This window comes from Xanthomonas massiliensis (assembly GCF_900018785.1).
Taxonomy (GTDB): Bacteria; Pseudomonadota; Gammaproteobacteria; order Xanthomonadales; family Xanthomonadaceae; genus Xanthomonas_B; species Xanthomonas_B massiliensis.
In genome coordinates, this window is the sequence record NZ_FCOY01000007.1 from 115,344 (window position 1) to 230,686 (window position 115,343).

The window sequence follows — 115,343 nt, forward strand, 5'->3', positions numbered from 1 at the left end:
GGCCGTCGGCCACGGTCACCTGCTGCGGCATGGGGGTGGCGGGCACGGTCGCCCCGGCCGCGCCCGCCACCCCGCCGGCGAAGGCCAGCACGCACCACAGCACCACCCATTTCGGCCGCATCGGCCCGCTCTCCGCCACGCCGCTCGCCGGCACGAAACCGCGACCCGCCGCGGGGCCGCCCGCGCCCATCCTGACCCGGGCGGGGAAGGCTGACAACCGAGCCCTCACCGCGCCGGCGCGGCGGCCGCGGCCAGGACCCGGGCCAGGGCGCGCGCGAGCACCTCCGAGGTCACCGGCTTGCGCACGAAGCAGGCGAACCCGCCGGCACGCGCCTGCGCTTCCACCTCCGCGTCCGAGCGCGCGGTCACCGCGACCAGCGGCATGGCGTGGCCCAGGGCACGCACCTGCCGGGCGAGGGCGAAACCGTCCATGCCGGGCAGGTCCAGGTCGCACAGCAGCGCGTCGAAGCCGGCATCGGCCCGCAATTCGGCCAGCGCCGCCAGCGCGTGCGCGGCATGCACGACTCCGTGGCCGCGGGCACGCAGCAGGCCAGCGATGGCCTCGGCCACGGTCGGGTCGTCCTCCACCAGCAGCAGCCGGGCCGCCGGCACCGGTGCAGGCGTGGCCCCCCTCTCGGCGGCGTCCGTGTCCGCCGGCCGTGCCCACGGCAGCGGCAATTCGACGATGAAGCGCGAGCCGTCGCCGGGGCGGCTGACCAGGGTGATCGCCCCGCCCATCGCCGCGGCCAGTTCGCGGCAGATCGCCAGGCCCAGGCCGCTGCCGCCATGGCGCAGGGCGACGCCGTCGGCCTGCTCGAAGCGGCGGAACAGGCGCGCCTGCTGGGCCGGGTCCAGCCCCGGTCCGGTGTCGGCGACCTCCAGGCGTATGCCGCATCCGGGCTCGCCCAGCGCCGGCGACAGGCGCAGCGCCACCTGGCCGCGCTCGGTGAACTTGACCGCGTTGCCGAGCAGGTTGAGCAGGATCTGCCGCACCCGGCTGACGTCGCCATGCAGGGCCGGCGGCAATCCCGGGTCCATCCGTACCTGGAACGCCAGGCCCTTGGCCGTGGCCAGCGGCCGCGACAGCGCCGCCACCTGCTCGACCAGCGCCGCCAGGTCGAAATCCGCCGGCTGCAGCGACAGCTTGCCGGCCTCGATGCGGGCCAGGTCGAGCGCATCGTTGACCAGCCGCAGCAGGTGGTCGCCGGCCGCGCGGATGGTGTCGGCATAGCGCCGCTGCTGCGGCGCCAGCGGCGTGCCCAGCAGCAGCTCGCACATGCCCAGCACGCCGGTCATCGGCGTGCGCACCTCGTGGCCCAGCGTGGCCAGGAAACGGGTCTTAGCCTGGGAGGCCTGCTCGGCCACCTCGCGCTTGTGCTCGGCCAGCCGCCATTCGTGGCGCAGGCGCAGGCGCCGCCGGTAGCCGGCGGCCATCCCGCCCACCGCGAGCAGGCCGATGCCGGCCAGGCCGCCGCCCGCCGCCGGCGTTCGCCACCACGGCGGCGCCACGCGGAAGGCCAGTTCGCGGACCGGCGAGGCGTTGCCGAGCGGGTCCACGCCCTGCACCTGCAGGCGATAGCGTCCCGGCGGCAGCCCGGCGAACTCGCGCACCGGGTTGTGGCCCTGTTCGATCCAGCCCGGGTCCAGCCCGAGCAGGCGCGAGCGGAAGCGGTTGCCCGCCGGATCGGCGAAGGCGAGCAGGCGCGCGGCGACCTGCAGGTTGCGCTGTTCCGGCCGCAGTTCGAAGCCCCCGTCCGGCAGGGCCTGCAGGGTGCCGCCCGGGTCCGGTACCGCGGCCTCCAGCGTCAGCGCCGGGGTCCAGGGCGCGGGGTCGGGCTGGCGCGTATCCACCAGCAGCAGGTCGCCGTCGGCGGTGCCGAGCGACAGGATCCCCGCCTTGGACATCGCCAGGCAGCCGTCGACGAACTCGGTGCTGGCCAGCCCGTCGCGCCCGGAGAAGCGGCGCACGCGCCGGCCCGGTGCGGCATCGGGCTGGATGCGCAGCAGGCCACGCCGGGTCGCCAGCCAGACCCGTCCCTGCGGATCGACCTGCAGTCCGGCCGCCTCGACCGCGGCCAGGCCCTCGTCCGCGCCCAGGTCGGCCACCAGCTGCCAGGCGTTGCCGATGCGGCGCCAGCCATGCAATCCGTCCATGCGGTGGAACCACAGCGTGTCGCCGGCCCAGGCGAAGGCGAACACCCGCCCCGCGCCGAATTCCGGCACCGACGCGAAGCGGCCGGCGCCGGGGTCCCAGGCCAGCATGCCCGCGCCGGTGGCCAGCCAGACCTCGCCGTGCGCATCCACGCCGAGCTGGTCCACGTCCATCGACGGCAGCCCCTTGCCGAGCACGAAACTCGCCAGGACCCGGCCATCGTCCGGGGCACGGCGCTGCACCAGGTTCTGGCCGGCCAGCCACAGGTCGCCGCGCGCGTCCTGGACGAGCCATTCGGCCACGGCGCCGGCGCCGTTGTCGGCATCGCCGATCCGCCACTGCGCCAGGGCGCCGTCGCGCAGGTCCAGGCGCAGCAGGCCGGCACCGGTGCTGCCCAGCCACAGGCGCCCGGCGCGATCCTGCAGCGAGGAGGCCAGCTTGATGCCGCCCAGGGCCCGCTGCTGCCAGGGCAAGGCCATCGTGGCGTGGCCGGCGGCGTCGTAGCGCTGCAGCCGCCCGTGCGGATCCACGCTCCAGAACTGCAGCGGCCGGTCGGCCGGGGCGATGCCGCAGAAGATGCCGTCGCCCATGTCCTCGGGCGGCTGGCGCACCGCCACCCGCCGCCAGTCGCGCCCCAGGTAGCCCAGCCCCCGGCCGTAGAGGCTGGCCCACAGTTCGCCCTGCGGCGTGGCCAGCAACGGATGGCCGGCGCGGTCGTGCTGGCCGCCGCCGGGCTGGCGGATCGGCGTCGGTGCGGCGCCCTCCTCGCCGGTCAGCCACAGGCCGCGCTCGCTGCCGAGCCAGTACTGGCCGCCGCCCGCCGGGGCGATGGCCCAGGCCAGGTTGCCGCCGCCGAACATCGCCGACCAGTGCGGGGTGTGCCAGCGGCCCTGGCCGTCGCGGTAGTGGACCCCGTCGAAGGCTCCCATCCACAGCGTGTCGCCGATGCTGGCCAGCGACACCACGCCTGGCGTCTCGGCCATCGGCAGCGCTTCGCGGTGCAGGCCGGCCCCGTCGTACCAGGCCACACCGGCCAGGGTGCCGATCCACAACCGTCCCGCGCCGTCGCCGGCCAGCGCCATCACGTGGCCGACCGGCCCGCCGAAGACCGGCTGCAGGTCGTAGCGATGGACCCGGCCGGCCGCGTCCAGCCGGTGCAGGCCGCCGCCGGCGTTGCCGAACCAGATCTCGCCCCGGTACTCGGCGATGGCGTAGACATCGTCGCCGGCCATCTGCGGGTGCTCGGCCTGGCGGAAATGGCGGAAGCGGCCGCTGGCCGGATCGAGCAGGCTCAGCCCGGCGCTTTCCGAGGCGACCCACACCCGGTCGCGGCTGTCCACCAGCACCGCCTGCACCACGTTGCCGGCCAGCGAGGCCGGATCGGCCGGATCGTGGCGCCAGACGCGGAAGCCCAGGCCGTCGTAGCGCGCCAGCCCGTCGTTGCTGGCCAGCCACAGGTGCCCGGCGCGATCGCGGGCGAGCATGTTGACCGCGGTCGAGGGCAACCCCTCGGACGTGCCGACCATGCGCAGGCGCGGCACCTGCGGGAAGGCCGGCCCCTCGGCGCGGACGCTGCCCCAGCCCGCCGCCAGCAGCAGTGCCAGACCTCCACCCAGCATCCCCTTGCGCATCGACCGCTCCTGGCATGACGCTCCTGCGGCCATGCTCGCAACGGATCGCCGCAGGCGCAACAACACGCCGCTACGCCCGGCATGCCTAGAATCGCCCCATGACCCCGTCGCCTGCCCGCCTGCTCCTGTCGCTCCTGCTGCCCGCCCTGGCCGCGGCGATCCCTTCCGGCCACGCCGAGCCGGCGATGTACGCGCTCGATCCGGTGCATACACGGGTGCTGTTCGAGATCGGCCATGCCGGCTTCTCGCAGGCGCTGGGCACGGTGTCCGGCAGCGAAGGCAGCGTGCGCTTCGACCCGGACGACTGGCAGGCCGCCCGCGTGGACGTCACCGTGCCGCTGCAGCGCCTGGAACTGGGCGATGCCCAGTGGAACCGCGCCGCGCTGGCCGCCAACCTGCTCGATGCGGCGCGCTGGCCCCAGGCCCGGTTCGTCTCCGACTCGGTGGAAGCCATCGATGCGCACCATGCGCGCGTGCACGGCACCCTGACCCTGCACGGCGTCAGCCGGCCGCTGATCCTGGAGGTCACCGTCAACGCGCTCAAGCGCCATCCCCTGCCGCCGTTCCGTCGCACCGTCGGCTTCTCGGCCACCGCCACGCTGAGCCGCAGCGCGTTCGGCATCCGCGCCTGGCCGTCGATGATCGGCGACGAGGTCGGGCTGCGCCTGGAGGTGGAAGCCGTGCGCGAGGGCCGCAGCGAGGCGGCACCGGCGGCGCCCGCCGGGGCACCGCCCCAGGCCGCCGCCGTGCATGCGCCCGCACATGCCGCGCAATGACCGACCGGGGCGGCAAGCATCCCGCACCCCACCCGGCGGGCCCGGCAGCGCCATGCAGCGCCGTCCTGTGCCATCGTGGCCGCGGCGATGATGCCCCCGGCGCGCCCGCTGCAGGCGCATCCGGACCCCGTTCCCCTCCTGGAAGGCCCTCGATGAAGACGATCTCCCTGCTGCGCCCGTTCGCCCTCGCCGGCGTCCTGCTCGCCTCCGTCCCGGCGCTGGCCGCCGACTACGTCCAGGCCGCCGGTTCGACCCTGGCCTTCGCCAGCAGCTACGACGGCAAGATCTTCGTCGGCAGCTTCCCGGGCTTTTCCACCACCCTCCGCTTCGACCCGGCCGACCTCGCCTCGGCACGACTGGACGTGGCGATCCCGCTGGCCGGTACCCGCAGCGGCAACGGCGACCGCGACGCCACCCTGCGCGGGCCGGATTTCCTCGATACCGCCCGGTTCGCCAGCGCCCGCTACCACGCCGAGAAATTCCGCGCGCTCGGCGGCGACCGCTACGCGGCCGACGGCACCCTGGACCTGCACGGAGTGAGCAAGCCGGTGACCCTGACCTTCACCTGGGCGCCCGGCACGCAGCCGGTGCTCGCCGGCAAGGCCACGGTCAAGCGGCTGGACTTCGGCGTGGGGCAAGGCGACTGGGCCGACACCGGCGCCATCCCCGATGCGGTGGCGGTGAGTACACGCGTCGTGCTGAAGCCGGCCGACTGAGCTCCTCCTCGCGAACACACTGCCGCATCCGGCACCGCCCCGCGAACCATTCCCGCCCGACGCATCCCGCCATGCCATGGGAGGCATGACGGCCGGCCGTCGCGTCCCGGCACGCGGGCGCCGAAGCTGGGCCCGCCCTCCAAGGCAGGCCGCCAGCATTCGCATCCGTTTCCCGTTTACTCCTGCCGCGGCCCTGCCCGCCGCCCTCGGCAGCGGGCCCGCCGATGCCGCCACGCCGCAGAGGCGACACGCCGCTACGCCCGGCCGAGGCCGCATTCGACCTGGAGGCACCGGCCTCCGTGCCGGACCCGCAGTTCGTCGAGATCGGCCCGCCCGGCGAGGGGGACCAGCACGATGCGATGCCGTCCTTCCACGCGCCGGAGAAAAAGGTCGCCGGGCCGACCATCCAGCGGGGTCGCATCCAAGTCCGCGACCCCGGCGACACCGCGGGGGTGAGCGCCCGGTACAGCTACCCGATGGCCGCCCCTGTCACGGCCCCGCCCCTGGGCCTGGTCGCCCGCCGCACGGCTGGAAACGGCGGTCGGCCCAGTACACGCCGGAGCGCGCCGACAGGCGGCCGCCGGCCATGCCGTAGGGCCGGCACACCGCCTTCGCCTCGCCGTCATTCCGCCAGGAAGGCCCGCACCGCCCGCGCGTCGAACGGCCAGTCCAGCTCGCGGCCGCGATGCAGGTCGCGCAGCACCGGCACGCGCGTGCCGTAGCGGGCCTCCAGCACCGCGTCGCCGTCGATGAAGATGCTGGCGAAGTCGCCCGCGTGCGCCGCGGCCATGGCCTCCAGCGCGCAATCGCACAGCGGGCAGTCGTCGCGCTGGAACAGCATCAGGGCCATGGCCGCGAGTCTACGCGCGCCCCTGGCCCCGGTCCTGACAGGGTCGGCGTTACTGGGCGTTCTCCTCGTGCGGGCGCGTGCCGTGGACCTGGTCCATGCGATCGCGCTCCTGGTGCAGCTTCAGGTCGTCCTCCTCGCTCAGGCCTTCCTCCAGCGTGCGCTTGAGCTGGGTCAGCCAGGGGATGCGCACCGCGTCGGGCAGCTCGCGTACCTGCAGGCGCAAGGCATAGCGCTGTTCCGGCGACAGGTCCCAGTACTGGCGCGCGGTCGGCACCGGCGGCGCCGGCGCGGGCACCGGCATCTGCAGGAAACGCACCGCCCGGCTGATCGCGCCGGGGACCACCGAGCCGTGGTCCTCGCCCGCCAGTTCGTCGAATTCCACGTCCATGCGCGGCGCCGCGGCCAGGAGCGTGGCGGCCTGCCGGGCGTTGCCGACCTGGTCGCGCTGGCGCAGGTCCTTGGCCATGGCCACCACGTCGCCGCCCGGCGCCGGTGCCCACGGCGCGGGAAACTCCTCGAACTCGCCCACGGTCAGTTGCGCCCGCAAAGGCGCGTCCTGCGCCGTGCGCGCCGCCGCCATGCGGCGCAGCGAGGACAGTACCGCGTTGTCGCCGAACCACAGGGCCGCGCTCGAGGCCAGATAGTCCTGGAACATCCCCGGACGCGTGGCCAGCGTGTGCAGCACCCACAGCCCGCCGAAGGAATGGCCGAACACCGCCTGGCGCCGCGGATCGACCGGCACGCGCCCGGCCACTTCCGGCTTGAGCCGCTGCTCGATGAAGTCGGCGAACACGTCGGCACCGCCGCCGCCCTTGACCCGCGGGTCGTTGGAACCGGCCGGCGTCAGGTCCAGGGTGCGCGCGGCGCGCACGTCCGTGCCCGGCGGATAGCCGATGCCCACCACCACCGTGCCGGGCCGGTCGCGCGCCACGTCGGGCCGGTGCTCGAAGGCGCGCACGGTCTCCACCACGGTCAGGTACAGCTCGTTGGCATCGAGCACGTACAGCACCGGATAGCCGCCGGCGGGGGCCGGCCCGGCGGGACGCGACACGAAGACACGGTAGTCGTGCCCCTGCGTGCCGGGCATGTCCCACTGCATCGAATCGGGCAGCGCCACCGCCGTGGCCGGCGGCGGCGCGGCGGCGGCGGCCGGCGACGACCACGCCGCCATGCCGAGGACCAGGGGAAGGGACAACGCGACTGACCAGGCTTTCATCGGAACGGACCACCCATGCGGCTGGGGACAACGGATCGCCGGTGCGCCGCGGTCGGCGCCGCACCGGCACGGCACATCAGAAGTTCACGCCCAGGCTCACCCACAACCGGCGCCCCTCGTCCTGCTGCCAGTTGCCGTCCAGGCCGGTCAGGCGGTTGCGCAGGTCCACCGGCACGCGCTTGTCGGTGATGTTCAGCAGCGCCGCGCGCAGGGTCACCGCATCGCTGAAGGCGTAGCTGCCGCCGAGGTCGTAGGTGGTCGAGCCCGGGCGCACGCGGGTGCCGTTGGCCGAATTGCGGAAGTTGGCCCAGTACTGCTTGCTGGAGCTGTTCAGGGCGGCATAGGCGCTCAGCTTCTCGCTGGCCTGCCAGTCGCCGCGCAGGTTGAAGGCGCTCTTGGGCGTGCGCTCCAGCGGCTGGCCCTTGAGCGAGGTGCCGTCGAAGGCGGTCTCGTTGTCGCTCAGGCGCTCGGAGTCGGTATAGGTGTAGTTGGCATTGAGCTTGACCTGCTCGCCCAGCGGCACCTGCAGGCTGCTCTCCACGCCGCGGATCACCGCCTTGCCGATGTTGCCCCAGGCATAGACCGCGCCGCTGGTGGCGGTGCAGTTCAGCTCGCACTGGCTGAAGATCTTGTTCTTGAAGTCGTTGTTGAACGCGGTGACGCTGGCGATCACCCCGTCCTCTCCCTCGTAGCGCAGGCCCAGCTCGCTGCTGGTGCTGGTCTCGGCCTTCAGGTCCGGGTTGCCGGGCAGCACGCCCACCGGCACGCCGATGATGCCCACGCCCTCGGACATCGAGTAGTACGGGCTGGACTGGCGCAGGGTCGGCGCGCGGAACGCGCGCGAGACGCCGCCGCGCAGGCTCCAGCGCTCGCTGAGATGGTAGATCGCGTAGAAACGGGGGGTCCAGCTGCCGCTGTAGCGGTCGTCGTGGTTGTAGCGCAGGCCACCGGTCAGCGTCAGGGCCTCGATCGGCCGGTATTCGTCCTCGGCGAACAGGGCCCAGGAGTCGTTGCTGACGCTGTCGATGCTGTTGCGGACACCGGAGGAGTTGGCCGCCTCGTTCTCCAGCCCGCTCAGCTCGGTGTTGATGTACTGCGCACCGACGGTCAGGGTGTGGCGGTCGAACGGCATCAGCAGGCTGGAGTCCACGGTGGTGTTGACCAGCTTGTTGTCGGGGTAGAGCGTGGTCGGCGCGCCGCTGAGCTCGTTGTGGGTCTTGCCGATCTCGCGGTACACGTTGACCGTCGAGGTACCGATGTCCCAGTTGCCGATCCACGAAAGCCCCATGTGGGTGCGGCGGTTGTCGTACATGAGCGGGTAGGCCACCGCCAGGGTCTTGCCCGGCGAGGCGTTGCGCTTGAGCTCGCTCCAGCCGGCCTCAAGCAGGATCTTCTGGCTCTCGGCCGGGGTCAGGGTCAGGCGTGCGGTGCCGCTCCTGTCCTTCGTCCCCCACGAGCCGTCGTAGACGTCGGCCTCGGTACGCTCGCTGTCCTTGCCGTAGACCTGCAGGCCCACCACGTCCTGCTTCAGCGGCCCGGCAAGGTAGAAGTCGCCGCCGCGGCTGTTGCCCAGGTAGGAATGCTGCTGCACGGTCGCGTCGATGTCGACGGTGCCGGTCCAGTGGTCGGGCACCTTGCGGGTGATCACGTTGACCACGCCGCCGATGGCGTCGGAACCGTACAGCGAGGACATCGGCCCGCGCACCACCTCGATATGGTCGATCGCCGCCAGCGGCGGGATCTGGCTGGCCTGGACCACGCCGGCGTCCTCGTACAGCGAGTTCTCGCGCGTGCCCTGGCGCATGCCGTCCACCAGCAGCAGGGTGTAGATGCCGGGCATGCCGCGCATCATGATGTCGGCCTTGTTGACGCTGGCACCGACGATGCTCACGCCCTCGACGTTGCGCAGCGCGTCTTGCAGATTGACGAAGGGCTTGCTCTCCAGCTGCTCGCGGGTCAGCACGCTGATGCTGGCCGGTGCGTCGGCGATCACCTGCTCGTAGCCGCCGGCGGTGACCACCACGGTGTCCAGCTTCTTGATCTTGTCCGCGTCGTCCGACGCCGGCTCCTGCGCGTACAGCGCCGACGACAGCGCCATCGCCAACAGGCCCAGCTCGTACCTGCACCGCCTACTCGGCTTGCTCATTGCTCGCTCCAGATTCGTTTACGAGACACATCACCGGACACGTCGGGGAAATCCCTCCGGTCCCCCTTCGACCATTGCCCGCCGGTCACCAGGCACGCCTGGACCTGCCGGGCCAGTCTCTGCGCCCGGCCCCATTGCAACAATGACCGAGTAACAGGATATTCGTTGCATCCCTTGCAACGCTCAACCAGGATCCCCCGTGTCGCCACGTTCCCGCAGCCTCCCTTCCGCCGCCGCCACGGAGGAAATGCTCGATGCCCGGCGCCTGCGCTACTTCATGCAGGTGCTGGAGAACGGCTCGGTGCGCGGCGCCGCCGACGCGCTGGGCATGGATCCCTCCGCGCTCAGCCGCGCCATTTCCGCGCTGGAGCGCGATTGCGGCGCGCGCCTGTTCCAGCGCCACGGCCGCGGCGTCACCGCCACCGACGCCGGCCAGCTGCTGGCCGCCTATGCCCGCCGCCAGCTGGGCCAGCAGCAGCACCTGCTGGCCCAGCTGGAGGGCATCCGCAAGATCGAGCGCGGCCACGTCGACCTGGTCACCGGCGAGGGTTTCGCCGACTGGCTGATGCGCCACAGCCTGCGCGACTTCATGGCCTCGCACCCGCGCATCGGCGTGGAACTGGAGATCAGCGGCACCGACGGCATCGTGCAGCGCATCGTCGAGGAACGCGCCCAGATCGGCATGCTGTTCCAGCCGCCCAAGGACGAGCGGTTGCGCTCGCACTACTCGCACCCGCAGCCGATCCAGACCCTGGTGCTGGCCGGCCACCCGCTCACCCGCATCGGCCGCCCGCTCAAGCTGGCCGACCTGGTGCCCCACGCCGGCGCCACGCTGCAGCGCGGCTTCGGCATCCGCCAGCACATCGAGGCCGCCGAGATCAGCGAGGGCATCCGCCTGAACACGGTGCTGACCACCACCTCGTTCCACGCCATCGGCCAGTTCGTCGCCGCCGGCCTGGGCTATGCGCTGTCGACCCGGCCGGCACTGGCGATGGAGCGCGACGACATGGTGGCCCTGCCGATGGAGAACCCGATCCTGCACCAGGGCCGCATGCACGTGATCTCCAAGCACGGCCGCCTGCTCTCGCCGGCCGCGGCGGAGCTGCTGCGGCTGATCGTGCGCGACCTGGCCGCGATCGGCTCGCCCGAGTTCTAGCACCCTGCACGGCCGCCGGCCGATCGGGCGACACGGCGGGCCGCAGCAGGCACGTGCCAGCGCGCGACGGCCGCACGCACCGCCCGTCACCTGTCCGCGCCGGTCAGCGCGCAACGGCGGCGCCGGGCGTGCCCGACCTCGCCGTGATCGGCGTGCCCGGTGCTAGCACGCCGGCACGACACGGGCCGGGCGAGGCGGCCGGTCGCAACCGGTCCGCACGAAGCAGCCGCACACGACTTCCGCCCTCTGTCCGTGCCGGCCGCCGTTGAACGGCGGCGGCGCTCGTGTTCGACCTCATCGCGATCGGCCTGCTCGGGTGGCAGGAAGCCGTCGTGGCGCTGGTCAGCCGGGAAGGACGGCCCATCGTGCTCCACGCGGATCGCCACACGCGGTCCCGGCATCGTCGCCTGCGTCCACCGGCCGTCACGGGACGGCCGCAGTCGAGCGGGCACGAACGGGCGGCGATCGGCTTGCGCCGGGTTCCGGCAAACCGGCGCCACGCAAGCGGACGTACCGGATGGGACCAGCCGCGCGGCCCTCCATGCCCGCGCCAAGCGACCGGACCGGCACGGGCGCCCACCCAACCCAGCCCCTCACTTGATGCAATCCCTTCATGCGATTGATCCCTCGCGCGATCCCCGTCGGCCTGGCGCGCTTCTCCACGGCCACTCCGCCGCCATCCCGGACCAGCCGTCCCGGATCAGATGCCAGCCAGGAAGGGCCTCGCTCTGGGCATGGGCGGCGCCGTTCTTGCAAACGCACGCCGGGCATCGCCGCCCGGCCGGAGCACAGGCGTGTTGCACACGATGCAACACATCTGCCGATGACCGGTCATTGTTGCAGCAGTCGCGCCCGCGGACACTGCTTGCCCATGGCCACCGCGCTTCCCGAACCCGTCGCCGTCCGCGACGCCGCACCGTCCCCGCCCGATCGTCCCGCGCGCCTGCGCCTGGCCGTGGCGGTCGTCGCCGTGACCGCGCTGGCCGAGGCCATCGGCACCACCGCGGTGCCGCTCGGCCCGGTCAGGCTGGCGATCCTGCCGATGCTGTGGGCGCTGCTGCTGGGCGTGCTGTGGAGCGCGTTCTCGCCGCGGCTGCCACGGGCGCTGCGCATCGGCGCGGACCTGCAGGACTACGCCGCCGCGCTGCTCAACCTGGCGCTGCTGCTGTTCATCACCAAGCTCGGGCTGATGGCCGGGCACGCCCTGCCGCAGCTACGCGAGGCCGGCTGGGCGCTGGCCTTCCAGGAGTTCGGCCACGCCTTCGGCACCCTGGTGCTGGGCCTGCCGCTGGCGCTGGCGCTGGGCATCAAGCGCGAGGCGGTCGGCGCCACGTTCTCGATCGGCCGCGAGAACAACCTGGCGATCATCGCCCAGCGCTACGGCATGGACTCGCCGGAAGGCCGCGGGGTGATGGCCGAGTACATCACCGGCACCGTGCTGGGCGCGGTCTTCATCACCGTGCTGGCCAGCGTGGTGGCCAGCACCGGGCTGTTCGACCCGCGCTCGCTGGCGATGGGCGCCGGCATGGGCTCGGGCAGCATGATGGCCGCGGCGATCGGCGCCATCGCCGCGCAGCAGCCCGACGCCCTGCGCCCGCACCTGGCCGCGATCGCCGCCGCCGCCAACCTGATCGCCGGCGTGGCCGGCTTCTACTTCGCCCTGTTCCTGTCGCTGCCGGCGTGCAACTGGCTCTATGCCCGGCTCGAACCGGTGCTCGGCCGCCTGTCCCGCCGCAATGCCGGCGCGCCGGATGCGGAGCCAGCCATGCCGGCCGCCGCGCCGCCCGCGCCGGCCCGCCCCATGGCCCCGGCCGACCTGGCGTGCGTGGCCGGGCTGATGTGCCTGGGCATCCTCGTGAGCAACGCGCTGTCCGGCCACACCTCGCCGCCGCAGACCTTGCCGGGCCTGGCGATCATGCTCGGGATCGCCGCGGTGGCGATCGGCCTCAAGCGCGCCTGGCCGCGCCTGCCGCTGATGCTGGTGCTGTCGATCCTGGCCACCGTCGCCGCCGTGCCGGGCGCGTGGCCCGGCGCGCAGGCGGTGGCCGCCCTGACCGACAAGGTGCAGTTCATGAGCCTGACCACGCCGGTGCTGGCCCTGGCCGGCTTCAGCATCGTCAAGGACCTGCCGGCCTTCCGCCGCCTCGGCTGGCGCATCGTCGCGGTCTCGCTCACCGCCACCGCCGGCACCTTCCTCGGCGCGGCCTGCATCGCCGAATTCTTCCATCGCACATGAGCACCATCGACATGGACACGGTCCCCGCCATCGATCCCGACATCCGCGCCCGCATGGTCCAGTGGCGCCAGGACATCCACGCCCACCCGGAGACCGCCTTCACCGAGCACCGCACCTCCGAACTGGTGGCCGGCGTGCTCGGCGACCTGGGCCTGGACGTGCACCGCGGCCTGGCCGGCACCGGCGTGGTCGCCACCCTGTACAACGGCGAAGGCCCGGCCATCGGCCTGCGCGCGGACATGGACGCGCTGGACATCCACGAGTGCAGCGGCGTCGCCTACGCCTCGCGCACCCCGGGCAAGATGCACGCCTGCGGCCACGACGGGCATACCGCGATGCTGCTCGGCGCGGCCGCGCAACTGGCGCGCGCGCCCGACTTCCGCGGCACCGTGCATTTCATCTTCCAGCCGGCCGAGGAGAACGAGGGCGGCGGGCGGGTGATGGTCGAACAGGGGCTGTTCGAGCGCTTCCCGGTCGCGGCGGTCTACGGCATGCACAACTTCCCCGAGCTGCCGCTGGGGCACTTCGCCATCCGCGAGGGCTGCATGACCGCGTTCCTGGACAACTTCGAGATCCGCGTCGAGGGCCGCGGCTGCCACGGCGCCACGCCCGAGCTGGGGATCGACCCGATCGTCGCCGCCGCGCAACTGGTCGGCGCCCTGCAGACCATCGCCTCGCGCACCCTCTCGGCACGCGAGGCCGGCGTGGTCAGCGTCACCCAGATCCACGGCGGCGATACCTGGAACGTGATCCCGCCGCAGGTGGTGCTGCGCGGCACCACCCGCGCCCTCGATGCCGGCGTGCGCGAGCGCATCGAGGCCGCCATGCAGCGCATCTGCCGCGGCACGGCCGAGGCCACCGGCGCAGGCATCGTGCTGGACTACCGGCGCGGCTACCCGGGCGTGGTCAACACCGGGCCGCAGACCCGCGCCGCCGCCGCCGCCGCCCGCCGCGTCGCCGGCGCGACGAACGTGGACGAGGAGGCCCCGCCGATCATGGCCGCCGAGGACTTCGCCTTCATGCTGCAGCGCGTGCCCGGCGCCTATATCGGGATCGGCACCGGGCGCGGCCCGGACACCCCGCCGGTGCACAACCCGCGCTACGACTTCAACGACGATGCCCTGCCGCTGGGCGCGGCCTACTGGAAGGCCCTGGTCGAGCAGGAGCTGCCGCTGTCCCAGTGACCGGGCAGCGGCATCCCGCCACATTTACGAAATTATCCCCGAACTACGGCCGTATGATGCCGGCATCATGCAGATGTCGCGCAATAATTACGAAATTCCAGCAAACCCCGACGCCGGCGCGACGACGCTGGCCTCGCGCACCTACCTGCAGCTGCGCCACGACATCGTGCGCGGGCGCCTGGCGGCGGGCAGCAAGCTGCGCCTGGTGGACCTGGTGGCGCGCTACGACGCCGGCATGTCGCCGGTGCGCGAGGCGCTGGCGCGGCTGTGCGGCGAGCAGCTGGTGGTCAGCGAGGACCAGCGCGGCTTCATGGTCGCGCCGCTGTCGCTGCAGGAACTGGACGACATCGCCCGGGTGCGCAACCTGGTGGTGGACGAGGCGATGAACGATTCCATCCTGCACGGCGACGATGCCTGGGAAGCGCGCCTGCGCGCGGCGCTGGCGGCGCTGGGCGAGCTGGAGGCCGCGGTGTCCGGCCGCCCGGTGGCCCTGCCGCCGGAGCAGCTCGATGCCCTGGAAGCGCGCAACCACGCCTTCCACCGGGCGCTGCTGTCGGCGTGCCGCTCGCCGTGGCTGCTCAAGCTGCAGGAAAGCTTCTACCACCAGGCCGAGCGCTACCGCTACGCCGCGCTGCCGCGCGCGCGCGACAAGCGCTTCACCTGGGACGAGCACCAGGCCATCGCCGAGGCCGCCCTGCAGCGCAACGTGATCAAGGCCTGCCGCCTGCACGACGACCACCTGGCACGCACCCACGCCAGCATCCGCGCCGCGCTGGCCGACCGCCTGGCGCCCACCGCCGCGCCGGTGTTCTCCCCCCGTTCCCGTCCCTCCCGGTAAAGCCGCCATGGCCGTCAGCACCTTCGACCTGTTCAAGATCGGCATCGGGCCGAGTTCCTCGCATACCGTCGGGCCGATGCGCGCGGCCGAGCGCTTCGTCCACCGCTGGCTGCTCGATGCCGGCCTGCTGCAGGCCACCGTGCGCGTGCGCGCCGAGGTGTTCGGCTCGCTGGCGCTCACCGGCCGCGGCCACGGCACCGACAAGGCGATCCTGCTCGGCCTGGAGGGCCAGCGCCCGAACCTGATCGACCCGGACATCATCCCCGCCACGCTCGCGCGCATCCGCGCGGACAAGCGCATCAGGCTCATGGGCGAACACGGGATCGCCTTCGACGAGAAGCGCGACCTGGCGATGAACAAGCGCCAGAAGCTGCCCTACCACACCAACGGCATGCGCTTCACCGCCTACGCGGCCGACGAGGCGGTGCTGGCCACGCGCGACTACTACTCCGTCGGCGGCGGCTTCGTGGTCAACGCCGACGATGCGGCCGAGGACCGCATCGTCCCCGACGCCACGCCGCTGCCGCATCCGTTCGCCAGCGGCGACGAGATGCTCGCCGAAGCCGCGCGCAGCGGCCTGGGCATCGCCGCGATGATGTTCGAGAACGAACAGGCCTGGCGCTCGCCCGAGGCCATCCGCGCCGGCCTGCGCGAGATCTGGGAGGCGATGCAGGCCTGCGTGGCGCGCGGCGTGCGCGAGGAAGGCACCCTGCCCGGCGGCCTGCACGTGCCGCGGCGCGCGCCGGGCCTGTACCGCGAACTGTCCTCCAAGCCGGAGGCGGCGATGCGCGACCCGCTGACCACGCTGGACTGGGTCAACCTGTACGCCCTCGCCGTCAACGAGGAGAACGCCGCCGGCGGGCGCGTGGTCACCGCGCCCACCAACGGCGCGGCCGGCATCGTCCCGGCGGTGCTGCACTACTACGACCGCTTCTGTCCCGGTGCCGGCGAGCGCGGCGTGTTCGACTTCCTGCTCACCGCCGCGGCGATCGGCATCCTGTACAAGGAAAACGCCTCGATCTCCGGCGCCGAGGTCGGCTGCCAGGGCGAGGTCGGCGTGGCCTGCTCGATGGCCGCCGCCGGCCTGGTCGCCGCGCTCGGCGGCACGCCCGCGCAGGTCGAGAACGCCGCCGAGATCGGCATGGAGCACAACCTCGGCCTGACCTGCGACCCGATCGGCGGGCTGGTGCAGATCCCGTGCATCGAGCGCAACGCGATGGGCGCGGTCAAGGCGATCAACGCCGCGCGCATGGCCCTGCGCGGCGACGGCAGCCACAAGGTCAGCCTGGACAAGGTGATCCGCACCATGCGCGACACCGGCCGCGACATGCAGGACAAGTACAAGGAAACCAGCCGCGGCGGGCTGGCGGTGAACGTCATCGAGTGCTGAGCGGCCGGCCCGGCCGGGCACGCGCTACATTGGCGCGATCCCCAGACGCAGGAAGCGACCATGACCGCCCCCCGTGAATCCGGCCGCCCGCGGCGCGGCGGCAAGGGCCTGCCCGGCCTGGCCAAGCTGCTCGCCGGTGCCGGCTGCCTGCTGGTCCTGGCCGCCTATCTCGGCAACCGCCGGCACGGAACCGACGCGCCGCCGCCCGCACCGGCGCTGGCCGAGACCCAGCTGCCAGGTGCCGGCGGCAGCGACGGCCATGGCGATGCGGTGATCCTGAAGCCCGGCAGCGGCGGCGGACCCGCGCGGATCACGGATGCGCGCTTGGCGGTCGATGCCGACGGACGCACGCTGCGCATCGAGGGCGACATCGGCCCGCGCTTCGCCGGCGACCTGGAACAGGCGCTCGCGGCCACGCCCGCGCTGCAGCGCATCGTCATCACCAGCGGCGGCGGCTATGCCGGGCCGGGGCTAGAGGCGGCGCGGCTGATCCGCCGCCGCAACCTGACCGTCCGGGTCAGGTCGTACTGCGCGAGCATGTGCGTGGGCCTGTGGGCGGCCGCCGCGGCCCGCGAGCTGGAGCCGGACGCCGTCATCGGCCTGCACCAGTGGCGCACGCCCTGCGCCACGTTGGCGCCGGAGGAACGCCGCGAATGCGAATACAGCGCCCAGTTCTGGACCCAGCACGACACCGTCTACGACGCCTGGCTGCGCAGCGCCGGCTTCAACCAGCACCTGCTCGACCTGCAGGCCAATACACCCGCCGACCAGGTCGCCGTGCTCGCCGCGCCGCAACTGTGGGACAACGGCGTGGATTTCGCGGTGCCCGACGCCACCGGCCGGCCCATGAGCCGCGAGCAGGTGCGCACCCTGCTGGCGGCGAAATACGGCCGCGGCGGCTGAAGAGGCGCCGGCGCCCGCCGGGGCGACTACGCCCGGTCGCGCGCGGCCGGGCGGCTCAGGGATCGACGACCCGCAGCACGTCGTCCAGCAGCGCCGCCGCGGTGACGTCCGCGCCGGCGCCCGGGCCCTGGATCAGCAACGGCTGCTCGCGATAGCGGTCGCTGTGGATGGCCACGCGGTTGTCGGTGCCGGCGCCGCCGCACAGCGGGTGCGCGGCCGGCAGCGCGCGCAGGCCGACGCTGGCACCGTCCGCGTCGAAGCGGGCGACGAAGCGCAGGCACAGGCCGTCGTCACGCGCCTGTTGCAGGGCCGGCGCCAGTGCCGCGTCGAGCGTCTCCAGCTGGCCGTCCACGGCCGCGGCCGGCAACGCGGCCAGGGCCGGCGGCACCAGCGACTGCACCTGCACGCGCCGGGCCTCCAGCGGCATCCCGGCACTGCGCGCCAGGATCAGCAGCTTGCGGCGCACGTCCTCGCCGGACAGGTCCACGCGCGGGTCCGGCTCGGTATAGCCGCGCTCGCGCGCCCGGCGCACCAGCGCGGAGAACGGCACCTGCCCATCGAAGTGGTGGAACAGCCAGGCCAGCGAACCGGACAGCACGCCCTCCACCGCATGGATGTGGTCGCCGCCGGCCACCAGCGCACGCACGCTGGACAGCAGCGGCAGGCCGGCACCGACCGTGGCGCTGTCGCCGTAGCCGGCGCCCGAAAGCGCGCGGCTCTCCTCGATGGCCTGGGCGCGGGCCAGCGCCGCCCCGCGTCCGAGCTTGTTGGCGGTGACCACGTGCACGCCGCGCGCCAGCCATTCGGCATGCCAGTTGGCCACGCCCTCGCTGGCGGTGGCGTCCACCAGCACGTCGCCGGCACGCAGCGCCTCGGTCTCGGCCCAGGGCTGCAGCCCGGGGCTGCTGCCGCGCAGGCCGGGGTCACGCGGCGGGGCGGCCGGGTCGCGGCGCTCGGCGCGGCACGCCTGCGCCAGTGCCGCATCCGGCGCCTTGCCGCAGGCCAGGGCGGTACGCGAGTTGGCCAGCCAGATGAACGTGGGCAGGCGCAGGCCGCGCCCGGCCAGCACCTGGTAGCGGTGCACGAAGGCGCTGCCGACCGTGCCGGTGCCGAGCAGGGCCAGGCGCGGCGTGGCCGGCGCCGGCCGCACCGCGCGACGCGGCGTCGGCGCCACCGCGCTCACGCACCCACCACCGGCTGCGGCCGGGCCTGCACCCGGACCTGCGCCTGCGCGCGCTCCAGGCCGGCCCGCAAGTCGGCGAGCAGGTCCTCGGCCGCCTCGATGCCCACCGACAGGCGCAGCAGGCCGTCGGCAATGCCGGCCTGGGCACGCGCCTCGGGCGTCATCGCGGCATGGGTCATGGTGGCCGGATGGGCGACCAGGCTTTCCACCCCGCCCAGCGATTCGGCCAGGGTGAACCAGCGCAGGCCCTCGACGAAGGCGCGCACCGCCGCCTCGCCGCCGCGCAGCTCGAAGCTGAGCATCGCGCCGAAGCCCTTCTGCTGGCGCGCGGCCAGCGCGTGGCCCGGGTGCGAGGCCAGGCCGGGGTAGAACACCTGCGCCACCGCCGGATGGTCCTGCAGCAGTTCGACGATGGCCTGCGTGTTCTCCTGGTGCACGCGCAGGCGCGCATCCAGCGTGCGCAGGCCGCGCAGGGTCAGGAAGCTGTCGAACGGCGAGCCGGTCAGGCCCAGCGCATTGGCCCACCAGACGAACTGCTGGTGCAGCTCCGGATCGCGCGCCACCACCGCGCCGCCGACCACGTCGCTGTGGCCGTTGACGTACTTGGTGGTGGAATGCAGCACCACGTCCGCGCCCAGCGCGATCGGGTTCTGCAGCGCCGGCGAGAGGAAGGTGTTGTCGGCCACCACCAGCGCGCCGATGCGGTGCGCCGCCTCGGCCACGAAGCGCAGGTCGGTGATCCGCAGCAGCGGATTGGACGGGGTCTCCACCAGCACCACCTTGGGCAGCTGGGCCAGCGCGTCGGCCAGCGCGCGCGCGTCGGTCAGGTCGACGGTGATCAGCTCGAAGTGGCCCTTCTTGGCCAGCGCGTTGAACAGGCGCCAGCTGCCGCCGTACGCATCGTGCGGCACCACCAGCCGGTCGCCCGGCGACAGCAGCGCGTTGAGCACCAGGTTGATCGCGCCCATGCCGGTGGAAGTCACCACGCCGCCGGCGCCGCCCTCCAGCTCGGCCAGCGCCTCGCCGAGCAGGTCGCGGGTGGGGTTGCCGCTGCGGGTGTAGTCGTACTCGCGCTTGCGGTTGAAGCCCTCGAAGCTGAAGTTGGACGACAGCACGATCGGCGGCGTCACCGCGCCGTAGGCGGTATCGCGGTCGATGCCGGCGCGGACCGCGGCGGTGGCGGGACGACAGGGGGAAACGGAATCGGTGGTGCTCATGCGGAAGCTCCCGGGGTGCGAAGGGCGGAGGCGAGGATCGCGTCGATGCGGTCGTGTTCTTTCAGGAAGGCGTCGTGGCCGTAGGGCGAGCGCAGCACGCGCAGGCTGCCGCGCGTGCCCAGGCCCTCGACGAGGTTGACCAGGTCGGCCAGCGGTACCAGGCGGTCGCCCTCGACGGCGACCACCAGCGTGGGCACGGCGACGGCGGACGGCTCCACGCGGTGCAGGTCGATGGATTCGGACAGGCGCAGGAAGGCGTTGGGCGGCGTGCGCGCCACGTAGTGGGCGCCGGCCGCGTCGAGGTAGTCCTCGGCGGCCACCCGCACGCGGCCGTGGACGACCTCGGCCGGCGCATCGAAGCGCTCACCGAATTCCTCGAGCGTGCGGTAGCTGAGCATGGCGAACTGGCGGGCCAGGGCCAGGCCCTGCGCCTCGGCGCACTGCAGCTGGCCCAGTGCCACGGCGCGGCGCTGCAACGCGCGCCAGGCGGCGGCGTAGGGATGCGGGCGATGGGCACCGCTGACCGCCACCAGGCGCGCCAGGCGCCGCGGGTGCAACGCGCCCAGCTGCAGGCCCACCAATGCGCCGTAGGAATAGCCGACATAGGCCTGCAGGCGGGCGATGCCGAGCACGTCGAGCAGCGCGGCCGCCGCATCGGCCTGGTCGGCGGTGTCGATGGGCGCATCCACGGTGCCGTCGGCCCCGACGAAATCGAAGGCCAGGATGCGGCGCGTGGCCGGGTCCAGCGTGCGCCCGGCGCCGACCAGGCCTTCCGCCCAGCCGCGCTCGGCGAACACGGCGTTGGCGGCGACATGGCGCGTGGCGGAAATGCCGCCGGCCAGCAGGACCACCGGCGCCTGCGCCGGGCCAACCAGTTCGTAGCGCAGGGTCAGCGCGCGGGTGCCGGCATGGCGCAGCGCAAGCCGCAGGAGGACCTCGCCGCGCACGGCATCGACATGCCCGCCGGTCCCTGCATCGAGGGCGGCGACGGCGGTTTCTGTCGGAAGGTTGGCGGCGTTCACGAGACCCATGGCGTTGTCCGGTTGGAGCAAGCCATCGAGCTTCGCGGAGCTCGCGTTCGACGTGCGCGGAGCACGATTCGAACCATCTTTCGGCGGACGCGGACGCGGTCCCCGCAGGATTTGGCACCGACCACGCGACGCTGGCGCGTCGCGCTGGTTGCCCCGGCATCAAAGGGCCTGTCCCTCCGCCGGTCTCGATGGTCCGTGCAGGTTGCCACTGCGCCAGGCCCGTGTCAATCGCTTTATTCGGATGGAGCGATGGAGCTCAACCCGGGGCAGGCCCTGCTACGCTCCCCGCCCGCCATGCGCCCCGTGCCGCGCTCGCCCGCGCAGGCCCTGGCGACGCTGCACCTGCAGGCGGCCCCGGGACAGACCCGGGTCGTGGCCGGGAACGCGCTGGCCGGCCCGGTCCAGGTGCGCATCTTCGCGACCTCGCGTCCCGGCTTCACCGCGGTGCCGGCCCTCCCCGCCGAGGCGGTACTGCCTGCGCGCGGCCAGCGCGTCATCGCCCACCTGTACGCCGGCGCCGACACGGACGGGGCGGTGGCCGCGACCGGGCTGGGGCTGGAGGCGGTGCCCGGCGATCCGCGCGCCCGCGCCGAGGACGTGGCCTATCGCCTGCCCTTCGATGCCGATGCCGGCATCCGCGTCGACCAGGCCTGGGACGGGCGCTTCAGCCACCGCGACGCGGAGAACCGCTACGCCGTGGACTTCGCCCTGGCGACCGGCACGCCGGTACTGGCCGCACGCCGCGGCACGGTCATGCAGGTCGTCGATGGCGTGACCGGCAACCGGCGCGCCCCCGGTCCGGACGGCGTGCCCGCCAACCTGGTGCGCGTCCTGCACGAGGACGGCACCATGGCCGTGTACGCGCACCTGGCGCCCGGCGGCATGCGCGTACGCCCCGGCGAGGTGGTCGCGGCCGGCCAGGTGCTGGGCCTTTCCGGCGATTCGGGGCTGAGCACCGCCCCGCACCTGCACTTCGCCGTGCAGGCCAACCGCGGCATGCGGCTCGTGTCGCTGCCGTTCCGGATGGTCGTCGCCGAGGGCGAGCTGCACTTCCCCCGCGGCGACTAGGGCCGGCCCGCGCGCCCGGCACCGCGGCCGGGCGCTTAAGATGCCCGGCAACGGATCCTGGCCGCTCCCATGTCCCATCCTCTCCCGCCGCCCGCGGATGCCGATCCGCCCGTTCCCTCGTCCCTGGGCGGGACGGATTGGGATGTGCTGCTCGATGCCTTGCCGCAGCCGGCGCTGCTGCTCCGGGCCGGCGCGCTGCTCGCCGCCAACGCCGCCGCCCGCCGCTGGCTCGGTGGCGCCGTCGTCGCCGGCACGGCCATCGAGGTACTGCCGGCCGATGCCGACGGCCCCGCCCTCGACGACGCCCCGGCCGGCCGGGCCCGGCTGCGGATCCGCGTGGGCACGGCCGGTCCGTCCCCGGCGCGGCCGTTCGGCTGGCGGTCCCTGCCCGGCCGGGCGATGACGCTGCTGGTGGCCGACGAGCAGACCGAGCTCGAGCAGATGCGGGCGATCGCGCGCCGGCTGCTGCGCGACCAGGAGGACGAACGGCGCATCCTCGCGCGTGGATTGCACGGCGGCACGAGCCAGGCGCTCACCGTGATCAAGCTCGCCGCCCATGCCGCCCTCGGCGAGGACGACGAGGCGCAACGGCGCGAGGAACTGCACGGCCTCCTCGCCCAGGCCGATGCGGCGATCCTCGACCTGCGGGAACTGTCGGCCCGGCTGCGGCCGCCGCCGCTCGATGCGCTGGGGCTGGAGGCCGCGCTGCGCTGGCAGATCGGGCCGGATCGCCCCGCGGTACCGGAACTGGTCGCGCAGATCGCCGCGTTGCCGCGGCGTCCCTGCGGCGAAGTGGAACAGGCCGCCTTCCGCATCGCCCAGGAAGGCCTGGCCAACGCGCGGGACCATGCCGGCGCCACCCGCATCGAGCTGGTGTTGCAGCCGTGCGATGCGGACCACCTGCGCCTGCGGGTGCACGACGATGGCGCCGGTTTCGACCTCGCGTCCTCGCAGGGGATCGGCCTGGCGCTGATGCGCGAACGCGCCCGCCTCGTCGGCGGGCACTGCTCCATCGCCAGCATCCCCGGACGGGGCACGACGGTCGAGGCGATCCTGCCCTACGAGGCCGCCCCGGCCCGGGTTCCGGCATGACGCCGGCGGCCCCCGCCATGGCCCGCGGATCCGAGCCTGCGCTCGCGCTGCAGCGGCTGGGGGCCGACAATCCCGAGTTGCAGGGGCTCGTGCGCCGGGCAGTGGACGGCGGGACGCCGCTGCTGCTGATGCACCTGGACCTGGACCACTTCGCCTCGATCAACGAGAACATGGGCAGCGAGGTCGGCGACCAGGCACTGCGGACCCTGGCGGCGCGGCTGCACGCCCACCTGCGCGGGGAAGGCCTGGTGTGGCGGCACGGCAGCGACGAATTCCTCATCGCCGTGCCGCTGGGCGCGGGGGCACCGGCGCCGCAGGCGCTGGCGGAGCGGATCCGCACCCAGGTCGAACTGCCGCTGTCGGTGCTGCCCTACACCTTGTTCCTGACCTGCCGCATCGGCGCCGCCTGCTGCCCCGCCGACGCCCGCGATGCCTCCACGCTGCTGGACCGGGCCGAGGCCGCCCTGGCCGTGGCCACGCGCGAAAGCGACCACGGCGTGCATTTCCACGCCGGCGAAATGCCGCCGGCCGGCGCCCATGCCGGCGGCGTCATCGCCCGCCAGATCGTGGACGCCGTGCCCAACGGCGAAATGCGCCTGCGCTACCAGCCCATCGTCAGTGCCCACGACGGCCGCATCGTCGGCATGGAGGCGCTGCTGCGCTGGCACTCGCCCACCCTGGGCACGCTGGTGCCGGAACGCTTCATGCGCACCGCCGAGCGCCTGGGCGTGATCGTGCAGATCGGCCAGTGGGCATTGCACACCGCCGTCGCCCAGGCGCGCCAGTGGCGCGACGTGGGCCTGGACGACTTCAGCCTGACGGTCAACGTGTCCACCCTGCAGCTGCTGCGACCGCAGTTCCACGCCGAGGTGATGGCGCTGCTGCAGCAGGCCGGCATGCCGGCCAGCGCGCTGACCCTGGAGATCAACGAGAGCGCGCTGACCAACAACGCCGGCTTCGTCCACGACTCGCTCGGGCGCCTGCGCGACGAGGGCGTCAGCCTGTGCCTGGACAACTTCGGCACCGGCGACTCCAGCCTCAGCGCGCTGGTACGCTATCCGGTGGACCGGCTGAAGATCGACCGCAGCTTCATCAAGGGCGCGCCCTCGGGCGACCGCGAATCGGCCATCGCCCGCGCCATCATCGCCATGGGCCACCAGCTGGGCATGAAGGTGATCGCCAACGGCGTGGAGTCGCAGGCGCACGTCGGCTTCCTGCGCCGCAACGACTGCGACGCCTTCCAGGGCTACCTGTTCGGCGAACCGATGGCGCCCGAGCCGGCGGCCATGGCCCTGCGCCGGCGCTACCTGCGCCCGGACGCGTTCACCGAGAGCCGCCCGGACCGCACCCTGCTGCTGCTGGACGACGAGGAGAACGTGCTGCGCTCGCTGGTACGCCTGTTCCGGCGCGACGGCTACCGCATCCTGGCCGCCACCAACGTGCGCGACGCCTTCGACCTGCTGGCCACCAACGACGTGCAGGTGATCCTGTCCGACCAGCGCATGTCCGACACCAACGGGACCGAATTCCTCGGCCGGGTGAAGATGCTCTATCCGGACACCATGCGCCTGGTGCTGTCCGGCTACACCGACCTGGCCACGGTCACCGACGCGATCAACCGCGGCGCGATCTACCGCTTCCTGACCAAGCCGTGGAACGACGAGGAACTGCGCGAGCACATCCTGCAGGCGTTCCGTACCCACGACGAGCAGCGCGGCGGCCGGGAATAGGCACGCATGGCAACCGCGACCCTGGCACCCCGCGGATACCCCGGCGTCACCGCGGCGGCTGGCGCACCGGCAGCACGATGCGGAAGCGGGCGCCCTGGCCGGGCGGGCTGCTGGCCTCGATGCGCCCGTGGTGCTTGGCCACGATGCTGTAGGAGATCGACAGCCCCAGCCCGGTGCCGCGCCCGGCCGGCTTGGTGGTGAAGAACGGATCGAAGATGCGGTTGAGCAGCGCCGGCGCGATGCCCGGGCCGGTGTCGCGGAACTCGAGCCACACGGTCCCGCCCTCGTGCCCGGTGGCCACGGCAATGGTGCCGCGCTCGACGATCGCCTGGCCGGCGTTGAGCAGCAGGTTCATGTAGACCTGGTTGAGCTCGGAGGGCAGGCATTCCACCAGCGGCAGCTCGCCGTAGTGGCGTTCCAGCGCGACCTTGTACTTGAGCTCGTTCCAGATGATGTTGATGGTCGAGTCCAGGCCGGCATGCAGGTCGGCCATCTTCCAGGACTCGGCGCGGTCAGAGTACGAGAAATCCTTCAGATCGCGCACGATGCGGGTGACGCGCTCGATGCCCTCGCGCGACTCGGCCATCAGCTGCGGCAGGTCGCGGCTGATGAAATCGATGTCGAAGCGCGTGCGGATGTCGTCGATCTCGGCGACCAGCGCCTTCGGGTCCGGCGAGCGCAGCGCGCGCTCGTAGGCGTCGATCAGCGTGAACAGGCTGCGCAGGTATTCCTGCAGGCTGCCCAGGTTGGAATGCACGTAGCCGATCGGGTTGTTGATCTCGTGGGCGACGCCGGCGGCCAGCTGGCCGATGGAAGCCATCTTCTCCGACTGCAGCAGCTTCTCCTGGGCGCCGTTGAGGCGCAAGTAGGCCTGGCGCAGTTCCTCGTGGCGCTGCTGCAGCTCGCGTTCGTAGTCCTGGCGCCCCTCCATGGTGTGGAACACGGCCAGGTAGGCGCCGGCGGCCTGTCCCTCCGGATGCTGGAAGTACAGGTGTACGATCATCACGTGCTCGCCGATCGGCAGGCTGCCGGCCCAGGCCGCCTGGCGCCGTGCCTGCTCGCCCGCGCCGGCCGGCAGCAGGCCCAGCAGCCGGGTGCCCGGCGCCGTTCCGTTCCCGTCGCATCCCAGGGTCGCCAGCAGGCCCCCTCCCGCCCGGTTGGCGAACGCCAGCCGGCCCTGCGCGTCGAACAGCACCACGCCCTCGGCCATGGCGTCGCCCAGGGCCCGGAGCACCGCGGGCGACGGCAGGGGAGCTGGCGGCAGGCAGGGCCCTGCAGATGGATCGGAAGCCACGGCAACGCATGCGAGGGACGACGGCGCCACTATAAATGGCTGCACGTGGCCGCGCGCGGGCCGCGAAACGGCGCCGCCGCGGCCGGGGGCATTTGAACCGGGCCGGACCGGTGCACTAAGGTGGAGTCCCGTCTCCCGACCCGTGGCGCGTGCGCATCCTCATCGTCGACGATCACCAGCTGGTCCGCGCCGGGCTGGCCAAGCTGCTGCAGGCCAGCGCCGACATCGAGGTCGTGGCCGAGGCCGGCAACGCCGACCAGGCCCTGGCGATGGCGCAGGCACACCGGCCCGACGTCGTGCTGATGGACCTGTCGCTGCCGGACCGCAGCGGGCTGGAGGCGATGAGCGAGATCCTCCAAGCCCTGCCCGCCACGCGCGTGGTGGTCATGTCGATGTACGACGATACCGTGCACGTGCGCGAATCGCTGGACCGCGGGGCCGCCGGCTTCCTGGTCAAGGACGCCGCGCCCGAGGAGCTGGAGCTGGCCCTGCGCGCGGCCGGCTCCGGCCAGGTGTTCCTGAGCCCGCAGATCTCGGCCAGGATCCTGGCGCCGGTGCTGGGCCGGGAGCGGCTCACCGGCGTGGCGTCGCTGCCGCCGCGCCAGCGCCAGATCCTGCGCATGCTCGGCCGCGGGCTGAGCACCAAGGAAATCGCCGCCGAGCTCGGCATCAGCGGCAAGACCGTGGAGACCCACCGTGCGCGGATGATGGAGACGCTCGGCTGCCGGCGCGCCAACCAGCTGCTGCTGCTCGCCGCCCGCCACCGCGACGAGCTGCTCTGAACCCGACGCGCATGGCTGCCGATGCCGCCGGGGAAAGGATGCCGCCCTCGCTCGCGGTGCTGCTGGTGGACGACCACGCCGGCGTGGTCAATGCGCTCGTACGCCAGTTCCGCCGCCACCCCTGGCTGCACGTGGTCGCCAGCGCCGGCAACGGGCAGGAGGCGCTGCGCGCCGTGCGCCTGCTGGCGCCGGACGTGGTGCTGATGGACCTGGCCATGCCCGGCATGGACGGCCTGCAGGCCACCCGCCTCATCAAGTCCCTGCCGGATCCGCCCCGCGTCATCCTCGCCAGCCACTTCGACGACGCGGTGCACCGGGAATACGCCCGCCAGGCCGGGGCGGACGCCTTCGTCGGCAAGCTGGACTACCTGCAGGAGGTCCTGCCGCTGCTGGCGGGGTTCGCACGCATGCCGGCCGGGGCCGCGCAGCCGCCGCCCTGACCGCATCGTCCGCCGCCCGGGCCCGGGCGGCGGATCCTCGCGCTCCGGCCGGCCGCTATAATCGTCCTCTTCCCTCTGCCCTTCGCGCCCCCTCCGGAGCGCCGTCCCCATGTCCGAAGTCTCCCAGGAAGCCGCGCGCCGCCGCACTTTCGCCATCATCTCCCACCCCGACGCCGGCAAGACCACGCTGACCGAGAAGCTGCTGCTGTTCGGCGGGGCGATCCAGATGGCCGGCTCGGTCAAGGGCCGCAAGGCCGCCCGCCACGCCACCTCGGACTGGATGGCGCTGGAGAAGGAGCGCGGCATCTCGGTCACCTCCTCGGTGATGCAGTTCCCCTACGAGGACAAGATCGTCAACCTGCTCGACACCCCCGGCCACGCCGACTTCGGCGAGGACACCTACCGCGTGCTCACCGCGGTGGACTCGGCGCTGATGGTGATCGACGTGGCCAAGGGCGTGGAGGAACGCACCATCAAGCTGATGGAGGTGTGCCGGCTGCGCGACACCCCGATCATGACCTTCGTCAACAAGCTCGACCGCGAGGGCAAGGAACCGATCGAGCTGCTCGACGAAGTGGAGACCGTGCTGGGCATCAAGTGCGCGCCGGTCACCTGGCCGATCGGCATGGGCCAGCGCCTGAAGGGCGTGGTCCACCTGGTCACCGGCGAGGTCCACCTGTACGAGGCCGGACGCAACTTCACCCGCCAGGATTCGACCATCTTCGCCTCGATCGACGACCCGGCGCTGGAGGCGCGCATCGGCGCGCAGATGCTGGCCGAGCTGCGCGAGGAACTGGAGCTGGTGCAGGGCGCCAGCGACCCGTTCGACGAGGCCGAGTACCTGGCCGGCCGGCAGACGCCGGTGTTCTTCGGCTCGGCGGTCAACAACTTCGGCGTGCAGCCGCTGCTGGACTTCTTCGTCGCCCACGCGCCGCCGCCGCAACCGCACGCCACCACCGGCCGCATCGTGCAGCCGGACGAGGAAAAGCTCAGCGGTTTCGTGTTCAAGATCCAGGCCAACATGGACCCGCAGCACCGCGACCGGGTCGCGTTCATGCGCGTGTGCTCGGGCAAGTTCGTTGCCGGCATGAAGGCCTTCCACGTGCGCACCGGCAAGGAAGTGAAGCTGGCCAACGCGCTGACCTTCATGGCCTCGGACCGCGAGATCGCCGAGAGCGCCTTCCCCGGCGACGTGATCGGCATCCACAACCACGGCACGATCGCCATCGGCGACACCTTCACCGAGGGCGAGAAGCTGCAGTTCACCGGCATCCCCAACTTCGCCCCGGAGCTGTTCCGGCGCGCGCGCCTGCGCGACCCGCTCAAGCTCAAGCAGTTGCAGAAGGGCCTGGCGCAGCTGTCCGAGGAAGGCGCCACCCAGTTCTTCCGCCCGCTGATGAGCAACGACCTGATCCTCGGCGCGGTCGGCGTGCTGCAGTTCGACGTGGTCGCCTACCGGCTCAAGGACGAGTACGGCGTGGACGCCAGCTTCGAGCCGGTGGCCGTGACCACCGCCCGCTGGATCCGCTGCGACGACACCAGGACGCTGGAGGAGTTCCGCGAGAAGAACGCCCTGCACCTGTCCCTGGACGCGGCCGGCGAACTGGTCTACCTGGCACCGACCCGGGTCAACCTGGAGCTGGCCCGCGAGCGCGCGCCCGGCGTGCAGTTCGATGCCACCCGCGAGCATGCCGCCAGCATCGCCGGATGAACCGGCCGGGGTGAATCCGTCCGCCGGCTAAACCGGGGTGCCGGCGCCGGCCCGGCGCAGATGCGAACCGCTCGCGATTGGATTACCGTGTGGGCTGATGGACGCCCACGCCGCCCCCTCCACCGACTTCCGCGACGAGCTGGCCAGCGCGCTCACCCATGGCTTGGGCGCGATCGCCGCGCTGGCCGGCGGTGCCGTGCTGATCACGCTCTCGGCGATCTATGGCGACGGCTGGCAACTGGGCACGTCCATCGTGTTCAGCGTCACCCTGTTGCTGCTGTACGTGGCCTCCACCCTGTACCACGCGATCCCGCACCCGGGCGCCAAGGCGCGGCTGCAGGTGTTCGACCATTGCTGCATCTACCTGCTGATCGCCGGCACCTATACCCCGTTCCTGCTGGTCTCGATGCGCGGGCCCTGGGGCTGGAGCCTGTTCGCCGCGATCTGGGCCATCGCCGTGGCGGGCGTGGCGTTCAAGCTGTTCTACACCGGCCGTTTCCGGCTGCTGTCGACCCTGCTCTACCTCGCCATGGGCTGGCTGATCGTGGTCGCCCTCGCGCCGCTGCTCAGGTCGGTGGACGCCTGGACGCTGGGCTGGCTGCTGGCCGGCGGCGTGTTCTACACGCTGGGTACCTATTTCTACCAGCGCGACTCGATCCGCTACTTCCACGCCATCTGGCACCTGTTCGTCCTGGCCGGCAGCGTCTGCCATTTCGTCGCGGTGACCTCGCAGGTGCTCTGAGCGGCGCCGGCACTTCACGGCCGATCCGGTAGATTGGCCGCCCCTCGCCCGTTCCCCGCCCGTCCCGTGACATCCCCCGGCAACCGGATGCCCCGCTTCAACCTGCGCCAGCTGATCCTGCTGCTGTCGGTCGCCTCGGTGGTGTTCACCCTGCTCAGCGCCCTCTATGCCAGCCACCGGGTGCAGCACGAGATGCTCGTGCGCAACACCCTGGAGGCCAACCGCGTCTATGCGCGCAAGCTGGCCGAGACCGCCGACAACTACATCGACGCCCTGCAGCACGAAATGGCCTATTCGGCCACGCTGATGGGCCGGCACTGGCCGCAGCGGCAGACGCTGCTGGCCGAGGCCGCGCGGCTGCGCGGACAGGCCAACAACTACAACTCCGTGCTGGTGATCGACGCGCACGGCCGGGTACTGGCCAACGCGCCCGCCGGGCTGGGACTGGTGGGACGCGAGCTGACCAGCCGCGGCACCCGGCTCTCGCTCGAGCAGCGCGAGCCGCTGGTCACCCCGCCCTTCACCGGCGCCACCGGGCGGCTGGTCATCATGATCACCCACCCGATCCGCGATGCCGACGGGCACTACCTCGGGTTCGTGGCCGGCACCATCTACCTGCAGGAACGCAACCTGCTGCAGACCATCCTCGGCCAGCACTACTACCAGGACGGCTCCTACCTGTACGTGGTGGACCGGCACGGCGACATCCTCTACCACCCCGACCGCGAACGCATCGGCAAGCCCACGCCCCCCACCCCGATCACCCGCCAGGCGATGGCGGGCGCCACCGGCAGCCTGCGCGCGGTCAACAGCCGCGGCATGGACATGCTGGCCGGGTTCTCGGCGATGCGCGACACCGACTGGGGCATTGTCTCGCAACGGCCGGCCAGGGCCGCCCTGGCCGAGCTGGACCACACCGTGCCGCTCACCTTGCTCTACACCCTGCCGCTGTTCCTGCTGGCGCTGATCGGCCTGTGGCTGTTCTCGCGGCTGATCGCGCGGCCGCTGTGGCAACTGGCGCGGCGCGCCAGGGGAATGGACGGTCCCGACTCGCAGCAGGCCATCGCCAGCGTGCGCGCCTGGTACTTCGAGGCTGCGCAGCTGAAGAAATCGATCCTCACCGGTCTGGCATTGCTGGACCGCAAGATCCGCGTGCTCAACCGCGAATCCACCACCGACCCGCTCACCGGGCTGGTCAACCGCCGCGGCATGCAGGCCTGCCTGGACGACTGGACCGCCCGGCGCCAGCCCTTCGCCGTGCTGATGCTGGACATCGACCACTTCAAGCAGGTCAACGACCGCTGGGGGCACGCCAAGGGCGACGAGGTGCTGCGCTTCTTCGGCGAACTGCTGCAGCGCAGCTTCCGTCCGGACGATGTCCCGTGCCGCAGCGGCGGCGAGGAATTCACCGTGCTCCTGCCGGGCATGCCCCCGGAGCAGGCGCTGGCCGCGGCCACGCGCCTGCGCGGGCGCCTGGCCGACGCGCCCTCGCCGACCGGCACGCCGATCACCGTGTCCATCGGCGTGGCCCATTGGCCGGCCACGGCCGATGACGTGGGCGCGGTACTGGAGCGGGCCGATGCGGCGCTGTACCGGGCCAAGGAAGGCGGGCGCGATCGCGTCGAGGTCGCCGATACGGAGTGACGATGCGCCGCGGCGATCAGGGGCGGTCGTCGTCGCCCGCGACACCGGTGCGCGCCGGCACCACGTCGGCCACCAGGTACAGCGGCCGCTGCTTGGACTCCAGGTACAGCCGCCCGAGGTATTCGCCGATCAGGCCGAGCGCGATCAGCTGGATGCCGCCCAGCAGCAGGATGACCGTCATCATCGTCGGCCAGCCGGCCACCGGATCGCCCCACACCGCCGCCTTGAACAGGATCCAGGCCGCATAGCCGAAGGCCACCAGCGCGGTGGCCAGGCCGAGGTAGGTCGCCACCCGCAGCGGCGCGGTGGAGAAGCTGGTGATGCCCTCCAGGGCGAAGTTCCACAGCCGCCACAGGTTGAACTTGCTGGACCCGGCCAGGCGCGGCTGGCGATGGTAGGGCACCGCGACCTGGCGCAGGCCGACCCAGCCGAACAGCCCCTTCATGAAGCGCTGGCGCTCGCGCAACTGGCGCAGTCCCGCCAGCGCCTGCGGCGACAGCAGGCGGAAATCGCCGGTGTCGGCCGGGATCGGCGTGCGCGACAGGTGCCCGATCACCCGGTAGAACGCGGCGGCGGTGACGCGCCGCAGCCAACCATCGCCCGTGCGTGCCACGCGCGTGCCGTAGACGTTGTCGTAGCCCTGCGCCCACCACGCCACCAGGCGCGGGATCAGTTCCGGCGGGTCCTGGCCGTCGGCATCGAGCAGGATTGCCGCCCCTTCCCGTACCCGGTCCAGTCCCGCGGTCAGCGCCGCTTCCTTGCCGAAGTTGCGCGACAGGCGCAGTGCCTCCACCCGCGGGTCCTGCGCCGCCAGCGCGGCGATCACCGCCCAGGTGTCGTCGCTGCTGCCGTCGTCGACATACAGTACGCCCGGATCGAGCTGCGGCAACGCCTCGAACACCGCCTGCAGGCGCGCATGCAGCCGGGGCAGGCTCGCCGCCTCGTTGCAGGCGGCCACCACCACCGTCAATCGTTGTCTGGTCATGGCGCCATGGTAGCCGCGGTCAACGCGGCCCCAGGTAGGCAGGTCCGCCCAGTTGCGCGGCCTGGCGCTGGATCCACGCCGCGCGCCGCTGCACGAACGGCCCCGGGCGGGCGGCATCGTAGCGGCGCGGCGACGGCAGCACCGCGGCCAGCAGGGCGCTCTGCGCCGGGGTCAGGCGGGCGGCATCCTTGTGCCAGAAATGGCGGGCCGCCGCTTGCGCCCCGTACACGCCGTCACCGAACTCGGCGACGTTGGCGTACATCTCCAGGATCCGCCGTTTCGGCCAGAACAGTTCGATCAGTACGGTGTACCAGGCCTCGAGCGCCTTGCGCGGCCAGCTGCGACCGGACCACAGGAACAGGTTCTTGGCGACCTGCTGGCTGATCGTGCTGGCGCCACGCACGCGCCCGCCCCGGGCATTGTGGTCGCGCGCCTTCTCGATGGCGGCCAGGTCGAAACCATGGTGGAACGGGAAACGCTGGTCCTCGGCGGCCACCAGCGAAATCCCCACGCTGGGAGCCATCGCCTCCAGGTCGCACCAGCGATGCTGCAAGCTGAAATCGCCCTGGCCGTGGAGCCAGGCCCCGAGCTGGCGCTCGACCATCATCGCCGACACCGGCGGATCGATGAAACGCAGCACGAGCACCTGCAGCACGGTGATGCCGGCCAATCCCAGCGGGACGGCCAGCAACCAGCGCCAGAGCCGGCTCTTGCGCGACTGCCTCGGAGCCCCCATCTGTCCCGCATCCTTCCCTCGACAAGGGCCGCATTATCGTCCATGCGGCCGTCCTTCCCATGGAAACTCCGATGAATGCTCCCGAATCGCGCGACAGCCTGCTCCGCTTCCTGCTGCCGGCCGCCGGCGTACGCGGGGTGCACGTCGCCCTCGACGAGACCTGGACCGGGCTCCTGGCCCATGCGCACTACCCGCCGGCCATCCGCGAACTGCTCGGCGAAGCCTGCGCCGCGGCCGCCCTGTTCACCGGGCACACCAAGGTCGACGGCCGCCTGTCCATCCAGCTGCGCGCGGACGGCGACCCGCTGAGCACCCTGTTCGCCGAATGCGCCGCCGACGGCCAGATCCGCGGCATCGCGCGCCACGCGCCGCAGGCCGACATCGCGCGGGACCTGCTCCGGCTGGGCGAACACGCACTGCTGGCCATCACCATCGAGAATCCCGGCCTGGATCCGCGCGAACCGCAGCGCTACCAGAGCCTGGTGGAGCTGGCCTCCCCCAGCCTGAGCGAGGCTTTCCAGGCCTATTTCCTCCAGTCCGAGCAGTTGCCCACGCGCCTGTTGCTCGCCGCCGACGGCACCCAGGCCCGCGGCCTGCTGCTGCAGAAGCTGCCGGGCGATGCCGGCGACGCGGATGGCTGGAACCGCATCGGGGCGCTGTTTGACACGCTCGACGAGCGCGAGTTGCTGGCCGTGGCGGCCGGCCCCCTGGTGCACCGGCTGTTCCACGAGGAGGATCCACGGCTGCTCGGCACGCGCCCGCTGCGCTTCGGCTGCTCGTGTTCGCGCGAGCGCGTGGCCGACGTGCTGCGTTCGCTGGGCGAGGACGAGGCCCGCCAGGCCGCGGCGGCCACCGGCGGCGTGGTCGAGGTGCGCTGCGAATTCTGCGGCCAGCAGTACCGTTTCCCCGGCGACGAGCTGCCCGCTCTGTTCTCCCCTCGCATGGCGCATGCGGCGCCTCCCGCGCACCTGCAATGAGACGCGGTGCGCTTGTTAAAGAATCATGAATCGCCTAGCATTCCTGCCTACGCTTGGGGAACTTGCACGCTCCGCACTGGTCTTTGGGACACGATGAGCCCGTTCATGCGCCTGCCGTTGGCCTTCATGCTCGCCCTTTCGATGGCGACGGGCGCGCACGCACAGTCGAAGGCCAGGACGCTTCCGCAGCAACCCTCCACGGTCCTGCCGGTCTGGAACAAGGGCAGCGGCAAGGTGGAAGCGCTGCTCTACCTGGAACCGACCGGCGAGCAGGGCGTCGGGGCGCGCTGGCACTTCGGCCGCAATTCCCTCGATGCGGTATTCGGCCTGTCCAAGGGCGATTCCCTGGGGCTGCTGTGCAACAGCGGCGGCAGCACCAGCATCTCGGGCCTGGCCAGCCGCTGCATGTTGGCCACGCTCGGCAACGACGCCGATGACACCTCCTCCGCCACCCATCACCTTTCGGCCAACGTGGCCTTCAACCGCGGCAGCAACACCGTCGGCGTGGCCGCCGGTGCCGGGCAAGGCACGCTGCCGGCCTGGCTGACGGGCAACACCAAGTCCCCGTCTTCGCGGGTCCAGCAGAACGACCTGACCGTGTTCGGTCAGAAGAACATCGGTGCCGAAGGCTACGTCTCCATCGCCGGCACCTATGCCCGGGCACGCCTGGTCCCCCTGGCCGATGCAACCCCGGCAATGGTCGACCAGTGGGACAACAAGACCCTCAGCGTCGGGGGCGGTTACGGGGCATTCAGCGCCAGCGTCATCGGACGCGTCGTCGATGCACCCGGCCAGGGCCGCTGGGAAGGCCTCGGCCTGGGCGTCACCTGGCGCACGCCATGGAGCGGCCGGCTCACCGTAGGCGCCGAAAATGTGATCAGCCGCGGCAAAAACCCGTTCGCGCCGAACAACAGCAGCAACGATGAGGGCACCGTGCCCTACGTCCGCTACGAGCAGGACTTGTAGGAAATTCCGCGCTGCAACATGGATTTCGGCCGCTCGCGACGGCTTTTAACGACTCTTTAATTCGGCCTGCAAGGTGACTACCATCGGTCCACCCTGCAGGCCTTGGCTCTCTCCTTGGGCGCCTCCTGCAGGCAATCCTTGGCTTTACCCAAGAATCCACTTGGAGAGAGAACGTTATGAATTGCAGGACCAACAAACTGCGCGATGCCGTCGTGCTCGCGCTGATCGCCGGCACCGCTGCCGGCGCCGCGCAGGCGCAGGACAGCGCTTCCCAGCCCACCAACCTCGACCGCATCGAAGTCACCGGTTCGCGCATCCGCTCGGTCGACGTCGAGACCGCGCAGCCGGTGTTCACCCTGAGCCACGAGGACATCCAGCGCTCCGGCCTGACCAACGTCGGCGACATTCTGCAGAACCTGAGCATCAGCGGCACCCAGAACTTCAGCAAGGCCGCGGTACTGACGTCCAACCCGGAGCAGGGCGGGCAGTACGTCAACATCTACAACCTCGGCGAACAGCGCACCCTGGTGCTGGTCAACGGCAAGCGCTGGACGTCCACCCTCGCCGGCTACACCGACCTGTCCACGATCCCGACCTCGCTGATCGACCACATCGACATCCTGAAGGACGGCGCTTCGGCGATCTACGGTTCCGATGCCGTGGCCGGCGTGGTCAACATCATCCTGCGCAAGAACTTCGACGGCGTGGAAGCCTCCGTCCAGTACGGCCAGAACAGCCTGGGCGACGGCGCCAAGACCCAGTACTCGCTGACCATGGGCAGCACCGGCGAGCGCTCCTCGATCATCTTCGGCGCCAGCTATACCAACGAAGATCCGGTGTGGGCCAAGGACCGCGAACTGACTCGCTACACCTATGGCCCGAACCATGCCGAGGATGGCCTCTCCGGCACCGGCCCCTGGGGTCGCTTCACCGACCCGCGCGCCGAGGGCACTGCCGGCGCCGGCGTTTACAACAGCCGGGGCGTTTGGGTACCGAACAATTGGGTCATCAACCACACCGGCACGTGGGATGGCAACGGTGTCGGTGCCGACGCCACCGATCTTGGCAACTACCATACCCCTGTCGGCATCGACGACTACTACAATCCCACCCAGCAGATGATGCTGGCGCAGAAGACCACCAGCAAGTCGGTCTTCACCTCGGCCTCCTACGACGTCACCGACAACATCACGTGGAAGACCACGGCGATGTACACCGACCGCGAGTCGACCGCGCAGGTCGCCGGCTATCCGCTCACCTCCGGCTCCCAGCCGTCGTTCCCGGTCTACATCGACGGCGACAGCTACTACAACCCGATGCCGGGATACGACCTGACGTTCTACCGGCGCATGGTCGAGATGCCGCGCGTCACCCGCAACAACGCCAAGAGCCTGCACATCGACTCGTCGCTGGAAGGCAGCTTCAACGTCGGCGACCACGGCTGGAACTGGGACGCGGGCCTGAACTACAACAAGTTCGAGGTCCACACGACCTCGACCGGCAACGTCAACCTGCTGGCGCTGCAGAAGGCCCTCGGCCCGTCGTTCCTCAACAGCGAGGGCGTCGTCCAGTGCGGCACCGCCGACAACCCGATCCCGCTGGGGACCAGCATGGGCCTGGGCCAGTGCACCCCGTTCAACATCCTGGGTGGCCCATCGGCCTCGACCGCCGATGCGTTGGCCTACATCAGCACCCTCGGCCAGTCGTCGCTGCAATCGGTGACCAAGCAGGTCTTCGCCGACGTCACCGGCGGCCTGTTCGACATGCCGGGCGATGCGGGTGAGTTCTCGTTCGCTGCCGGCGTCGAGCACCGCAAGGTGAACGGCTACGACTATCCCGACCAGATGAGCAGCGCCGGTTACACCACCGACCTGGCCGGCTGGGCGACCAAGGGCAGCTACAACGTCAACGAGGCCTACCTGGAATTCATGATCCCGGTGCTGAAGGATCGCCCCTTCGCCAAGGAGCTCTCCTTCGACATCGCCGGCCGGTACTCGGACTACTCGAACTTCGGCAGCACCACCAACACCAAGTTCAGCCTGACCTGGAAGCCGTTCGACGACCTGCTGGTGCGTGGCACCTACGGCAAGGGCTTCCGCGCCCCGACCCTGGACGACACCTTCGGCGGTGGCACGCAGACCTTCGACTACTACACCGATCCCTGCGATGCCCAGTTCGGCTCGCGCGGCAACCCGGCGGTCGATGCCCGCTGCTCGGCCGAAGGCCTGGCTTCGGACTTCCGCCAGACCGACAGTGCCGGCAACCCGGTGACCGCACGTGACACCCAGGGCAACACCCCGTTCCAGGCCGGCGTCGGCAACGATTCGCTCAAGCCCGAGACCAGCCGTACCCGCACCATCGGCCTGGTCTACAGCCCGAGCTGGGCCGAGGGCCTGAACGTGTCGGTCGATTGGTACCGGATCTCCGTGTACAACATGATCACGGCGATCAGCGCGGACTACGTGCTGAACCAGTGCTACCTGGCCGGTTCGGCCCAGTACTGCGACCAGTACGCGCGTGATGCCACCTCCGGCCAGGTGGTGAGCCTGAGCCGCGGCAACGCCAACCTGGGCCAGATGGAAACCGAGGGCTATAACGTCGGCGTGAACTACCGGCTGCCGGAATTCGGCGTCGGCCAGTTCACCTTCACGCTGGATGCCAACTACCTGTCCAAGTTCCGCGAGCAGAGCACCTCCGACGCGGGCTGGAGCGACTACGCCGGTTACTGGAACTTCCCGCGCGTGCGTGGCACCTTCGGCGTGAACTGGAAGAAGGGCGACCTGTCGGCGAGCTGGGACCTGCGCTACTACGGCGGTTTCCGCGACTACTGCTGGGATACCGACGTGGAGTGCAACGACCCGGGCTACACCACCCCGAACGCGGGCTGGGGTGGCGGCGACGGCGCCAACAAGAAGGGAGCGATCACCTATCAGGACGTTTCGCTGACCTGGAACGCGCCCTGGAACGGCACGGTCACCGTGGGCGCCCGCAACGTCTGGGACAAGAAGCCGCCGATCACCTACTCGCTCGACAACAACAGCTCGTCGTCGATCGACCCGATGCTGGACTACGATCGCTACGTGTTCATGCAGTACACCCAGCGCTTCTGATCTAAGCAGTCACCGGCAATGCAGAGCGGCCCCGGAAACGGGGCCGCTTTCTTTTTGGGTCGCCCGCTTGTTGAGTGGTCCGCCTGATAGTCGGCTTGGCAAGCGCTCCAAGGAACCGGCGTAGGGACGCTTCTCCCGTACGGAGAAGCAGCCGGGCTCCCCGCGGCTCGATCGAAGCATCGATGGCCGTCTGCCGCGGCCGTTTGGCGTGAAACCGGCAACGATTCGCTGAACGGCCCTCGCCTCGCGCAGGACTGGCGACGCCATCGAGCCGCTGGCAAGGCATTGTTCCGGCACCGGACATCGGCACGCCACACCCGTGCACGACGATCGTCCAGGTTCGGCACATTGACCACCCGGCGCGGCCGCGTCCGGGCCTTGCAGCATCTGCCAGGCGACGGCCTGACGAGTGAAGCCTCGGTTGCCGCCCCATCGGCAACGCGGTGCGGTTACGCCGGGATCAGCGTCGCGATGACGTGCTCGACATAGGCCTCGAAATCGTCGCGGTCCTGCTTGGGATGCTCGAACTGCTGGGCCAGCTGCAGGAAACCGACATAGGCCGCGTAGGCCAGGCGGGCGCGGTGGCGCGCGTCGGTCGAGCTGAGCCCCGCCTGGCGGAAGGCGACGACCAGGTAGTCCATGCGGCTCTTGGAGACCCGGTCGATCACCGGGCCCACGGCAGGATGGTCCAGCGCCTTGAGCAGCTCGCTGTAGATCACGTGCGGCTTGACCTCGTGCGCGACGACCTGGAACAGCGCGCGCAGGCGCTGGCGCGGATCGGGCACGTCGGCCAGCGAGCCGAACACGTTTTCCTGCTCGAACTGTTCCCACTTCTCCAGCGCCGCCTGCAGCAGCGCGTCGCGCGAAGGGAAGTGCCAGTAGAAGCTGCCCTTGGTCACGCCCAGTCGCCGCGCCAGCGGCTCCACCGCCACCGCTCCCACGCCCTGCTCGGCGATCAGGTCCAGCGCCGCCTGGGCCCAGTCGTCGGCGCTCAGCCGATGGGTCCGGGAAGATGCAGTGGAACCGGTTTCACCCGGCCGTACAGGCGCAGTCGTCGCCTGGGAATTGTCGGTATCTGCCATCGGGGGATTTAACCATACGGCAGCGTTGGTTGCAGTATGTCGGTGAAGCCTAAGGTCTGATCGGCAAGCCCGGGCGGGCGGGCCCTCTTCTCCATACCCAGCAGTATTGACTTTGCCGGGGCGCCGACCATACCATTGGGTATGGTCACCCCGACTCTCTCGCTGCCGGACATCCGGCCGCTGCGCCTGTGCGGCGGCGGCGGGCTGGCGCTGGCTGCCACGCAGATCGGGACGGATCGCCGCGGCACGGTGGTCATGGCCCATGGCTTCGGCCAGACGCGCCACGCCTGGACCGGCACCGGCCTGGCGCTGGCCGGTGCCGGTTACCGCGCCGTGGCCTATGACGCGCGCGGCCACGGCGAATCCGCCCGCAATCCGGCAGGCACCGCCTACGACGGCCAGCAGTTCACCGACGACCTCATCGTCGTGGCCGGCGAGCAGCCGCGGCCACCGGCGCTGGTGGCCGCCTCCATGGGCGGGCTGTTCGGCCTGCTTGCCGAGGCGCGCTGGCCCGGCCTGTTCTCGGCCCTGGTGCTGGTGGACATCACCCCGCGCTGGGATACCGCCGGGCTGGAGCGCATCCTGCGGTTCATGACCGCCCATCCGGCAGGATTCGATTCGCTCGAGCATGCTGCCGACGCCATCGCGGCCTACCTGCCGCACCGTCCGCGCAAGTCGGCCGGGGCATTGCAGGCGTTGCTGCATCGCGACGAGGCCGGCCGCTGGCAATGGCACTGGGACCCGCGTCTGGTCGAGGAACTGGCCCGCGACAGCGAGCGCCACCAGCACGCGCTGGCCGAGGCGGCACGCCAGGTCCGCTGCCCGATCCTGCTGGTTAGTGGCGGGCGCAGCGACTTGGTCACGCCGCAGACCGTCACCGAATTCCTCGCGCTGGCGCCACACGCCACCCACGTCGAACTGCCGCAGGCCACGCACATGGTGGCCGGCGACGACAACACCGCCTTTACCGCCACTGTGCTGGATTACCTGGACGCTCTGCCCACGGCCCCCACCCGTGCAACGTCCGCCACCGAGTACGTCACCGGAGCCCATCCATGAGCATCGTCGTTCCCTTCCTCCTGATCCTGCTGGCGGGCGGCTTCGCCGCCTACCACCGCCTACGGCTCGCCGCGTGGACGGCCATCAGCGCCGTGCTGCTGGTGGCGTGCTGGCTGCTCGGGGCCAGCCATGGCGCCACGATCGTGGCGGCGGTGATCGTCGCGCTGGTCGCCGTGCCGGTGCTGCTGCCGTTCATCCGCAAGCCGCTGCTGACCACGCCGCTGCTGGGCGTGTTCCGCAAGGTGCTGCCGCCGCTGTCGCAGACCGAGCGCATCGCCCTGGAGACCGGCTCGGTCGGCTTCGAGGGCGAGCTGTTCACCGGCGATCCGGACTGGCAGAAGCTGCTGGACTACCCCAAGCCGCAGCTCAGTGCCGAGGAGCAGGCCTTCCTCGACGGCCCGGTCGAGGAGCTGTGCAAGATGATCGACGACTGGGAGATCACCCACGTCCGTGCCGACCTGCCGCCGCAGGTGTGGGACTTCATCAAGAAGAACAAGTTCTTCGGCATGATCATCCCGAAGGAATACGGCGGCCTGGGCTTCTCCGCGCTGGCCCACCACAAGGTGATCCAGAAGATCGCCTCGATCTCCAGCGTGGTCAGCTCCACCGTCGGCGTGCCCAATTCGCTCGGCCCGGGCGAGCTGCTGGTCCACTACGGCACCCGCGAGCAGAAGGACTACTACCTGCCGCGCCTGGCCGCCGGCCAGGAAGTGCCGTGCTTCGGCCTGACCGGCCCGTTCGCCGGCTCCGACGCCACCTCCATCCCCGACTACGGCATCGTCTGCAAGGGCGAGTGGAACGGCGCCAACGTGCTCGGCGTGCGCCTGACCTTCGACAAGCGCTACATCACCCTGGCGCCGGTGGCGACGATCATCGGCCTGGCCTTCCGCATGTACGACCCGGACGGCCTGCTCGGCGAGACCCGCGACATCGGCATCACCCTGGCGCTGCTGCCGCGCGAGACCGCCGGCGTCGAAGTGGGCCGCCGCCATTTCCCGCTCAACTCGCCGTTCCAGAACGGACCGGTGCGCGGCAAGGACGTGTTCATCCCGCTGAGCCAGCTGGTCGGCGGGCCCGACTGGGCCGGCAAGGGCTGGAACATGCTCAACGAGTGCCTGGCCGTGGGCCGCTCGATCACCCTGCCCTCCACCGCCAGCGGCGGCGCCAAGGCCGGCGCGGTGATCACCGGCGCCTATGCGCGCATCCGCAAGCAGTTCGGCATGTCGGTCGGCCGCTTCGAGGGCGTGGAAGAGGCGCTGGCACGCATCGGCGGCAAGGCCTACAAGATCAGCGCGCTGTCGCAGGCCACCGCCGCGGCGGTGGACCGCGGCGACGTGCCGTCGGTGCCCTCGGCCATCGCCAAGTACCACTGCACTTCGATGAGCCGCGAATGCATCGCCGACGTGATGGACATCATCGGCGGCAAGGGCATCATCCTGGGGCCGCGCAACTTCGCCGGCCGCAGCTGGCAGGCCTCGCCGATCGCGATCACGGTCGAGGGCGCCAACATCATGACCCGCAGCCTGCTGATCTTCGGCCAGGGCGCGATCCTGTGCCACCCGTGGGTGCTGCAGGAAATGAAGGCGGCGCAGGACCCGGATCGCCGCGCCGGCATCGAGGCCTTCGATCGGAGCCTGTTCGGCCACATCCGCTTCGGCATCTCCAACGCGGTGCGCTCGTTCTGGTTCGGCATCACCGCCGCCAAGTTCGGCGCGGCGCCGGGCGATGCCTACACCCGCCGCTACTTCCGCAAGCTCGACCGCTATTCGGCCAACCTGGCGCTGATGGCCGACGTGTCGATGCTGATGCTCGGCGGCAAGCTGAAGTTCAAGGAGTCCCTGTCCGGGCGCCTGGGCGACGTGCTCAGCCACGTCTACATGACCAGCGCGATGCTCAAGCGCTACCACGACGAGGGCGCGCCGGAAGTCGACAAGCCGCTGCTGGCCTGGGCCTTCCACGACAGCGTGCACAAGATCGAGGAGGCATTGTCGGCCGCGCTGCGCAACTTCCCGATCCGTCCGGTCGGCTGGGCGCTGTGGGCGCTGATCTTCCCGTTCGGCCGCCGTGCCGAGGCTCCCGGCGATCGCCTCGGCCATCGCGTGGCCTCGCTGCTGATGTCCACCAACGAAGCGCGCGACCGCCTGGCCCACGGCGTGTTCCTGACCCCGGGCGAGCACAACCCGGGCGGGCGCATCGCCAGCTACCTGGCCAAGGCGGTGGCCGCCGAGCCGGTGGAGCGCAAGCTGCTCAAGGCGATCAAGGCCGGCAGGATCCAGGCCCTGGAATTCGCCGGACAGCTGGAGGAAGCGGTGCGCGGCGGGGTGATCACCGCCGAGGAGCGCAGCCAGCTGGAGGAACTGCGCGAGATCACCCTGGACACGATCTCGGTGGACGATTTCGATACCGAGGAGCTGCGCTCGGCCGGCTACGTCCACCTGGAGCAGCACGAAACCGGCCGCGCCGCGGCCTGATTCCAGCCCGCCCCGGCTTCACCCACGACGGCGGACCCAGGTCCGCCGTCGTCCGTTGCAAGGAGCCTGCACGATGGCCTCGCGCCTGCTGGACCTGTATCGCCGCATCTCGCCATGGCCGGCAGGGCACTGGCTGTTCTCGCGCCTGGTATGCCTGAAGGCGCCCTACTTCGCCTCGATCGCCCCGACCATCACCTGCCTGCAGCCCGCTCGCTGCGAGGCGCGCATGGCCCATCGCCGGCGCGTCGCCAACCATCTCGGCACCGTGCACGCGATCGCCCTGTGCAACCTGGCCGAGCTGGTGGCCGGGGTGATGGTGGACGCCTCGCTGCCGGCCGGCATGCGCTGGATCCCCAAGGGCATGCAGGTGCGCTACCTGAAGAAGGCGGTCGGTACCCTGCAGGCGGTGGCCACGCCGCAGTCGCAGCTGCGTCAGGCCGACGCCGGCTACGACCTGCCGGTGCAGGTGGTGGTCCGCGATCCAACCGGCGAGGCGGTGTTCACCGCCACCATCGACATCTGGATGTCGCCGCGCCCGGCCAAGCCATGACGGCGGCCACGCCTGCGGCGAGAGGCCGGGCCGCCAGGCGCGAGCCGTGCGGCGGCAGCGCGACGACGCCGGACCGGTGAACGCGGGAAGCGACCGGACAGCGCCCAAACCGGGGCAGCGCGGTCCCGCCATCCGTCGCCCCCCGGTCGACGAGATGGCATCGGCCTTGCCGGACACGGTCCTGTCGCCGACGCTCCCCAGGATCGGCGATTGCCCGTGCGGCATGGGTGGCCCATTCCATCCACATCGCATGCCGCCAAGTCCGCGGCCGCCGGGTCATGCCACAGCCGCGGCCAGCCCAGCGCCCAGCCGTCACATGCGCCCTTGCCTCACCGGCACTGCGCCCCCTGACCGCGGGATGCCGCGCCACGGACCGCGGCTGGCGAATCAGGAACGCTCCGTCAGCCGCGCCAGGCGCCAGCCGATCCAGCCCGAGGTCGCCGCGGCCAGGCCCGCCAGCAGGGCGAAGCCGGGCACGCCCATGCCGAGTGCGCGCAGGCCGTTCATCGACGTGGCCACCACCACGTCCCCGGCGCGCCAGACCGCCGTGTCCACCGCGTTCTTGCCCTGGTAGCGCAGCTCGCGCGGCACCCGCGTATACAGGCTCTCGCGCGCCGGGCCGACCATGCCGTAGGACAGCGAGCGGGTCACGATCAGCGCCAGCACCGCCCACGGGAACACCCACAGCACCGGCACGAACGGCGTGGCCGACATCGCCGTGGCCAGCAGCACCGCCACGCTGGCCACCGCCCAGGCACCGATCGGCGCGGACGCGCCCCAGCGCACCAGCAACCAGCGGGTGACGGTCAGCTGCACGATGATCTGGGTGATGTTGGTCACCGCGTCCACGCGCGCGGCGAAGCGCGTGCGCGCCACCGCGTCGGCCACGAAGGTCGCGTGCGAGTAGTCGGTCATCAGCACGTAGCCGACCGTGCCGATGCAGTCGCCCAGCAGCATCAGCAGCGCCATGTTGCGGATGAAGGGCTGGGTGAAGACCTGCTTGAGTCCGTCGAACATGCCGCCGCCGACCGCGGCGGCGTTGCCGGCCTCGTGGCGGCGGGCGCCGTAGCGATCGGCCCAGCGCCCCAGCCACAGCACGCAGGCCAGCGCACCGAACAGCAGCAGCGCCGAGACCACCAGCAGCGGCGCCACGCCGATCACCCCGACCAGCTGCTCGGTCAGCAGCGGCCCGCACACCGACCCGGCCACGCCGCCCAGGCCGATCACCGGATACAGGCGGCGGGCCTGCTCGTTGTCCCAGATATCGGCCATGAAGCTCCAGAACACCGACACCACGAACAGGTTGAAGGTGCTCACCCACACGAAGAACACGATGCCCAGCGCACGCGGGCTGAGCAGGCCGGAGCTGGTGAACAGCGGCACGAAGCCGACCAGGCAGGCGGCGAAGAACACGTACACCGCCGGCACGAAGATCCGCCGCGGCCAGCGCACGGTCATCCAGCCGAACACCGGCGTCAGCACCAGCGTGGCCACGAAGGTGCCCAGCCAGAACCAGGGCAGCTGGGTCGAGCCGACCGCCGCCGAGAGCTGCTCGCGCACCGGCCGGATCACGTAGTAGGACGCCAGCACGCAGAAGAAATAGAGGAACGAGAACACAACGGCGGTGCCTTCGCCGGTGTGCACCCTGCGCTGCTTGGCGTGCATCGCCCGTATCCGAACGTGGGAAGCGCGCAAGGTAGCCGATGCGCGGAGCCGGCGCCAATGCCCGCGGGCCCGACGCGCTCAGTCCGGCTGGCGGCGCGCCGCGTGCGTGGTCAGCCAGACCCCGGCCGCGGACAGCACGAAGCCGGCCGCCTTCGTCCAGGTGACCGGCTCGCCGAACCAGGCCCGCCCCATCATCGCAGTGACCGCCGGCATCAGGAAGAACAGCGAGGCCACCGAGGCCGCCGCGCCACGCCGGATCAGCATGAACAACAGGGTGAAGCCGCCGATGGAATTGACCACCACCAGCCAGGCCAGCGGCCCGAGGAACGCCGTTCCCGCGTCGTGGACGAACCCCTCGCCGGCGGCGAACGGCAACAGCACCAGCGCCGCCGCCGCGTTCTGCACGGCCAGCCCGCAACGCGGATCCACCGCCGAGGCATGGCGCTTCTGGTAGACGGTGCCCAGCGCGATGCCCACCAGCCCCACTCCCAGGCCGATCCACGCCGCGGCCGAGGCGGCCGGCTCCAGGCGGTCGGCCACGACCATGGGCACGCCGGCCAGGCCGATCCCCAGGCCCAGCCAGCCACGCCGGTCCAGGCGCTCCTGTCCCGATGCGGCCGACATCACGGCCACCAGCAACGGCATGCAACCGATCACCAGCGCCGAAATGCCGGCGTTGGCACCGTGCAGGAACGCCCAGTACACCCCGCCGAAGTGGCAGGCCAGCATCAGCACGCCGGCGACCGCGCTGTACGCGGCCTGCGTCCACGTCGGCCAGCGCGCGCGGAGCGCCAGGCCCATCCCGGCGAAGAGCAGGGCGGTGATGCCGAACCGCCACGCCAGCACCGTGAACGGCGCGCCATGGGCCACCGCCAGCTTGCCGGCGATGTAGCCGGTGCACCACACCAGCACGAAGGCCAGCCCCATGCCCTGCCCGCGGGAGTATCCGGATTGCGCCATGGCCGCCATGCTGGGGCAGGCGTGCCGCCGCGCGCCACGCGACCTTGGTCCGATATCCGCCACCGCCATGCAAATCGCGTTGTGCATCAAGGTATTGGACCGGGTTCATCGAGCGGTTTGTGCAATCGCGGAAAGCGGCGCTAGAATCGGGCGCGGCGTCCCCGGAGCATCCAACCCGATGAAAGAAGTAGGCAAGCGTCGTCGCTTCCGCGCGGCAGCGACAGGATTGCTCGGGGCCTTGCTCCCCCTCGCGCTCGCCTCCACCGCGCAGACGCCCGCCCCGACGACGCAGACCCTGGCCTACCGTCCCGACGCGGTGCCGGCCACCCAGCCGGCCGCCTGGCGCCCGGCGTCCCCGGCGACCGACGTCAAGCCGCTGCCGGCCACCTTCAATGTCGCCGCCTTCGAGTCCATGGCCGAGCAGCTCACCGCCGGCCAGCGCGTGCCCGGCATGGCGATGGCCATCGTCCACGGTGGACGGGTGATCTCCGCGCGCGGCTACGGTGTCACCGACGTCAGCCACCCGACGCCCGTCGATGCCCATACGCCGTTCCGCCTGGCCTCGCTGTCCAAGGCCTTCGCCGGCACCATGGCCGGCCTGCTGGTCAACGACGGCCAGTTGCGCTGGGACAGCAAGGTCACCGACTTCGTGCCCGGCTTCCAGCTGTCCAACCCGGAAGCGACGCGGCGGCTGACCGTGGCCGACCTGGTCAGCCAGCGCGCCGGCCTGCCGTCCAACGCCTACGACCGCGACATCGAGGCCAACGCCGACTACTACACGGTGACCCGCAAGCTGGCGAGCACGCCGCTGCGCTGCATGCCGGGCACCTGCTACTCCTACCAGAACGTCGCCTTCAGCCTGATCGGCGACGTGGTCTATGCCGCCTCCGGCAGCTTCTACGAGCAGTCGGTGGAACGGCGCATCTTCAAGCCGCTGGGCATGAACGACGCCAGCCTCGGGCTGGCCGGGCTGGAATCGAGCCCGCGCTGGGCGCGCCCGCACGTGCGCAGCCGCAACGGCTGGGTGGCGCTGACGCCCAAGCCGACCTACTACCGCCTGGCCCCGGCCGCCGGCGTGAATGCCAGCGCCAGCGACATGGCGCAGTGGCTGATCGCCCACACCGGCCACCGCCCGGACGTGCTGCCGGCGCCGCTGCTGGCCACGCTGCACGCGCCGCTGATCCCCCCCCCCGCCGAGATGCAGGGCGGCTGGCGCCGGCAGCGCGTCAAGTCGGCCGGCTACGCCATCGGCTGGCGCGTGCTCGACTATTCCGGCCACCAGGTGATCTTCCATGCCGGCGCGGTGCAGGGCTATCGCGGGCTGGTGGCGATGGTGCCCGAGCGCGACCTCGGCATCGCCATCCTGTGGAACGGCGAGAGCACGCTGCCCTCGGGCCTGTTGCCGACCATGCTGGACCGGGCGCTGGGCCTGCCGGCGCAGCGCTGGCTGGACGTGGAGGACGACTTCGGCAGCGACAACCTGCTGGCCGAGCGGCCGGAGCCGGCGGCCGGGGTGTCCTCGGCCAACGCCAAGGCCTCCCCGCGCTGAGGTTCCCCGCCTCCTGCCGCCATCGACGCCCCGCTGCCGCGGGGCGTTCGTTTTCCGGCGGCGGCCGCGCTCAGTCCCAGCGCCAGGCCTGTTCCAGTTCGGCGGCCAGGAAATCCACGAACAGGCGCACGCGCGGCGCCAGCTGGCGCCCGCCGCCGACGCCCGGATACACCGCGTGCAGGGGCGCGGAGGCGATGGCCAGCTGCGGCAGCACCTGGACCAGGCGCCCGCTGTCCAGGTCGTCGACCACGTCCCAGATCGACTTGCGCGCGATTCCCGCCCCTTCCAGCGCCAGGGCGTGCACCGCCTCGCCGTCGTCGCACACGATGCTGCCCTGCACGCGCACCACGGCCTCGCCGTCGTCGCTGCCGAAACGCCATTCCTCCACCGGGGAACGCCCGATCAGCAGGCAATCGTGGTCGGCCAGGTCGGCCAGCGTGCGCGGCATCCCGCGGCGGGCGAGATAGGCCGGCGCGGCGCACAGGATCCGCCGGTTGGGGGCCAGCGGCCGGGCGATCAGGCGCGAATCGAGCAGCGTGCCGTAGCGGATCGCCAGGTCGAAGCCCTCGCCGACCAGGTCCACCACCGTGTCGCTGAGCGAGAGCTGCACCTTCAGGTCCGGGTGCCGGGCGGCGAACCGCGCCAGGCGCGGCACCAGCTGGCGGCGGCCGAATGCATTGGGCGCGGACAGGCGCAAGGTCCCGGTCACGCGGCCGCGCAGGCTGCCCATGGCGGCCTCGGCCAGGTCCACTTCCGCCAGCAGCCGGCGCACGTGTTCCAGCAGTACCTGGCCCTCGCCGGTGGCCGAGAGGTGGCGCGTACTGCGGTGGATCAACCGCGCCTGCACGCGCCGCTCCAGCTGCGCCAGGCGCTTGCTGACCACCGCCAGCGACAGCCCGGATTCGCGCGCCGCCGCCGACAGGCTGCCCAGGCTGAGGATGCGCTCGAACAGGCGCAGGTCGGTCAGGTCGTCGAGCATGGCCGCATTGTCAACCCAAACGAAACAATCCATTCATCGTATCAGTACAACCACGCGGCCAAGCGGGCCGAAAATGCCATCTGCTTATTTCGATTCATGCCGGAAGGGAAAAGAAAAATGGACAACGCATTCGCTGGCAAATCCGTGCTCGTGGTCGGCGGCAGTTCCGGTATCGGCCTGGCCACGGCACGCGCCTTCGCCGATGCCGGGGCGCAGGTGACCATCGCCTCGCGCAGCCAGGCCAAGCTCGACCAGGCCGCCGCCGAGATCGGCCATGGCGTGCGTACCGCGGTCCTGGATACCACCGACGACGCCGCGGTGGAGGCCTGGTTCGCCGTCCACGGCCCGTTCGACCACGTGGTGGTCAGCGCCGCGCAGACGCCCGGCGGCCCGGTACGCGAGCTGCCGCTGGCCGATGCCTACAAGGCCATGGACAGCAAGTTCTGGGGGGCCTACCGGGTGGCGCGGGCGGTGCGCATCAACGCGCGCGGCACGCTCACCCTGGTCTCCGGCTTCCTCAGCGTGCGCCCGGGCAACTGGGTGCTGCAGGGCGCGATCAACGCCGCCCTGGAGTCGCTGGGACGCGGCCTGGCGCTGGAACTGGCGCCGGCCAGGATTCGCGTGAATACGGTTTCACCGGGTATGATCGCCACTCCGCTGTGGGGCGGCATGGAACCCGCGGCGCGCCAGCAGATGTACGACGACGCGGCAGCCAAGCTGCCCGCCCGTGCAATGGGCCAGCCGGAGGACATTGCCAACGCGGTGCTGTTCCTGGCATCGACGCCTTACGCCACCGGTTCGACCGTCCTGGTCGACGGTGGCGGCGCGATCGCCTGAGCCGTCCGCGGCAACCACAGCGCGTATTTCGGAAGCGGTGCATCGGGGAAGGTCCAGTGGCCTTCCCCGGTCGTGCTGCCTCTCACCCCCCGCAATAACGAGGATTCAACTATGAACAAAGCAGGCCGGGTCGCCGTCGTCATCGTCGGCGTCCTATTCCTTCTGCTGGGCCTCGGGCTCGCCGCCGGTGGCGGCTACCTGATCGCCCTGGGCGGCTCGTGGTTCTACCTGCCCGCCGGACTGGCCATGGCCGGCGTCGGCGTCGGCCTGCTGCTGCGCAAGGCCTGGTCGGTATGGCTGGCCTGGGCGCTGCTGATCGTCAGCGCCATCTGGGCCTTCGCCGAGGTCGGCACCGACTTCTGGCAGCTGGTGCCGCGTTCGATCACCTTCCTGGTGGTCGCCCTGGTCGCCACCCTGGCCGCCCCGACCCTGCTGCGCAAGAACGGCGCCAAGGCGCTGGCCTGCAAGCCGGCCGCGGTGCTCTCGGTGGTGCTGGCCGTGGTCATCGCCGGCATCTTCGCCAACATGTTCCGCCCGCACCCGCAGGTGGTCGCCAGCGGCGACCCGGCACCGGTGATCAAGCCCGATGCCGGCACCGACAGCGGCAAGGACTGGCCGGCCTGGGGCCGCAACACCGGCGGCAACCGCTATGCCCAGTTCGACCAGATCAACACATCGAACGTGAAGGACCTGAAGGTCGCCTGGACCTACCGCACCGGCGACCTGGCCGTGGACGGTGCCGAATACCAGGTCACCCCGCTCAAGGTCGATGACACGCTGTATCTGTGCACCCCGCTGAGCAAGGTGATCGCGGTCGATGCGGTCTCCGGCAAGGAGAAGTGGCGCTTCGACCCGCAGGCCAAGGTCACCGAGAGCACCAAGGGCTGGAAGCGCTGCCGCGGCGTCGGCTATGCCGACTTGGACAAGCTGGCACCGGCCGTGCCGGCCACGGACACGCCGGCCATCGCCGACACGCCGGCCGCCACCTGCCGCAAGCGCGTGATCGAGACCACCATCGACGCCCGCCTGCTGGCGCTGGATGCCGAAACCGGCAAGCTGTGCGAGGACTTCGGCGATCATGGCTACGTCAACCTGCTCGAGGGCCTCAGCCAGGCGCCCGAGGAAGGCAGCTACAACGTCACCTCGGCCCCGCTGGTGGCCGACGGCGTGATCATGGTCGGCGGTCGCGAGAACGACAACCTGTCGGTGGGCGAGCCTTCCGGCGTGGTGCGCGGCTACGACGTGGTCACCGGCAGGATCCTGTGGGCCTGGGACGCCGCCCGCGGTGCCTCCGACAGCACCCCGCTGCCGCCTGGCCAGACCTATGCGCCGGAAACCCCGAACTTCTGGGGCACCGCGGCCTACGACCCGAAGCTCGGCCTGGCCTACTTCCCGACCGGCAACCAGACGCCTGACTTCTGGACCGGCAACCGCCATCCGTATTCCAACGAATACAACGACGCCATCGTCGCGGTGGAGATGAAGACCGGCAAGGAGCGCTGGCACTTCCGCACCGCCAACATCGACCAGTTCGACTACGACGTCACCTCGCAGCCGATCCTGTACGACCTGCCGCAGAAGGACGGCTCTACCATCCCGGTGGTGATCCAGCTGACCAAGCGCGGCCAGGTGTTCGTGCTCGACCGCCGCAACGGCAAGCCGGTGTTCCCGGTGGAGCAGCGCAAGGTCGCCACCGACGTGATGCCGGGGATGCAGGTGGCCGATACCCAGCCGTATTCGGCGATCTCGGTGGGTACCGATCCGCTGAAGGAATCGGACATGTGGGGCGCGTCGATCTTCGACCAGCTCTACTGCCGCATCCAGTTCAAGCAGATGCGCTGGAAGGGCGAGTTCACCCCGCTGTCGGACAAGCAGCGCACGCTGATCTACCCCGGCTACTACGGCGGCATGAACTGGGGCGGCGGTGCGCTCGACGCCGCGCGCGGCCTGCTGATCGTCAACGACATCCGCATGGCGCAGTGGGGCCGCTTCATCAAGCAGGACGTGGCCGAGAGGACCGGCCTGAAGCCGTCCACCGAGGGTGAGTACTCCACCCAGACCGGCACGCCGTGGGGCGTGGAACGCTCGATGTTCGTCTCGCCGCTGGGCGTGCCCTGCTTCAAGCCGCCGTTCGGCACCCTGACCGCGATCGACCTGACCTCCGGCAAGACCCGCTGGCAGGTGCCGATGGGCTCGATCCAGGACGCGCCGGTGCACGGCATCGTGCCGGGTGTGTACATCCCGCTGGGCATGCCGACGATGGGCGGCCCGCTGGTGACCAAGGGCGGGCTGACCTTCTTCTTCGGCACCCTGGACTACTACCTGCGCGCCATCGACAGCGACACCGGCAAGGAGCTGTGGCGCGGGCGGCTGCCGGTCGGCGGCCAAGGTGCGCCGATGACCTACATCGGCAAGGACGGCAAGCAGTACATCGTCGTGGTCGATGGCGGCGCCACCCGCACCGGCAGCAACAAGAACCGCGGCGACTACGTGATCGCCTACACCCTGCCCTGAGGCAGGCGAAGGCGGGAACCGTGTTCCCGCCGTATCCACGAAGGGGGCTGCCGGCGACGGCAGCTCCCTTTTTTCTCGCAGGACCGGCCGAGGGCCGGTCCCCAACGACAGAACCACTTTCATGGACATCCGAATCCTTCCTTTGGCCGGCGCGCTGCTGGCCGGCCTGCTGCCGGTGGCCGCCCGCGCGGCGGACGCCGATGCCTCCGCCTGGCTGCTGGGCGACTGGGACGGCGCGCGCACGCGCCTGCACGAATCCGGCGTCGACTTCCAGCTGGGCTGGACCAACGAGACCGCACACAACAGCGACGGCGGCGAGCGCAGCCTGACCCGCAACGCCGGCCAGTTCGTGCTCGGCACCACCCTGGACCTGGAGCGGCTTTGGAACTGGCACGGCGCGCGCTTCCAGATCACCGCCGACAAGCGCTACGGCAAGAACGTGGCCGACGAGGCCGGCATCGGCGTGGCGATGAACGCGCACGAGATCTACGGCCGCGGCCAGACCTGGTGGCTGACCAACTTCTACCTCCAGCAGGACTTCGCCGACGGCCGCGTGTCGCTGCGCGCCGGCAAGATGCCGGTGGGCTCGGACTTCGGCTACGACGAGTGCCACTTCCTCAACACCACCGCCTGCGGCTCCACGCCCGGCAACATGGAAGGGCGCTACTGGTACAACTGGCCGATCGGCAGCTGGGGCCTGCGCGCGCAGGTGGGCCTGTCCGCCGAGACCTACCTGAAGGCCGGCGTCTTCCAGGTCGGCGCGGACTACGTCGACGACCACTGGGCGCGCGACAACGGCTGGAAGCTCGTCAATCCGCACACCGACGGCGCGCTGGTGCCGGTGGAGTTCGGCTGGACCCCGCGCCTGGCCGGGCTGGCCGGCCACTACCGCCTGGGCGGCTGGGTCTCCAGCGCGGGCGGCGACGACCTCTACCTCAACCGCGACGGCCTGCCGCTGGGCAGCGACGGCGGCGAAGCGCTGCACCGCGACCGCAGCCGCGGCGCCTACCTGTCGCTCAAGCAGCAGCTGACCGGCAGCACCGACGGCACCGGCCTGCACGCCTTCCTCAACCTGACCCGGATCGACGGCCGCACCGCCCGCTATGACGCCCAGGCGGTCGCGGGCGTGTTCTACCAGGGGCTGCCGTGGCGGCCGGCCGACAGTGCCGGCCTCATGATCGGCGCCACCTCGGTCAGCGACCGCTACACCCGCTACGCGCGGCTGTGGAACGCCTACCACCCGGGCGAGCGCATCTTCCCGTCGGGCGGCAGCGAGAAGGTCACCGAGGTGTTCTACCAGTTCACCCCGGTCCCGTCGCTGAGCCTGCGCCCCAGCGTGCAGTACATCGTCAATCCGGGCGGCGATACCGGCCGCCACGACGCGGTGATCTTCGGCCTGAAGACCGACATCGCGTTCTGACCGCACGCGGCATCGCGTCGCGGTGAAGCACGGGCGCCCCGGATTCCGGGGCGCCCGTGCTTTATCAACCTCCGGGCAAGGCTGCCTGTCCGCGTGGCCGGTTGATCGCCGCGCAGCGCGGGCCGGAAGATGAAGGCCCGATGGCACGGGAACGCGCAGGCGGTCGCGTCGATGCCATGCCCCTGCCGGGAGGACGCGTCCGTCCACCTTCCCGCAACGCGCCAGGGCCGATCCTCGCGTGGCGACACGGACGACGGGATCGCCCGCACCCGGACCCCAGGAGGCCCCGATGACGCTGTGCCCTGAATCGTTCCGCCGGGTCTGCCTGCACATCTCCCGACCCGTCCGCGCAGGCACCGCGGCATACCCGCGCCCTGCAGGCATGCCGAACCGTCGCCTGCACTTGCCGGCACGCTCCGCCGCGGCAGTCGCACGATCAGCGCCTGGCGATGCATTGGCATCGGCATCGCCGGCGGCACCTCGCGCGGGCCGCCGCCGCGTCGCCATCGCACGCACCGGCGCCGTGCCCCGCGCTTCTTCTTCCCAGACCCGATACGAGGAATCCCCATGAACATCGACCTGACCGGCAGGACCGCCCTGGTCACCGCCTCCACCGGCGGCATCGGCTACGCCATCGCCCACGGCCTGGCCGCCAGCGGCGCGCACGTGGTGGTCAACGGACGCAGCCAGGCCAGCGTGGACGCCGCACTCCGCACGCTGCAGGCCGGCTTGCCCGACGCGCGCCTGACGGGCGTGGCCGCCGACCTGAAGGATGCCGCCGGCGCCGACGCGCTGGCCGCGGCGCTGCCGGCGCAGGTGGACATCCTGGTCAACAACGCCGGCACCTACGGCCCGCAGGATTTCTTCGACACCGACGACGCCACCTGGGAGCACTACTGGCAGCTCAACGTGATGAGCGGCGTGCGCCTGAGCCGGGCGCTGCTGCCGGGCATGACCGGGCGCGGCTGGGGCCGGGTGGTGTTCATCTCCTCCGAGTCGGCGCGCAACATCCCGGCCGACATGATCCACTACGGCGTGTCCAAGACCGCGCTGCTCGCGCTGGCGCGCGGCCTGGCCAAGCGCGTGGCCGGCAGCGGCGTGACGGTGAACTCGGTGTTGCCGGGCCCGACGCTTTCCGACGGCTTCGAGGCGATGTTCAAGGACGAGATCGCCCGCACCGGCAAGTCGATCGAGGAACTGGGGCGCGCGTTCGTGATGGCGAACCGCCCCAGTTCGGTGATCCAGCGCCCGGCCACGCCGGACGAGGTGGCCAACATGGTCGTCTACGTCTGCTCGCCGCAGGCCTCGGCCACCTCCGGCGCGGCATTGCGCGTGGACGGCGGCGTGATCGACGACATCGTCTGAACGTCTCCCCCCGACCTCGCGAGGACCGCCGCCATGCCCCCACGCTTTCCTGCCCTGCACGCCCTCCTGCCCGCGCTGGCCCTGCTCGCCGGCCTGGCCGGCTGCGCCCGCCCCGCCGGATCGTCCACGGCCACTGCGCCCGCGGCCGAGGCCGCGCCCGATCCGCAGGCCGCCCAGGTCACCCTGGCCAGCGTGATCCGGTTGCGTCCCGGCGCGGCGGACGGCTTCGTGCGGACGATGCAGGCCAACGCGCGGCATTCGCGCGGCGAGCCCGGCGCCGTCTCCTTCGACGTGTTCCGCCCCGAGGACGGCACGCCGACCCTGGTGCTGTTCGAGCGCTGGCGCGACCAGGCCGCGCTCGATGCACACATGCGCCAGCCCACCCTGCAGGCGGTACTGGACGCGATCCCGCAGGCCACGTCCGCCGCACCGGAGGAATACCGGCTGGTGGAAGTGCCGCCGTACGGCGCGGCGAGCCGGCGCGCCCCCGCCGATGCGCCCGACTCGCGCAACGTGGTGGTGTTCCTCAGGCCCAAGCCGGGCCAGGACGCCGCTTTCGTGGCGGCGCTGCAGGCGGTGATGCCGCACGCGCGCGCGGCCCCGGGCAATGCCGCCTTCGAGCTTTACCGCGACGCCGCCGACCCGCACGCCTACGTGCTGCTGGAGCGCTGGGACAGCGTGCAGGCGCACGAGGCGCACCTGTCCCAGCCGTACTCGGCCAGGCTCGACGCCGTGCTGCCGGGCACGCTGGCCGCGCCGATCACCGACGGCCAGACGCGCTTCGTCCTGCACGACATCGCCGGTTGACCCCACGCACGGGACGGCCCCTGCCGTCCCGTGCCACTCCGTTCCCGAGGAAACACATGAAGACGAAGCACAAGGCATTGGTCGCCGGCGGCCTGGGCGTGATCGGCCGCAACCTGGTGCAGCACCTGGCCGGGCGCGAGGACTGGGAGGTGATCGGCCTGTCGCGCCGCAGCGCCCCGGCCGACGCCGCCGGCCGCTACCTGAGCGTGGACCTGCTCGACGCCGCCGACACCCGCGACAAGCTCGGCGCGCTCGACGACGTCACCCACGTCTTCCACGCCGCCTACCAGGAGCACGCGACCCCGCAGGCACTGGTCGAGGCCAACCTGGGCATGCTGCGCAACCTGGTGGAGACGGTCGCCGCCGCCTCGCCGAAGCTGCAGCGCGTGGTGCTGTACGAGGGCGCCAAGTACTACGGCGCGCACCTGGGCGCGTTCGAGACGCCGGCGCACGAGGACGACCCGCGCCACATGCCGCCGAACTTCTACTACGACATGCAGGACTGGCTGACCGGCGCGGCCGCGAGCCAGTCCTGGGACGCGCTGGTGCTGCGCCCGGACGTGGTGTGCGGCTTCGCCATCGGCAACCCGATGAACCTGGCGATGGTGATCGCCGTGTACGCCAGCATCAGCAAGGCGCTGGGCCTGCCGCTGCGCTTCCCCGGCACCGCCACCTGCTACGGCAAGCTGGCCCAGGTGACCGACGCGGCGCAGCTCGCGCGCGGCTCGGAGTGGGCGGCGCTGCACGCCCGGGGCGGCCAGGCCTACAACCTGACCAACGGCGACGTGTTCCGCTGGCGCCAGGTGTGGAAGCGGGTGGCCGAGTGGTTCGACATGCCGCTGGGCGAACCCCAGACGCTTGCGCTGGCGCAGTACATGGCCGACAAGGGCCCGCTGTGGCAGTCGCTGGTGGAGCGCCACGGCCTGCAACCGGTGCCGTACGCGCAGATCGCCTCCTGGGGCTTCGGCGACTTCATCTTCCGCTGCGACTGGGACGTGGTGTCCAGCACCACGCGCATCCGCCAGGCCGGCTTCCACGACGTGGTCGACAGCACCGACATGTTCCTGCGCCTGTTCCAGGAATTCCGCGAGCGCAAGGTCATCCCGTGACGCCGCCCGCCCGCATGGATCGTCGCCGCTTCCTCGAGGCCGGCCGCGACGGCATGCGCCTGCACCTGCAGGCCACGCGCACGGGCCCGGCGCTGCCGCCGCACCGCCGGGCGCTGCACGATTCCGCCGCGCTCGAGCGGTTCGTGCGCGAATGGCACGCGGCGCTGGCCGTGCCCGCACCGGCGCGCATCCGGATGCTCGGCCGGGTCCGCGGCGCGGCGCAGGCGGTGCCGCCGCCGCGGCGCGAACCGGCGGCCGCGCACCGGGCCGACGGCTGAGCGCGGTGTCGCCGCCACCGCCCGCCGGCCTATACTGCGCACGCGCCGGGATCCGCGAACCGCGGGACGGCCGTCGTAAGCGTTTACGTCAACCAACGCATCTTCCCGGTCCCGGCGACCGGCGGGATGCGCATGGCCGACCGGGCACGCGCGCCTCCCGCGCCACGCTGGTACCGTTCACCCCGACGAGGTTCGAACGATGACGACGCTTTCCCCCGACCTGCCACTGCGCCGCCTGTGGTGGATGACCCTGGCGCTGTTCCTGACCTACCTGACCGTGGCCATGGCGATGCCGGCCGTGGCCGTGCACGTCGCGCGCACGCTGGGGCTGGGCAATGCCGCCTCCGGCCTGGCGGTGGGCATCGCCTTCCTGTCCACCATCCTCAGCCGCGGCTGGGCCGGCCGGCTCGCCGACCAGCGCGGCGGGCGCCCCAGCCTGTTCCTGGGCCTGGGGTTCTACCTGGTGGCCACGCTGGGCTGCCTGGCCTCGGCGGCACCGGGGCTGTCGCCGCACCTGGCCTACGCCGTGCTGCTGGCCGGACGGCTGCTGCTGGGCCTGGGCGAGAGCCTGACCCTGGTCGGCATGCTGGCCTGGGGCATGGCCCTGATGGGCCCGCCACGCTCGGGCAAGGTGATGGCGCTGGTCGGCATGGGCATGTACGGCGCGTTCGCGCTGGGCGGCCCGCTGGGCCTGCTGCTGCTCGACCGCTCCGGGTTCATGGGTCTGATGCTGCTGTGTGCGGCGCTGCCGGTGGTCGGCGGCCTGATGCTGTGGCGCACGCCCGGCGAGGCGCCGGCGCACCAGGGCGAGCGCCCGCCGTTCCGGCGTGTGCTCGGGCGCATCTGGGAGCCCGGCGCGGTGGTGTTCCTGCAGGGGATTGGCTTTGCCGCGCTCGGCGCGTTCTTCCCGCTGTACTTCCTCGCCCAGGGCTGGTCCGGGGCGGGCTACGGCCTGAGCTGCTTCGGCATCGGCTTCGTGCTGGTGCGGCTGCTGTGCGGCAACCTGCCCGACCGCATCGGCGGCCTGCGCGTGGGCGCGGTCTCGTTGCTGGTCGAGGCCGCCGGACAGGCGCTGCTGTGGCTGGCGCCCTCGCCGGCGTTCGCGTTCGCCGGCGCGCTGCTCAGCGGCATGGGCTGCTCGATGGTGTTCCCGGCGATGGGCCTGGAAGCGATCCGGCGCGTGCCGGTCTACCTGCGCGGCACCGCCATCGGCGGCTTCGCCGCGTTCCAGGACCTGGCCTACGGCGCGACCGGGCCGCTCGCCGGCTGGATCGCCGACCATGCGGGCCATGCCCGCGTGTTCCTGTTCGGATGCGTGGCCGCGCTGGCCGGCCTGGCCCTGGTCGCGGCGATGGGCCTGCATCCCGCACGCACGGAGTCCCGATGAGTGCCGCACTGGATCGACGCACCGCCACCGCGCTGCTGGTGGCCGGGGTGTTCTTCATGGAGAACCTTGACGCCACGGTGATCGCCACCTCGCTGCCGGCGATGGCGCGCGATTTCGGCACGCTGCCCGCCCACCTGTCGGTGGGCGTGTCGGCCTACCTGGTGGCGCTGACGGTGTTCATCCCGATCAGCGGCTGGGCCGCCGACCGCTTCGGTGCGCGCCGCGTCTTCGCCGCGGCCATCACCGTGTTTACCGGCGCTTCGCTGCTGTGCGCACTGAGCCAGGGACTGGCGGGCTTCACCGCGGCGCGCACGCTGCAGGGCATCGGCGGGGCGATGATGGTGCCGGTCGGGCGGCTGGTGGTGCTGCGCGACACGCCCAAGGCCGGCCTCGTGCGCGCCATCGCCATCCTCACCTGGCCGGCGCTGGTGGCACCGGTGCTGGGGCCGCCCATCGGCGGCTGGATCAGCACCCACTGGAGCTGGCACTGGATCTTCCTGCTCAACCTGCCGCTGGGCGTGGCCGCGCTGGTGGCGGCGCTGGCGCTGGTCACCCAAGGCAAGGAGCACAGCGAGGCCTTCGACCTGCCCGGCTTCGTGCTCAGCGGGCTGGGCTTCGCCTTGTTCATGGTCGGCATCGAGCTGGCCAGCCGCAACGACATCGCACTGGCCTGGTCGCTGGCGGCGCTGGCCGCCGGCCTGGTGCTGCTCGGCGCGGCGGCCTGGCACCTGCGGCGCACGCCGCATCCGCTGTTCGGGCTGGCGCCGCTGGGCATCGCCACGTTCCGCGTCACCGCCGTCGGCGGTTCGCTGTTCCGCACCGCGATCGGCACCGCACCGTTCCTGCTGCCGCTGATGTTCCAGCTCGGCTTCGGCTGGAGCGCGGTGCGCGCCGGCGCGCTGCTGCTGTGGCTGTTCGCCGGCAACCTGGCGATGAAACCGGCCACTACCTGGATCATGAACCGCTTCGGCTTCCGCCGCGTGCTGGTCGGCAACGGGCTGATGGTCGCCGCCGGCTTCTGCGCCTGCGCCCTGCTGCAGGCCGGCACGCCGATGCCGGTGCTGGCGGCGCTGCTGTTCGTGTGCGGCATGAACCGCTCGATGCAGTTCACCGCGCTCAACACCATCGGCTTCGCCGACGTGCCGCAGGCGCAGATGCGCGATGCCACCACCTTGTTCTCGGTGCTGCAGCAGATGAACGCCGGCATGGGCATCGCGGTCGGCGCGCTCGCATTGAGCCTGGCCGAACTGCTGCGCGGCACCGACCCGGTGCAGGCGGGCACCGCCGATTTCCGCCTGGCGTTCTGGCTGGTCGCGGGGCTGGCGCTGCTGGCGGTGGCCGACAGCCTGTTGCTGCCGCGCGATGCCGGCCGGCAGCTGCTGGGCAAGCGCCGCGGCTGAGGCCATAAAAAAACTCCTTCCCCGCTGGGCTTCGGGGAAGGAGCCTGGATGCCGCCGTGGCGGCACTGGATCAGCGGCGCGGGATCAGATCAGCGGCGCCGGGGTGACCGGCAGCGCGACCGGAGCCGTCTTCTTCTTGCGCGGGGCGGCCTTCTTGGCAGCCGCCTTCTTCGCGACGGGCTTCTTGGCGACCTTCTTCACCGCCTTCTTGGCCGGGGCCTTCTTGGCGGCGACCTTCTTGGCAACCTTCTTGACGGCCTTCTTCACCGCCTTCTTCGCGGTGGCCTTCTTGGCAGCGACCTTCTTGGCGACCTTCTTCACCGCCTTCTTCGCGGTCGCCTTCTTGGCGGCGACCTTCTTGGCGACCTTCTTCACCGCCTTCTTGACCGCCTTCTTGGCGGCGACCTTCTTGACCGCCTTCTTCGGGGCGGCCTTCTTGGCGGCGACCTTCTTCACCGCCTTCTTCGCGGTGGCCTTCTTCACCGCCTTCTTGGCGGCCGGTTTCTTCGCGACTTTCTTAGTGGCCATAGGGAATATCCTCGTCAGTGAACTATGGTGGTTGTAAGCCCAGTTGAAGCAAAGCCGCAGCGGTCCTCCCGCTCCCGGCGACCGCAGGGCCGCAGTGGCTCCCGACGGATACAGAAACACCCGCATCGACCGATGCGGGTGTCGCGACCGATGCGCCTTTCCGCGTCGAAAAGGGAAGCGTGCCCGACTCCACCCCACGCCGATTTCCGGTGGACATGAAAAAGCCGGCTTTCCCTTTTGACGTTTGTACGGATCACTCGTTTCCGTTGGCGACGCTCGTTGGGGCGAAACCTAATGACGGTTTTTTTTACTGTCAACAATCCAACGCCCGGGCGATGGTCGCCATCGCGCGGCAACGCGCCTGCATCCGTCGCGCCGTGCCGCCGCGACACGTGCATCCCCGATGCCGGTGGCGCACGCGGCAAACGGACGGCAACGAAAAAACGCCTTGTTTCAGGCACTGCGCGCAACGATGGCGATGCACGCGCCGATCGCGGCACCTGCACCGTCGCGATGTGCACGAAGCGACGACGCATCCTGTCCGCGACCTGAAAAAAAGTTTCCGGCGATGTCGCCGAAAGGAGGGCAAACCGGGCAAATGCGCAAGCGCCGGGCGCACGCATCACGCCGCGTGCACGCGCGCCACGCCACTTCCCCATGCGCGATGCGCGCCATCGCCAGCCACGCACGTGCCTGCGCGCCGCACACGAAAAGCGACAACGCGGACAAGGAAACGGCCGCTTGCGCGGCCGTTTCCGAATGCACCACCTGCCGGCAGGACCTCAGTGGTCCTCTTCCTCCAGCAGCGCGGCATAGTCGTCGGCCGACAGCAGCTCGCCGGCCTGGTCCGGCTCGTCCAGTTCGACCACGTACAACCAGCCTTCGCCGTAGGCATCCTCGTTGATGGTCTCCGGCTTGTCGGCCAGCACGTCGTTGACCTGGACCACGGTGCCGGTCACCGGGCTGTAGACGTCGGATGCGGCCTTCACCGATTCCACCACGGCCACCGCGTTGCCGGCCTCGACGCGGTCGCCGACGGCCGGGAGCTCGACGTAGACCAGATCGCCGAGCAGGCCCTGGGCATGGTCGGAGATGCCCACGGTCACGCGGCCATCGCCTTCCACGCGGGCCCATTCGTGGGACTTGAGGAACTTCAGGTCGCCGGGAATATCGCTCATGGGAATGCTCCAGGGAAAAAACGGAAGAGGACGGGACCGCTAGTGTAATGGGCCTGCCGGCAGGCCGGCAGCGCCGCGCTCAACCGGCCGCGTCCAGCACGCCCGGCTGCGGCTGGCCCTCGCGCACGAACGGGAACCGGACCACGCGCACCGGCACCTCGCGGCCGCGGATATCCACGCGCACCTGGCCCGGTTCGCCCGCCGGCACGCGCGCGAAGGCGATGGCCTTGCCCAGCGTCGGCGAGAACGTGCCGGACAGGATCTCGCCCTCGCCGCCGGCGGCCAGCACCTTCTGCCCATGGCGCAGCACGCCCTTCTCGTCCATCACCAGGCCGACCAGCTGGCGCGGCACGCCGGCGTCGCGTTGCGCCTGCAGCGCGGCGCGGCCGATGAACCCGCGCCCTTCGTCCAGCGCGACCGTCCATGCCAGGCCGGCCTCGAACGGGGTGACGTCCTCGTCCATGTCCTGGCCGTAGAGATTCATGCCCGCTTCCAGGCGCAAGGTATCGCGCGCGCCCAGGCCGGCCGGCCTGACGCCCTCGGCCAGCAGCGCGTCCCAGAACGCCACCGCCGCCGTCTCCGGCAGCACGATCTCGAAGCCGTCCTCGCCGGTGTAGCCGGTGCGCGCCACGAACAGCGCCACGCCGTCGGTGGACTGCACCTGGCGCGCGGCGAAGCGGCCCAGCTTGCCGAGCGCGTCGCGGTCCGGCTCGACCACCAGCGCGAGCACGCGCGCGCGCGCGTTCGGCCCCTGCACCGCGATCATGGCGAAGTCCGCCCGCTCCTCGACCCGAACGTCGAAGGCCTTGGCCTGCGCCTGGATCCAGGCCAGGTCCTTGGCGCGGGTGGCGGCGTTGACCACCAGGCGGAAGAAGTCCTCGCCCAGGAAGTAGACGATCAGGTCGTCGATCACCCCGCCGCGTTCGTTGAGCATGCAGGTGTACAGCGCCTTGCCCGGCACCTTGAGCTTGTCCACCGAATTGGCCAGCAAGTGGCGCAGGAATTCGCGCACGCGCGCACCGTGCAGGTCCACCACGGTCATGTGGCTGACGTCGAACATGCCGGCGTCGCGGCGCACCTGGTGGTGCTCCTCGATCTGCGAGCCGTAGTGGATGGGCATGTCCCAGCCGCCGAAATCGACCATCTTGGCGCCGAGCGCGCGATGGCTGTCGTTGAGGATCGTCTTCCGGGTCATGGCCGCTTCCGAGGTGGATGAAAGCGGCATTATCGCAGGGACGTCGCGGGCCGGCTCAGACCTGCGTGTCGGCCACCACGCGCAGGGTGGTGCCCTCCACCGCGGCGACCCGCACGATGGCGCCGGCCGGCAGGTCCGGCCCGGTGGCCTGCCAGAGCGTGTCGTCCAGCCGCACCTGGCCCTGGCCCTCGACGATGGGCCGGGCCAGCACGACGCTGCGCCCGACCAGTTGCTCGGCACGCCGGTTGAGCAGCGGCCGGTCGCTGCCGCGGCCGCGCCGGAACCAGCGCCGGTAGATCTGGATGGACACGAAGCTGAGCACCACGAAGGCCACCGCCTGCACCAGCACCGGCAATGCCGGCACCGCCCATACCAGCACGAACACGGCCGCGGCGGCGAACCCCATCCACAGCATGAAGGCGCCCGGCGCCAGCGCCTCGGCCGCGAACAGCAACAGGGCCAGTGCCGCCCAGACGATCATGTCCGTGCGCATGGGATCAGGCTCCCGGACGCGGCGGCGGCGGTGGCGTGCGGGCGCCGGGCCGGCCGGCCGTGGTGGCCAGCGCCTCGCGCGCCAGTTCGCCGATGCCGGCGATGGAGCCAATCATGCCGGAAGCCTCCATCGGCATCAGCACGAACTTCTGGTTCGGCGCGGTGGCCAGTTCCTTGAACGCCTCCACGTACTTCTGCGCCACAAAGTAGTTGATCGCCTGCACGTTGCCCTGGGCGATGGCGTCGGACACCATCTGCGTCGCCTTGGCCTCGGCCTCGGCCGAACGCTCGCGCGCCTCGGCGTCGCGGAAGGCGGCCTCCTTGCGGCCCTCGGCCTCGAGCACGGCGGCCTGCTTCTCGCCGTCGGCGCGCAGGATCGCCGACTGGCGCAGGCCCTCGGCCTCGAGGATCTGCGCGCGCTTCTCGCGCTCGGCCTTCATCTGCCGTGCCATCGCATCGACCAGGTCGCGCGGCGGCTGGATGTCGCGGATCTCGATGCGGGTGACCTTGATGCCCCACGGGTTGGTGGCGTGATCGACCACGCTCAGCAGCTGCGCGTTGATGGTCTCGCGCTGGCTCAGCGACTCGTCCAGGTCCATCGAGCCGATCACGGTGCGGATGTTGGTCTGCACCAGCGCGATCGTGGCGATCTCCAGGTTGGCGACCTCGTAGGCGGCCTTGGCCGCGTCGAGCACCTGGAAGAACACCACCCCGTCCACGCGCACCACCGCGTTGTCCTTGGTGATCACGTCCTGGCTGGGCACGTCCAGCACCTGCTCCATCATGTTCACCTTGCGGCCGACGCCGTAGACGATGGGGATCAGGAAATGCAGGCCGGGGGTGAGCGTGTGGGTGTAGCGACCGAAGCGCTCCACCGTCCATTCGTAGCCCTGCGGCACCATGCGCACCGTCTTGAACAGCACCACCACGCCGGCCAGCACCACCACCAGCGCCAGGAATCCCGTCGAGAACATCGCCCACCCTCCCTTGTGCAATGCCCGGATTATGCCCGAGCGATGCAGGCGACAGGCCGCGCGGCCCGCCAGGGGCCTGGATCGTTCATGCGGCAAAGCGACGACGGGCCGCAGCTACCGCCCGCCGCCCCGGTGTCCCCGCCGCCACGACGGCGGGGGACCGGGCGTGCCGATGCGCTCGATGATCGCCTGCCCCCGCGACCGCCGCGCGCGCTCGCGCCAAGCCTGCGCATCACGCCCTGCACGTCCTGCATGCGCAAAAAAAAGACCCCGCCGGAGCGGGGTCTTCAGGCCCATACCGGCTGGGATCAGCCGATCGGCGTGATGTTGGATGCCTGGGCGCCCTTCGGGCCCTGGGTCAGGTCATAGCTGACCTTCTGGCCTTCCTGCAGGCTGCGGAAGCCCTTGGCATTGATCGCGGAGAAGTGCGCGAAGACATCGGCGCTGCCGTCCTCCGGTGTGATGAAGCCAAATCCCTTGGCGTCGTTGAACCACTTGACGGTACCGTTCGGCATGGTGATGCGTGACCTTTGCGATGAATGGGTGGTGGCGGCGTCGACCGACGTCCGCTGCCGGAGTATGCAGAACGCCGACCGGCGCTGACAATCACCCCCGCGCCAGTTCGCCGATCAATTCCGGCAATCCGGCCGAGGCGGCCTCCACGTTGGCCAGCACCTCGGCCATGGTGATCTCCTCGGCGTCGCCGCAGCCGGCCGCCCAGTTGGCCACGATCGCCAGGCAGGCGTAGTCCAGCCCGAGCTCGCGCGCCAGCCCGGCCTCGGGCATGCCGGTCATGCCCACCAGGTCGCAGCCGTCGCGGCGCAGCCGCGCGATCTCGGCGATGGTCTCCAGGCGCGGGCCCTGGGTGGCGCCGTAGCAGCCGCCATCGACCAGTTCCACGCCGGTCACGCGCGCGGCGGCCAGCACCTTGGCGCGCCACAGCGGCGAGTACGGATGGGCGAAGTCCACGTGCTGCACCGCACTGCCCGGCTCCTCGCACAGGGTGGACACGCGGCCCCAGGTGTAGTCGATGAGCTGGTCCGGGCAGCCCAGCGCGCGCGGCGCGTAGCGCGCGGTGATCCCGCCGACGGTGTTGAGCGCCAGCACCCGGGTGGCGCCGGCCTGCTGCAGCGCGGCGAGGTTGGCGCGGTAGTTGATCCGGTGCGGCGGGATCGAGTGCCCCTCGCCGTGGCGGGCCAGGAAGGCCACGCGCTGGCCCAGCAGGGTGCCGATGCGCACCGGGCCGGAAGGCGTGCCGAAGCGGGTCTGCACCTCGCGGGTCTCCACGTCCTCCAGCGCCGCCAGCGCATACACGCCGGTGCCGCCGATCACCGCCAGCGCGATCCCGCTCATGCCGCGTCTTCCCGCATGGCGTAGATCGCCGGGATCACGCGCAGGGTCTCGTTGACGTCCATGCCGAAGCCGAACACGTAGCGGTCGGGCACGTCCACGCCCTTGTAGTCGGCCGCCACGCCGGGCACGCAGCGGTCGTGCTGCTTGACCGTCAGCACCGCCAGGCGCACGTCGGTGGCGCCCTGCTCCATGCACCACTGGCGCACGCCCTGCAGGGTGTAGCCCTCGTCGAGGATGTCGTCCACCAGCAGCACGCGGCGGCCGTACAGCGCGGTGGCCGGGCGGTGCTTCCACACCAGGTCGCCGCCGGTCAGCTCGCCGCGGTAGCGGGTGGCGTGCAGGTAGTCGAACTGCACGTCCTGGCCGCGCGCGCCCAGCTCCAGGGCCAGCTGGCCGGCGAACGGCAGGGCCCCGTGCATGATGGTCAGGAAGACCGGCACTTCGCCCTGGTAGTCGCGTGCGATCTCGTCGGCCACGCGCGCCACGGCGGCGTCGATGGTGGGACGGTCGATCAGCAGGTCGGCCTTGGCCAGGGCCTGCGGGATGGTGAGGTTGGACATCAGGCGGTTCTTCCGGGGTTGTCTTCGAAACGGGATTGGAACAGGCCGTGGCGGCGGTCGGCCAGCAGGCCGTCCCAGCCGAGGGCGCCGCGGCCGATCAGGCCGATGAGCGCCGCGGTGTTGGCGGCGCGCCCGGCCACGGCGTGCAGCGATTCTTCCACCAGCTCGGGATGGCACACCAGCACCACGTCGCAGCCGGCATCCAGGTGCGCGGTGACGCGCGCGGCCACGCCGCCGACGGCATGCGCGGCGGCCATGCCGATGTCGTCGGAGAACACCACGCCGCGGAAGCCCAGGCCGCCGCCGGCGGGGTCGCCGCGCAGGACGTCGGGGATCCAGTACGGCGAGCAGCCGGCCGGCTCGGGCGCCACCTGCGGATAGACCACGTGCGCCATCATCACCGCGTCGGCGCCGGCGGCGATGCCGGCGGCGAACGGCACCAGGTCCTCGCACCGGATGTCCGCCAGCGGGCGCGGATCGACCGCCACATCGACGTGGGTGTCCTCCGCCACCGAACCGTGGCCGGGGAAATGCTTGAGCGTGGCGCCCATGCCGGCCGCGTGCATGCCGCGCACGTAGGCGGCGACGAAGCGCGCCACCACCTCCGGCTCGGCGGCGAAGGCACGGTCGCCGATGGCGCGGTTGCCGCGGCCCAGGTCCACCACCGGGGCGAAGCTCAGGTCCAGGCCGGCCGCGCGGATCTCGCTGGCCATCTGCCAGGCGTGTTCCTCGGCCAACGCCAGCGCGCCGTCCGGATCGCGCGCGTACGCCTCGCCCAGCCGCGCCAGCGGCGGCAACCGGGTGAAGCCGTCGTCGGTGAAGCGCTGCACGCGCCCGCCTTCCTGGTCCACGCACACCAGCACCGGGCGTGGCGCGGCCTGGCGGATCGCGGCCGCCAGCTCGGCCACCTGCGCGCGCGAGGCATAGTTGCGCCGGAACAGCACCACGCCGGCCACGGCATCGTGCTGCAGCCACGCCCGCTCGCGGGGGGCCAGTTCGGTTCCGGCAACGCCGATCAGCAGCATGGTGTCCTCGCAGCCCGCGCCACATGGCGCATCGCGGCATTGTCGCAGATGCGCGGCGAAGCTTCAGAACCTCAGCAGCGGCAACCGTCCGGGCCGCAGCCCGGCGCCGGGCCGGCGGCAGCCGCGGCGGACTCGGCGGCGATGCCGGCCAGCACGTCGGCGAAGCGCTGCGGTGGCTGCGCGCCCTGCACCAGGTAGCGGCCGTCGATGACGAAACTGGGAACCGCCGTGATGCCCAGCGCCTGCGCCTGGGCCAGCTGCGCGGCGACCTCCGCCCGGCCTTCGTCGCCGGCCAGCAGCGCATGCACCCGCGCCGCGGGCAGCCCGCCGGCGGCGCCGGCATCGACCAGGGTGCGCGGATCGGCCAGGTTGCGGCCCTCGGCGAAATGGGCGCGGAACAGGGCCTCGCCGACCGCGTCGGCATCGCCCTCGCGCGCGGCCAGCCACAGCAGCCGGTGCGCCGGCAGCGTGGTGACCCGCACCTGGCCCCGGTCGAAGTCGAAGGGCAGGCCCTCGGCGCGCCCCGCGGCCTGGACCTGCGCGAGCAGTTCCTCGGCCCGCGCCGGACTGCCGAACTTGGCCGCATAGGCCTGGCGCAGCGGCACCGGCGTGGCGTCGGCCTCCGGATCGAGCTGGAAGGCATGCCAGTGCACGTCCAGCGCCGGCGCCCGCGCGCCGAGCAGGGCCACGCCGCGCTGGAAGCGGTGCTTGCCGATCCAGCACCAGGGGCATACCACGTCGGACCAGATGTCGATTCTCATGGCGGCGACATGGCGATGGCGGCCGGCGTTTGCAAGCCGGCCCGGCTCAGCCCTTGTCGGGCCATTGCGAATACGGCACCGCGGCCAGCGCCAGGTTGTAGTAGCGCTGCTCGTCGGTGACCTCGCGGCCGAGCCAGTCCGGGCGCCGGAATTGCTCGTCGACGTCGTCCAGCTCGATCTCGGCCACCACCAGCCCGGCGTTCTCGCCCAGGAATTCGTCCACCTCCCACAGGTGGCCGGCGAAATCGACCAGGTGGCGGCGCTTGTGGATGCGCCCGCCCACGCACAGCTGCAGCAGCGCGCGCGCATCGTCGGGCGGCACCGGGTATTCGAACTCCTGCCGCGACCGCCCCATCTCGCGCGACTTGATGTTGAGGAAGGCCGCCTCGCCCTGCAGGCGCACCCGCACCGAGGCCTTCTGCGTGCCGCCCTCGACCGCGCCGATGTCGTTGAGATAGCCCTGCGCCATCTCGATCACCGCGTGCGCCTGGCGCTTCCAGCCGTCGCCGGCGACCAGGAACTTGCGTTCGATTTCCAAGGGCATGGGATGGCGGCCATCGCGCGGAAGATGCGCAGAGGATAAGCCATCGCCGTGCGGCCGGCCCCCGCGGCCGCCTACTTGCCCGCCGTTCCCGGCCGCTCGAACAGTGCGATGCTCTCCACGTGCGCGGTGTGCGGGAACATGTCCATCGCGCCGGCGGCGGCCAGGGTGAAGCCGCACTCGTTGACCAGGTAGCCGGCGTCGCGCGCCAGCGAGCCGGGGTGGCAGCTCACGTAGACGATGCGGGCGAAGCGCTTGAGCGGCAGCTGCCTGAGCACGTCGATGGCGCCCGAGCGCGGCGGGTCGAGCAGCAGCCGGTCGAAACCTTCCTTCATCCACGGCGCGGCGCGCTGGTCGGCGGTCAGGTCGGCGGCGAAGAAACGCGCGTTGTCCAGGCCGTTGCGGGCGGCGTTCTCCTTCGCCCGCGCCACCAGGCCGGCATCGCCCTCCACGCCGACCACCTCGCGCACGCCGCGCGCCAGCGGCAGGGTGAAGTTGCCCAGCCCGCAGAACAGGTCCAGCACCCGCGCCTCGGCACCGGCGTCGAGCAGCTCCAGCGCGTGCGCGATCATCCGCTCGTTCAGGCGCGCATTGACCTGGATGAAGTCCAGCGGCCGGAATGCCAGTTCCACGTCCCAGCGCGGCAGGCGGAACGCGAGCGGCACGCCCCCGGCCGGCCACAGCGGATGCACGCTTTCCACCCCGCCCGGCTGCAGGTAGATGGCGAAGCCGCGCTCGCGCCCGAACGCCGCCCAGGCCAGGCGGTCGGCCTCGCTCAGCGGCTGCAGGTGGCGCACGGTCAGGGCCACGCCGCCGAACTGCGCGGTCGCCTCGCCGGCGATGAACTCGATCTGCGGGATGTCCGCGCGCCCGTCCAGGGTGTCGATCAGCTGCGCCAGCGCCTGGATCGATTCGCCGATCTGCGGGATCACCGTGTAGCACACCGACAGGTCGGCGACGAAGCGCGGATCCTGCTCGCGGAAGCCGACCAGGGTCTTGTCCTTCTTCTCCACCCGCCGCACCGAGAAGCGGCCCTTGCGGCGGTAGCCCCAGCTCTCCCCGGCCAGCGGCGCCAGCACGCGCTGCGGCGCGACGTGGCCGATGCGCGCGAGGTTGTCCAGCAGCACGCGCTGCTTGGCGAGGATCTGCTTGTCCTCGGCCAGGTGCTGCAGCACGCAGCCGGCGCAGGTGCCGAAGTGCGGGCAACGCGGCTGGACGCGATCGGGCGAGGCCTCCAGCACCTCCAGCGTGCGCGCCTCGTCGAAGTGGCGGCCGCGCGCGGTCGGCTCGGCCACCACCTGCTCCCCGGGCAGCGCGCCGGTGACGAAGGTCACCTTGCCGCCCTCGCCGTCGCGGCGCGCCACGCCGCGGCCGTCGTGGCTCAGGTCGAGGATGCGGGCCTGGAAGGGCGTGCGGTCGAGACGGCTTCTGGATCGGGCCACGTGGCGGCAACGGCTGCGGGCGGAAGGGGCGGGCATTGTCGCAGATGCACGCGCCGGCGGCGCTTGCCCGGCACCGGCGGGGACGGCAAGCTTGCCGCACACCGGCATGGAGCCACCCGCATGAACGACACCGCGCCCGCGCCCCGCGTCCTGCTGGTCGAGGACGACCCGGTCAGCCGCAGCTTCCTGCAGGCGGTGCTGGAATCGGCCGCCGCGCAGGTGGCCACCGCCGAGACCGCGCAGGCCGCCCTGCTGCACGCGCGCGGCCAGGCCTTCGACCTGTGGCTGATCGACGCCAACCTGCCGGACATGCGCGGCGAGGCATTGCTCTCGAGCCTGCGCGCGCACTGGCCCGGCGCGGTGGCGCTGGCCCATACCGCCGACAGCTCGGCGGACATGCGCCGGCGCCTGCTCGCCGCCGGCTTCGCCGAGGTGCTGGTCAAGCCACTGGCGCCGGGCGCGCTGCTGCAGGCGCTGGCGCGCTACCTGGCCGTGCATCCGGACCCTTCGCCGATGATGTTGCCGGACTGGGACCGGCGTGCCGCGATCCGCGCGCTCAACGGCCAGGAAACGCACCTGGACGCGTTGCGCGGGCTGTTCCTGGGCGAGCTGCCGGCCGTGCGCCGGGCGGTGCGGGACGCGGTCGCGCGCGGCGACGAGGCGGCCTTGCGCCAGCAGGTGCACCGGCTGCTGGCCAGCTGTGGCTTCGTCGGCGCGGCGCGCCTGGCCGCCGCCGCCCGCGCCCTGCAGGCCGCGCCGGGCACGACGCGGCGGCTGGAGGAATTCGACCGGGCGGCGGACACGCTGCTGCAGGGCGGGCCCTGATCATCCCCGCTGCGCCAGCGCCTCCAGCATCTCCCAGGAGTTGAGCCCGCGCCCGCCCAGGTGGTGCAGCAACCAGCCGCGCATGCCGCGGCGCAGGGCCGGCATGTCCGCGGCCGGCGGCGGCGCGCCGGCGGCCGCCAGGGCCAGCAGCGCGCGCCCGGTGGGCAGGTCGCGCCGCTCGCCGCCGCCGCGTTCGCTCAGCACCCGCCGCGGCCCCTCGGCCGGATCGAGCCGGTAGCGCGCGGCCGGATCGACCGGCTGGCCATCGACGTCGTGCTCCAGGTCGAAGCCCACGCCCAGCGCCTGCAGCACCTCGTACTCGAACATGCGCAACGGCCAGGCCAGCGCCTGCCCGTCACCGAGCCGGGCGCGGATGCGCGCGTAGGCGGCATAGACCTCCGGCAGCGGATCCTGGCGCGGCAGCAGGCGCAGCATCAGCTCGTTGACGTAGAAGCCGGACAGCATCGCCGCCCCGGCCGGGCGCGGCGCCGCATCCAGCGCCTCGGCGGCACGCAGCTGGGCCAGCTCGCCGCGCTGGACGGCGGCCAGCCGGACCCACTGCAATGGCTGCAGCGCCGCGCGCAGCGCCTGCCGGCGCGGTCCCTGCACGCCCCGCGCCAGCAGCCCCAGGCGCCCGTGCCGCAGCGACAGGACCTCCACCAGCAGGCTGGTCTCGCGCCAGGGGCGTACGTGCAGCACGAACGCCGGCTCGTCGTCGATGCGCATGGGAAACAGGATCCAGGAGACAGGGGCCGTCCGCGGGAATGATGCCAGCCCCTGCCGGCGACGGCAGCGCCGGGGCACGACGCCCTGCAGGCGCGGTGCGGGATTCTGCCGGGCGGCCGCCGCCTGTCGGTCCCCCGGCAGAAGGCAGGCCACCGCTGCGCCACGCTGGCGCCTTCCCGTCGCGCGACCGGGGCGCCTGCGTCCGGATCGCCGGCGGGCTCAGGCCGGCAGGTGCGGCCGGCGCGGGCCCGGATCGCTGGTGGAGGTGCCGCCGTTCTCCAGGTGCCCGGCATAGCGGCGCAGGAAGCCCGGGCGCGACGGCAGGGTCACCGCGATGTCGTGCCAGCCGTGATGCGCGGCCGTATCCAGCGCCACGAGTTGCCGCTGTCCCGGCTGCAGCTGCAGTTCCCGCGCGCCGCCCTCGTCGTAGGCATCGTCGATGCGCACCAGGAGCGGCACGTCGCCCTGGTTGGCCAGCTGCACCTCGGCCACCAGGCGGGAAGCGTCGGGCTGGCGCAGGCAGGCTTCCAGGCCGGCGATGCCCCCCGCGTCCCCGTCCGTATCGCGGATCTCCGCCAGGGAACCGTTGGGGCCGTAGAGGCGCAATGCGTAGCCGCCGGGGTGCAGCTCCCAGGTGTCCGCGATGCGCTTGCCCGCCGAGACGGCATAGCGCCGCGGCGGCGACTGCGGCTGTAGCGCGTCGTGGATGTAGAACGCCACCCCGGTTCCGCCCGGGTTGTCGATCGCCACCTCGAGCCGCCCCTCGGGGGTCAGCCGCGGCGTGGTGGACCACCGGTAAGGCAGGGCGCGCGCCGGGCGCAGCCCGGCCGCCTGGACCGGCATCTCGCCCTGCGCCGGCACCTGCAGGGGTTGCGGCTGCAGCGGTTGCGGCGGCGCCGGCGCCAGGCGCGGGCGCAGCGGCCGCTGCCGGCGGGTGAAGTCGAAGGCGCTGGTCAGGTCCCCGCATATCGAGCGCCGCCAGGCACCGATGTTGGGCTCCATCACGCCGAAGCGGGCCTCGAGGAAGCGGATCACCGAGGTGTGGTCGAAGGTCTGCGAGCACACCCAGCCGCCCGTGGACCACGGCGAGATGACCAGCATCGGCACGCGCGGCCCCAGGCCCACCGGCTGCCGGCCGCCCGGGTCGGCGCCGGGGACCAGCGGGTTGCGCGCCCGCGGGAAGCGGTCCAGATCCAGGATGTCCTGCTCCAGCGCGCCGGCCAGGTCCTCCGATACCAGGCCGGGGCCGTTCGGGCGGCTCTCCAGCGGCGGCATGGGCGGGACGACGTGGTCGAACAGGCCGTCGTTCTCGTCGTAGTTGATCAGCAGTACGGTCTTGCTCCAGACCTCGGGATCGGCGGTCAGCGCATCGAGGACGCGGTCGATGTAGTACGCGCCGTCGTCCTGGCTGGCGGCGGGATGCTCGCAGTACTTGAAGGGCGCCACGACCCAGCTGACCTGCGGCAGGCGGCCCGCCAGCACGTCCTGGCGCATCTGCCCCAGGTCGCGGTCGGTGGTGCCGCGGCGCACCAGCTCGCCGTCGGGATCGGCGCCCTCCTGGACCTGGTAGGCCGCGAAGAACTCCAGCGAGTTGTCGGTGTAGTTGTCCGTGGGCGAGCCGGGCTCGCCGGTGCCGCCCTGGTACACCCGCCACGAGATGCCGGCCTGCTGCAGGCGCTCGGGGTAGGTGGTCCACGAATAGCCGTTGTGCCCGGCGCGCTCTTCCAGGCCCGGGCCGTTGCCGCGGGGACCGAGCACGTTCCCGGTGTCGCAGGTGCCCGACCACAGGTAGATGCGGTTGATCGCGGTATCCGAGTGCGCCGAGCAGAAATAGCTGTCGCACAGGGTGAAGGCTTCGGCCAGCGCGGTGTGGAACGGCAGGTCCCCCGCGTCCAGGTAGCCCATCGTCAACGGGTCCTGCTTCTGGGTGACCCAGTCGTCCCAGCGGCCCAGGTTCCAGGCCTGGTGGCCCGAACTCCAGCCATGGTCGGTGCTGTCGAAATGGCTGCCGGAGCGCGCCACGTCGATGTGGAAGGGCAGTACGGACGGCGCGCGGGGATCGACCCCGCGCGGCTTGAACGCGTCGGTGCGCACCCGGGCGTTGGGCTGGTGCCACACGCTGGTGCCGTCGGGCAGCAGCGCCGGCCGCGGGTCGCCGAAGCCGCGCACGCCGGCCAGGCCGCCGAAATAATGGTCGAACGAGCGGTTCTCCTGCATCAGGATGACCACGTGTTCGACATCGGCCAGGGTGCCGGTCTGCCCGCCCGGGGGAATGCTCAGCGCGCGGGCGATGCTGTCGGGAATGCGGCCTGCCGCCAGCGCCGCGCCGAGGCTGCCCCCGGCCATTTTCAGGAAACGTCGGCGCGCGCGGGAATCCATGGCGTCACCCTACCTCGGACAGCAGGTCCAGCGCCTGGCGGTGCAGTTCCGGCGAGGCCGCCGCCACCACGCGCCCGCCGCTTCCCAGGCCCAGCGCGTTGCCCTGCCAATCGCTGATCACCCCGCCGGCGGCCTCGATCACCGGCACCAGGGCAAGGTAGTCGTAGGGTTTGAGGTCGGCCTCCACGACCAGGTCGACATGCCCGGACGCCAGCAGCGCGTAGCTGTAGCAGTCCCCGCCGAAGCGGCGCCCGGCGACGGCCGCGCTGACCCGCTCGAAGGCGTCGCGCTCCGCGCCCTGGAAGATGTCCGGCGAGGTGGCATAGAGCGTGGCCTGGCCCAGCGCGGTGCAGCCGCTGCTGCGGCAGGCGTGGCCGTTGAGCCAGGCCCCGCGCCCCTTCATGCCCATCCAGCGCTCGCCCAAGACGGGCATGTCGACCAGGCCGAACACCGGCGTGTCATCGCAGGAGAACGCGATCAGGGTGCCCCACAGGGGCCAGCCGCTGATGAAGCTGCGGGTGCCGTCGATCGGGTCGAGCGTCCAGACGCATCGCGCCCCGACGTTGTTCTTGCCGTGCTCCTCGCCAAAGATCCCGTGGTCGGGCCAGCGCTGGCGGATCGATTCCCGCAGCAGGGTCTCCACCTCGCGGTCCACCCGGGTGACCGGGCTGTGGTCTTCCTTGAGCTTCACGTCCAGGCGCTGGCGGAAGCCGGCCAGCGAGAGCCGCCGCGCCTTGTCGGCCACGTCTGCGGCGAAGTGCATGAGGTCTTCTGCGTCGATCCCCGTCGGGGGCAATGTGTCCATCGGTTACGCCTTGGATCCAGGGGAAAAAGCGCCTGCAGGGGGAGCACGCGGCAGCGGATTCTGCCCTCGAAATCCACAAATTTGCAAATTTCCCCAAATTGACACAATCTCGACCCATGCTGCATGGACCAAGCGGCCGTCGCGGTTGTCCGCAGCGGCAGGCAGGCTTGGCGTTCCCACTATCGAATCCCGGGTTCGGCCGGTGAAGGGTGTCGTGATGCACGTGTTTGCTCGATGGGTCGTTCTGGTCCTGGCCTGCTGGATCTGCCTGCCCGCGCGGGCCGGGGAAATCACGGTCTACACCGCGTTGGAGAACGACGAGGTCACGACCTACCTGGCCGCCGCCCGCAAGGCGCTGCCGGACGTGCGGATCAAGGTGATGCGCCTGTCCACCGGCGACCTGGCCGCGCGCGTGCTGGCCGAATCGGCGCACCCGCACAACGACGTGATCTGGGGCGAGGCGCTCACCGAGATGCTCGACCCGCGCATCCTGGGCCTGCTCCAGCCGGCCACGCTCGCGCAGGTGCAGGCGTTGCCGGGGCGCTACCGCAGCGCCGGCAACGTCTGGTTCGCGCCCACCGGCTACGCCACCGCCCTGTGCGTCAACACCCAGGCCCTGGCCAGTGCGCACTTGCCGGTCCCGCGGACCCTGCAGGACCTGACCCTGCCGGCCTACAAGGGCCAGGTGGTGATGCCCAACCCGCGGTCCTCCGGTGCCGGCTACATGGTGGTGGCCGGGGTCCTCGCCCAGGCCGGGCAGGACAAGGGCTGGACCAAGCTGAAGGCGCTCGCGGCCAACGTAGCGCAGTACACCGACACCGGCTCGCGGCCGTGCAAGATGGTGCGCACCGGCGAGTACGCCATCGGCATCTCCTTCGACCTGGTCGCGCTGCAGGCGATCAAGCAGGGCTTCCCCATCCGGATGGTCATCCCGGCCGACAGCGCCGGCTACGAGCTCGAGGCCTCCGGCCTGATGAAGGGGGCGGCCAACCCGGCCGACGCCAAGCGCTTCCTGGACTGGACCGCCTCGCCCCAGGCGGCGGTGCTGTACCGCCAGTACAAGAGCATCGTCGCGGCCATGCCGCAGCCCACCGCCGAGCAGGTGCGCATGGGCCTGCCGGCCGACTTCATGCAGCGCCTGCCGGCCATCGATTTCCGCGCCGAGGCCCGCCAGCGCGCCGGCGTGGTCCAGCGCTGGCAGCAAGAGATCCAGCGATGAACCGTGCGCAGGACCAGGACGGCACCTACCTGCACGTCGAGGACGTCAGCAAGGCCTTCGGCGGCCAGCACGTGCTCGACCGGGTGGGATTCAGCGCCGGCGACAGCGACTTCGTCTGCCTGCTCGGGCCCAGCGGCTGCGGCAAGACCACGCTGCTGCGCATCATCGCCGGCCTGCTCGAGTGCGATGCGGGACGGATCCGGCTGGGCGAGCGCGACGTCACCGCCCTGCCGCCGCAGGCACGCGGCTTCGGCATCGTGTTCCAGTCCTATTCGCTGTTCCCCAACATGACCGCGGCGCAGAACATCGGCTACGGCATGCGCCTGCGCGCCACGCCCGCGCGCGTGATCCAGCAGCGCACCCGCGAACTGCTGGAACTGGTGCAACTGCCCGAGGCCGGCGACAAGCTGCCCGCCGCGCTCTCCGGCGGCCAGCAGCAGCGCATCGCCCTGGCGCGCGCGCTGGCGGTGGAACCCTCGCTGCTGCTGCTCGACGAGCCGCTGTCGGCACTGGACGCACGGGTGCGGCAGCAGCTGCGCGGCGAGCTCCGGCAGGTGCAGCGCAGCCTGGGCATCCCCACGGTCATGGTCACGCACGACCAGCAGGAGGCCCTGAGCATGGCCGACCTGGTCGTCTGCCTCAACGCCGGGCGCGTCGAGCAGGCCGGGACTCCCCAGCAGGTCTACCGCCAGCCGCGCACGCGCTTCGCCGCGCAACTGGTCGGCGACGCCAACCTGATCGAGACCGAGTGGGTCCGCCAGGTCTGGCCGGAGCTGCTGGCCACGCGTCCCGAGGGCGCCGATGCCGCGTACTTCGCCTGCATCCGGCCGGAGGACCTGCTCATCGAAACGGCGCCGGCCGGCGATGCCCGCGTCGTGGCGACCCGCTACCTGGGCAACGTGTTCCGCCAGGACGTGGCGTGGCGCGGCCGGACGCTGCAGTGCGAGCGGCATGCCGACCAAGCCCCGCCCACCGGCGCCGCCTGCACCCTCTCGCTGCGTCCGGGGCACTGCTGGTGGGTCGCCGCATGAGCGCCCGGCCGCTGTCGCCGACGCCCGTGCTGCCGGTCCTGGTCCACCGGCCCTGGCTGCAGCGCACCGCCCGCACGCTGGGCGGCGCGTTGCCGGTCGGCATGATGCTGCTGTTCCTGGTCTACCCGCTGGCGGTCATCGCCTGGGGCAGCCTGCACGGCGGCGACCAGGCCGGCCTGAGCCTGGACAACTACCGCAGGCTGTGGCGGGAGCCCGGCATCGGCCAGGCCGCCTGGCACAGCGTGGCGATGGCCGCCACCACCACCGCGCTGGTCGTCGCCGCCGCCCTGGTGCTGGCGACCACCTTCAAGCGTTCGCGCGTGCTCGGGCGCGGCGCGATCGCCGCGATCATGCTGCTGCCGATGCTCGCACCCTCGCTCATGCAGGGCCTGGGGCTGATCTTCCTGCTCGGGCGCAACGGCCTGCTGCACCGGCTGTTCGGCCTGCAGACCGACATCTACGGCTTCTCCGGCCTGGTGCTGGCCAACGCCCTGTACACCCTGCCGCAGGCGGCGCTGATCATCGGCACCGCGATGGAGCGCACCGACCACCGCCACTACGACGCCGCGCGCACGCTGGGCGCCTCGCCGTGGCGGCAGTTCCGCGACATCACCCTGCCGCAAGCGCGCTACGGGATCCTGGCCGCGGCGCTGGTGGTGTTCAGCGTGTCCATCACCGATTTCGGCAACGCGATCGTGCTCGGCGGGCCCTACCGCGTCCTGGCCAACGAGATCTACGACCAGGTCTCCGGCCAGATGGATTTCAACATGGGCGCGGCGGTCGGCCTGATCCTGCTGGTGCCGGCGGTGGCGTGCGTGCTGGTGGAACGCGCCACCGCCCGCGCCGCCGGCGGCATCTCCGAGCACGCCCGCGCCGGCGAGGTGGTGGCGGACCGGCGCCGGGACTGGCTGCTGGGCCTGGCCAGCGCGGTGCTGGCGCTGGCGGTGCTCGCGGTCTTCGCCACGGTGGTGTACGCGAGCGTGGTCAAGGTCTGGCCCTACGACCTCGGGCTGACCCTGGCGCACTACCGGACCGACCTGCCGGAGGGCTACGCGCCGATCCTGACCTCGGCCAAGGTCGCGTGCATCACCGCGCTGGCCGGCACCGTGCTGGTCTTCCTGATGGCCTGGACCGTCAGGCGCGCCGGCACCGCGCTGGCGACCGTGCTGCACGTGCTCGCCACCCTGCCCGCGGCCATCCCCGGGCTGGTCATCGGCATCGCCTATCTGATGGCGTTCAACAACGGCCCGCTGGCCGACTGGCTGTACGGCAGCGTGTTCGTGGTGGCCGCCTGCAACCTGTACCACTACCACGCGCAGAGCTACCTGATGCTGTCCACCGGGCTGCGCAACGTTCCGCGCGCGCTGGAGGATGCGGCCGCCAGCCTCGGCGGCGGGGAACTGCGCCAGCTGCGCGACGTGATCCTGCCCTTCGCCTCGCCGGCGATGGCCACGGTGTTCTTCTTCCTGTTCATGCAGGCCATGGTGACCCTGTCGGCGGTGGTGTTCCTGGTCACCCCGGACCTGAGCCTGGCCTCAGTCGCGGTGATGCAGCTGGACTCCAACGGCTTCGTCTCCCAGGCCGCCGCCTATGCCACCTGCATCGCCGCCAGCGTGGCGCTGGCCTCGCTGGCGATGCGCCTGAGCGTGGCCCTGCTCGCCCGCCGTTCCAGCCACGGGAGTGCAACCGCCCATGTGGCATGAAGAGCGCTACAACCGCATCCGCCACCTGCTGGGGACGTCCGGGCAGGTCTCCGTGGAGCGCATCGTCGAGGAGCTCAAGGTCTCGCGCGAGACCGTGCGGCGCGACCTGCTGGCGCTGGAATCGCTCGGCGAGATCCAGCGCGTGCACGGCGGCGCGGTGCTGGTCGGCGAGGAGCCGCCCATCGACGTGCGCGCGGCCACCCGGGTCCGCGAGAAGCAGGCCATCGCGCGCGAGGTGGTGCGCCTGGTCGGCAATGGCCAGACCGTGTTCCTCGACGCCGGCACCACCACCTCGATCATCGCCGAGGCGCTGGCCGGCCTGCGCGGGCTGCTGGTGATCACCAACTCGCTGGCCGTGGCCAGGACCCTCGGCACCGGCCGGGCCGGGCAGCACGACAACCACGTGCACCTGCTCGGCGGCAGCTTCAACGCGGAACTGTCCTCCACCCACGGCGCGGCCACGGTGGCCGAGATCCAGCGCTACCAGGCCAACGTCGCCATCCTCTCGCCGGTCGGCATCGACGCCACCGCCGGGGCCAGCAGCCAGCTGCTCGAGGAGGCCGAGGTCGCCCGGGCGATGGCCGTCAACGCGCGCCACACCATCATCGCGGCCGACCACGCCAAGATCGGCCTGCGCAGCCGGGTGGCGTACTGCCCCTGCGACGCGATCGGCACCCTGGTCACCAATGGCCGCGCCCGGCAGGCCGCCGCCATGCACGGCGTGGCCCAGGCGGTGGCGGAGGTGGTGTATGCCTAGGCCACGCCGCCCGTTCCCGGCTCGGGCGCCGCTGGCCGGCAGGGGCGCGCCATGAACCATTTCTGCGACCTGGGCGTGCGGCGCTACCGGTTCGCCGGCCTGCGCGAGCTGCTCGCCAAGGCCAGCCCGCGACGCTCCGGCGACGAGCTCGCCGGCCTGGCCGCGCAGACCGAGGAGGAACGCGTGGCCGCGCGCATGGCCCTGGCGCAGGTGCCGCTGCGCCAGTTCCTGCAGGACGTGGTGGTCCCCTACGAGGACGACGATGTCACCCGCCTGATCATCGACAGCCACGACCCGGCCGCCTTCGCGCCGGTGGCCGAGCTGAGCGTGGGCCAGTTCCGGGACTGGCTGCTGGCCGCCGGCGAGCGCGAGCTGGTCGCCATCGCCGCCGGCGTGACCCCGGAGATGGCCGCGGCCGTCTCCAAGCTGATGCGCAACCAGGACCTGATCGCGGTCGCCCGCAAGCGCCCCGTCGTCACCGCTTTCCGCACCACCCTCGGGCTGCCCGGGCGCCTGTCCACGCGCCTGCAGCCGAACCACCCCACCGACGACCTGCGCGGCATCGCCGCCTCGATGCTGGACGGGCTGATGTACGGCTGCGGCGATGCCGTGGTCGGCATCAATCCGGCCACCGACGACCTGGCGGTGCACCATCGCCTGCTGTGCATGCTGGACGAGTTCCGCCAGCACTACGACGCGCCGCTGCAATCGTGCGTGCTGACCCACGTCACCGGCACCCTGGCGCTGATCGAGCAGGGTGCGCCGGTGGACCTGGTGTTCCAGTCCATCGCCGGGACCCAGGCCGCCAACGGCAGCTTCGGGATCACCCTGGACCTGCTGGCCGAGGCCCGGGACGCGGGCCGTTCGCTGGCGCGCGGCACGGTCGGCCAGCAGCTGATGTATTTCGAGACCGGCCAGGGCAGCGCCCTGTCCGCCGGGGCCCACCACGGGGTGGACCAGCAGACCTGCGAGGCGCGTGCCTACGCGGTGGCACGCGCGTTCGACCCGCTGCTGGTCAACACGGTCGTCGGCTTCATCGGCCCGGAATACCTCTACGACGGCAAGCAGATCATCCGCGCCGGGCTGGAGGACCATTTCTGCGGCAAGCTGCTCGGCCTGCCGATGGGCTGCGACATCTGCTACACCAACCACGCCGAGGCCGACCAGGACGACATGGACGCCCTGCTCACCCTGCTGGCGGCGGCGCGGGTGAACTTCGTCATGGGCGTGCCCGGCGCCGACGACATCATGCTCAATTACCAGAGCACCTCGTTCCACGACGCGCTGTACGCCCGGGAGGTGTTCGGCCTGCGCCGCGCGCCGGAATTCGAGGCCTGGCTGCAGCGCATGGGGATCACCGGCGCGCACGGGGCGTTGCAGGCGCGGCAGGCCTCGGCGCCGCTCGCGCTGGACTGGCAGGCATGGCCATGACCGAGCGCACGCCCTCGCGCCCGGCCAGCTGGCTGTCGTTGCGCCGCCTCACGCCCGCGCGCGTGGCGCTGGGGATGTCCGGCCAGGGCGGCCTGCCCACCCAGGCCCTGCTCGACTTCACCCTGGCCCATGCCCGGGCGCGCGATGCCGTGCACGCCACGCTGGACTGGGAGGCGCTGCACGCGCGATTCCACGCCATGGGGCTGCCCACCCTGGAGGTGGCCAGCGCGGCGGGCACGCGCGAGCACTACCTGCGCCGTCCCGACCTCGGCCGCCGCCTCGCCGACGATGCCACGCCCCGGCTGGAGGCGTACCGCCAGGCCGAGGACCGCCTGGTGATCGTGGTCGCCGACGGCCTGTCGTCGATCGCCGTGGCCCGCCATGCGTCGGCGCTGGTGGAGGCGCTGCGGCCGCTGCTGCCCGAAGCGCAGCAACCGGCGCTGGTGGTGCTGGCACGCCTGGGACGCGTGGCCATCGGCGATGCCGTCGCGCAGGCGCTGAAGGCGCGCATGGCGGTGGTGCTCATCGGCGAGCGGCCGGGGCTGACGACCACCGACAGCCTCGGCGCCTACCTCACCTGGCAGCCGCGCATCGGCTGCGACGACTCGATGCGCAACTGCATCTCCAACATCCATCCGGCCGGACTGGGCTATGCCGCCGCCGCCCGCATCGCGGCCGACACCCTCGCCCGTGCCTACCGCCAGAAGAAAAGCGGCGTGGCCCTGGATATCGACGGCACCGCGGAAGCGCTGCCGGCAAGTCCCGACGCACCACGACCGATCCCGCAAGACCTCGACAGTTCCTGATTCCCGCGTTCCCTGCAAGTCAACCGAGCTCCACCCCTTTGGGCACCCCGGCACGTGTCACGGGTTGTTGTTGCCTGGAGTTTCCCAGCCGCCAGCGCATGGACCCGCGCCCCCTCCCCCCTTCGACTTCCTCACAGCAAACGCCATGAACAGTCAACGACATCTCACGCTCTCGGCCCTCACGCTGGCCCTTTCCCTCTCCCTCAGCGCCCATCTGCACGCGCAGTCCACCGACGGCAGCATCGTCGGCCAGGTTCCGGTGGCCCCGGGCGAAACCGTCCTCATCCAGGGCAGCAACGGCCTCAACCGCGAAGTCGCCATCGACGCGCAGGGACGCTACAGCGCCACGGCCCTGCCGCTGGCGACCTACACCGTGACCCTGATGCGCGACGGCAAGGCCGTCGAATCCCGCAGCGGCGTGACCCTGCGCGTCGGTTCCGCCACCCAGGTGAGCTTCAGCGCCCCGTCCAGCCAGGCGACCACGCTGGAGGCGGTGACGGTCAAGGCCAGTTCCGTACCGTCCATCGACGTGACCAACGTCAGCTCCAGCACCGTCATCACCGCCGAGCAGATGGCCCGCCTGCCGCTGCAGCGCACCGCCGAGGCGGTGGCCCTGCTGGCGCCGGGCGCATCGCCCGGCAGCACGTACTTCACCGGCCCGTCCGGGCAGTCCCTGGTGTCCTTCAGCGGTTCCTCGGTCACCGAGAACGCCTACTACATCAACGGCATGAACACGACCGACCCGCTCAGCGGCTTCGGCGGCATCAGCCTGCCCTACGGCGCGGTCGCCCAGGAGGAAGTGCTCAGCGGCGGCTATTCCGCGCGCTACGGGCGCTCCGACGGCGGCGTCATCAGCCAGGTGGGCAAGAGCGGCACCGACACCTGGCACTTCGGCGGCCAGCTCCTGTGGCAGCCCGCGTCCACGCAGGCCGACGCGCGCAACATCTACTACCCGTATTCGGGCAGCAAGGGCGGGCAGATCTACCGGGCCGACGCCAAGAACAGCAGCTGGACGACCACCGCCAGCGGCTATGTCGGCGGACCGCTGATCAAGGACCGCCTGTTCGTCTTCGCCGCGGTCGAGGCGCAGCGCAAGGAAGGCAACAGCGTCAGCGACGTGACCTCCACCCAGACCAACACCCGCTACACCTACGAGGATCCCAAGGCGTACGTGAAGCTGGACTGGAACATCAACGACGCCAACATCCTGGAGCTCACCGGGGTCAAGCAGACCCACCGCTACACCGGCGACAAGTACGCCTTCGACTACGACGACCAGAGCACCGGCGCGTTCCTCGCCGACGACACCCTGGGCAAGACCAAGTCGGACATCTACGTCGCCAAGTACACCAGCTACATCACCGACAACCTCACCTTCAACGCCATGTACGGCAAGTCGCGGGTGAGCTACTACACCGGCGTGCCGGATTCCGGCGTGGACGGGCCGATCATCCGCGGCGCCGACCAGCAGAACCCGGCCTACCTGAGCGACGGCCAGTTCCGCACCAACGGCCAGACCATCGACGTGGTCGACAACCCCGACCACAAGTCCACCCTGGCCAACTTCCGCGCCAGCCTGAGCTACCAGCTCGGCAACCACGCCATCAGCGTCGGCATCGACAACCAGGATTCGCACGACATCAACGACGGGGCGACCATCGGCAGCGGCTACGAGCTGTGGTACGCCAAGGGCAGCGCGAGCTCCAACATCAGCGATTCGCCCTTCGTCGATGCCCCGGGCAACTATCCCGGCGGCGAGGACGGCTACTACGGCTACATCCGCAACTACTCCAATTCCGCCTCGGTGCGGGTCAAGCAGCGCGCGCAGTACATCGAGGACAACTGGCAGGTCACCGACAAGCTGCTGCTGCAGCTGGGCCTGCGCAACGACCAGTTCACCAACTACAACCCCGAAGGCGTCCCCTACCTGCGGCTGACCAAGCCGCAATGGGCCCCGCGCCTGGGCTTCGCCCTGGACGTGCACGGCGATTCCAGCCTGAAGGTGTACGGCAACGTCGGCCGCTACTACCTGGCCATGCCGGCCAGCGTGGCGCTGCGCACCGCGGCCGGCTCGCTGGCCACCAACCAGTACTTCACCTACACCGGCATCGACGCGGACGGCATGCCCACCGGCGTGACCTACATCGACTCGGCCACCGGCGGCGCGGTCTCGCCCAACGGCGAGTACGGCCAGGCGCCGGATCCCAAGACGGTCAGCGCCAAGAACATCAAGTCCGAGTACCAGGACGAGATGATCCTGGGCTTCGACCAGCACATCGGCGGCGCCTGGACCTGGGGCATGAAGGGCAGCGTGCGCAAGCTGCGCAATGCCCTGGACGACATCTGCGACAACCAGGCCATCGCCAATGCGGCCGCGGCCCAGGGCATCGACCTGGCCGACGTCGCCATCGGCAGCTGCTACCTGGCCAATCCCGGCCGCGCCAACGTGTACCAGCTCGCCACCGCCGACGGCGGCTACGCCGACGTCAAGGTCACCAACGCCGACTACGGCTTCAGCCACCTCAAGCGCAACTACTACGGCATCGACACCTACCTGGAGCATGCCTTCGACGGCAAGTGGTCCGGCCGCATCGACTACCTGTACTCGCGCAGCTACGGCAACAGCGAGGGACAGGTGCGCTCGGACATCGGCCAGTCGAGCGTGTCCGCCTCGCGCGACTGGGACTACGCCACGCTGATGGAATACGCCAACGGCGACCTGCCCAACGACCGCCGCCACCAGATCAAGCTGTACGGCTCCTACCAGCTCGCCCCGGAGTGGATGCTCTCGGCCAACGTCCTGGTGCAGTCCGGCACGCCCAAGAGCTGCCTCGGCCGCTACGGCACCGAGCAGAACGACCCGTCCGGCTACGGCAGCTACTACCACTACTGCGCCGGCCAGCCCAGCCGTCCCGGCGACAAGGGCCGCAACCCCTGGGAGGAGCTGCTCACCGTCAGCGCCGAGTACCGGCCGCTGTGGGCGGGCAAGCGCCTGGCCTTCAACGTGATGGTCTACAACCTGCTCAACCAGCAGCGCGCCGAGCAGGTCAGCTCGATCTACGGCAGCACCGACGCCGTCAGCGACAACTACGGCCAGGTCCTGTTCTACACCCAGCCGCGCTACGTCCGGTTCGGCGTCACCTACGACTTCTGACCGGCACCGGTACCGGCGGGGAGCCACAGAGCTCCCCGCCGGGACGTTGCGCACCGCATCCGCCCCCACCTCGCCAACGCCCGAGATCCCCCATGCCCCCCATCATCCGCACGACCGCCGCCGGCCTGCTGTTCGCCGGCCTGGTCGCCGCCATCGGAGCCGCGCCGGCACAAAGCCAGTACGACGCCCTGCCCAGCGAGTCGCCCGCGCAGTTCACCCAGGTCAGGCAGGACCAGTACCAGCGCCGCAGCGTCGACATCCCGATGCGCGACGGCACCACCCTGCACGCCTCGATCATGATCCCCGCCGGTGCCACCCATGCCGGCATCCTGCTCACTGTGACGCCCTACGACGCCGAAGGCATGAGCCACCGCGCCGACAGCCCGCACCTCGCCCCGACGATCAGCGGCTACGACACGCCGGCCGACATCGTGGTCGACGACGGCTACATCCGGGTGACCGTCGATGTGCGCGGCAAGAACGGTTCCAAGGGCGACTTCGTCATGAACCGGCCGTTGCGCGGCCCGCTCAACCCCACGCCCGTCGACGATGCGACCGACATCAACGACACCATTTCCTGGCTGGTCAAGAACATCCCGGAAAGCAACGGCAAGGTCGGCATCATCGGCATTTCCTACGACGGCTACGAGGCCCTGATGGCCGCCGTCGATCCCAATCCCGCGCTGAAGGTCGCCGTGCCCATCAACCCGATGGTCGATGGCTGGATGGGAGACGACTGGTTCCACTACGGCGCCTTCCGCCAGCAGATGCTGCCCTACATCTACGGGCAGGAACTGCCCCGCGGCAGCAACCTGTCCTGGTGGTCCGGCGACCGCGACGACTACGACCTGTACCTGAAGGCCGGCTCGGCCGGTGCCCTGGCCAAGGCCCGCGGCATGGACCAGCTCGGCTTCTGGAACAAGCTGGTCGCCCATCCCGCCTACGACGCCTTCTGGCAGGAACAGGCCGTGGACAAGCTGCTGGCCCGGCGCCCCCTGGCCGTGCCGATGATGCTGGTGCACTCGCTGTGGGACCAGGAAGACATCTACGGCGACATGGCCGTCTACCGCGCCCTGGCGGCGGCGCCCTCGTCCAGGGGCAAGCTGTTCCTGGTCATCGGTCCCTGGCGCCACGCCAAGACCTGGGAGGCCGCGCCCGACATCGGCAAGATCGACCTGGACATGTCCACCGGCGTGTGGTTCCGCCAGAACGTGCTGCGGCCGTTCCTGGCCCAGTACCTGAAGGACGATGCCCCCAAGGCCGACGTCGCGCCGGTCACCGCCTTCGTCACCGGCACCAACCGCTGGGAGCGCCTGCAGCGCTGGCCCCAGGCCTGCGCGGGCAAGTGCGCGCCGGAAAGCCGGCCGCTCTACCTGCACGCCGCCGGCGGCCTGGGCTTCGCCCCGCCCGCGCACGACGCCGCCCCCAGCGACAGCTATGTCTCCGATCCGGCCAAGCCGGTTCCCTACCGGATCCGGCCCATCCAGCCGTGGAGCCACGGCCGCCCGGACCAGGTGGAGTCGTGGCCCGAATGGCTGGTCGACGACCAGCGCCAGTTCGCCACCCGCACCGACGTGCTGACCTACGTGTCCGAGCCGCTGGAGCAGCCGCTGCGGATCGCGGGCGAGCCGGTGGTGCACCTGACCGCGGCCACCTCCGGCACGGACAGCGACTGGGTGGTGAAGCTGATCGACGTCTATCCCGACGAGGTCGCCGAGAAGCCTTCCATGGGCGGCTACCAGCTGGGCGTGGCCATGGACATCTTCCGCGGCCGCTACCGCACCAGCCTGGAGACCGCGCAGCCGATCGCATCCGGCACGCCGCTGCCCTACCGGTTCGCCCTGCCCACGTCCAACCACGTCTTCAAGAAGGGCCATCGGCTGATGGTGCAGATCCAGTCCAGCTGGTTCCCGCTCTACGACCGCAACCCGCAGACCTTCGTCGAGAACATCTTCCTGGCCCGCCCGGAGGACTACAAGCCGGCCACGCAGACCGTCTACCACTCGGCCGAACACCCCAGCTACATCGACCTGCCCATCGTGCCGGCCGGCGACTGACGCCACCCCGCCCCGGCCCCGGGACGCCGGCCCCGCACCGCCGGCGCACAGCCATCGAAGGAAACCCGTGAAAGCGTTCCTGTACCTGTGCGCCGGCCCCGCACCGCCGGCGCACAGCCATCGAAGGAAACCCGTGAAAGCGTTCCTGTACCTGTTGCTTTGCCTGCCCGGCGGGCTGTCCGCGATGGACACCGCCCGCGCCGGGACCACGGCCGCCTCGTCGGCATCGACCCAGGCCGCCCATGCGCATGACGCGATCGTGGCGCTGCAACGGCAATGGGGGCTGCAGCCGCCGGGCGGCCGCGACTGGTCCGGGACCAATGCCTGGCAGCGCGTCGAGATCGTCGAGGCGTTGCTCGACTACGGCGTGCTTTCCGGCGACCGCACCTTCATGCCGGTGGTCGAGGCCGGCGTCAGGTACCGCACCGGGCTGGAGGGCAACGACGACGACCTCTGGGCCGTGATCGCCGCCGTCCGGGTGCATGCCCTGGACGGCGATCCGGCGCTGCTCGCCTATGCCGAGGACAAGCAGCAGGAGATCGTGCGCGACTACTGGGACGGGCACTGCGGCGGCGGCCTGTGGTGGAACCATGCCAGGACCTACAAGAACGCCATCACCAACGAACTGCTGATCTACGCCTCGGCGCTGCTTTACCAGGCCACGCACAAGCAGGGCTACCTGGACCAGGCACGCAAGACCCTGGACTGGTTCAACGCCTCGGGCATGATCAACGCGGACCACCTGGTCAACGACGGCCTGGACGCCCGCTGCGCCAACAACGGCGAGACGGCCTACACCTACAACCAGGGCGTCATCCTGGGGGCGCTGGCGGAACTGTACGAGGCGACCGGCACGGCGGCCTATCTCGACCAGGCGGCGCAGCTGGCCCTGGCCTCGACCCGCTACAGCACCACGCCCGGCCACGTGCTGCACGAACCGGGGGATACGCTCAGCCAGGACGGACAGAGCTTCAAGGGCATCTACATCCGCCACCTGGCCCTGCTGGCCCCGCTGCTGCGCGACCCGGCGCAGCGCCGCACGCTGGAAACCTTCATCCAGGACAACGCCCGCCGGGTCTGGGAAACCCGGGACCGGCGCAGCGGGCGCCTGGATGCCTACTGGGACGGCGAGGGCACGGCCTACGGCGCCGCGGCCCAGGGCAGCGGCATCGATGCGTTCAACGCCGCGATGGCCATCCAGGACAAGCGGGACATCCAGTAGCACCCGGCTGCCAGAACCCGGCTGCGCCGCCCGGGCCCGGGCGGCGGCCGCGCCCCGGCGGCCGCGCGCGGCCGAGGCGATTATTCGTAGCCGAACGCCTTCAGCGCGGCCTCGTCGTCGGACCAGCCCTCGCGCACGCGCACCCAGGTCTCCAGGAACACCTTGGCGCCGAACAGCCGCTCCATCTGCTGGCGCGCCTTGGCGCCGATCTCCTTCAGGCGGGTGCCGCCCTTGCCGATGACGATCGCCTTCTGGCCCTCGCGCTCGACCCAGATCACCGCGCCGATGCGCAGCAGGTTGCCGTCCTCGGCGAAACGCTCGATCTCCACCGTGGTCGCGTACGGCAGCTCCTTGCCGAGCTGGCGCATCAGCTGCTCGCGCACCAGCTCGCCGGCCAGGAAGCGCTGGCTGCGGTCGGTGATCTCGTCCTCGTCGTACAGCGGCGGCGCCTCGGGCAGCAGGGCCAGCACGTCCTTCACCAATGCCTCCAGGCCCTTGCGCTTGAGCGCCGAGACCGGGTGCACCGCGGCGAACTGCCGGTCCTCGCTGACCTGCGCCAGGAACGGCAGCAGCTCGCCCTTGTCCTTGAGGCGATCGACCTTGTTGACCACCAGCACCACCGGGATGCCGGCGTCGTGCAGCACCTTCCAGGCCAGCGTGTCCTCCTCGTCCCAGCGCCCGGCCTCGATCACCATCAACGCCGCATCCACGCCTTCCAGCGCGCTGCGCGCGGTGCGGTTCATCACCCGGCTCATCGCCGAGGCCTTGAACTTGCCCTGTTGGCGATGCAGGCCCGGGGTGTCCACCAGCGCGATCTGCCCGGCCGGGAAGCTGGCGATGCCGAGCAGGCGGTGGCGCGTGGTCTGCGGGCGGTTGGAAACGATGCTGACCTTGGCGCCGACCAGCGCGTTGATCAGCGTGGACTTGCCGACGTTCGGCCGGCCGATCACGGCGACACTGCCGCTGTGGTAGGGCTCGCTCATCACTTGGACTCCAGTTGCTGCAGGACCGCCGCGGCGGCGTGCTGCTCGGCCAGGCGGCGCGAACCGCCTTCGCCCTCGGCGCTGACGGCCGGCACGGCCAGGCTGCAGCGCACGCGGAATTGCTTGGCATGGTCGTCGCCGCTCTCGGCGATCAGCTCGTAGCTGGGCAGCACGTGCTGGCGCTTCTGCAGCCATTCCTGCAGGCGCGTCTTGGCATCCTTCTCCGGCTTGCCGTCCGGCAGCAGGGTCGCCAGCAGCGGCTCGAACCACGGCAGCACCACCTTGCGGCAGGTCTCGAAATCGCTGTCCAGGTAGATCGCGGCGACCACCGCCTCCACCGCGTCGGCCAGGATCGAGTCGCGGCGGAAACCGCCGGACTTGAGCTCGCCCGGCCCCAGCGTCAGGCGCTCACCCAGCTGCAGCTCGCGGGCGATCACGGCCAGCGCCGACTCGCGCACCAGTTCGGCGCGGGCGCGGGTGAGCGTGCCCTCGTCGGCCCGCGGCCAGCGCCGGTACAGCATGTCGGCGACGAAGTGGTTGACCAGGCTGTCGCCGAGGAATTCCAGGCGTTCGTTGTGCGGGGTGCCGGCGCTGCGGTGGGTCAGCGCCTGCGCCAGCAGCGCCGGATCGGCGAAGACGTGGCCGATCCGGTCGCCGCGCTGGAAGGGCCTACTGGTCACCGCCACCGTGCCGCGTCAGGTTCTGGGTGGCGTCGAACTTGCCCACCACGTCCAGGTTGGCCACCAGCGGGCGGCGCACCTCGTAGGACACGTGCATCGCGTAGCCGCCGTCGACATGGTCGAACTTGACGTCCTCGGGCTTCACGTTTTCGGAATAGTTGATGTACAGGCGCCGGAAGAACAGGTCCTGGAGCTTGGACGGGTCCATGTCCGCGCTGCCCGGCTCGTTGGCCAGCCCCTTCATCGCCGTGCGTACCGCGTAGTACTCCTGGTACATCGGGAACAGCTTCATGCCGATGTACAGGGCGAAGCCGACCACGGCCAGCACCACCACGAAGGACACCAGCGTCATCCCTTGCTGCTTGCGATTCATCGTTTCTCCCCGGCCGGTCGCCGCCGGCATGCCATCAGTTGATCCGCGTCCCGATCCGCGACGGATCGAAACTCCCCTTGCAGAACCAGCCCTCGCAGTTCAGCCAGATCAGCATCGCGCGACCCCGCAGGTTGTGGTCGGGCACGAAGCCCCAGAACCGGCTGTCGTCGCTGTCGTCGCGATTGTCGCCCATGACGAAATAGTTGCCGGCCGGCACCGTCCAGTCGCCCTGGCCGGCAGGATTGTTCTGCCCCAGGTACTCCAGGATGGTGTGGCTGCGGCCGGGCAGGTCCTCGGTCAGCAGCGTGGCGCCGTCCATCTTGGCACCGGGCCCCTTGCCGATGTACTGGCCCTTGACCTGGTACTGCAGCGGCTGGCCGTTCAGGTAGACGGTATCGCCGTGGAAGCCGATGTGGTCGCCCGGCAGGCCGATCAGCCGCTTGACGAAGTTCTCGCCCCGGTTCGGGTCCTGCTCCGAGCGGCCCGGGTAGTGGAACACCACCACGTCGCCGCGCTGCGGCTCGCCCAGCGCGATGAACTTGGTGTTGGTCACCGGCAGGCGCAGGCCGTAGGCGAACTTGTTGACCAGGATGAAGTCGCCGATCAGCAGGTTGGGCATCATCGAGCTGGACGGGATCTTGTAGGGCTCGGCGACGAAGCTGCGCAGCACCAGCACGATGGCCAGCACCGGGAAGAACGCGCGCGAGTAGTCCACGATCGCCGGCTCGCGGCCCTCGTCGAGCAGGCCGGCGGCGCGGGCGCGGGCCTTGCGCCAGACCAGCGCGTCGAGCAGCCACACCAGGCCACTGCCCAGGGTCAGCACCACCAGCGCGATTTCAAACCATTTCATGCGGGTTCCTTCGGGATGGGGAGCGGGCCCGGGAAGGCGGGGCGGTCGCGTGCGGAAGCGCTGCGGCTTTCCGACGCCCGACGCCGGCCTCCCGTTTCCGCCTTACTTGTTGTCCACCTGCAGCACGGCGAGAAAGGCCTCCTGGGGGATTTCCACCCGGCCGACCTGCTTCATGCGCTTCTTGCCTTCCTTCTGTTTCTCCAGCAGCTTCTTCTTGCGCGTGATGTCGCCACCATAGCACTTGGCCAGCACGTTCTTGCGCATCGCCTTGACCGTGGAACGGGCGATGATCTGCGAGCCCACCGCGGCCTGGATGGCCACGTCGAACATCTGCCGCGGGATCAGTTCCTTCATCTTCTCGCACAGCTCGCGGCCGCGGCGGTCGGCCTGGTTGCGGTGCACGATCAGGCTCAGCGCATCGACGCGGTCGCCGTTGATCAGGGTGTCCAGGCGCACGAACGGGCCGGCCTGGAAGCGCAGGAAGTGGTAGTCCAGCGAGGCATAGCCGCGACTGACCGACTTGAGCTTGTCGAAGAAGTCCAGCACCACCTCCGCCATCGGCAGCTCGTAGCTGATCTGCACCTGGCTGGCCAGGTACTGGATGCCCAGCTGCACGCCGCGCTTGTCCTCGCACAGCTTGATGATGTTGCCGATGTAGGCCTCGGGGGTGAGGATGTTGGCGCGGATGATCGGCTCGCGCACCTCGGCGACCAGGTTGGCCGCCGGCAGCTTGGCCGGGTTGTCCAGCGACATCACCGTGCCGTCGGTCCTGAGCACCTCGTACACCACGGTGGGCGCGGTGGTGATCAGGTCCAGGTCGTACTCGCGCTCCAGCCGCTCCTGCACGATCTCCATGTGCAGCATGCCGAGGAAGCCGCAGCGGAAGCCGAAGCCCATCGCCTCCGAGCTTTCCGGCTCGAAGCGCAGCGCCGCGTCGTTCAGGCGCAGCTTCTCCAGCGCCTCGCGCAGCGCCGGGTAGTCCTGCGCGTCCACCGGGAACAGGCCGGCGAACACGCGCGGCTGCATCTCCTGGAAACCCGGCAGCGGCGCCGGCGCCGGCGCCGAGGCCAGGGTCAGGGTGTCGCCGACCGGGGCGCCGTGCACGTCCTTGATGCTGGCCGTGACCCAGCCCACCTCGCCGGCGGACAGCTTCGGCAGCACCTTGCGCTTGGGCGTGAACACGCCCACGGCATCGGCCTGGTGCACGCGGCCGGTGGACATCACCAGCAGCTTGTCGCCGGACTTGATCTCGCCCTGCATCACCCGCACCAGCGAGACCACGCCCAGGTAGTTGTCGAACCACGAGTCGATGATCAGCGCCTGCAGCCTGTCGGTATCGCGCGGCACCGGCGGCGGGATGCGCTGGACGATCGCCTCCAGCACCGCCTTCACGTTCTGCCCGGTCTTGGCGCTCACCGGGATCGCATCGGAGGCGTCGATCCCGATCACCGCCTCGATCTCGGCCTTGGCCCGGTCGATGTCGGCGGTGGGCAGGTCGATCTTGTTCAGCACCGGCACCACTTCCAGCCCCTGCTCCACCGCGGTGTAGCAGTTGGCCACCGACTGCGCCTCCACGCCCTGGGCGGCATCGACCACCAGCAGCGCGCCCTCGCAGGCGGCCAGCGAGCGGCTGACCTCGTAGGAGAAGTCCACGTGGCCGGGCGTGTCGATGAAGTTGAGCTGGTAGGTCTGGCCGTCCTCGGCGGTATACGGCAACGACACCGACTGCGCCTTGATGGTGATGCCGCGCTCGCGCTCGATCGGATTGGAGTCGAGCACCTGCGCCTCCATCTCGCGCGCCTCGAGGCCGCCGCAGAGCTGGATGATCCGGTCGGCCAGGGTGGACTTGCCGTGGTCGACGTGGGCGATGATGGAGAAGTTGCGGATGTTCCGCATCGGATCGGCTGGCATGCAGGTGGGCGGCGGCCGCAGCCGTCGTCATGGAAACGACGGATTATCGCATGCGCCGCCGTGCCCGGTGCGGGCCGGCCGGCACCGGGCGGCGGCCACCGCCCGCGCACCGGCCGCGGCAGGCCGGGTCACTCCCCGGCCTTGACCGCCACGAAGCTGGTGGCGCCGCGGAAGCGCACCAGCAGCATCACCACGTCGCCCTTCTTGTAGGGCGCCAGGGCCTGGTTGAGCGCGGCCACGCTGCCGACCCGGGTGCGGCCGACCTGCACGATCACCATGCCCGGCGCCAGCCCGCTCTCCTGGGCGCTGACCCCGTCCACCGCGGTGACGCGCACGCCCTGGCCGGCCTCCAGGCCCAGCTGCGAGCGCTCGGCCGCGCTCAGGTCGGCGACCTGCAGGCCGAGCAGGCGGGCACTGCCGCTGCGCGGGGAAGCCTGCGCCTCGTCGTCGCCGTCGTCGTTGGCGGCTTCGTCGCCGGCGCCTTCCTTGAGCGCGGTCAGGGTCACGGTCACCTCGCGCGGCTTGCCGTCGCGCAGCAGCCCCAGGCGCACCTTGGCGCCGGGCGCCATCGCGCCGATCATCGGCGGCAGCTGGCTGGCGTCGTCGATCTCGGTGCCGTTGACGCTGCGGATCACGTCGCCGACCTCGATGCCGGCCTTGCCCGCGGCGCTGCCGGCGGGGATGTCGCTGACCAGCGCGCCGCGGCTGTCGGGCAGGCCCAGCCCCTGCGCCTTGAGCGAGTCGATCGGGCCGACGATCACCCCGAGCTGGCCGCGGGTGACCTTGCCGGTCTTCTTGATCTGCTCGACCGCGTTCATCGCCAGGTCGATCGGGATCGCGAAGCTGATGCCCATGTAGCCGCCGGAGTTGGAGAAGATCTGCGAATTGATGCCGATCACCTCGCCGCGGGTGTTGAGCAGCGGGCCGCCCGAATTGCCCTGGTTGATCGCCACGTCGGTCTGGATGAACGGCACGTAGCGCTGGTCCTGGCCGCCGGTGCTGCGGCCGGTGGCGCTGATGATGCCGGCGGTGACCGAGTGGTCCAGCCCCAGCGGCGACCCGATCGCCACCGCCCACTGGCCGGGCTTGACCGTGCGCGAATCACCGATGCGCATCACCGGCAGGTCCTTGCCCTCGATCTTGAGCAGGGCCACGTCGTACTCGGTGTCCGAGCCGACCACCTTGGCGTCGAACTCGCGCTTGTCGGCCAGCGCCACGCGCACCCGGTCGGCGCCGTCGATGACGTGGTGGTTGGTCAGCACGTAGCCGTCGGGGGAGATGATGAAGCCGGAGCCGAGCGAACGCCCGCCGCCGCCGCGCGGATTGGGCACCTGCCCGCCGAATCCCGGGAAGTCGTCGCCGAAGATGCGGCGGAAGAACTCGGGCACCTGGTCCTGGTCGGACGGGCCGCTCCCGCGGCGTACCGGCTTGGGCGTGGTGTCGGCGCTGACGCTGACCACGGCCGGGCCGACCGCCTCGACCAGCTGGGTGAAATCGGGCAGGCCGGTGACCAGCTGCGGTGCCGGAGCGGCGGCGGCGCGCGGCGCGGGGGCAGCGGCCGGGGGCGCCGCCTGCTGCGCGCACGCGGCCAGCGGCAGGGTCAGGGCGAGCACGCCGAAGACATGGGAACGGAGACGGTGGTTCATCGGGAGCGGACCTCCGGGAGGAAGCGGGGAACGGACGGGAGGGATGGCGGCCGCGGCGTGGCAGTCAGGGCCGCGGCAGCGGCAGCGGCGCCGGATCGCGCGCGTGGCCGGATGCCGGCTCGCCGGGCGCGGCCAGCGGGCGCGGCTCGAACGGATAGAACGAGCGTGCCTGCGACGCCGGCACGCTGGCGTTGAACATGCCCGACTCGCCGACCGGCGCCAGCGCCGCGCGCGGCCACGGGCGCGCTTGCAGCAGGCCGTTGTGGCCGGCGAAGGGATCGGCCGCGGCCGGGGCGGACTCGGCCACCATGCGCTCGGCCGGCGCCTGCCGGCGTACCGCGGCGGCCTGGCGGCTGCGCGTGGCCGAGGCGACGCGCCGCTGCGCCGCGACCGCGGCGGCCGGCGCGGTCACGGCGCTGGCCACGGCCTCGCCGGCATCGGCCAGGGTGCGCTCGGCGGCCGGCGGCAGCGAGCCGGCGGCATCCACCCGCGGCGCGGCCATGCGCGCGGTGGTGGCGACCACCGGCGTGGCGGTGCCGGCCTCGTCTTCGGAAGGCAGGCGATCGCGCGCCACGAACAGGGCCAGCGCCGCCACCGAGGCGGCCAGCGCACCGCCGCCCCAGCGCAGCCAGCGCGGCAGCCGGCGCGCGGTGTCGCGCGCCGGCGCGTCCGGCTCGACCGCCACCGCCTGCGCCACCCGCGCGGCGAAGCCGGCCGGGGCCGGGGCGCAGGCACGGCCGCGCAGGACCTCCCCGCACAGCTGCCAGCGCTCGTGGCACCCGGCCAGTTCCACGTCGTGCTCCAGCCGCCGCAACAGGAAGCGCGCTTCCTCGGCCGGCAGTTCGCCGTCGATCAGCGCCGACAGTTGCTGGCGGCAGTGGAGTTCGAGCTTGTCGTCGGTAGGCTGGAAGTCTGGCTGGCTCATACGCGTTGCTGCTTCTCACGGGTGGCGCTGTCGGTGCCCAGCAGGGGGCGCAGCTCGGCGTCGATCGCCTCGCGTGCGCGGAAGATGCGCGAGCGCACCGTCCCTACCGGACATTCCATCTTCTGCGCGATTTCCTCGTAGCTCAGGCCCTCCACCTCGCGCAGGGTGATGGCCTGCCGGAGTTCCTCCGGCAATGCATTGACCGCCTTCATCACCGTTTGTTCCACCTGCTGGCGCATCAATTCACGTTCCGGTGTGTCGGTATCGCGCAGGCGGGCGCCGGCGTCGTACTGCTCGGCATCCTCCACGTCGATGTCCTCCAGCGGTGGGCGGCGGTTCTGGGCCATCAAATGGTTCTTGGCGGTGTTCACGGCAATGCGGTGCAACCAGGTATAGAACTGGGCGTCGCCGCGGAAGCTGCCGATCGCGCGATAGGCGCGGAGGAACGCTTCCTGGGCCACGTCCTGGCATTCGCTCCAGTCGGCGATGTAGCGCCCGATCAGGGCGAGGATCCGGTGCTGGTACTTGCGCACCAGCACGTCGAACGCCCCGCTCTCGCCACGCTGCACCCGCCGGACCAGCTCGCTGTCCAGCTCCTGCGATGTCTCGACTCCGGCCATGCTGGGCCGCGCTCCTGTCAGCCCGACCGGGTCGGGCACTGTGACCGTCAATCCGCGAAAAAGTTCATCCGCCCCTGCGGACGGCTTGCCACGACACTAGCCGCTGCGACGTGACGCCGGCGCATGCCGGACGCGCGCGGCGCGGTTGCCGTCCCTAGATCGGGATTTGACGGGACGGAAACAAGCTCGGGATGATAACGGCCTTGTCCATACACATCCGGATGGTTCCTCCATGCTTGCACGCTTCGACGGGCTGCGATTCAGCCATTGGCAACCCGAACTGCGCGAAGACGGACTGATCGTGCTCAGCCTGGACCGGCAGGACGCCCCCGTGAACGCGTTCTCCCAGGACGTGCTGATCGAGCTCGGCCAGATCATCGAGCGGCTGGCGATCGATCCGCCCAAGGGCGTGATCCTGCGCTCGGGCAAGCCGCGGGGCTTCATCGCCGGCGCCGACCTGAAGGAATTCCAGGAATACGACCGCAAGGGCACGGTGGACGACGCGATCCGCCGCGGCCAGGCGACCTTCCAGAAGCTGGCCGAGCTGCCCTGCCCGACGGTGGCGGCGATCCACGGCTTCTGCATGGGCGGCGGCACCGAGATCTCGCTGGCATGCCGCTACCGGGTGGCCAGCGACGATGCCTCCACGCGCATCGGCCTGCCGGAGACCCGCCTGGGCATCTTCCCCGGCTGGGGCGGCAGCGCGCGCCTGCCGCGCCTGGTCGGCGCGCCGGCGGCGATGGACCTGATGCTCACCGGCCGTACCGTCAGCGCCCAGGCCGCGCGGGCGATGGGGCTGGTGGACAAGGTGGCCGCCCCGGCGGTGCTGGTCGACGTCGCCGCGTCGCTGGCGCTGAACGGGACCCAGCGCCCGTTCAAGCAGAAGCTGCTGGCCTGGGCCAGCAACACCTGGCTGGCGCGCCAGATCCTGGCGCCGCAGATGGCCAAGCAGGTCGCGCGCAAGGCGCCCAGGGCGCACTACCCGGCCCCGTACGCGCTGATCGACGTGTGGAAGCGCGCCGGCGGCAAGGGCATCCAGGGCCGGCTCGACGCCGAGCGCCGCGCCGTGGTGCGGTTGGCCGGCACGCCGACCGCGCGCAACCTGATCCGCATCTTCTTCCTCACCGAGCGGCTCAAGGGCCTGGGCGGCAAGGACCACGGCATCCGCCACGTGCACGTGGTCGGCGCCGGGGTGATGGGCGGGGACATCGCCGCCTGGTCGGCCTACAAGGGCTTCGAGGTGACCCTGCAGGACCGCGAGCAGCGCTTCATCGATCCGGCGCTGGCGCGTGCGGGCGAGCTGTTCGCCAAGCGGGTCAGGGACGAGGGCAAGCGCCCGGCGGTGGCCGCGCGCCTGAAGGGCGACCTGGAGGGCGCGGGCGTCGCCGAAGCCGACCTGGTGATCGAGGCGATCATCGAGAACCCGGAGGCCAAGCGCGAGCTGTACCAGGCCCTCGAGCCGAAACTGAAGGCCGATGCGCTGCTGACCACCAACACCTCGTCGATCCCGCTGGACGAACTGCGCGAGCACCTGCAGCGCCCGGCCCAGTTCGCCGGCCTGCACTACTTCAACCCGGTGGCGCAGATGCCGCTGGTGGAGATCGTGCAGCACGACGCGATGGCGCCGGAGACCGGCAAGCGCCTGGCGGCGTTCTGCAAGGCCCTGGACAAGCTGCCGGTGCCGGTGGCCGGCACGCCGGGGTTCCTGGTCAACCGCGTGCTGTTCCCGTACATGCTGGAAGCGGCCACCGCCTACGCCGAGGGCATCCCCGGCGCGGCGATCGACAAGGCCGCGGTGAAGTTCGGCATGCCGATGGGGCCGATCGAGCTGATCGATACCGTCGGCCTGGACGTGGCCGCCGGCGTGGGCAAGGAGCTGGCGCCGTTCCTGGGCCTGCAGATCCCGCAGGCGCTGGCCACGGTGGAGCCGGGCAAGCGCGGCAAGAAGGACGGCCAGGGCCTCTACAAGTGGGAGAACGGCAAGCCGGTCAAGCCGGCGGTGCCGGAGGACTACAAGGCCCCGGAGGACCTGGAGGACCGGCTGGTGCTGCCGCTGCTCAACGAGGCGGTGGCCTGCATGCACGACGGCGTGGTCGCCGACGCCGACCTGCTCGACGCCGGGGTGATCTTCGGCACCGGCTTCGCGCCGTTCCGCGGCGGCCCGATCCAGTACATCCGCAGCGCCGGCGCCGACGCCCTGCTGGACCGGCTCAAGGCGCTGCAGGCCCGCCATGGCGAGCGTTTCGCCCCGCGCCCGGGCTGGGATTCGCCGCAGCTGCGCGCACCGGCGGCCTGAGCCAGGCCATAGCGGTCACGCAAGCAGGACGACGCCGCCTCCGGGCGGCATCTTGCGTTGCGGCAGGCGGCGACCCCGGGGCCGGCGGCCCGCCGCGTGCCAGGCCCGATCAGGGATGGATCGTGCCGTGATGCCCCGGGCGGCCGTCCGCCCCGTGGTCGTGGTCGTGGTCGTGGTCGTCATGATCATGGACAGGGTGGCCCTGTCCATGGGAGCCCTGGCCCGGACCATCGCCGCCGCAGACATCGCCGCCGCATGCCCCCGTCTCCAGCTGCAGGGTCACGTGGTCGATGTCGAAGCGCTCGTGCAGCATGTCGCCCAGGCCGCGGCGCAGGTTCTCCGGATCCACGGCCTCGGCGACCACCACGTGCGCCGTCAGCGCCGGCATGCGCGCGGCCAGCGCCCACACGTGCAGGTCGTGGACATCGCCCACGCCCGGATGGGTGCGCATGGCGCGGCGCACGTCCGCCAGCACGATGCCGTCGGGCACGCCCTCCAGCAGCACGTTCACCGCCGCGCGCAGCAGCACCCAGGTCCGCGGCAGCACCCACAGGCCGATCAGCAGCGCCAGCACCGGATCGATCCACTGCCAGCCGGTCCAGTGGATGAGCAGCGCACCGACGATCACCGCCGCCGAGCCGAGCATGTCGCTCCACACCTCCAGGTAGGCGCCCTTGAGGTTCAGGCTCTCGCCGCTGCCGGCCGCCAGCAGGCGCATGGACACCAGGTTCACGGCCAGGCCCAGCACCGCGATCACCAGCATGCCGCTGGAGGCGATCACCTGCGGATGGCGGAAGCGTTCGGCCGCCTCCCACAGGATGTAGGCGCCGGCGGCGAACAGCAGCGCGCCGTTGACCAGCGCGCCCAGCGCCTCCAGGCGCGCGTAGCCGTAGGTGCGCTGCGCGTCGGGCGGGCGCCGCGACATCCGCACCGCCACCAGCGCGACCACCAGGCCCAGGGTGTCGGTGGCCATGTGCGCGGCATCGGACAGCAGGGCCAGGCTGCCGGTGACGAAGGCACCGGCGATCTCCGCCAGCAGGAACAACGCGGTCAATGCCAGCGCCCACCACAGGGGACGCTCGTGGCGGATGCCGCCGCTCAGGTGATCGTGGTCGTGGCCCATGGCCATCATTCCTCGTGGACGCTTCGGACGCGGGCGCCGTTATAGGCCGGCCGCGCCACGGAGACTATTACACCGGCGACCACGGCAGCGACGGAGGCTGCCCTACAATGCGCCCCCATGCCCACGCCCTCCCTGCCCGCGACGGATACGCCCGACGACACCCGGATCCTGGTCGATGCCTGGCGCCAGGCATTGCAGGACTGCCCGGGTGACGGGCTGCAGCTGCTGGCCGGGCAGGCGCGGCAACCGCTTGAACCGCTGGTCGATGCGTTCTATGCCGTGCTCGACACGGACCCGCGCGCGGCGCGCTTCCTCGCCCACGCCCAGGTCGGCGAGCAGCTCAAGCCGGCCATGCGGCGCTGGATCGGGGAACTGCTGACGGCCACGCCGGCCGGGGTGGCCGGCCTGGTCGCGGCCAACCGCCATATCGGCCGCGTGCACGCGCGCATCGGCGTGCCGGTCGACCTGGTGACGCGCGGCATCCGCGTGCTGCGCCAGCGGCTGGGCGCGCGCATCGGCGCTGTCACGGCCGGCGCCGACGTGCGCCTGCAGGCCATCGCCTGCCTGGATGTCTGCCTGGACATCGCCCTGGAAGGCATGACCTTGGCCTACACCAGCGCCCACGACCGCGCCACCCGCACCGATGCGGCCTACCGCCTGTTCACCCTGGTGCAGAACGCCGCCGCCGAGCGCGAGCGCCAGCGCGCCCTGCTGCTGGACTGGGAGAACGGCCTGCTCTACCGGGTGGCCGGGCAGCAGTCCGGCGACGGGCAGACCCCGCGCCTGTCGGCGTCGGCGTTCGGCCTGTGGTACACGCACAAGGCGATCCCCAGTTTCGGCCAGAGCCCGGAGACCACCCGCATCGAGCACCTGATCGGCGAAGTGGACGGGCAGCTCGACCGCCTGCGCGCCAGCGCCGACGATGCCTCGCGGATGCAGGCCCTGGGCGGCATCCGCGAATGCCTGGGGGCGATCCGCCACCTGCTGGCGATGCTGTTCGAGCGCACCGGCGAACTGGAAGCGGGTTCGGATGCGCTCACCCACCTGCTCAACCGCCGCTTCCTGCCCACGGTGCTGCGCCGGGAGATCGAGCTGGCCGACCAGAAAGGCGGCGGCTTCGCCGTCGCCGTGCTCGACCTGGACCACTTCAAGGCCATCAACGACGGCCATGGCCACGAAGCCGGCGACCGCGCCCTGCAGCTGGTGGCCCACCTGCTCAGCCAGCACACCCGCGGCAGCGACTACGTGTTCCGCATGGGCGGGGAGGAATTCCTGCTGGTGCTGGTGGCGGTCGATGCCGCGCAGGCCTGCGCCATCGCCGAAGGCCTGCGCCACCGGATCGAATCCACGCCGCTGGTGCTGGGCAACGGCACGCAGGTGCCGATCGCGGTGAGCATCGGCGTGGCCAGCTACGAGGGCCACCCGGACTACGAGCAGCTGCTCAGCCGTGCCGATGCGGCCATGTACCAGGCCAAGCGCAGCGGCCGCAACCGCGTGCAACTGGCAGCGCCCGGGCCGGCCGAACCGCACGGGCTGCCCCTGCAAGGCTGACGCCGGCCGGCCCGTCGGCATGGCCGGCGGAGAAATGCCATGGCCGTGGAAAGGATGCGGATATCCGTCGCACGGCACGTGCATGGCGTCGTTGCGCGCAGCGCTGCACGGGCGATGATTCCCGTGGCACATGCGGCGTCCAGCACCGGGCCGCTTCTCCGCAGGGCCGGATATCCAATGCCCTCTTGCCCGCTTGCCCCCGCAGCACGTTCCAGCGCTTCCCCGCGTCGCGCGATGCGGCCGGGCCACGCGCCCCGGCGATCAGCCCGGCCTGGCGCTGCCGCGTGCCGGCCGGCGCACCCGGCCCGAAGCCGTGTTGCCGGCCGCCTTCCGGGAGCCCGTGGCCGGGGCCGTGGCAGCCGGCACGTATACCGGCTCCAGGTAGCGCACCAGCAGCACCACCGCCTCGTGCGTCAGGCGCTCGCGCGCGGCCGCCGGCAGGGTGACCGCGTGGACCACCAGCGCATGCGCGGCCTCCACCGCCACGGTCGCATGCAGCTCGCGCGCGCGTGCCGGCGCGGTCGGCGTGCGCAGCGCGAGCAGGCGATCGATCACCCGCTTGATCTGGTCCAGCAGCGCGACGCCGCGCGGCGTACTGGAACCGCGCACGGCGCGGTACACGTGCTGGAACGCCGGATGCGCCTCGTGGAAGGCCACGATCGCGCGTACCACCCAGTCGATCGCCTGCTGCAGCGGCCATTCGGCGATGCCCTCCTGCTCCTGCCGGCTGAGCAGCTCGTCGATGTCCTCCAGGTAGCGCTGCGCCAGCGCCTCCACCAGGGCCTGCTTGTTGGGGAAGAACCGGTAGAGCACGCCGACCGAGGTACTGGCACGCGCGGCCACCGCGTTGGTGGTGGCGTTGTCCACTCCCACTTCGGCGATCACCCCGGCGGCCGCTTCCAGCAACAGCTGCACGCGGCGATGGCCGCGTGCCTGCACCGGCGCGTGGCGCACGATATCGGCCGCCAGCGGCTCGGGAACGCGTTTGCGAGCGGCCGCACGCGGCGCCCGGACGGGCTTGGAAGGGGACGTCAACGAGGGCCTCGCTATGCGAACGCGGCCGCCGCAGCCGGCGTGCCGTGGCCTTCGATTATGGCATCGCGTACAGGCCTGCCCGCGGTTGACGCCGGCGGCGGATGCCCCTATGGTTCGCCAAAATAGAGCAATTACTCTCATTTAGGGAATGCCGGCCGGCCCGGCCCATCCAGGCGGAGGTTGCATGAGCGAGATACGCGGCAGGACGGTACTGGTCACCGGCGGTGCATCCGGCATAGGCCGATTGATGGGGCGCCGGTTCCTGGAGGAAGGCGCGGCGCGGCTGGTGATCTGGGACGTGCAGCAGGCGGCGATGGACCAGGCGGTGGCCGAGCTGCGCGCCCTGGGCCACGACGTGTCCGGCTACGTGGTCGACCTGGCCGATCCGCAGCGCATCCAGGCCGCGGCACGGGCGATGGAGGCGGACGCGATCGCGGTCGACGTGCTGATCAACAACGCCGGCATCATCGTCGGCAAGCAATTCGTCGAGCACAGCTACGCCGACATCGCGCGCACCCTCGATGTGAACACGCTGGCGCCGATGTACGTGGCGCGCGCGCTGCTGCCGGGCATGCTGGCGCGGCACGGCGGCCACATCGTCAACATCGCCTCGGCCGCCGGGCTGGTCTCCAACCCGAAGATGTCGGTGTACTGCGCCAGCAAATGGGCGGTGATCGGCTGGTCGGACTCGCTGCGCATCGAGATGGAACGGGGCGACACCGGGGTGAAGGTCACCACGGTCATGCCGTATTACATCGACACCGGCATGTTCGCCGGCGTGCGCTCGCCGGTGATCCCGATCCTCAAGCCGGACTACGTGGCCAGCCGGATCGTCGCCGCGGTCCGGTCCGACCGCATCCTGCTGCGCCTGCCGTGGCTGGTGAACCTGGTGCCGCTGCTGCGCGCCCTGCTGCCGGCACGCTGGTTCGACAGGATCGGCGGCGAATGGCTGGGCGTGTACCACTCGATGGACGACTTCAAGGGAAGGCCATGAACACGACCGATACCGGACTGCAGGCCCAGCTGGACACCCTCCGCGCCGGCTTCGCCCGCGGCATACCCGACCTGCACAGCCGCCGGCAGGCGCTGGCCGCGCTGGCACAGGCGCTTCGCGTCCACCAGGACGCGCTGCTGCAGGCCGCCGATGCCGACTTCGGCGGCCGCGCGCATGCCGAGACCCTGCTGCTGGAGCTGTTCACGCTGCACGACCAGATCCGCCACGCCCGCGGCCACCTGCGCCGCTGGATGCGCCGGCGCGCGGTGGGCAGCTCGTGGTTCCTGCGGCCGGCCGGCGCCTTCTACGAATACCAGCCGCTGGGCGTGGCCGGCATCATCGGCGCCTGGAACTACCCGATCCTGCTCACCCTGGGCCCGGCGATCGACGCCATCGCCGCCGGCAACCGGGTCATGCTCAAGCCGTCCGAACTGGCCCCGCGCACCGCCGAGGTGATCGCGCGCATCGTCGGCGACGCCTTCGCGCCGGACCAGGTGGCCTGCGTGAACGGCGACGCGGACGTGGCCGCCGCCTTTTCCGCGCTGCCGTTCGACCACCTGTTCTTCACCGGCTCCACCCGCGTCGGCCACCGGGTGATGGAAGCGGCCGCGCGCAACCTGACCCCGGTCACGCTGGAACTGGGCGGCAAGTCGCCGGCGATCGTCCACGACGGCTATCCGCTGCAGACCGCGGTGGCACGCATCCTGACCGCCAAGCTGCTCAACGCCGGGCAGACCTGCGTGGCGCCGGACTACGTGCTGCTGCCGGCCGGGCGCGAGGCCGAGTTCGAGGCGCTGGCGCGGCGCATGGTGGCCGACATGTATCCGCATCTGGCCGGCAACCCGGACTACACGCACATCGTCAGCGAGCGCCACCGGGCGCGCCTGGTCGGCCTGGCCAACGATGCGCGCGAACGCGGCGCACGCGTGGTGGACCTCGCCCCGGACGCGGCCGCCGCCGACCCGCAGGCGCGGATCGTGCCGCCGACGCTGCTATTCGACACCACCGATGCGATGCAGGTCATGCAGGAGGAGATCTTCGGCCCGCTGCTGCCGGTGGTGTCCTACCGCACCCTGGACGAGGCGCTCGCCTACGTGAACGCCCGTCCGCACCCGCTGGCGCTGTACTACTTCGACGACGACCGCGCCCGCCAGGACGCGGTGCTCGAACGCACCCGCTCCGGCGGCGTGGTGATCAACGACTGCCTGTTCCACCTGGCCCAGCACAACCTGCCCTTCGGCGGCGTGGGGCCGAGCGGCATGGGCCAGTACCACGGCTTCGACGGCTTCGTCACGTTCTCCAAGAAGCGTCCGGTGATGGTGCAGCGGCGCTGGTCCGCCACCTCGCTGCTGCGTGCGCCGTGGGTGCGCCGGCGCTGGCTGATCGACCTGATGCTGCGCATCGCGTCGCGCTGACCGCAGGCGCGTGCATGATCTGCTCATTCGCCGGGCGACGGGCACGTGTTTCGGATACCGGCGCGCGGCCCCCGGGCCGCGTCCTGGCACGACCGCATTTCACGTCCCACCCGCTATGCTTTTCGCAGCTGGTTCGATGACAGGGATGATTCGCAGGTGAGTGGCTCCCGGTGGTGCACGTGTTCGTCCGGCAGGGCCGGGCGCTGGTGGGCGATGCTGGCCTGCATGCCGGTCGCGCTGGCCCTGGCGCAATCGCCCGATCCCGTCGCCCCGCCGCCGGCACTGGACTGGAACCAGGCCCGGCAACGGCTGGAGCAGGTGTCCGATGCGCTGGCCGCCGCCGACGCCTCGGTGCGCAACAAGCAGGACCTGCAGGACGCCACGCGCCTGCTGCGGCTGCCGGAGATCACCGGCGAAGTCCGACGCCTGCAGTTCCAGAAGACCCTGACCCTGCCGCTGGGTTCGCTGGCCCCCATCGCCGAGGAGTTCGGCATCGATTCGCCGCTGGAGTTCACCGAGCGCGACTGGCGCACCCGGCCGGTGGTGACCGCAGTGCTGCCGCTGTACACCGGCGGCGTGATCCCGGCCGCGCAGCGGGCGGCCGGCGCGGCCACCGCGCAGGCCAGTGCCGAGCGCGAGGGCCAGCGCCAGTCGCTGGCCGTGCAGCTGGTGCAGGCCTACTTCGGCCAGCGCCTGGCCGAGCAGGCGGTGAGCGTGCGGCGCGAGGTGCGCGACGGCCTGCAGCGCCACCTGGACGATGCCGTCAAGCTCGAGCGCGAGGGCTTCGCCACCCGCGCCCAGCGCCTGCAGGCCACGGTCGCGCGCGACAAGGCCGAACGCGAATACCAGAAGGCGCTCAACGACCTGGACACGCTCAAGGCGGCGCTGGCCACGCTGCTGCGCAGCGGCGGCGAGGTGCGCCCGCTGTCGCCGCTGTTCGTGTCCCGCACGCCGCCGGGCGACGTGGCCGAGTTCCGCAGGACCGCCCAGGCCCGGCAGCCGCAGATCGCGCGCCTGCACGCCCTGCTCGACCAGGCCGAGCAGGGCGTGCGCGTGCAGCAGGCCAAGTTCAAGCCGCAGATCTACCTGTTCGGCCAGTACGACTTCCGTCGCCGCGACGAGCTGATCGACGATCCGGACTGGGCGTTCGGCATCGGCCTGAAGTACACCTTCCTCTCGCCGAACGCGCGGCCGGCCCAGATCAGCGCGGCCCGGGCCCAGCGCGACCAGGCCGAGGCCGGCCTGCGCGAGGCCGCCAACCAGGTGGCGCTGGGCGTGGACAAGGCCTGGAACGAACTGGAGACCGCCCGCCACCAGTACCTGCTGCTGGGCAGCAGCATCGAGCAGGCACGCGAGAACCTGCGCCTGCAGGAGCTGGCCTTCCGCGAGGGACAGGCCACCTCGCTGGACGTGATCGATGCGCGCCTGTCGCTGGGCGGGGCGCGGGTGGAACGCGCCCAGGCCGCCTACCAGTACGACGTGGCGCTGGCGCAGCTGCTGGAGGTCAGTGGACAGATGGACCGATACGACGACTTCCGCCGCCGTGCCGACGAGGTGATCGACGATGAGTGACTCGCTGCTGCCTTCCCCCGACGCACCACCGGCGAAGACGCGCCGGCTCGGCCTGCTGGTGGCGCTGGTGATGCTGGTGGTGGTCGTGCTGGGCCTGTGGCTGGCCTGGCGGCGCCCGGCCGACCAGCTGCAGGGCATGGCCGATGCCGACACGGTGAACGTCTCGGCCAAGATCAGCGCCCGCGTGGCCGAGCTGAAGGTGCACGAAGGCGACCGCGTGCAGGCCGGGCAGGTGCTGTTCGTGCTCGACAGCCCCGAGGTCGCCGCCAAGGAGGAGCAGGCCCACGGCGCGCTGGAAGCCGCGCGCGCGGTCGCCGACAAGGCCGACGAAGGCGCGCGCAGCGAGGACATCCGCGCCGCCGGGGCCAACTGGAAGCGCGCCGAGGCCGGCGCCACCCTGGCCGAGACCACCTACCGGCGGGTGGAGACCCTGTACGGCGAGGGGGTGATGACCCGGCAGAAGCGCGACGAGGCCCTGGCCCAGGCGCGCAGCTCGCGCGAGCTGGCCAACGCCGCCCGCGCCCAGTACGACGAGGCCCTGGCCGGGGCCCGCGAGCAGGACAAGCGCGCCGCCCAGGCCCAGGTGCGCCAGGCCCGCGGCGCGGTGGACGAAGTCAACGCCGCCCGCGACGAGGTCCACGGCCGCGCGCCGCTGGCCGGCGAGATCAACAAGCGCATGGCCGACGTCGGCGAGCTGGTGCCGGCGGGCTATCCCGTCTTCACCCTGGTGGACATCGACCGCATGTGGGTCTCGGTCAACCTGCGCGAGGACCAGTTGCACGGGCTGAAGGTCGGCAGCCGCCTGGCCGGCACCGTGCCGGCGCTCGACGGCCGCCGCGCTGAGTTCGAGGTGTACTTCATCAACCCGGCCGGCGACTACGCGACCTGGCGCAGTACCCGGCAGTCGTCCGGCTTCGACGTGCGCAGCTTCGAGGTACGGCTGCGCCCGGTACGCGCCATCGAAGGCTTCCGGCCCGGCATGAGCGTGCTGTTGCCATGGCCCCAGGGCTGACCGGCGGCACATCGGCCGGGTTTGCCGCCTCGCTGCGGCGCGAGCTGGTCCACCTGCGCGGCGATGCCGGCGACCTGGGCCTGGTGACCGTGCTGCCCTGGGTGATGGTCGCGGTCATGGCCTGGCTGTTTTCCGGCTCGGTCATGCGCCAGGTGCCGGTCGCCCTGGTCGACCTGGACCGCACCGCCGAGAGCCGCGAGCTGGCGCGGATGATCGATGCCAGCCCCGGCGTGGCCGTGGCCAGCCAGCCGGCCTCGCTGGCCCAGGCGCAGGCGCAACTGCGCGCCCTGCAGGTGTTCGCCGTGGTGCTGGTCCCGCGCGACACCTCGCGCCAGGCGCTGCGCGGTGCGCAGGGCACCGTGTTCGCCTACTACAACGCCAGCTACCTGGCCACCGGGCAGTCGGTCGCGCGCGACATCGCCGATGCGGTGTCGGCCTACAACGCACGCCTGCTGGCCGAGCGCATCGGCCTGCAGGTCGGCCCGGGCAAGCTGCGTGCCGCGCCGATCGCGGTGCAGTCGGACATCCTCTACAACCCTTCGCGCAGCTACGAGCTGTTCCTGGTGCCGCTGATCTTCCCGGCGGTGCTGTCGCTGGCGCTGGCGCTGGCAGTGGCCAGCAGCCTCGGCCGCGAGCTGCGCGACGGCACTGCGGCGGCCTGGCTCGGCACCCGCCCGTGGGCGGCCATCGCCGGCAAGCTGGCGCCCTATGTCGTGCTGTTCTCGCTGTACGGCGCGCTGGGCATGCTGTACCTGGCCTACCTGCGCGGCGACGGCGTGGCCGGCAGCCTGGCGCTGCTGCTGCTCGGCCAGCCGCTGCTGTACCTGGCCAGCGCGGCGCTGTCGCTGTTGTTCGTCGGCGTCACCCGCGACATGGGCACGGCCCTGTCGGCGGTGGGCGTGAGCATCGGCACCGCGCTGGCGTTCTCCGGCGCCACCTTCCCGGTGATCGGCGCGCCGGTGTTCACCCGGGTGTGGAACCTGCTGCTGCCGCTGACCGCCTACATCAAGCTACAGACCCAGCAGCAGTTCGTCGGCGCGCCGTGGACCGCATCGCTGTGGCCGCTGGCCGCGCTGGTGTCGATGATCGGGGTGGCCGGCGGCATCGGCGGCTGGCGGCTGATCGCCGCGGTGCGCGCACCGGCACCGGCGACCGGGACGGCAGGCGCGGCATGAGCCGGATCTGGGCCAGCGCACGCGACACGCTGCGCGCCGTCGCCGGCGACCGCTACGCCATGATCGTGATGGTCGGCGCGGTGGTGCTCTACTCGTTCTTCTACCCGGCCGCGTACCGCTACCAGGTGGCCGGGGACCTGCCGATCCTGGTGGTCGACGAGGACCACAGCGCCACCAGCCGGGCACTGCTGCGCCGCCTGGACGCCCTGCGCGCGGTGCGCATCGTCGGCCAGCCGGCCACGCTGGCGCAGGCCCGCGCCGGCATGCAGGCCGGGCGCGCGGAGGGCATCGTGCTGATCCCGGCGAACCTGGAGCGCGACATCCTGCGCGGCGGTGCCGGCCGCCTGGTGCTGCTGGGCGATGGCGCCTACCTGGGCCGCGCCAGCTGGGTGATGGGCGGCGTGGCCGAGGCGATGACCGCGTTCGCGCGCGAGGCGGCCGTCACCCAGGCTGCCTTCATGGGCGCCCCGCAGGCCGCGCCGGTCATCCTGGTGCAGCGGCCGCTGTTCAATACGCAGGAGGGCTACGGCAGCGCCATCGTGCCCGGGGTGTCGGAACTGATCGTGCACCAGACCCTGCTGATGGGCATCGGCGTGCTGCTGGGCACGCGCCGCCGCGACCTCGGCCGGCGCCTGCATTTCGATCCGCCCGCCCTGCTCGGCATGGCCCTGGCCTTCGTGCTGGTCGGCATGGCCGCGCTGCTCTACTACGTCGGCTTCACCGCCTGGGTACAGGACTACCCGCGCGGCGGCAATCCGCTCGGCCAGCTGCTTGCCGGCACCGTGTTCATCGCCGCCACGACGGCGTTCGGGCTGTTCGTGGGCAGCTTCTTCGCCACCCGCGAGCGCGCCTTCCAGTACATCATCGCCACCTCCATCCCGATGTTCTTCCTGTCCAACCTGTCGTGGCCGGCCGTGACCTCGCCGCCGGCCCTGGTCGCGCTGGCGCGGCTGCTGCCCACCACCTCGGGCATGAACATGATGGTGCGGCTCAACCAGATGGACGCAAGCCTGGGCGAGGTCCGGCACGAGCTGGGTACCCTGCTCGCCCTGGTGGTGCTGTATGGCGGGCTGGCGCTGTGGCGCTACCGCGCCACGTCCGCCGCTCCGGCCGGCGGCAACGGCTAGACACCCGCCCGCCGGCACCGCCAGGCGTGGCCGATGGCCAGCGGAACGATCTGGACCCGTTGCCTGCCCGGCGATGCCTTCTTCCGCGTCTCGTCCACGCTCAAGGCGTGCTCTTCCTGCGCCGTGGTCAGGCTGACGTCGCGGCCGGCCGCCAATGCGATGCCGCCGGCCTCGCTGACCACCGTGGCCGACTGCAGGGTCAGGTCGTTGCCCGCACTCAGTGCCAGGTCCCCGCCGGCCGTGAACGTGCTGCCCTGGACCGTCTCGTCGCTGGCCGTCACCGTCCGCGAATAGCTACCGCCACGTTGGGCCCAGTCCAGCGACGTGCTATCCACCGCCGCCTGGCTGGTGATGTCGCCGCCGGCCTGCACCGCCAGCGCGTCGCCCGCCGAAACCTGCGCCGCGGCCAGGTTGACGTCGTTGCCGGCCTGGACGACCACGTCGCCGGCGCCCTGCACCGTCGTGCCCACCTGGGTGGTGGACGCGGTGCGATAGTGGTTGTCGCCGTGGGTCAGGTCGGTATTGCGGCTGGTAGTCAGCGTGCTCAGGTTGACGTTGCCCGCCGCTGCGATCTGGGTCAGGCCGTTTGCTCCTGCATTGCGGATCTGCGCCCCTTGCAGCGTGATGTCGCCACCCGCCGCGACCGCCAGTGTTCCCAGGCCATCGGGGCTGGTCACATACAACCCGGCCACCCGGTCGACATCGGTGTTGCGGAAGCCCGCGCCTTTCTGGGTCTACGTGGCGATAGAGCTCTTCAGCGCCTCCTCGAACCAAACAACACGCGCGATAACAAGTCTCCGAATAAGGGCTTGCGCCCTTGGCCGAATTCAACTGCACCCATATCGGGTGGTGGCGGCAACGCGGGTTCGGCATAACGCGGCGAGCGGCCATCCTGGACCAGATCACCCGGATAGTACGGGCTGTCCAAGCAGAGACTGTCGTCGATGCCGAACGCCTTCACCACCGCCACCGCTTCGATACACCAGCGGCCGAAATAGCTGCCTTTCTCCAATGGATGCCTTACCGGGTCGCCAAAGTCATACCACCACAGTCTTTCCTTGCCCTTGCGTTCAAGTTCGGGATACCAGTGATCTACAAATTCGCGAAGCAAGATCGCTTGCTGATCGTGGGGCGCATCAATGGCCTTGAGCAGGCGCATATACGGCTTAGGATGCAAGAGCGCAGAACCGATGCGCCGGCCCGGCTCACGGCTGGCAATGACCCTGTCGAGCAATTCATCCTCCCCTTCGCCACCAATCAAGGCCACCAACCGACGCCACTGCATCTCTGGCATTTCCAGCGAAAGTGCCAGCCCCACCAAACAGAAACACCAGTTGTAATGGTTGAGGTTCGATAGCTTGAACGTCCAGTCGCGACAGGTCTTCAAGTTGTGCGTACGACAGACCTCGTCGGCCAGTCGATTGGACAGCTCCCATGCGTCGAGCAAGCCGGGAAAATATTGACCCAACTCAGAGACATGATCACCACGTGAGTAGCGACGCAGCATGAGGCGCCGGTACTCTATCGCAATATCCCAAACAAATTGAGGCTCATAGACAGGATTTTGGGAAGGCCTCTGAAGCAAATCCAGGTCTCTTTTTATGGACTCCCTGCTGAATTCCGTCCACTTTTGCCAAAACTCTGCGTTACCAATTGAAGAACGGATCATAGGCCACTCTCTCCAGTCTTGGCTGCGTTCGAATATTGCGGAGGAAGTAAAGTCGACGTTCCAACAGGCTTAGGCTTTCCTGCTGCATCCAGAACTTGTATCTCAGTAGAACCATCAGGACGTACAGTTACAACCCAGTTCTCCGTGCGGTTACTTCTCATCGCACGCCTAATGTCTTGCGCAGCCTCTTCACCCACTGATTTATCCAACCTCCCTGCCCCTAGCAACCAACTTTCCGAACCCTGCAGGCCATCATTTGTCATACCCAATCGACTGGAACCTGCCTTGGAATAGTCGCCAACGAACTTATATTCGATCGTGACGTAGTCCACATCCGGACTGTTGACCCTGTAAAGGTCATCGATACCATTCGTACCCACCCCTTGCGTACGCGCCAGCTTCTGCGCATCCGGCAGAAGATTGCGTGCCGCATTCTCACCGAACATCTCGCCGATGACACGCTTCTGGTCGCTGCTCAACGTGCGGAAGTCCAACAGTGCTTTTCCATCTGAACCAATCACACCGCCACTCTTCAACAAAGCCGTCTGCGCCGCCGCTTCCAATTGCTGCTCGGCCGCGCGTGCCATCGGCCCTTTCAGCTTGTTGGCGACTTGCCCTATCGCCGCACCCACCCGGGCCGTCACGATCGCCGTCATCAGATCGCGCGCTGCGCCTTCTTCGTCCCCGGTCAGCAGCTTGTGCCCCACGTCCGCCGCAAAGCCCACGTCACCGGTGAACATGGTGAACATGGTCCACGCATCTGCGCTCATCACGCCGCTCACGTAGTCATCCAGCCAACCGGCGTCCGTACGGTTCAACGCCTGCAACAAGCTGCGCTTCTCGTCTTCGTTCTTCGCCGTCGCCAGTACCGCGCCGTAGACCTGGCTCAATGCCTGCGTGCCGCGCAACTTATCCGCAAACAAGCTGCTGTCGTGGTATTGATCCCCGTCGGCCGCGAAGTCCGTGTAGTTGCCGTGCGTGCTGCCGATCCCGTTCAGGAACGCCTGCGCCGGCCCATCCTGGGCCAGCAATCCGCCGTAGCCCAGCATCTCGTTCCAGCGTTCGTCCACCTGGCGGATCGCCTGCACCATCAAGCGTTGTTTTGCCGCTTCGACCTGTTCGGCCGTACACGCGTTACCACAGTCGTACTCCTGTGCCGCAAAAGCAGCTGCGTTGGCATCGATCTTATCGATCTCGTTCGGGTGCAACTGCCGGTTGAACTGCTCGCCGGCCAGACCCGTCGCGGCGCCGCTGCCACTGCCCACCGCTCCGCCAATACCCGCGCTCACCAGTTCCTGCACCAGCTTGCTTTCGTCAGCGGTCAGTGGCCGGCCCAGTTCCGCCGCGCCCGCTCCCAGCGCACCGCCCAACGCGTCGCCGCCTCCCAATCCAGCCACCAGTGCGCCGGTGACGGCATGCAGGAGCGTCTTGCCGCTGCCCCCGTCTTTCCACAGGTCGTACTGGCCCTGGCTGGCTGCAATCGTCGCGTTGGCCTGATTCAGCAGTTGTTGCGCCGCCGCCTGTTGTTCCGGCGACGCGCTCGGGTTGTCCAGCACGCTTTGAGCGGCAGCGGCCTGCATCTGCGCGTCGCTGTACTCCTTCGTCAGGGCCTTGCCGATATCGCCGGCCACGCGGAACCCGACCTGTCCGGCGACCTGACCCAGTTCGAGGTTCTCGTTGACCTTCTGCTCGTCGAAGATGGTCTTGAGTCCTTCCTGCTGCAGCTCGGCCACCGAGCGATCGACGTTGGCCAGCGCCGACTCATCGCCATTGCGGATGTCCACCGTGCCGGCGCTGATGCCGCTGCGGGTCACGCTGCTGGCATCCTCGTCCTGCGGTACGCCCAGGCCGGGGCTGAAGCTGCCGCCACTCCCGTTGCCGTTGAAAATATTGCTCCCGGAAGGCCCGCTGCCCTGCTGGCCTCCGGAGGTGCTCACGCTCACCGACACCGCGCTGTACTCGGCCCGGTTCTCGATGTCGGTCACCCCCAGGCTGTCGGTGCTCAGGCGGTTTCGGCCCGGGTCGGCGGTGCTGGCGATGGCCGCGCCATCGAGCTGCGTGTGGTTGCCTACCTGGATGTCGAACCCGCCACCGCCGGCCTGGATACCGGTCTGCTCCTTGACGCTGGCGTAGTCGCTGTCCACCTTGCCGTAGCTGGCCGAGGCCTGGCCGTCGAAACCGTAGCCGATGGTCATGCTGCCTTGGGCGGCGGTGTTCTCGTTCCTGTAGCTATCCGTGTCCTGTTCGCTGGTCAGGGTCAGGTTACGGCCGACGTCGCCGATGACGGTGTCCGCGGTCAGCTGTGCGCCCTGCAACGTGATGTCGCGTCCGCTGCTGAAGCGCAGCGTGTCGCTGGCATCGATCAGGCTCTCGTTGTGGACCGTCCCGGAGCCGTCGCCCTTGCCGCGCGCAACGTTGGCCGCCACGTAAAGTCCCGCCGCCGCACCGCCGCCTTGGCTGGCGCTGACGGCCACGCCGATCTCGCCGCCCTGCGATTTGCTGCGGCTCTGGCTGCTGTAGCTGTCCTCGCTGCTCTTGACCAGCAGGTCGTTGGCCGCGGACAGGTCGATGTTCCTGCCGTCCACCGTGCTGCCGATGATGCTCAGGTCGCCCCCGTTGCCCTGGCCGTCGCCGGTGGCGACGATGGCGATGTCGCCGCCGCTCTGGATCGTACTGCCGCGATGGCTGGTTTCCTGGGTATGGGTCTCGGACTGCGAGCTCTGGCTGCCCACGGTGATGCGCACGTTCGCCCCGCCCGCGGCGCTGCCCGTGCCGGATTGCATGCCTTGGGCGCCCTGCATGGTATCCGCGGCCGAGTAGGCCGCCTGCGCGGCGTACAGCGCGCTCAACCGATCGTCCTCGACTTCGCCGCTGCGCTTGGCCGCGCCGTAGGTCGCCAGTGCGCTGTCCACCACGCCGCCGCCCACCGCCACGTTCAGCCCCGACTGCTTGAAGTAGCGGCTGTCGGTGCGGTCCAGGGTCTGTTCGGCGGCGGTGATGGTGACGTTCTGGCCCACCATCTGCGTGCCGGTGGCGCTGATCACGTCGCTGCCGCGCACGGTCAGGTCCTGGCCGGCGACCAGGGTCACGTTGCCTTCCACGCTGCCCACCGTGCTGCCCTCGGCGTAGGTCTGGGTGGCTTCCATCGTCTGGCCGCGCTTGCGGCTGCCGATGGTGATGCCGATACCGCTGCCCATGCCGCTCATCAGCCCGGACTTCTTCGTGTCGACGCTGTGTTCTTCGCCATGGGTCGACTCGGCCGCATCCAGGGTCAGGTTGCGGCCGGCGGCGATGGCCACGTCGCCGGTTCCCACGACCTGGGCGCCCTGTGCCGTCACGTCGCGGCCAGCGCCGATCTGCACCGTCTCGCCGCTGACCACCGTGCCGACCGCGTAGCTGTCGCTGTAGGCATCGTGGGTGGTGGTGGTCTTGCTGCTGAGCAGACCCGACTTCTTCCGGGTCTCGTCCACCGACACGGTGTGGTTCTCCTGCGCCGTGGTCAGGTTCACGTCGCGGCCGGCCGCCAATGCGATGCCGCCGGCCTCGCTGACCACCGTGGCCGACTGCAGGGTCAGGTCGTTGCCCGCACTCAGTGCCAGGTCCCCGCCGGCCGTGAACGTGCTGCCCTGGACCGTCTCGTCGCTGGCCGTCACCGTCCGCGAATAGCTACCGCCACGTTGGGCCCAGTCCAGCGACGTGCTATCCACCGCCGCCTGGCTGGTGATGTCGCCGCCGGCCTGCACCGCCAGCGCATCGCCCGCCGAAACCTGCGCCGCGGCCAGGTTGACGTCGTTGCCGGCCTGGACGACCACGTCGCCGGCGCCCTGCACCGTCGTGCCCACCTGGGTGGTGGACGCGGTGCGATAGTGGTTGTCGCCGTGGGTCAGGTCGGTATTGCGGCTGGTAGTCAGCGTGCTCAGGTTGACGTTGCCCGCCGCTGCGATCTGGGTCAGGCCGTTTGCTCCTGCATTGCGGATCTGCGCCCCTTGCAGCGTGATGTCGCCACCCGCCGCGACCGCCAGTGTTCCCAGGCCATCGGGGCTGGTCACATACAACCCGGCCACCCGGTCGACATCGGTGTTGCGGAAGCCCGCGCCTTTCTGGGTCTACGTGGCGATAGAGCTCTTCAGCGCCTCCTCGAACCAAACAACACGCGCGATAACAAGTCTCCGAATAAGGGCTTGCGCCCTCCTGATTAGCACGATCTTTCAGCGCAGTCGCAAGTGGTGAGAGCGTTACGCAGCATGTTGGGGTCATCGCTCTCGGGAGATCAGAAGATGGCCATGAACCGTGTGCAGTTCCAGCCGGGCCTGTCGTTGCCGGCGTTCCTCAAGCGCTATGGCAGCGAGCGCCAGTGCGAGCAGGCGCTGGAGGCCTCGCGCTGGCCGCATGGCTTCGTCTGTCCTCGTTGCGCCGGTACGGCGCACAGCCGGTTCCAGCGTCACGGTGCCACGTACTGGCAGTGCACGGCCTGCCACCGCCAGACCAGCCTGCGCTCGGGTACGGTGATGGACAACAGCAAGCTGCCGCTGCGGACCTGGCTGCTGGGCATGTACCTGCTGGGCCAGAGCAAGACCAACCTGTCGGCGCTGGAGCTGATGCGGCACCTGGGCGTGAGCTACCCGGCGGCGTGGCGGATGAAGCACAAGCTGATGCAGGCGATGGCCGAGCGCGAGGCGGGCCGCAAGCTGGGCGGGATCGTGCAACTGGACGATGCCTACCTGGGTGGGGAACGCAACGGCGGCAAGGCCGGCCGGGTTCACCCCCGTTTTCACGGACACTTACGATAAGGCCGATCGAGGCTCTGAGGAGTGTTCATGTCGAAGCGAAGGAAGTTCAGTGCGGAGTTCAAGCGCGGTGCGGTTGAGCAGGCCAGCCAGCCGGGTGT

At 71.1% G+C, this 115,343-nt stretch carries 94 protein-coding genes, 2 pseudogenes and 1 riboswitch (2 of these 97 cut by a window edge); of the genes and pseudogenes, 53 read left to right on the plus strand and 43 right to left on the minus strand.

Features of this window, described 5'->3' with window-relative positions; all coding sequences use genetic code 11:
* Positions 1–121: the start of a hybrid sensor histidine kinase/response regulator gene (locus BN3794_RS10695; RefSeq protein ID WP_066098799.1), read on the minus strand. Its footprint begins 3,416 nt before the window's first position; 121 of the gene's 3,537 nt are visible here — the first part of the coding sequence; it begins with the start codon at positions 119–121; its stop codon lies beyond the left edge, outside the window.
* 104 nt (positions 122–225) lie between these two features.
* Positions 226–3,783 carry a hybrid sensor histidine kinase/response regulator gene (locus BN3794_RS10700; RefSeq protein WP_066097322.1) on the minus strand — a complete coding sequence of 1,186 codons (3,558 nt, stop codon included), beginning with the start codon at positions 3,781–3,783 and terminating at the stop codon, positions 226–228.
* Positions 3,784–3,881: 98 nt separating this feature from the next.
* Here BN3794_RS10700 and BN3794_RS10705 point away from each other — a divergent pair, with 98 nt between their 5' ends.
* Both BN3794_RS10705 and BN3794_RS10710 read left to right on the plus strand, forming a co-directional pair.
* On the plus strand, positions 3,882–4,559 hold the full coding sequence (locus BN3794_RS10705) for a YceI family protein (protein ID WP_066097323.1): 678 nt from the start codon (positions 3,882–3,884) through the stop codon (positions 4,557–4,559).
* A 152-nt stretch (positions 4,560–4,711) separates the two neighbouring features.
* Entirely contained in the window at positions 4,712–5,275 is a 564-nt protein-coding gene (locus tag BN3794_RS10710) for a YceI family protein (protein WP_066097324.1), read from the plus strand.
* A gap of 622 nt (positions 5,276–5,897) precedes the next feature.
* Here BN3794_RS10710 and BN3794_RS10715 read toward each other — a convergent pair.
* From BN3794_RS10715 to BN3794_RS10725, 3 genes are all read right to left on the minus strand, one after another.
* Positions 5,898–6,125 carry a glutaredoxin family protein gene (locus BN3794_RS10715; protein ID WP_066097325.1) on the minus strand — a complete coding sequence of 76 codons (228 nt, stop codon included), beginning with the start codon at positions 6,123–6,125 and terminating at the stop codon, positions 5,898–5,900.
* Between the two features lie 49 nt (positions 6,126–6,174).
* Positions 6,175–7,341, minus strand: coding sequence for an alpha/beta hydrolase (locus BN3794_RS10720; protein WP_078059714.1), 1,167 nt, complete (start codon positions 7,339–7,341; stop codon positions 6,175–6,177).
* Positions 7,342–7,417: 76 nt separating this feature from the next.
* Positions 7,418–9,487 carry a TonB-dependent receptor domain-containing protein gene (locus BN3794_RS10725; protein WP_078059715.1) on the minus strand — a complete coding sequence of 690 codons (2,070 nt, stop codon included), beginning with the start codon at positions 9,485–9,487 and terminating at the stop codon, positions 7,418–7,420.
* 199 nt (positions 9,488–9,686) lie between these two features.
* On the opposite strand from BN3794_RS10725, the gene BN3794_RS10730 reads away from it, so the two are divergent.
* The 6 genes from BN3794_RS10730 (at position 9,687) to BN3794_RS10755 (ending at position 17,194) form a co-directional block, all read left to right on the plus strand.
* Entirely contained in the window at positions 9,687–10,643 is a 957-nt protein-coding gene (locus BN3794_RS10730) for a LysR family transcriptional regulator (RefSeq protein ID WP_201455270.1), read from the plus strand.
* Positions 10,644–11,514: 871 nt separating this feature from the next.
* Positions 11,515–12,879: a DUF3100 domain-containing protein gene (locus BN3794_RS10735; protein ID WP_066097329.1), complete on the plus strand. Its 1,365-nt coding sequence runs from the start codon at positions 11,515–11,517 to the stop codon at positions 12,877–12,879.
* Positions 12,876–14,063, plus strand: coding sequence for a M20 aminoacylase family protein (locus BN3794_RS10740; RefSeq protein ID WP_236493244.1), 1,188 nt, complete (start codon positions 12,876–12,878; stop codon positions 14,061–14,063). The genes BN3794_RS10735 and BN3794_RS10740 overlap by 4 nt, the downstream gene beginning before the upstream one ends.
* A 67-nt stretch (positions 14,064–14,130) precedes the next feature.
* Entirely contained in the window at positions 14,131–14,901 is a 771-nt protein-coding gene (locus tag BN3794_RS10745; RefSeq protein WP_066097330.1) for a GntR family transcriptional regulator, read from the plus strand.
* 7 nt (positions 14,902–14,908) lie between these two features.
* The gene (locus BN3794_RS10750) at positions 14,909–16,291 is read left to right on the plus strand and encodes an L-serine ammonia-lyase (protein ID WP_066097331.1); all 1,383 of its coding nucleotides are present in this window, start codon (positions 14,909–14,911) and stop codon (positions 16,289–16,291) included.
* Between the two features lie 60 nt (positions 16,292–16,351).
* Positions 16,352–17,194, plus strand: a complete 843-nt coding sequence (locus BN3794_RS10755) for a hypothetical protein (protein ID WP_066097332.1) — start codon at positions 16,352–16,354, stop codon at positions 17,192–17,194.
* 55 nt (positions 17,195–17,249) lie between these two features.
* Here BN3794_RS10755 and BN3794_RS10760 read toward each other — a convergent pair whose 3' ends face one another.
* The 3 genes from BN3794_RS10760 to metX are packed head-to-tail and all read right to left on the minus strand — an operon-like array spanning position 17,250 to position 20,625.
* The gene (locus tag BN3794_RS10760; RefSeq protein ID WP_066097333.1) at positions 17,250–18,377 is read right to left on the minus strand and encodes a homoserine dehydrogenase family protein; all 1,128 of its coding nucleotides are present in this window, start codon (positions 18,375–18,377) and stop codon (positions 17,250–17,252) included.
* Positions 18,374–19,594, minus strand: a complete 1,221-nt coding sequence (locus BN3794_RS10765; protein WP_066097334.1) for an O-succinylhomoserine (thiol)-lyase — start codon at positions 19,592–19,594, stop codon at positions 18,374–18,376. The genes BN3794_RS10760 and BN3794_RS10765 overlap by 4 nt, the downstream gene beginning before the upstream one ends.
* Entirely contained in the window at positions 19,591–20,625 is a 1,035-nt protein-coding gene (metX, locus tag BN3794_RS10770; RefSeq protein ID WP_066097335.1) for a homoserine O-succinyltransferase MetX, read from the minus strand. The genes BN3794_RS10765 and metX overlap by 4 nt, the downstream gene beginning before the upstream one ends.
* Before the next feature lie 70 nt (positions 20,626–20,695).
* A riboswitch (SAM riboswitch) is annotated at positions 20,696–20,820 on the minus strand.
* A gap of 54 nt (positions 20,821–20,874) precedes the next feature.
* Here metX and BN3794_RS10775 point away from each other — a divergent pair.
* The 3 genes from BN3794_RS10775 (at position 20,875) to BN3794_RS10785 (ending at position 24,515) form a co-directional block, all read left to right on the plus strand.
* Entirely contained in the window at positions 20,875–21,693 is an 819-nt protein-coding gene (locus tag BN3794_RS10775; protein ID WP_078059717.1) for a M23 family metallopeptidase, read from the plus strand.
* Between the two features lie 144 nt (positions 21,694–21,837).
* A complete protein-coding gene (locus tag BN3794_RS10780) occupies positions 21,838–22,785 on the plus strand; it encodes a sensor histidine kinase (protein WP_066097336.1) in 948 nt (315 codons plus the stop codon).
* A 17-nt stretch (positions 22,786–22,802) separates the two neighbouring features.
* Positions 22,803–24,515 carry an EAL domain-containing protein gene (locus tag BN3794_RS10785; RefSeq protein ID WP_066098804.1) on the plus strand — a complete coding sequence of 571 codons (1,713 nt, stop codon included), beginning with the start codon at positions 22,803–22,805 and terminating at the stop codon, positions 24,513–24,515.
* Between the two features lie 46 nt (positions 24,516–24,561).
* On the opposite strand, the gene BN3794_RS10790 is transcribed toward BN3794_RS10785, so the two are convergent.
* Positions 24,562–25,749 (minus strand): ATP-binding protein, encoded by a 1,188-nt coding sequence (locus tag BN3794_RS10790; RefSeq protein WP_425476715.1) that lies wholly within the window; start codon positions 25,747–25,749, stop codon positions 24,562–24,564.
* A 209-nt stretch (positions 25,750–25,958) separates the two neighbouring features.
* Here BN3794_RS10790 and BN3794_RS10795 point away from each other — a divergent pair, with 209 nt between their 5' ends.
* The 5 genes from BN3794_RS10795 to BN3794_RS10815 all read left to right on the plus strand — a co-directional run bounded on the left by BN3794_RS10795 (position 25,959) and on the right by BN3794_RS10815 (position 31,128).
* Positions 25,959–26,591: a response regulator gene (locus BN3794_RS10795; protein ID WP_066097337.1), complete on the plus strand. Its 633-nt coding sequence runs from the start codon at positions 25,959–25,961 to the stop codon at positions 26,589–26,591.
* A 38-nt stretch (positions 26,592–26,629) separates the two neighbouring features.
* Positions 26,630–27,031, plus strand: coding sequence for a response regulator (locus BN3794_RS10800; protein ID WP_066097338.1), 402 nt, complete (start codon positions 26,630–26,632; stop codon positions 27,029–27,031).
* Between the two features lie 109 nt (positions 27,032–27,140).
* Positions 27,141–28,742, plus strand: coding sequence for a peptide chain release factor 3 (locus BN3794_RS10805; protein ID WP_066097339.1), 1,602 nt, complete (start codon positions 27,141–27,143; stop codon positions 28,740–28,742).
* Positions 28,743–28,839: 97 nt separating this feature from the next.
* Positions 28,840–29,484 carry a PAQR family membrane homeostasis protein TrhA gene (gene trhA / locus BN3794_RS10810; protein WP_066097340.1) on the plus strand — a complete coding sequence of 215 codons (645 nt, stop codon included), beginning with the start codon at positions 28,840–28,842 and terminating at the stop codon, positions 29,482–29,484.
* A gap of 87 nt (positions 29,485–29,571) precedes the next feature.
* Entirely contained in the window at positions 29,572–31,128 is a 1,557-nt protein-coding gene (locus BN3794_RS10815) for a GGDEF domain-containing protein (RefSeq protein WP_066097341.1), read from the plus strand.
* Between the two features lie 16 nt (positions 31,129–31,144).
* Here BN3794_RS10815 and BN3794_RS10820 read toward each other — a convergent pair whose 3' ends face one another.
* Positions 31,145–32,113 carry a glycosyltransferase family 2 protein gene (locus BN3794_RS10820; RefSeq protein WP_066097342.1) on the minus strand — a complete coding sequence of 323 codons (969 nt, stop codon included), beginning with the start codon at positions 32,111–32,113 and terminating at the stop codon, positions 31,145–31,147.
* Positions 32,114–32,132: 19 nt separating this feature from the next.
* Positions 32,133–32,849: a monofunctional biosynthetic peptidoglycan transglycosylase gene (gene mtgA / locus BN3794_RS10825; RefSeq protein WP_066097343.1), complete on the minus strand. Its 717-nt coding sequence runs from the start codon at positions 32,847–32,849 to the stop codon at positions 32,133–32,135.
* Between the two features lie 71 nt (positions 32,850–32,920).
* Between mtgA and hslO the strand changes: the two genes are divergently transcribed.
* From hslO to BN3794_RS10840, 3 genes are all read left to right on the plus strand, one after another.
* Positions 32,921–33,826 carry an Hsp33 family molecular chaperone HslO gene (gene hslO / locus BN3794_RS10830; protein ID WP_147675751.1) on the plus strand — a complete coding sequence of 302 codons (906 nt, stop codon included), beginning with the start codon at positions 32,921–32,923 and terminating at the stop codon, positions 33,824–33,826.
* A 126-nt stretch (positions 33,827–33,952) separates the two neighbouring features.
* The gene (locus tag BN3794_RS10835) at positions 33,953–34,792 is read left to right on the plus strand and encodes an XOO1806 family protein (RefSeq protein ID WP_187128072.1); all 840 of its coding nucleotides are present in this window, start codon (positions 33,953–33,955) and stop codon (positions 34,790–34,792) included.
* 176 nt (positions 34,793–34,968) lie between these two features.
* Positions 34,969–37,902 (plus strand): TonB-dependent receptor plug domain-containing protein, encoded by a 2,934-nt coding sequence (locus BN3794_RS10840; RefSeq protein ID WP_066097346.1) that lies wholly within the window; start codon positions 34,969–34,971, stop codon positions 37,900–37,902.
* Between the two features lie 449 nt (positions 37,903–38,351).
* Here BN3794_RS10840 and BN3794_RS10845 read toward each other — a convergent pair whose 3' ends face one another.
* Positions 38,352–38,984, minus strand: a complete 633-nt coding sequence (locus BN3794_RS10845) for a TetR/AcrR family transcriptional regulator (RefSeq protein WP_066097347.1) — start codon at positions 38,982–38,984, stop codon at positions 38,352–38,354.
* Positions 38,985–39,125: 141 nt separating this feature from the next.
* On the opposite strand from BN3794_RS10845, the gene BN3794_RS10850 reads away from it, so the two are divergent.
* The 3 genes from BN3794_RS10850 to BN3794_RS10860 all read left to right on the plus strand — a co-directional run bounded on the left by BN3794_RS10850 (position 39,126) and on the right by BN3794_RS10860 (position 43,064).
* Positions 39,126–40,043, plus strand: coding sequence for an alpha/beta fold hydrolase (locus BN3794_RS10850; protein ID WP_066097348.1), 918 nt, complete (start codon positions 39,126–39,128; stop codon positions 40,041–40,043).
* Positions 40,040–42,514, plus strand: a complete 2,475-nt coding sequence (locus BN3794_RS10855; protein WP_066097349.1) for an acyl-CoA dehydrogenase — start codon at positions 40,040–40,042, stop codon at positions 42,512–42,514. Before BN3794_RS10850 ends, BN3794_RS10855 begins: the two co-directional genes overlap by 4 nt.
* A gap of 73 nt (positions 42,515–42,587) precedes the next feature.
* Positions 42,588–43,064 carry a hotdog fold domain-containing protein gene (locus BN3794_RS10860; protein WP_066097350.1) on the plus strand — a complete coding sequence of 159 codons (477 nt, stop codon included), beginning with the start codon at positions 42,588–42,590 and terminating at the stop codon, positions 43,062–43,064.
* 387 nt (positions 43,065–43,451) lie between these two features.
* Here BN3794_RS10860 and BN3794_RS10865 read toward each other — a convergent pair whose 3' ends face one another.
* The gene (locus tag BN3794_RS10865) at positions 43,452–44,729 is read right to left on the minus strand and encodes an NTP/NDP exchange transporter (RefSeq protein ID WP_066097351.1); all 1,278 of its coding nucleotides are present in this window, start codon (positions 44,727–44,729) and stop codon (positions 43,452–43,454) included.
* A gap of 78 nt (positions 44,730–44,807) precedes the next feature.
* Positions 44,808–45,689, minus strand: a complete 882-nt coding sequence (locus BN3794_RS10870) for a DMT family transporter (RefSeq protein ID WP_236493245.1) — start codon at positions 45,687–45,689, stop codon at positions 44,808–44,810.
* A 178-nt stretch (positions 45,690–45,867) separates the two neighbouring features.
* On the opposite strand from BN3794_RS10870, the gene BN3794_RS10875 reads away from it, so the two are divergent.
* Positions 45,868–47,238, plus strand: coding sequence for a serine hydrolase domain-containing protein (locus BN3794_RS10875; protein ID WP_066097353.1), 1,371 nt, complete (start codon positions 45,868–45,870; stop codon positions 47,236–47,238).
* Positions 47,239–47,308: 70 nt separating this feature from the next.
* Here the strand turns inward: BN3794_RS10875 and BN3794_RS10880 are convergent, their stop codons facing one another.
* Positions 47,309–48,217: a LysR family transcriptional regulator gene (locus BN3794_RS10880; protein ID WP_066097354.1), complete on the minus strand. Its 909-nt coding sequence runs from the start codon at positions 48,215–48,217 to the stop codon at positions 47,309–47,311.
* Between the two features lie 117 nt (positions 48,218–48,334).
* On the opposite strand from BN3794_RS10880, the gene BN3794_RS10885 reads away from it, so the two are divergent.
* The 9 genes from BN3794_RS10885 to BN3794_RS10925 all read left to right on the plus strand — a co-directional run bounded on the left by BN3794_RS10885 (position 48,335) and on the right by BN3794_RS10925 (position 59,334).
* Positions 48,335–49,054, plus strand: a complete 720-nt coding sequence (locus BN3794_RS10885) for an SDR family oxidoreductase (protein ID WP_066097355.1) — start codon at positions 48,335–48,337, stop codon at positions 49,052–49,054.
* A 111-nt stretch (positions 49,055–49,165) separates the two neighbouring features.
* Positions 49,166–51,568, plus strand: coding sequence for a membrane-bound PQQ-dependent dehydrogenase, glucose/quinate/shikimate family (locus tag BN3794_RS10890; protein WP_066097356.1), 2,403 nt, complete (start codon positions 49,166–49,168; stop codon positions 51,566–51,568).
* 121 nt (positions 51,569–51,689) lie between these two features.
* Entirely contained in the window at positions 51,690–52,988 is a 1,299-nt protein-coding gene (locus BN3794_RS10895; RefSeq protein ID WP_078059720.1) for a carbohydrate porin, read from the plus strand.
* A 567-nt stretch (positions 52,989–53,555) separates the two neighbouring features.
* Positions 53,556–54,353 (plus strand): SDR family NAD(P)-dependent oxidoreductase, encoded by a 798-nt coding sequence (locus BN3794_RS10900; RefSeq protein WP_066097358.1) that lies wholly within the window; start codon positions 53,556–53,558, stop codon positions 54,351–54,353.
* A gap of 33 nt (positions 54,354–54,386) precedes the next feature.
* The gene (locus tag BN3794_RS10905; RefSeq protein WP_066097359.1) at positions 54,387–55,160 is read left to right on the plus strand and encodes a putative quinol monooxygenase; all 774 of its coding nucleotides are present in this window, start codon (positions 54,387–54,389) and stop codon (positions 55,158–55,160) included.
* 56 nt (positions 55,161–55,216) lie between these two features.
* Entirely contained in the window at positions 55,217–56,269 is a 1,053-nt protein-coding gene (locus tag BN3794_RS10910) for an SDR family oxidoreductase (RefSeq protein WP_066097360.1), read from the plus strand.
* Entirely contained in the window at positions 56,266–56,547 is a 282-nt protein-coding gene (locus BN3794_RS10915) for a hypothetical protein (RefSeq protein ID WP_160330914.1), read from the plus strand. The genes BN3794_RS10910 and BN3794_RS10915 overlap by 4 nt, the downstream gene beginning before the upstream one ends.
* A gap of 199 nt (positions 56,548–56,746) precedes the next feature.
* Positions 56,747–57,934, plus strand: a complete 1,188-nt coding sequence (locus BN3794_RS10920) for an MFS transporter (protein WP_066097362.1) — start codon at positions 56,747–56,749, stop codon at positions 57,932–57,934.
* Positions 57,931–59,334 (plus strand): MFS transporter, encoded by a 1,404-nt coding sequence (locus tag BN3794_RS10925; protein ID WP_066097363.1) that lies wholly within the window; start codon positions 57,931–57,933, stop codon positions 59,332–59,334. Before BN3794_RS10920 ends, BN3794_RS10925 begins: the two co-directional genes overlap by 4 nt.
* Before the next feature lie 84 nt (positions 59,335–59,418).
* Here the strand turns inward: BN3794_RS10925 and BN3794_RS10930 are convergent, their stop codons facing one another.
* Positions 59,419–59,988, minus strand: coding sequence for a hypothetical protein (locus tag BN3794_RS10930; protein WP_187128063.1), 570 nt, complete (start codon positions 59,986–59,988; stop codon positions 59,419–59,421).
* A gap of 168 nt (positions 59,989–60,156) precedes the next feature.
* Here BN3794_RS10930 and BN3794_RS16395 point away from each other — a divergent pair, with 168 nt between their 5' ends.
* On the plus strand, positions 60,157–60,414 hold the full coding sequence (locus BN3794_RS16395; RefSeq protein WP_147675752.1) for a hypothetical protein: 258 nt from the start codon (positions 60,157–60,159) through the stop codon (positions 60,412–60,414).
* Positions 60,415–60,644: 230 nt separating this feature from the next.
* Here BN3794_RS16395 and gcvH read toward each other — a convergent pair whose 3' ends face one another.
* The 11 genes from gcvH to rlmD form a co-directional block, all read right to left on the minus strand.
* The gene (gene gcvH / locus BN3794_RS10935; protein WP_066097365.1) at positions 60,645–61,040 is read right to left on the minus strand and encodes a glycine cleavage system protein GcvH; all 396 of its coding nucleotides are present in this window, start codon (positions 61,038–61,040) and stop codon (positions 60,645–60,647) included.
* 79 nt (positions 61,041–61,119) lie between these two features.
* A complete protein-coding gene (gcvT, locus tag BN3794_RS10940) occupies positions 61,120–62,235 on the minus strand; it encodes a glycine cleavage system aminomethyltransferase GcvT (protein ID WP_066097366.1) in 1,116 nt (371 codons plus the stop codon).
* Between the two features lie 55 nt (positions 62,236–62,290).
* The gene (locus BN3794_RS10945) at positions 62,291–62,728 is read right to left on the minus strand and encodes an NfeD family protein (protein ID WP_066097367.1); all 438 of its coding nucleotides are present in this window, start codon (positions 62,726–62,728) and stop codon (positions 62,291–62,293) included.
* 4 nt (positions 62,729–62,732) lie between these two features.
* Positions 62,733–63,701: an SPFH domain-containing protein gene (locus BN3794_RS10950; RefSeq protein ID WP_066097368.1), complete on the minus strand. Its 969-nt coding sequence runs from the start codon at positions 63,699–63,701 to the stop codon at positions 62,733–62,735.
* Between the two features lie 308 nt (positions 63,702–64,009).
* Positions 64,010–64,216, minus strand: a complete 207-nt coding sequence (locus BN3794_RS10955; RefSeq protein WP_066097369.1) for a cold-shock protein — start codon at positions 64,214–64,216, stop codon at positions 64,010–64,012.
* Positions 64,217–64,307: 91 nt separating this feature from the next.
* A complete protein-coding gene (locus BN3794_RS10960) occupies positions 64,308–65,054 on the minus strand; it encodes an S-methyl-5'-thioinosine phosphorylase (protein ID WP_066097370.1) in 747 nt (248 codons plus the stop codon).
* Entirely contained in the window at positions 65,051–65,614 is a 564-nt protein-coding gene (locus BN3794_RS10965; RefSeq protein WP_066097371.1) for a hypoxanthine-guanine phosphoribosyltransferase, read from the minus strand. Before BN3794_RS10965 ends, BN3794_RS10960 begins: the two co-directional genes overlap by 4 nt.
* The gene (gene nagZ, locus BN3794_RS10970) at positions 65,614–66,639 is read right to left on the minus strand and encodes a beta-N-acetylhexosaminidase (protein WP_066097372.1); all 1,026 of its coding nucleotides are present in this window, start codon (positions 66,637–66,639) and stop codon (positions 65,614–65,616) included. Before nagZ ends, BN3794_RS10965 begins: the two co-directional genes overlap by 1 nt.
* A gap of 71 nt (positions 66,640–66,710) precedes the next feature.
* A complete protein-coding gene (locus BN3794_RS10975; RefSeq protein ID WP_066097373.1) occupies positions 66,711–67,400 on the minus strand; it encodes a DsbA family oxidoreductase in 690 nt (229 codons plus the stop codon).
* A gap of 46 nt (positions 67,401–67,446) precedes the next feature.
* A complete protein-coding gene (locus BN3794_RS10980) occupies positions 67,447–67,944 on the minus strand; it encodes a CYTH domain-containing protein (protein WP_066097374.1) in 498 nt (165 codons plus the stop codon).
* Positions 67,945–68,015: 71 nt separating this feature from the next.
* On the minus strand, positions 68,016–69,383 hold the full coding sequence (rlmD, locus tag BN3794_RS10985; protein ID WP_066097375.1) for a 23S rRNA (uracil(1939)-C(5))-methyltransferase RlmD: 1,368 nt from the start codon (positions 69,381–69,383) through the stop codon (positions 68,016–68,018).
* 120 nt (positions 69,384–69,503) lie between these two features.
* Between rlmD and BN3794_RS10990 the strand changes: the two genes are divergently transcribed.
* Positions 69,504–70,208 carry a response regulator gene (locus BN3794_RS10990; RefSeq protein WP_066097376.1) on the plus strand — a complete coding sequence of 235 codons (705 nt, stop codon included), beginning with the start codon at positions 69,504–69,506 and terminating at the stop codon, positions 70,206–70,208.
* Here the strand turns inward: BN3794_RS10990 and recO are convergent, their stop codons facing one another.
* From recO to hisN, 3 genes are all read right to left on the minus strand, one after another.
* Complete coding sequence (recO, locus tag BN3794_RS10995; protein ID WP_066097377.1) at positions 70,209–70,934, minus strand: DNA repair protein RecO; 726 nt, start codon at positions 70,932–70,934, stop codon at positions 70,209–70,211.
* 219 nt (positions 70,935–71,153) lie between these two features.
* Positions 71,154–73,313 carry a phosphocholine-specific phospholipase C gene (locus BN3794_RS11000; protein WP_066097378.1) on the minus strand — a complete coding sequence of 720 codons (2,160 nt, stop codon included), beginning with the start codon at positions 73,311–73,313 and terminating at the stop codon, positions 71,154–71,156.
* 4 nt (positions 73,314–73,317) lie between these two features.
* A complete protein-coding gene (gene hisN / locus BN3794_RS11005; protein WP_201455272.1) occupies positions 73,318–74,076 on the minus strand; it encodes a histidinol-phosphatase in 759 nt (252 codons plus the stop codon).
* Between the two features lie 244 nt (positions 74,077–74,320).
* Between hisN and BN3794_RS11010 the strand changes: the two genes are divergently transcribed.
* The 9 genes from BN3794_RS11010 to BN3794_RS11050 all read left to right on the plus strand — a co-directional run bounded on the left by BN3794_RS11010 (position 74,321) and on the right by BN3794_RS11050 (position 87,498).
* Positions 74,321–75,337, plus strand: coding sequence for an ABC transporter substrate-binding protein (locus BN3794_RS11010; protein ID WP_201455273.1), 1,017 nt, complete (start codon positions 74,321–74,323; stop codon positions 75,335–75,337).
* On the plus strand, positions 75,334–76,368 hold the full coding sequence (locus tag BN3794_RS11015) for an ABC transporter ATP-binding protein (protein WP_066097381.1): 1,035 nt from the start codon (positions 75,334–75,336) through the stop codon (positions 76,366–76,368). The genes BN3794_RS11010 and BN3794_RS11015 overlap by 4 nt, the downstream gene beginning before the upstream one ends.
* Positions 76,365–78,071 (plus strand): ABC transporter permease subunit, encoded by a 1,707-nt coding sequence (locus BN3794_RS11020; protein WP_078059721.1) that lies wholly within the window; start codon positions 76,365–76,367, stop codon positions 78,069–78,071. The genes BN3794_RS11015 and BN3794_RS11020 overlap by 4 nt, the downstream gene beginning before the upstream one ends.
* Positions 78,061–78,828 carry a DeoR/GlpR family DNA-binding transcription regulator gene (locus BN3794_RS11025; protein WP_066097382.1) on the plus strand — a complete coding sequence of 256 codons (768 nt, stop codon included), beginning with the start codon at positions 78,061–78,063 and terminating at the stop codon, positions 78,826–78,828. Before BN3794_RS11020 ends, BN3794_RS11025 begins: the two co-directional genes overlap by 11 nt.
* A gap of 51 nt (positions 78,829–78,879) precedes the next feature.
* Positions 78,880–80,259, plus strand: a complete 1,380-nt coding sequence (locus BN3794_RS11030) for an ethanolamine ammonia-lyase subunit EutB (protein ID WP_066097383.1) — start codon at positions 78,880–78,882, stop codon at positions 80,257–80,259.
* Positions 80,256–81,065 (plus strand): ethanolamine ammonia-lyase subunit EutC, encoded by an 810-nt coding sequence (eutC, locus tag BN3794_RS11035; protein ID WP_066097384.1) that lies wholly within the window; start codon positions 80,256–80,258, stop codon positions 81,063–81,065. The genes BN3794_RS11030 and eutC overlap by 4 nt, the downstream gene beginning before the upstream one ends.
* A gap of 145 nt (positions 81,066–81,210) precedes the next feature.
* Positions 81,211–84,219, plus strand: a complete 3,009-nt coding sequence (locus BN3794_RS11040; protein WP_066097385.1) for a TonB-dependent receptor — start codon at positions 81,211–81,213, stop codon at positions 84,217–84,219.
* A 104-nt stretch (positions 84,220–84,323) separates the two neighbouring features.
* Complete coding sequence (locus BN3794_RS11045; RefSeq protein ID WP_425476722.1) at positions 84,324–86,276, plus strand: CocE/NonD family hydrolase; 1,953 nt, start codon at positions 84,324–84,326, stop codon at positions 86,274–86,276.
* A gap of 133 nt (positions 86,277–86,409) precedes the next feature.
* Positions 86,410–87,498, plus strand: coding sequence for a glycoside hydrolase family 76 protein (locus BN3794_RS11050; RefSeq protein ID WP_147675753.1), 1,089 nt, complete (start codon positions 86,410–86,412; stop codon positions 87,496–87,498).
* Positions 87,499–87,578: 80 nt separating this feature from the next.
* Here BN3794_RS11050 and era read toward each other — a convergent pair whose 3' ends face one another.
* From era to rpoE, 8 genes are all read right to left on the minus strand, one after another.
* Positions 87,579–88,481 (minus strand): GTPase Era, encoded by a 903-nt coding sequence (gene era / locus BN3794_RS11055; protein WP_066097388.1) that lies wholly within the window; start codon positions 88,479–88,481, stop codon positions 87,579–87,581.
* The gene (rnc, locus tag BN3794_RS11060; protein ID WP_066098808.1) at positions 88,481–89,161 is read right to left on the minus strand and encodes a ribonuclease III; all 681 of its coding nucleotides are present in this window, start codon (positions 89,159–89,161) and stop codon (positions 88,481–88,483) included. The genes era and rnc overlap by 1 nt, the downstream gene beginning before the upstream one ends.
* A complete protein-coding gene (locus BN3794_RS11065; RefSeq protein WP_425476716.1) occupies positions 89,151–89,564 on the minus strand; it encodes a DUF4845 domain-containing protein in 414 nt (137 codons plus the stop codon). The genes rnc and BN3794_RS11065 overlap by 11 nt, the downstream gene beginning before the upstream one ends.
* 4 nt (positions 89,565–89,568) lie before the next feature.
* Positions 89,569–90,384 (minus strand): signal peptidase I, encoded by an 816-nt coding sequence (gene lepB / locus BN3794_RS11070; RefSeq protein ID WP_066097390.1) that lies wholly within the window; start codon positions 90,382–90,384, stop codon positions 89,569–89,571.
* Positions 90,385–90,486: 102 nt separating this feature from the next.
* A complete protein-coding gene (gene lepA / locus BN3794_RS11075; RefSeq protein WP_066097391.1) occupies positions 90,487–92,280 on the minus strand; it encodes a translation elongation factor 4 in 1,794 nt (597 codons plus the stop codon).
* A 143-nt stretch (positions 92,281–92,423) separates the two neighbouring features.
* A complete protein-coding gene (locus tag BN3794_RS11080; RefSeq protein WP_066097392.1) occupies positions 92,424–93,941 on the minus strand; it encodes a DegQ family serine endoprotease in 1,518 nt (505 codons plus the stop codon).
* A 64-nt stretch (positions 93,942–94,005) separates the two neighbouring features.
* Entirely contained in the window at positions 94,006–94,866 is an 861-nt protein-coding gene (locus BN3794_RS11085) for a sigma-E factor negative regulatory protein (RefSeq protein WP_066097393.1), read from the minus strand.
* Complete coding sequence (gene rpoE / locus BN3794_RS11090) at positions 94,863–95,486, minus strand: RNA polymerase sigma factor RpoE (RefSeq protein ID WP_066097394.1); 624 nt, start codon at positions 95,484–95,486, stop codon at positions 94,863–94,865. The genes BN3794_RS11085 and rpoE overlap by 4 nt, the downstream gene beginning before the upstream one ends.
* A gap of 232 nt (positions 95,487–95,718) precedes the next feature.
* On the opposite strand from rpoE, the gene BN3794_RS11095 reads away from it, so the two are divergent.
* The gene (locus tag BN3794_RS11095; RefSeq protein WP_066097395.1) at positions 95,719–97,782 is read left to right on the plus strand and encodes a 3-hydroxyacyl-CoA dehydrogenase NAD-binding domain-containing protein; all 2,064 of its coding nucleotides are present in this window, start codon (positions 95,719–95,721) and stop codon (positions 97,780–97,782) included.
* A 109-nt stretch (positions 97,783–97,891) separates the two neighbouring features.
* Here BN3794_RS11095 and BN3794_RS11100 read toward each other — a convergent pair whose 3' ends face one another.
* Positions 97,892–98,905 carry a cation diffusion facilitator family transporter gene (locus tag BN3794_RS11100; protein ID WP_066097396.1) on the minus strand — a complete coding sequence of 338 codons (1,014 nt, stop codon included), beginning with the start codon at positions 98,903–98,905 and terminating at the stop codon, positions 97,892–97,894.
* A 117-nt stretch (positions 98,906–99,022) separates the two neighbouring features.
* Between BN3794_RS11100 and BN3794_RS11105 the strand changes: the two genes are divergently transcribed.
* Positions 99,023–100,456 (plus strand): GGDEF domain-containing protein, encoded by a 1,434-nt coding sequence (locus tag BN3794_RS11105; RefSeq protein ID WP_066097397.1) that lies wholly within the window; start codon positions 99,023–99,025, stop codon positions 100,454–100,456.
* 261 nt (positions 100,457–100,717) lie between these two features.
* Here the strand turns inward: BN3794_RS11105 and BN3794_RS11110 are convergent, their stop codons facing one another.
* Positions 100,718–101,410 carry a TetR/AcrR family transcriptional regulator gene (locus BN3794_RS11110; RefSeq protein ID WP_066097398.1) on the minus strand — a complete coding sequence of 231 codons (693 nt, stop codon included), beginning with the start codon at positions 101,408–101,410 and terminating at the stop codon, positions 100,718–100,720.
* 265 nt (positions 101,411–101,675) lie between these two features.
* On the opposite strand from BN3794_RS11110, the gene BN3794_RS11115 reads away from it, so the two are divergent.
* From BN3794_RS11115 to BN3794_RS11140, 6 genes are all read left to right on the plus strand, one after another.
* Complete coding sequence (locus BN3794_RS11115; RefSeq protein WP_066097399.1) at positions 101,676–102,485, plus strand: SDR family oxidoreductase; 810 nt, start codon at positions 101,676–101,678, stop codon at positions 102,483–102,485.
* Positions 102,482–103,900 carry a coniferyl aldehyde dehydrogenase gene (locus BN3794_RS11120; protein WP_066097400.1) on the plus strand — a complete coding sequence of 473 codons (1,419 nt, stop codon included), beginning with the start codon at positions 102,482–102,484 and terminating at the stop codon, positions 103,898–103,900. Before BN3794_RS11115 ends, BN3794_RS11120 begins: the two co-directional genes overlap by 4 nt.
* Before the next feature lie 213 nt (positions 103,901–104,113).
* The gene (locus BN3794_RS11125; RefSeq protein ID WP_066097401.1) at positions 104,114–105,472 is read left to right on the plus strand and encodes a TolC family protein; all 1,359 of its coding nucleotides are present in this window, start codon (positions 104,114–104,116) and stop codon (positions 105,470–105,472) included.
* Positions 105,465–106,484: an HlyD family secretion protein gene (locus BN3794_RS11130; RefSeq protein ID WP_066097402.1), complete on the plus strand. Its 1,020-nt coding sequence runs from the start codon at positions 105,465–105,467 to the stop codon at positions 106,482–106,484. Before BN3794_RS11125 ends, BN3794_RS11130 begins: the two co-directional genes overlap by 8 nt.
* The gene (locus tag BN3794_RS11135) at positions 106,469–107,659 is read left to right on the plus strand and encodes an ABC transporter permease (protein ID WP_066097403.1); all 1,191 of its coding nucleotides are present in this window, start codon (positions 106,469–106,471) and stop codon (positions 107,657–107,659) included. The genes BN3794_RS11130 and BN3794_RS11135 overlap by 16 nt, the downstream gene beginning before the upstream one ends.
* Positions 107,656–108,786: an ABC transporter permease gene (locus BN3794_RS11140; RefSeq protein WP_066097404.1), complete on the plus strand. Its 1,131-nt coding sequence runs from the start codon at positions 107,656–107,658 to the stop codon at positions 108,784–108,786. The genes BN3794_RS11135 and BN3794_RS11140 overlap by 4 nt, the downstream gene beginning before the upstream one ends.
* Here BN3794_RS11140 and BN3794_RS11145 read toward each other — a convergent pair.
* From BN3794_RS11145 to BN3794_RS11150, 3 genes are all read right to left on the minus strand, one after another.
* Positions 108,783–109,463, minus strand: coding sequence for a hemagglutinin repeat-containing protein (locus BN3794_RS11145; protein ID WP_160330915.1), 681 nt, complete (start codon positions 109,461–109,463; stop codon positions 108,783–108,785). The two genes, BN3794_RS11140 and BN3794_RS11145, sit on opposite strands and share 4 nt — an antisense overlap.
* 77 nt (positions 109,464–109,540) lie before the next feature.
* Entirely contained in the window at positions 109,541–110,455 is a 915-nt protein-coding gene (locus BN3794_RS15975) for a PoNi-like cognate immunity protein (RefSeq protein WP_078059725.1), read from the minus strand.
* Positions 110,452–114,504: a hemagglutinin repeat-containing protein gene (locus BN3794_RS11150; protein ID WP_160330916.1), complete on the minus strand. Its 4,053-nt coding sequence runs from the start codon at positions 114,502–114,504 to the stop codon at positions 110,452–110,454. The genes BN3794_RS15975 and BN3794_RS11150 overlap by 4 nt, the downstream gene beginning before the upstream one ends.
* A 228-nt stretch (positions 114,505–114,732) precedes the next feature.
* Between BN3794_RS11150 and BN3794_RS11155 the strand changes: the two are divergent.
* Together BN3794_RS11155 and BN3794_RS15980 are read left to right on the plus strand one after the other, a co-directional pair.
* A pseudogene (locus tag BN3794_RS11155) lies at positions 114,733–115,212 on the plus strand (IS1595 family transposase); the annotation flags it as partial.
* A 60-nt stretch (positions 115,213–115,272) separates the two neighbouring features.
* Positions 115,273–115,343, plus strand: a pseudogene (locus BN3794_RS15980) (IS3 family transposase); its annotated part runs 783 nt beyond the window's last position; the annotation flags it as partial.

Excerpts from the sequence above, each read along its gene's own strand:
- BN3794_RS10700 (WP_066097322.1), bottom strand. The coding sequence starts at position 3,783 with ATGCGCAAGGGGATGCTGGGTGGAGGTCTGGCACTGCTGCTGGCGGCG.
- BN3794_RS10705 (WP_066097323.1), top strand. The coding sequence starts at position 3,882 with ATGACCCCGTCGCCTGCCCGCCTGCTCCTGTCGCTCCTGCTGCCCGCC.
- BN3794_RS10710 (WP_066097324.1), top strand. The coding sequence starts at position 4,712 with ATGAAGACGATCTCCCTGCTGCGCCCGTTCGCCCTCGCCGGCGTCCTG.
- BN3794_RS10715 (WP_066097325.1), bottom strand. The coding sequence starts at position 6,125 with ATGGCCCTGATGCTGTTCCAGCGCGACGACTGCCCGCTGTGCGATTGC.
- BN3794_RS10720 (WP_078059714.1), bottom strand. The coding sequence starts at position 7,341 with ATGAAAGCCTGGTCAGTCGCGTTGTCCCTTCCCCTGGTCCTCGGCATG.
- BN3794_RS10725 (WP_078059715.1), bottom strand. The coding sequence starts at position 9,487 with ATGAGCAAGCCGAGTAGGCGGTGCAGGTACGAGCTGGGCCTGTTGGCG.
- BN3794_RS10735 (WP_066097329.1), top strand. The coding sequence starts at position 11,515 with ATGGCCACCGCGCTTCCCGAACCCGTCGCCGTCCGCGACGCCGCACCG.
- BN3794_RS10740 (WP_236493244.1), top strand. The coding sequence starts at position 12,876 with ATGAGCACCATCGACATGGACACGGTCCCCGCCATCGATCCCGACATC.
- BN3794_RS10745 (WP_066097330.1), top strand. The coding sequence starts at position 14,131 with ATGCAGATGTCGCGCAATAATTACGAAATTCCAGCAAACCCCGACGCC.
- BN3794_RS10750 (WP_066097331.1), top strand. The coding sequence starts at position 14,909 with ATGGCCGTCAGCACCTTCGACCTGTTCAAGATCGGCATCGGGCCGAGT.
- BN3794_RS10755 (WP_066097332.1), top strand. The coding sequence starts at position 16,352 with ATGACCGCCCCCCGTGAATCCGGCCGCCCGCGGCGCGGCGGCAAGGGC.
- BN3794_RS10765 (WP_066097334.1), bottom strand. The coding sequence starts at position 19,594 with ATGAGCACCACCGATTCCGTTTCCCCCTGTCGTCCCGCCACCGCCGCG.
- metX (WP_066097335.1), bottom strand. The coding sequence starts at position 20,625 with ATGGGTCTCGTGAACGCCGCCAACCTTCCGACAGAAACCGCCGTCGCC.
- BN3794_RS10775 (WP_078059717.1), top strand. The coding sequence starts at position 20,875 with ATGGAGCTCAACCCGGGGCAGGCCCTGCTACGCTCCCCGCCCGCCATG.
- BN3794_RS10785 (WP_066098804.1), top strand. The coding sequence starts at position 22,803 with ATGGCCCGCGGATCCGAGCCTGCGCTCGCGCTGCAGCGGCTGGGGGCC.
- BN3794_RS10800 (WP_066097338.1), top strand. The coding sequence starts at position 26,630 with ATGCCGCCCTCGCTCGCGGTGCTGCTGGTGGACGACCACGCCGGCGTG.
- BN3794_RS10805 (WP_066097339.1), top strand. The coding sequence starts at position 27,141 with ATGTCCGAAGTCTCCCAGGAAGCCGCGCGCCGCCGCACTTTCGCCATC.
- trhA (WP_066097340.1), top strand. The coding sequence starts at position 28,840 with ATGGACGCCCACGCCGCCCCCTCCACCGACTTCCGCGACGAGCTGGCC.
- BN3794_RS10815 (WP_066097341.1), top strand. The coding sequence starts at position 29,572 with ATGCCCCGCTTCAACCTGCGCCAGCTGATCCTGCTGCTGTCGGTCGCC.
- BN3794_RS10820 (WP_066097342.1), bottom strand. The coding sequence starts at position 32,113 with ATGACCAGACAACGATTGACGGTGGTGGTGGCCGCCTGCAACGAGGCG.
- mtgA (WP_066097343.1), bottom strand. The coding sequence starts at position 32,849 with ATGGGGGCTCCGAGGCAGTCGCGCAAGAGCCGGCTCTGGCGCTGGTTG.
- hslO (WP_147675751.1), top strand. The coding sequence starts at position 32,921 with ATGAATGCTCCCGAATCGCGCGACAGCCTGCTCCGCTTCCTGCTGCCG.
- BN3794_RS10835 (WP_187128072.1), top strand. The coding sequence starts at position 33,953 with ATGCTCGCCCTTTCGATGGCGACGGGCGCGCACGCACAGTCGAAGGCC.
- BN3794_RS10840 (WP_066097346.1), top strand. The coding sequence starts at position 34,969 with ATGAATTGCAGGACCAACAAACTGCGCGATGCCGTCGTGCTCGCGCTG.
- BN3794_RS10845 (WP_066097347.1), bottom strand. The coding sequence starts at position 38,984 with ATGGCAGATACCGACAATTCCCAGGCGACGACTGCGCCTGTACGGCCG.
- BN3794_RS10850 (WP_066097348.1), top strand. The coding sequence starts at position 39,126 with ATGGTCACCCCGACTCTCTCGCTGCCGGACATCCGGCCGCTGCGCCTG.
- BN3794_RS10855 (WP_066097349.1), top strand. The coding sequence starts at position 40,040 with ATGAGCATCGTCGTTCCCTTCCTCCTGATCCTGCTGGCGGGCGGCTTC.
- BN3794_RS10860 (WP_066097350.1), top strand. The coding sequence starts at position 42,588 with ATGGCCTCGCGCCTGCTGGACCTGTATCGCCGCATCTCGCCATGGCCG.
- BN3794_RS10865 (WP_066097351.1), bottom strand. The coding sequence starts at position 44,729 with ATGCACGCCAAGCAGCGCAGGGTGCACACCGGCGAAGGCACCGCCGTT.
- BN3794_RS10870 (WP_236493245.1), bottom strand. The coding sequence starts at position 45,689 with ATGGCGCAATCCGGATACTCCCGCGGGCAGGGCATGGGGCTGGCCTTC.
- BN3794_RS10875 (WP_066097353.1), top strand. The coding sequence starts at position 45,868 with ATGAAAGAAGTAGGCAAGCGTCGTCGCTTCCGCGCGGCAGCGACAGGA.
- BN3794_RS10880 (WP_066097354.1), bottom strand. The coding sequence starts at position 48,217 with ATGCTCGACGACCTGACCGACCTGCGCCTGTTCGAGCGCATCCTCAGC.
- BN3794_RS10885 (WP_066097355.1), top strand. The coding sequence starts at position 48,335 with ATGGACAACGCATTCGCTGGCAAATCCGTGCTCGTGGTCGGCGGCAGT.
- BN3794_RS10890 (WP_066097356.1), top strand. The coding sequence starts at position 49,166 with ATGAACAAAGCAGGCCGGGTCGCCGTCGTCATCGTCGGCGTCCTATTC.
- BN3794_RS10895 (WP_078059720.1), top strand. The coding sequence starts at position 51,690 with ATGGACATCCGAATCCTTCCTTTGGCCGGCGCGCTGCTGGCCGGCCTG.
- BN3794_RS10900 (WP_066097358.1), top strand. The coding sequence starts at position 53,556 with ATGAACATCGACCTGACCGGCAGGACCGCCCTGGTCACCGCCTCCACC.
- BN3794_RS10905 (WP_066097359.1), top strand. The coding sequence starts at position 54,387 with ATGCCCCCACGCTTTCCTGCCCTGCACGCCCTCCTGCCCGCGCTGGCC.
- BN3794_RS10910 (WP_066097360.1), top strand. The coding sequence starts at position 55,217 with ATGAAGACGAAGCACAAGGCATTGGTCGCCGGCGGCCTGGGCGTGATC.
- BN3794_RS10920 (WP_066097362.1), top strand. The coding sequence starts at position 56,747 with ATGACGACGCTTTCCCCCGACCTGCCACTGCGCCGCCTGTGGTGGATG.
- BN3794_RS10925 (WP_066097363.1), top strand. The coding sequence starts at position 57,931 with ATGAGTGCCGCACTGGATCGACGCACCGCCACCGCGCTGCTGGTGGCC.
- BN3794_RS10930 (WP_187128063.1), bottom strand. The coding sequence starts at position 59,988 with ATGCGGGTGTTTCTGTATCCGTCGGGAGCCACTGCGGCCCTGCGGTCG.
- BN3794_RS16395 (WP_147675752.1), top strand. The coding sequence starts at position 60,157 with ATGACGGTTTTTTTTACTGTCAACAATCCAACGCCCGGGCGATGGTCG.
- gcvH (WP_066097365.1), bottom strand. The coding sequence starts at position 61,040 with ATGAGCGATATTCCCGGCGACCTGAAGTTCCTCAAGTCCCACGAATGG.
- gcvT (WP_066097366.1), bottom strand. The coding sequence starts at position 62,235 with ATGACCCGGAAGACGATCCTCAACGACAGCCATCGCGCGCTCGGCGCC.
- BN3794_RS10945 (WP_066097367.1), bottom strand. The coding sequence starts at position 62,728 with ATGCGCACGGACATGATCGTCTGGGCGGCACTGGCCCTGTTGCTGTTC.
- BN3794_RS10950 (WP_066097368.1), bottom strand. The coding sequence starts at position 63,701 with ATGTTCTCGACGGGATTCCTGGCGCTGGTGGTGGTGCTGGCCGGCGTG.
- BN3794_RS10955 (WP_066097369.1), bottom strand. The coding sequence starts at position 64,216 with ATGCCGAACGGTACCGTCAAGTGGTTCAACGACGCCAAGGGATTTGGC.
- BN3794_RS10960 (WP_066097370.1), bottom strand. The coding sequence starts at position 65,054 with ATGAGCGGGATCGCGCTGGCGGTGATCGGCGGCACCGGCGTGTATGCG.
- BN3794_RS10965 (WP_066097371.1), bottom strand. The coding sequence starts at position 65,614 with ATGTCCAACCTCACCATCCCGCAGGCCCTGGCCAAGGCCGACCTGCTG.
- nagZ (WP_066097372.1), bottom strand. The coding sequence starts at position 66,639 with ATGCTGCTGATCGGCGTTGCCGGAACCGAACTGGCCCCCCGCGAGCGG.
- BN3794_RS10975 (WP_066097373.1), bottom strand. The coding sequence starts at position 67,400 with ATGAGAATCGACATCTGGTCCGACGTGGTATGCCCCTGGTGCTGGATC.
- BN3794_RS10980 (WP_066097374.1), bottom strand. The coding sequence starts at position 67,944 with ATGCCCTTGGAAATCGAACGCAAGTTCCTGGTCGCCGGCGACGGCTGG.
- BN3794_RS10990 (WP_066097376.1), top strand. The coding sequence starts at position 69,504 with ATGAACGACACCGCGCCCGCGCCCCGCGTCCTGCTGGTCGAGGACGAC.
- recO (WP_066097377.1), bottom strand. The coding sequence starts at position 70,934 with ATGCGCATCGACGACGAGCCGGCGTTCGTGCTGCACGTACGCCCCTGG.
- BN3794_RS11000 (WP_066097378.1), bottom strand. The coding sequence starts at position 73,313 with ATGGATTCCCGCGCGCGCCGACGTTTCCTGAAAATGGCCGGGGGCAGC.
- hisN (WP_201455272.1), bottom strand. The coding sequence starts at position 74,076 with ATGCACTTCGCCGCAGACGTGGCCGACAAGGCGCGGCGGCTCTCGCTG.
- BN3794_RS11015 (WP_066097381.1), top strand. The coding sequence starts at position 75,334 with ATGAACCGTGCGCAGGACCAGGACGGCACCTACCTGCACGTCGAGGAC.
- BN3794_RS11020 (WP_078059721.1), top strand. The coding sequence starts at position 76,365 with ATGAGCGCCCGGCCGCTGTCGCCGACGCCCGTGCTGCCGGTCCTGGTC.
- BN3794_RS11025 (WP_066097382.1), top strand. The coding sequence starts at position 78,061 with ATGTGGCATGAAGAGCGCTACAACCGCATCCGCCACCTGCTGGGGACG.
- BN3794_RS11030 (WP_066097383.1), top strand. The coding sequence starts at position 78,880 with ATGAACCATTTCTGCGACCTGGGCGTGCGGCGCTACCGGTTCGCCGGC.
- eutC (WP_066097384.1), top strand. The coding sequence starts at position 80,256 with ATGACCGAGCGCACGCCCTCGCGCCCGGCCAGCTGGCTGTCGTTGCGC.
- BN3794_RS11040 (WP_066097385.1), top strand. The coding sequence starts at position 81,211 with ATGAACAGTCAACGACATCTCACGCTCTCGGCCCTCACGCTGGCCCTT.
- era (WP_066097388.1), bottom strand. The coding sequence starts at position 88,481 with ATGAGCGAGCCCTACCACAGCGGCAGTGTCGCCGTGATCGGCCGGCCG.
- BN3794_RS11065 (WP_425476716.1), bottom strand. The coding sequence starts at position 89,564 with ATGCCGGCGGCGACCGGCCGGGGAGAAACGATGAATCGCAAGCAGCAA.
- lepB (WP_066097390.1), bottom strand. The coding sequence starts at position 90,384 with ATGAAATGGTTTGAAATCGCGCTGGTGGTGCTGACCCTGGGCAGTGGC.
- lepA (WP_066097391.1), bottom strand. The coding sequence starts at position 92,280 with ATGCGGAACATCCGCAACTTCTCCATCATCGCCCACGTCGACCACGGC.
- BN3794_RS11080 (WP_066097392.1), bottom strand. The coding sequence starts at position 93,941 with ATGAACCACCGTCTCCGTTCCCATGTCTTCGGCGTGCTCGCCCTGACC.
- BN3794_RS11085 (WP_066097393.1), bottom strand. The coding sequence starts at position 94,866 with ATGAGCCAGCCAGACTTCCAGCCTACCGACGACAAGCTCGAACTCCAC.
- rpoE (WP_066097394.1), bottom strand. The coding sequence starts at position 95,486 with ATGGCCGGAGTCGAGACATCGCAGGAGCTGGACAGCGAGCTGGTCCGG.
- BN3794_RS11095 (WP_066097395.1), top strand. The coding sequence starts at position 95,719 with ATGCTTGCACGCTTCGACGGGCTGCGATTCAGCCATTGGCAACCCGAA.
- BN3794_RS11100 (WP_066097396.1), bottom strand. The coding sequence starts at position 98,905 with ATGGGCCACGACCACGATCACCTGAGCGGCGGCATCCGCCACGAGCGT.
- BN3794_RS11105 (WP_066097397.1), top strand. The coding sequence starts at position 99,023 with ATGCCCACGCCCTCCCTGCCCGCGACGGATACGCCCGACGACACCCGG.
- BN3794_RS11115 (WP_066097399.1), top strand. The coding sequence starts at position 101,676 with ATGAGCGAGATACGCGGCAGGACGGTACTGGTCACCGGCGGTGCATCC.
- BN3794_RS11120 (WP_066097400.1), top strand. The coding sequence starts at position 102,482 with ATGAACACGACCGATACCGGACTGCAGGCCCAGCTGGACACCCTCCGC.
- BN3794_RS11125 (WP_066097401.1), top strand. The coding sequence starts at position 104,114 with ATGCTGGCCTGCATGCCGGTCGCGCTGGCCCTGGCGCAATCGCCCGAT.
- BN3794_RS11130 (WP_066097402.1), top strand. The coding sequence starts at position 105,465 with ATGAGTGACTCGCTGCTGCCTTCCCCCGACGCACCACCGGCGAAGACG.
- BN3794_RS11135 (WP_066097403.1), top strand. The coding sequence starts at position 106,469 with ATGGCCCCAGGGCTGACCGGCGGCACATCGGCCGGGTTTGCCGCCTCG.
- BN3794_RS11140 (WP_066097404.1), top strand. The coding sequence starts at position 107,656 with ATGAGCCGGATCTGGGCCAGCGCACGCGACACGCTGCGCGCCGTCGCC.
- BN3794_RS15975 (WP_078059725.1), bottom strand. The coding sequence starts at position 110,455 with ATGATCCGTTCTTCAATTGGTAACGCAGAGTTTTGGCAAAAGTGGACG.